Annotated in this window: 74 protein-coding genes and 2 pseudogenes (1 of these 76 only partly in view); 39 read left to right on the plus strand and 37 right to left on the minus strand. The window is 56.3% G+C overall.

Annotation, left to right across the window (positions count from 1 at the left end; translation table 11 throughout):
• On the minus strand, positions 1-274 hold the 5' portion of the coding sequence (locus VK574_RS02595) for a winged helix-turn-helix domain-containing protein (protein WP_472798245.1). It extends 2,099 nt beyond the left edge of the window; 274 of the gene's 2,373 nt are visible here — the first part of the coding sequence; its start codon is at positions 272-274; its stop codon lies beyond the left edge, outside the window.
• 179 nt (positions 275-453) lie between these two features.
• Between VK574_RS02595 and VK574_RS02600 the strand changes: the two genes are divergently transcribed.
• Complete coding sequence (locus tag VK574_RS02600; RefSeq protein WP_472798246.1) at positions 454-1,827, plus strand: hypothetical protein; 1,374 nt, start codon at positions 454-456, stop codon at positions 1,825-1,827.
• A gap of 340 nt (positions 1,828-2,167) precedes the next feature.
• Here VK574_RS02600 and VK574_RS02605 read toward each other — a convergent pair whose 3' ends face one another.
• The gene (locus VK574_RS02605) at positions 2,168-3,454 is read right to left on the minus strand and encodes a serine hydrolase (RefSeq protein WP_472798247.1); all 1,287 of its coding nucleotides are present in this window, start codon (positions 3,452-3,454) and stop codon (positions 2,168-2,170) included.
• Positions 3,455-4,232: 778 nt separating this feature from the next.
• Here VK574_RS02605 and VK574_RS02610 point away from each other — a divergent pair.
• The 4 genes from VK574_RS02610 (at position 4,233) to VK574_RS02625 (ending at position 7,966) form a co-directional block, all read left to right on the plus strand.
• Positions 4,233-5,234: an ankyrin repeat domain-containing protein gene (locus tag VK574_RS02610; protein WP_472798248.1), complete on the plus strand. Its 1,002-nt coding sequence runs from the start codon at positions 4,233-4,235 to the stop codon at positions 5,232-5,234.
• Between the two features lie 20 nt (positions 5,235-5,254).
• Positions 5,255-6,049, plus strand: coding sequence for an ankyrin repeat domain-containing protein (locus VK574_RS02615; RefSeq protein WP_472798249.1), 795 nt, complete (start codon positions 5,255-5,257; stop codon positions 6,047-6,049).
• Positions 6,050-6,318: 269 nt separating this feature from the next.
• On the plus strand, positions 6,319-7,293 hold the full coding sequence (locus tag VK574_RS02620; RefSeq protein ID WP_472798250.1) for a tetratricopeptide repeat protein: 975 nt from the start codon (positions 6,319-6,321) through the stop codon (positions 7,291-7,293).
• 118 nt (positions 7,294-7,411) lie between these two features.
• A complete protein-coding gene (locus VK574_RS02625; protein ID WP_472798251.1) occupies positions 7,412-7,966 on the plus strand; it encodes a MarR family transcriptional regulator in 555 nt (184 codons plus the stop codon).
• 302 nt (positions 7,967-8,268) lie between these two features.
• Here the strand turns inward: VK574_RS02625 and VK574_RS02630 are convergent, their stop codons facing one another.
• The gene (locus VK574_RS02630) at positions 8,269-10,989 is read right to left on the minus strand and encodes an ADOP family duplicated permease (RefSeq protein WP_472798252.1); all 2,721 of its coding nucleotides are present in this window, start codon (positions 10,987-10,989) and stop codon (positions 8,269-8,271) included.
• 23 nt (positions 10,990-11,012) lie between these two features.
• On the minus strand, positions 11,013-11,336 hold the full coding sequence (locus VK574_RS02635) for a PadR family transcriptional regulator (protein WP_472798253.1): 324 nt from the start codon (positions 11,334-11,336) through the stop codon (positions 11,013-11,015).
• Positions 11,337-11,709: 373 nt separating this feature from the next.
• On the opposite strand from VK574_RS02635, the gene VK574_RS02640 reads away from it, so the two are divergent.
• Positions 11,710-12,573 carry an alpha/beta fold hydrolase gene (locus VK574_RS02640; RefSeq protein ID WP_472798254.1) on the plus strand — a complete coding sequence of 288 codons (864 nt, stop codon included), beginning with the start codon at positions 11,710-11,712 and terminating at the stop codon, positions 12,571-12,573.
• A 338-nt stretch (positions 12,574-12,911) separates the two neighbouring features.
• Here the strand turns inward: VK574_RS02640 and VK574_RS02645 are convergent, their stop codons facing one another.
• The 3 genes from VK574_RS02645 to VK574_RS02655 all read right to left on the minus strand — a co-directional run bounded on the left by VK574_RS02645 (position 12,912) and on the right by VK574_RS02655 (position 15,021).
• Positions 12,912-13,529 (minus strand): hypothetical protein, encoded by a 618-nt coding sequence (locus VK574_RS02645; protein ID WP_472798255.1) that lies wholly within the window; start codon positions 13,527-13,529, stop codon positions 12,912-12,914.
• Positions 13,530-13,633: 104 nt separating this feature from the next.
• Complete coding sequence (locus tag VK574_RS02650; protein WP_472798256.1) at positions 13,634-14,737, minus strand: DUF7309 domain-containing protein; 1,104 nt, start codon at positions 14,735-14,737, stop codon at positions 13,634-13,636.
• 41 nt (positions 14,738-14,778) lie between these two features.
• Complete coding sequence (locus VK574_RS02655) at positions 14,779-15,021, minus strand: hypothetical protein (RefSeq protein WP_472798257.1); 243 nt, start codon at positions 15,019-15,021, stop codon at positions 14,779-14,781.
• A 518-nt stretch (positions 15,022-15,539) separates the two neighbouring features.
• Here VK574_RS02655 and VK574_RS02660 point away from each other — a divergent pair.
• Positions 15,540-15,926 (plus strand): annotated as a pseudogene (locus tag VK574_RS02660) (transposase); the annotation flags it as partial.
• A 601-nt stretch (positions 15,927-16,527) separates the two neighbouring features.
• Here VK574_RS02660 and VK574_RS02665 read toward each other — a convergent pair.
• Positions 16,528-17,733, minus strand: a complete 1,206-nt coding sequence (locus VK574_RS02665; RefSeq protein ID WP_472798258.1) for a hypothetical protein — start codon at positions 17,731-17,733, stop codon at positions 16,528-16,530.
• Between the two features lie 807 nt (positions 17,734-18,540).
• On the opposite strand from VK574_RS02665, the gene VK574_RS02670 reads away from it, so the two are divergent.
• Positions 18,541-19,431 (plus strand): acyl-CoA desaturase, encoded by an 891-nt coding sequence (locus VK574_RS02670; RefSeq protein ID WP_472798318.1) that lies wholly within the window; start codon positions 18,541-18,543, stop codon positions 19,429-19,431.
• A gap of 369 nt (positions 19,432-19,800) precedes the next feature.
• On the opposite strand, the pseudogene VK574_RS02675 reads toward VK574_RS02670, so the two are convergent.
• A pseudogene (locus VK574_RS02675) lies at positions 19,801-20,000 on the minus strand (cold-shock protein).
• A 280-nt stretch (positions 20,001-20,280) separates the two neighbouring features.
• Between VK574_RS02675 and VK574_RS02680 the strand changes: the two are divergent.
• From VK574_RS02680 to VK574_RS02715, 8 genes are all read left to right on the plus strand, one after another.
• The gene (locus VK574_RS02680) at positions 20,281-21,354 is read left to right on the plus strand and encodes a DUF6094 domain-containing protein (RefSeq protein WP_472798259.1); all 1,074 of its coding nucleotides are present in this window, start codon (positions 20,281-20,283) and stop codon (positions 21,352-21,354) included.
• Complete coding sequence (locus tag VK574_RS02685; protein WP_472798260.1) at positions 21,320-21,958, plus strand: hypothetical protein; 639 nt, start codon at positions 21,320-21,322, stop codon at positions 21,956-21,958. The genes VK574_RS02680 and VK574_RS02685 overlap by 35 nt, the downstream gene beginning before the upstream one ends.
• 343 nt (positions 21,959-22,301) lie before the next feature.
• On the plus strand, positions 22,302-22,532 hold the full coding sequence (locus tag VK574_RS02690) for an antitoxin (RefSeq protein ID WP_472798261.1): 231 nt from the start codon (positions 22,302-22,304) through the stop codon (positions 22,530-22,532).
• Positions 22,529-22,810 (plus strand): type II toxin-antitoxin system VapC family toxin, encoded by a 282-nt coding sequence (locus VK574_RS02695; protein WP_472798262.1) that lies wholly within the window; start codon positions 22,529-22,531, stop codon positions 22,808-22,810. The genes VK574_RS02690 and VK574_RS02695 overlap by 4 nt, the downstream gene beginning before the upstream one ends.
• A gap of 14 nt (positions 22,811-22,824) precedes the next feature.
• A complete protein-coding gene (locus VK574_RS02700; protein ID WP_472798263.1) occupies positions 22,825-22,959 on the plus strand; it encodes a hypothetical protein in 135 nt (44 codons plus the stop codon).
• A 401-nt stretch (positions 22,960-23,360) separates the two neighbouring features.
• Positions 23,361-23,591, plus strand: a complete 231-nt coding sequence (locus VK574_RS02705; protein ID WP_472798264.1) for a type II toxin-antitoxin system Phd/YefM family antitoxin — start codon at positions 23,361-23,363, stop codon at positions 23,589-23,591.
• A complete protein-coding gene (locus VK574_RS02710) occupies positions 23,588-23,977 on the plus strand; it encodes a type II toxin-antitoxin system VapC family toxin (protein WP_472798265.1) in 390 nt (129 codons plus the stop codon). Before VK574_RS02705 ends, VK574_RS02710 begins: the two co-directional genes overlap by 4 nt.
• 182 nt (positions 23,978-24,159) lie before the next feature.
• Positions 24,160-26,466, plus strand: coding sequence for a helicase-related protein (locus VK574_RS02715; RefSeq protein ID WP_472798266.1), 2,307 nt, complete (start codon positions 24,160-24,162; stop codon positions 26,464-26,466).
• A gap of 198 nt (positions 26,467-26,664) precedes the next feature.
• Here VK574_RS02715 and VK574_RS02720 read toward each other — a convergent pair whose 3' ends face one another.
• The 3 genes from VK574_RS02720 to VK574_RS02730 form a co-directional block, all read right to left on the minus strand.
• Positions 26,665-26,874: a hypothetical protein gene (locus tag VK574_RS02720; protein ID WP_472798267.1), complete on the minus strand. Its 210-nt coding sequence runs from the start codon at positions 26,872-26,874 to the stop codon at positions 26,665-26,667.
• Between the two features lie 52 nt (positions 26,875-26,926).
• Entirely contained in the window at positions 26,927-27,145 is a 219-nt protein-coding gene (locus VK574_RS02725; RefSeq protein ID WP_472798268.1) for a hypothetical protein, read from the minus strand.
• A gap of 219 nt (positions 27,146-27,364) precedes the next feature.
• Positions 27,365-27,577, minus strand: a complete 213-nt coding sequence (locus tag VK574_RS02730; protein ID WP_472798269.1) for a hypothetical protein — start codon at positions 27,575-27,577, stop codon at positions 27,365-27,367.
• Positions 27,578-27,660: 83 nt separating this feature from the next.
• Here VK574_RS02730 and VK574_RS02735 point away from each other — a divergent pair, with 83 nt between their 5' ends.
• From VK574_RS02735 to VK574_RS02760, 6 genes are all read left to right on the plus strand, one after another.
• The gene (locus VK574_RS02735; protein ID WP_472798270.1) at positions 27,661-27,873 is read left to right on the plus strand and encodes a PRTRC system protein C; all 213 of its coding nucleotides are present in this window, start codon (positions 27,661-27,663) and stop codon (positions 27,871-27,873) included.
• 107 nt (positions 27,874-27,980) lie between these two features.
• Positions 27,981-29,126 carry a hypothetical protein gene (locus VK574_RS02740; protein WP_472798271.1) on the plus strand — a complete coding sequence of 382 codons (1,146 nt, stop codon included), beginning with the start codon at positions 27,981-27,983 and terminating at the stop codon, positions 29,124-29,126.
• Positions 29,077-29,784, plus strand: coding sequence for a PRTRC system protein B (locus VK574_RS02745; RefSeq protein WP_472798272.1), 708 nt, complete (start codon positions 29,077-29,079; stop codon positions 29,782-29,784). Before VK574_RS02740 ends, VK574_RS02745 begins: the two co-directional genes overlap by 50 nt.
• Position 29,785: 1 nt before the next feature.
• The gene (locus tag VK574_RS02750; protein WP_472798273.1) at positions 29,786-30,616 is read left to right on the plus strand and encodes a PRTRC system ThiF family protein; all 831 of its coding nucleotides are present in this window, start codon (positions 29,786-29,788) and stop codon (positions 30,614-30,616) included.
• Between the two features lie 49 nt (positions 30,617-30,665).
• A complete protein-coding gene (locus VK574_RS02755; RefSeq protein WP_472798274.1) occupies positions 30,666-30,989 on the plus strand; it encodes a hypothetical protein in 324 nt (107 codons plus the stop codon).
• Positions 30,990-31,011: 22 nt separating this feature from the next.
• Positions 31,012-31,539, plus strand: coding sequence for a PRTRC system protein E (locus VK574_RS02760; protein ID WP_472798275.1), 528 nt, complete (start codon positions 31,012-31,014; stop codon positions 31,537-31,539).
• Positions 31,540-31,740: 201 nt separating this feature from the next.
• Here VK574_RS02760 and VK574_RS02765 read toward each other — a convergent pair whose 3' ends face one another.
• Positions 31,741-32,565, minus strand: coding sequence for an alpha/beta fold hydrolase (locus VK574_RS02765; protein WP_472798276.1), 825 nt, complete (start codon positions 32,563-32,565; stop codon positions 31,741-31,743).
• 293 nt (positions 32,566-32,858) lie between these two features.
• Here VK574_RS02765 and VK574_RS02770 point away from each other — a divergent pair, with 293 nt between their 5' ends.
• The 5 genes from VK574_RS02770 (at position 32,859) to VK574_RS02790 (ending at position 37,222) form a co-directional block, all read left to right on the plus strand.
• Positions 32,859-33,869, plus strand: a complete 1,011-nt coding sequence (locus tag VK574_RS02770; RefSeq protein ID WP_472798277.1) for an AAA family ATPase — start codon at positions 32,859-32,861, stop codon at positions 33,867-33,869.
• Positions 33,866-34,801, plus strand: coding sequence for a hypothetical protein (locus tag VK574_RS02775; protein ID WP_472798278.1), 936 nt, complete (start codon positions 33,866-33,868; stop codon positions 34,799-34,801). Before VK574_RS02770 ends, VK574_RS02775 begins: the two co-directional genes overlap by 4 nt.
• A complete protein-coding gene (locus tag VK574_RS02780; RefSeq protein ID WP_472798279.1) occupies positions 34,798-36,006 on the plus strand; it encodes a vWA domain-containing protein in 1,209 nt (402 codons plus the stop codon). The genes VK574_RS02775 and VK574_RS02780 overlap by 4 nt, the downstream gene beginning before the upstream one ends.
• Positions 36,007-36,115: 109 nt before the next feature.
• Entirely contained in the window at positions 36,116-36,574 is a 459-nt protein-coding gene (locus VK574_RS02785) for a ribonuclease H family protein (protein ID WP_472798280.1), read from the plus strand.
• Positions 36,575-36,616: 42 nt separating this feature from the next.
• Entirely contained in the window at positions 36,617-37,222 is a 606-nt protein-coding gene (locus tag VK574_RS02790) for a siphovirus Gp157 family protein (protein WP_472798281.1), read from the plus strand.
• Between the two features lie 346 nt (positions 37,223-37,568).
• Here the strand turns inward: VK574_RS02790 and VK574_RS02795 are convergent, their stop codons facing one another.
• Positions 37,569-38,429 carry an SDR family NAD(P)-dependent oxidoreductase gene (locus VK574_RS02795; protein WP_472798282.1) on the minus strand — a complete coding sequence of 287 codons (861 nt, stop codon included), beginning with the start codon at positions 38,427-38,429 and terminating at the stop codon, positions 37,569-37,571.
• Positions 38,430-38,529: 100 nt separating this feature from the next.
• Between VK574_RS02795 and VK574_RS02800 the strand changes: the two genes are divergently transcribed.
• On the plus strand, positions 38,530-39,114 hold the full coding sequence (locus VK574_RS02800; RefSeq protein ID WP_472798283.1) for a TetR/AcrR family transcriptional regulator: 585 nt from the start codon (positions 38,530-38,532) through the stop codon (positions 39,112-39,114).
• A 217-nt stretch (positions 39,115-39,331) separates the two neighbouring features.
• Here VK574_RS02800 and VK574_RS02805 read toward each other — a convergent pair whose 3' ends face one another.
• The 10 genes from VK574_RS02805 to VK574_RS02850 all read right to left on the minus strand — a co-directional run bounded on the left by VK574_RS02805 (position 39,332) and on the right by VK574_RS02850 (position 47,949).
• A complete protein-coding gene (locus VK574_RS02805) occupies positions 39,332-39,907 on the minus strand; it encodes a hypothetical protein (RefSeq protein ID WP_472798284.1) in 576 nt (191 codons plus the stop codon).
• 101 nt (positions 39,908-40,008) lie between these two features.
• Positions 40,009-40,920: a helix-turn-helix transcriptional regulator gene (locus tag VK574_RS02810; protein WP_472798285.1), complete on the minus strand. Its 912-nt coding sequence runs from the start codon at positions 40,918-40,920 to the stop codon at positions 40,009-40,011.
• 90 nt (positions 40,921-41,010) lie between these two features.
• Positions 41,011-41,262 (minus strand): DUF1330 domain-containing protein, encoded by a 252-nt coding sequence (locus VK574_RS02815; RefSeq protein ID WP_472798286.1) that lies wholly within the window; start codon positions 41,260-41,262, stop codon positions 41,011-41,013.
• A gap of 160 nt (positions 41,263-41,422) precedes the next feature.
• Positions 41,423-42,424 (minus strand): quinone oxidoreductase family protein, encoded by a 1,002-nt coding sequence (locus VK574_RS02820; protein WP_472798287.1) that lies wholly within the window; start codon positions 42,422-42,424, stop codon positions 41,423-41,425.
• Positions 42,425-42,471: 47 nt separating this feature from the next.
• The gene (locus tag VK574_RS02825) at positions 42,472-43,059 is read right to left on the minus strand and encodes a hypothetical protein (protein WP_472798288.1); all 588 of its coding nucleotides are present in this window, start codon (positions 43,057-43,059) and stop codon (positions 42,472-42,474) included.
• A gap of 55 nt (positions 43,060-43,114) precedes the next feature.
• Positions 43,115-43,402 (minus strand): muconolactone Delta-isomerase, encoded by a 288-nt coding sequence (locus tag VK574_RS02830; protein WP_472798289.1) that lies wholly within the window; start codon positions 43,400-43,402, stop codon positions 43,115-43,117.
• Positions 43,403-43,517: 115 nt separating this feature from the next.
• Positions 43,518-44,780, minus strand: coding sequence for a type 1 glutamine amidotransferase domain-containing protein (locus VK574_RS02835; protein ID WP_472798290.1), 1,263 nt, complete (start codon positions 44,778-44,780; stop codon positions 43,518-43,520).
• Between the two features lie 57 nt (positions 44,781-44,837).
• The gene (locus VK574_RS02840) at positions 44,838-45,257 is read right to left on the minus strand and encodes a nuclear transport factor 2 family protein (RefSeq protein WP_472798291.1); all 420 of its coding nucleotides are present in this window, start codon (positions 45,255-45,257) and stop codon (positions 44,838-44,840) included.
• A gap of 124 nt (positions 45,258-45,381) precedes the next feature.
• Positions 45,382-46,224 carry an alpha/beta fold hydrolase gene (locus VK574_RS02845; protein ID WP_472798292.1) on the minus strand — a complete coding sequence of 281 codons (843 nt, stop codon included), beginning with the start codon at positions 46,222-46,224 and terminating at the stop codon, positions 45,382-45,384.
• A gap of 93 nt (positions 46,225-46,317) precedes the next feature.
• Entirely contained in the window at positions 46,318-47,949 is a 1,632-nt protein-coding gene (locus tag VK574_RS02850) for an FAD-dependent oxidoreductase (protein ID WP_472798293.1), read from the minus strand.
• Between the two features lie 1,371 nt (positions 47,950-49,320).
• Here VK574_RS02850 and VK574_RS02855 point away from each other — a divergent pair.
• Positions 49,321-51,720: a sensor histidine kinase gene (locus tag VK574_RS02855; protein ID WP_472798294.1), complete on the plus strand. Its 2,400-nt coding sequence runs from the start codon at positions 49,321-49,323 to the stop codon at positions 51,718-51,720.
• Entirely contained in the window at positions 51,717-52,349 is a 633-nt protein-coding gene (locus VK574_RS02860) for a response regulator (protein ID WP_472798295.1), read from the plus strand. The genes VK574_RS02855 and VK574_RS02860 overlap by 4 nt, the downstream gene beginning before the upstream one ends.
• Positions 52,350-52,703: 354 nt before the next feature.
• Here the strand turns inward: VK574_RS02860 and VK574_RS02865 are convergent, their stop codons facing one another.
• Complete coding sequence (locus VK574_RS02865) at positions 52,704-55,328, minus strand: ADOP family duplicated permease (RefSeq protein ID WP_472798296.1); 2,625 nt, start codon at positions 55,326-55,328, stop codon at positions 52,704-52,706.
• On the minus strand, positions 55,325-55,684 hold the full coding sequence (locus VK574_RS02870) for a PadR family transcriptional regulator (protein WP_472798297.1): 360 nt from the start codon (positions 55,682-55,684) through the stop codon (positions 55,325-55,327). The genes VK574_RS02865 and VK574_RS02870 overlap by 4 nt, the downstream gene beginning before the upstream one ends.
• A gap of 436 nt (positions 55,685-56,120) precedes the next feature.
• On the opposite strand from VK574_RS02870, the gene VK574_RS02875 reads away from it, so the two are divergent.
• A complete protein-coding gene (locus VK574_RS02875; protein ID WP_472798298.1) occupies positions 56,121-56,873 on the plus strand; it encodes a tyrosine-type recombinase/integrase in 753 nt (250 codons plus the stop codon).
• A 109-nt stretch (positions 56,874-56,982) separates the two neighbouring features.
• On the opposite strand, the gene VK574_RS02880 is transcribed toward VK574_RS02875, so the two are convergent.
• From VK574_RS02880 to VK574_RS02890, 3 genes are all read right to left on the minus strand, one after another.
• Positions 56,983-57,468, minus strand: coding sequence for a hypothetical protein (locus tag VK574_RS02880; protein WP_472798299.1), 486 nt, complete (start codon positions 57,466-57,468; stop codon positions 56,983-56,985).
• Positions 57,469-57,831: 363 nt separating this feature from the next.
• Positions 57,832-58,728, minus strand: coding sequence for an RluA family pseudouridine synthase (locus VK574_RS02885; RefSeq protein ID WP_472798300.1), 897 nt, complete (start codon positions 58,726-58,728; stop codon positions 57,832-57,834).
• Positions 58,729-59,011: 283 nt separating this feature from the next.
• Positions 59,012-60,424 (minus strand): M20/M25/M40 family metallo-hydrolase, encoded by a 1,413-nt coding sequence (locus VK574_RS02890; protein WP_472798301.1) that lies wholly within the window; start codon positions 60,422-60,424, stop codon positions 59,012-59,014.
• A 355-nt stretch (positions 60,425-60,779) separates the two neighbouring features.
• Between VK574_RS02890 and VK574_RS02895 the strand changes: the two genes are divergently transcribed.
• Entirely contained in the window at positions 60,780-62,465 is a 1,686-nt protein-coding gene (locus tag VK574_RS02895; RefSeq protein WP_472798302.1) for an amidohydrolase, read from the plus strand.
• A 248-nt stretch (positions 62,466-62,713) separates the two neighbouring features.
• On the opposite strand, the gene VK574_RS02900 is transcribed toward VK574_RS02895, so the two are convergent.
• Entirely contained in the window at positions 62,714-63,268 is a 555-nt protein-coding gene (locus tag VK574_RS02900) for a hypothetical protein (protein ID WP_472798303.1), read from the minus strand.
• 686 nt (positions 63,269-63,954) lie between these two features.
• Positions 63,955-64,956 carry a metallophosphoesterase gene (locus VK574_RS02905; RefSeq protein WP_472798304.1) on the minus strand — a complete coding sequence of 334 codons (1,002 nt, stop codon included), beginning with the start codon at positions 64,954-64,956 and terminating at the stop codon, positions 63,955-63,957.
• Positions 64,957-65,792: 836 nt separating this feature from the next.
• Between VK574_RS02905 and VK574_RS02910 the strand changes: the two genes are divergently transcribed.
• Complete coding sequence (locus VK574_RS02910) at positions 65,793-68,525, plus strand: carboxypeptidase regulatory-like domain-containing protein (RefSeq protein ID WP_472798305.1); 2,733 nt, start codon at positions 65,793-65,795, stop codon at positions 68,523-68,525.
• 401 nt (positions 68,526-68,926) lie between these two features.
• On the opposite strand, the gene VK574_RS02915 is transcribed toward VK574_RS02910, so the two are convergent.
• Both VK574_RS02915 and VK574_RS02920 read right to left on the minus strand, forming a co-directional pair.
• Complete coding sequence (locus tag VK574_RS02915) at positions 68,927-69,475, minus strand: MerC domain-containing protein (RefSeq protein ID WP_472798306.1); 549 nt, start codon at positions 69,473-69,475, stop codon at positions 68,927-68,929.
• Complete coding sequence (locus tag VK574_RS02920; protein ID WP_472798320.1) at positions 69,391-69,744, minus strand: hypothetical protein; 354 nt, start codon at positions 69,742-69,744, stop codon at positions 69,391-69,393. Before VK574_RS02920 ends, VK574_RS02915 begins: the two co-directional genes overlap by 85 nt.
• A 70-nt stretch (positions 69,745-69,814) precedes the next feature.
• On the opposite strand from VK574_RS02920, the gene VK574_RS02925 reads away from it, so the two are divergent.
• Positions 69,815-70,093 carry a metal/formaldehyde-sensitive transcriptional repressor gene (locus VK574_RS02925; RefSeq protein WP_472798307.1) on the plus strand — a complete coding sequence of 93 codons (279 nt, stop codon included), beginning with the start codon at positions 69,815-69,817 and terminating at the stop codon, positions 70,091-70,093.
• 15 nt (positions 70,094-70,108) lie between these two features.
• Complete coding sequence (locus VK574_RS02930; protein WP_472798308.1) at positions 70,109-72,067, plus strand: heavy metal translocating P-type ATPase; 1,959 nt, start codon at positions 70,109-70,111, stop codon at positions 72,065-72,067.
• 220 nt (positions 72,068-72,287) lie between these two features.
• Here the strand turns inward: VK574_RS02930 and VK574_RS02935 are convergent, their stop codons facing one another.
• From VK574_RS02935 to VK574_RS02945, 3 genes are all read right to left on the minus strand, one after another.
• Positions 72,288-74,864, minus strand: coding sequence for a M56 family metallopeptidase (locus VK574_RS02935; RefSeq protein ID WP_472798309.1), 2,577 nt, complete (start codon positions 74,862-74,864; stop codon positions 72,288-72,290).
• On the minus strand, positions 74,861-75,247 hold the full coding sequence (locus tag VK574_RS02940) for a BlaI/MecI/CopY family transcriptional regulator (protein WP_472798310.1): 387 nt from the start codon (positions 75,245-75,247) through the stop codon (positions 74,861-74,863). Before VK574_RS02940 ends, VK574_RS02935 begins: the two co-directional genes overlap by 4 nt.
• Before the next feature lie 580 nt (positions 75,248-75,827).
• Positions 75,828-78,263, minus strand: a complete 2,436-nt coding sequence (locus tag VK574_RS02945) for an ABC transporter permease (protein ID WP_472798311.1) — start codon at positions 78,261-78,263, stop codon at positions 75,828-75,830.
• 90 nt (positions 78,264-78,353) lie between these two features.
• Between VK574_RS02945 and VK574_RS02950 the strand changes: the two genes are divergently transcribed.
• Positions 78,354-78,557, plus strand: coding sequence for a hypothetical protein (locus VK574_RS02950; RefSeq protein WP_472798312.1), 204 nt, complete (start codon positions 78,354-78,356; stop codon positions 78,555-78,557).
• 245 nt (positions 78,558-78,802) lie between these two features.
• Here the strand turns inward: VK574_RS02950 and VK574_RS02955 are convergent, their stop codons facing one another.
• Complete coding sequence (locus VK574_RS02955; RefSeq protein WP_472798313.1) at positions 78,803-80,149, minus strand: hypothetical protein; 1,347 nt, start codon at positions 80,147-80,149, stop codon at positions 78,803-78,805.
• 294 nt (positions 80,150-80,443) lie between these two features.
• Between VK574_RS02955 and VK574_RS02960 the strand changes: the two genes are divergently transcribed.
• From VK574_RS02960 to VK574_RS02970, 3 genes are all read left to right on the plus strand, one after another.
• A complete protein-coding gene (locus VK574_RS02960; protein ID WP_472798314.1) occupies positions 80,444-80,950 on the plus strand; it encodes a GNAT family N-acetyltransferase in 507 nt (168 codons plus the stop codon).
• Positions 80,951-81,213: 263 nt separating this feature from the next.
• Positions 81,214-83,895: an ADOP family duplicated permease gene (locus VK574_RS02965; protein WP_472798315.1), complete on the plus strand. Its 2,682-nt coding sequence runs from the start codon at positions 81,214-81,216 to the stop codon at positions 83,893-83,895.
• A 327-nt stretch (positions 83,896-84,222) separates the two neighbouring features.
• Positions 84,223-85,353, plus strand: coding sequence for a TIR domain-containing protein (locus VK574_RS02970; RefSeq protein WP_472798316.1), 1,131 nt, complete (start codon positions 84,223-84,225; stop codon positions 85,351-85,353).
• Positions 85,354-85,654 lie beyond the last annotated feature (301 nt).

Below are 85,654 nucleotides of genomic sequence, written 5' to 3' on the forward strand. Positions count from 1 at the left end.
GCTCGTCGGCCGAATCTGCGAGGGCGATGCGCAGCTTTTTGATCGCGGCGTTGATGGCATTTTCAAATTCGACGATCGTGTTATCGGGCCAGAGGCGGCGGCGAATGTCTTCGCGCGTGACAAGCTCGCCGGGGGAGGCGGTCAACAGGCACAGGATCTGGAAAGGCTGCTCCTGAAGTGGGACCTTTTGGCCGAGGTTGCGGAGTTCGGCGGAGCGGGTATCCAACTCGAAGGGACCAAAACGGAGGGCTATTCCTCGAAGCTCGCTCACCATGAAGCGAGCTCCGGCAGCGTGTAGATCCCGAAACGGCTGCCGTTACGAGATCTACACGCAAGAGATGCGCGGTTGCGAGACGAAATCACGTTGAAGTCACCCACAAGTCACGTCCTGCACATGGTGCTTCTGAAGCCTGCGCCAAAGAATAGCACCAGAATCTCGGCAATGGAGACCAAATGAACTTTCAGCTATCAAGCAGGATCGGCGGCGCAGCCATTTCGGCGGTGCTCGTGATGTCGGCCAATATGGTCGCACAGCAACCAGAACAGTCAAACGCAGTACACGTTCCTCGATATACGCTTCGTGATCTTGGTACTTTACCGGGCGGCTCGTTCAGCCAGGCGGGCGCTCTCGCGAAATGGGGCTTGGTGGGCGGCGTCTCCACCGTTGCAGATGGAAGCCAGCACGCGGCGCTATGGTTCCGGGGATCCAAACTGGACATCGGCGTACCGGGGCTGGGAGGGCCCAATAACGGCGTGTTCGGCATCAACGACCGGGGACAGGTGGCGGGCCAAGCGGAGACGAAAGCCTCAGATCCCAACAATGAGAACTTCTGCTCCTATGGCACGGGGCTGAAGTGCAAGCCGTTTCTCTGGCAATTTGGCACCATGACACAGCTTCCGCTGCTAGGCGGCAACAATGGCACGGCGGGCAACAACGTCAACAATCGGGGAGACATTCCTGGCATCTCCGAGATTGGGAAGCGTGACCCCGACTGCTCCGCTGGCGTCGCCATCAACGGCAGCGGACCGCAGGTTCTGGATTACGAGGCAGTGGTATGGGACGGAAGGCAAGGAAAGGCCCACGAACTCAAGCCGCTCGCAGGCGACACAGTTGGTGAGGCTTTCTGGATCAACGACAACGGCGTGGCGGTCGGTACGACTGGCCATTGCTCCGATACCCAGCTTCCTCCTTTTGCAGGCGGCGCTCATGCCGTGCTCTGGGATCAGTACGGCACGCCACACGATCTCGGCGATTTTGGTGGAAAGGCCAACCCCGCAATACGTGGGATTGGGAATATTGCCTTCGCCGTCAACAATCGGAACCATGTGGTCGGGACCGCGGTTCGCTCTGGCAACATGAACGATGAAGCTTTCATCTGGACGAGGGAGACCGGCATGGTGGATCTGGGCCGACTCGAGGGTGACACAAACAGCGCCGGACTCGGCATTAACAGCGAAGATGAAGTCGTCGGGGGTTCGGTCAACGGTGATCTGCTCACTGGCGACTCGCATCCCTTCCTTTGGAAGAAAGGCGTACTGACCCCCCTTAGCACACTTCTTTCCCCTGACACGCAGTTTATTCCCCTGCTTGCCAACAGCATCAACGATTCCGGCCAGATTACAGGCTTCGGTTTCGATCTCATCACTCAGGAGATTCACGGCTTTCTCGCCACACCATGCAGGCACACAAGTACTAACCAGTGGTGTGAAGAGGATGGCGACGGGTCTTATCTGCAACCAGACAACAAGAGCGATGGCACGAAGCTTCAGCTGCCGGAGTCTGCTCGGAAGCTGCTTCAAGACCAGCTGGGCCGCGCCAATCACTAGGCTCAGCTTAATCGTGTGACCACCGAGCGCAGCATCGGGTAGATAGTGGGCTAGGTCGATTTGAGCACCAACCTAGCCTGCTCTACAGGGCAACTTCGTTTTCAAAGGTGATGCAGTCGGGTATAGAAGTACCGTTGCCGACCAACGACGATCCTATTGGACTGATGATGACCGACCCGTTGCCACGGAGAGGAATTCTCGCTTTATGCGAAATCGCCAAGCCGCGTTTCCACGCTCTGGAGGTCTGGAAACGTGATTTGCCCTGTTCGCAACAACTTAAATCCATACTTCTCGAACGGGCCGACGAAGTTCTGGCGGTGGACCCCAGAGACTGAGAGGTCTATGGGGTCTTTTCCCTGTGCCATTGAACGTAGGTGGTGATGAACTCTAGCCCCGTAACGCTTCCATCCGGGTTCACGTCGAAGATTACGCGCGTTGGGACATCGCGAAGGAAGTATTGGGTCTCGGACTCCGGAAATAACTCCTGCGCCTTTGATCCGAGCGGGATCTCGGCCATTAGATGGCTCCCATCCTGGGTGACTTTGATGAAATCGTAGGTTCCAACATAGTGCCCGAACTTCGATGGATCCACGGGTACCACTGTATGCTCAAGCGGCTGGAAATCCGGCCACGCGTAAGCTTGCGCAACACTCCGGACAATCTGGTCGGAGAGCGAGCCGCCCCCACCGCCGTTGGTGAACACGACCACTCCGTCTCCCGTGGGATACCCCACCATGTCGCATTGAAAGACTGCAGACCCGCCATGCTCGAAGTAGATATGCGGCTGGGTTCCTCCTACGCGTACGCCCAAACCCCACCGGATGCTCTCCGATGGCCCCAGGCCTGCAGTCACCATCATCTGTGCCATCTTCTGATCGAGCACGCGGTGAGATTCTCCCGCGTACGCCTTCTGCAGCTCGATCACAAACTTTGCATAGTCGGTGGCTGTGGTCCACAATCCGCCGGCCGCTGCGTTTGGCTCGACAAAATGTGCAGCCGCGGTTCCGCTCGTCCCACTCTCGTCGTAGGCCATTGCCGCGGCCGCTGCTTTCGCGGGAGACAGCGATGCTTCATAGGTGCTGTGTATCATTCCAATAGGCGCCAACACTAACTCTCTCATGGCTTCTGCGAAAGACTTACCCGTAAGCTCGGTAATCAAGAGTTCGAGGATCATGTACCCGCCATTGGCGTACGCATACTTTTTACCCGGCTCCGAATCCACGCGAACTGGAGTTGTCGTTGCCGGGGGCTTTCCGTCCAACACTTCAAGCATGGACGGCACGCCCTTATCCGGATCGTAGATCATGCCATTATGTGTTCCGATGCCCGAGGTATGGCTTAGCAGCTCCCGAACCGTGACGGGATGGTTCTTGGTGTACTCATTGGCCGGAATCTTCCATCTCTTCAGATAGGTGTTTACATCCACGTCGAGATCGATCTTGCCCTCCTGCACAAGCCGAAGAACAGCCATGGCGGTCACCGGCTTGCTCATGGACGCAGCGCCAAACAAGGTCGACGCAGAAACAGTCGGTCCACCGAGGCGCGCCACCCCGTAGCCCTTGCTCCAATCAATTCGTTTGTCGTGAATCACCGCGATACTCACACCCGGCACATGCAGACGCAACATCTGATCCTCCAATGACATTCCTGGATCAGGACGACCTTTGATCACGGCTAAGTAGCGGAGATTTTCTTCCACAGCCTTTTCGTGACGCGCCGCGGAGCCGTCAGTTTGACCGATCGCACACTGGACAAATAAGCTGGCCGTTAGCGAAAACCACAAATGTTTATGCATCACTTCCCCTCGTCACCCGACCCCTGTGGCCCTGGATGGTTAGCATCGGACAAACGGAGACGCTGCTATCGGCCTATAGAATACTACATAGCTATTAGACACCTACCGATGCCAAAGTGTTCCCGAAAAGGAAGACTGCGAACGGAGTTGAACCGTGACAGTCGCGCCAGTTTGCTTTGCACCCTGAAGGTGATATAGGTCGCGGCAGGCGCGCTTTGGTTCTGGCGATCTCTGCGTCTATGAGCGCCTAATCGCCGAGTATCAATTTCCAGCGGGTTTCTGGCTGGAAACGCGGTTTGGCCTGAAGTCAACAATCTAAATCGGTTTTCTGGATTTCAGTCATGCATCAACGCAAACAAGATGATCTGGAAAACTGCTGGCGTTATACTGGAACTGGCGTATCGGACGCCTCCGTGTCCGCGGGTAGGGCTGAGCCCATCGACAACAGATGTCTCCAACACGCTCCTATCATCTTCTTTGAGCCCGTTACGCGGACGCCGGGCAGCGATCAAGGGAGATTGTCATGTCCGATTCACATTCCGCATCTGCGTCCCCTCGCCTCCTTCCAAAACATCCAAGTCTCGAACAGCTTAGGAAGCAAGCAAAAGAATTGCTTGAGCGATTTCGCTCTGGCGAGCTAGCTGCTGTTGCTGAGGTACGTCAGTTCGAGCGCAACCCAAATCCCTCCCATTTCGCTCTTAATGATGCGCAACGGGTGCTCGCCCGGGCCTATGGCTTTGAGAGCTGGCCGAAGCTCAAAGCCTTTGTCGATGGCGCGACCGTTGCGCGCTTCACTGATGCAGTAAATGCGGGGGACATGGCGCAGGTGAGGTCGATGTTGGCCTTGCGGCCGGAGCTGGTTGGGATGGACGGAGCGGGCGGAGATGAGCGTCGTGCTCTGCACTACGCCGTGATGCGCGGCGATGCGCCCATGGTGAAGCTGCTGATGGAGGCTGGAGCCGACGCGCACAAGGGCGTCTTTCCACACCGCGATGCAACGTCAGCGCTAGTGCTGGCCCGCGACCGCGGATTCCCAGAGATCGTTGCCATCATCGAGGAAGAAGAGCGTCTGCGCCGCGAGGAGATGAGCTGCCCCAACGCCACTGTCTCCCCGGTGCAGGACCAGATCAGCGCGGCCATCGTGCATGGCGATACGGCCACGGCCATTGGGCTGCTGGAAAAAGATCGGTCGCTCATTCAGGCATGTGACCGCGACGGCGCAATGCCGCTGCACGTCGCTGCGCACATGGCGAATGTGGAGCTGGTGGAGTGGCTGCTGGAACGCCGGGCCAACGTTCGCAAGCAGGATCTTCGGGGCGATACTCCGCTCGATCGTGCAGCCGATGCCGCCGGTCCCTACGACAACTCCGGGCGGCGGTTTCCCGAGACTGCAAAGTTACTCCTCGATCACGGCGCGGAGATGACTATTGCTGCTGCCGTCGCGCTCGGCGATGTGGAGCAGGTGCGCTCCGTGATTGCCGCCGATCCTGCTCCGCTGAAGCGTACGTCTCGCAACGGTGGCCTGCTCACCCTGGCAGTGAATCACGACCAGATAGCAGTGGTGCGAGTGCTGCTCGATCTGGGCGCGGATGTGACGAGCGCGTTCTGCTAGAGGAATTAGAAGAGCCAACGTTGAGCTGGGGTGCCCCGCTGTGGCATGCGGCACGCAACAACCAGGTAGAGATTGCGCGTGTGCTGCTCGACCGTGGCGCAGACCCCAATGCGAATGTCTATGCCTCTGGCTGGCCTCTAGGTCATACGTTGCATCACGAAGACGGCGAGCTGAAGCGCCTTCTACTTGAGCGCGGGGCGAAGCTGCAGCCGCACACTGTGGCATACAACCACGACGTCGCGATGGCGAAGCAGATGCTCGAAGACAATCCTGACGAGCACACGATTGAAGAGCTGTTGTGGTCGGCGGCCGATCATGGCTGTCCGGAGATCGTTGCGATGGCACTGCCGCACATGACCCTGGCCAAAGACGATCCGCGCTGGCACTGGGTGTTGATGCAGCCGCCGCGTGGCGCTTCGGGCGATCCTGCGGCAAACGAAGGCCACTTCCGCAGTCTCGAGCTGTTGCTGACGTACGGCGTCGATGCCAATGTCGGTCGGAAAAGTGCGACTGTGCTTCACTTCACCGCGGCACGCGGCGGCCTCGATGAAGCCAGCCGGGTACGCTTTGCCGAGATCCTGCTGGATCACGGCGCCCGCACCGACCTCCGCGACGACATCCTGAAGTCCACTCCGCTGGGGTGGGCTTGCCGGTGGGGACGGTTAGAGATGGCGGAATTGCTTCTCAAGCGCGGCGCTTTGGTCGAAGAATCTAACGCTGAGCTTTGGGCCGCGCCTATCGCTTGGGCGAGAAAAATGGGCCATAGCCAAATTCTCCAGCTACTGGAGGGCAATCCAGGTGCAGAGCACAGCTGAGTAGAGGCTCTGCGGACATGCATCAGTCATCTTGAAATAATGGAAAATCGCCAAGTCACTTGTTGAAGATCTTGGCCTTGCCAAGAATGTATTGCCCGGCTTCAAATCCCGTAAAACTCATCTGATCTTTATTAGGTCTGTGGCATCATTCATAAAAAGGGCGTCTCTGCCCAAAATCACCAAAACTGCACGTCTCTACTTGGCCGCGACTCAAGGGCCCAACCTTACAGGCGAGAAAACTCAAAATCTTTGCATGTGGAGGATTCCCTATGAAACGGGTTCTCATACTCTTCGTGTCTTTTTCTTCGATCTGTAGCTTCTTTTCAGCGTCGGCGCAAACCGCCGGGCAGCAACAACAATCACAGTCACAGCCGTTTGATCTGATCCAACAGGGACAGCTGGATCAAGCCATTGTCGTTCTCGAATCCGCGGTCAACCTACCGAACCTCACAGCTGCGCAACGCGGCAGAGCCTACCTGTTACTAGGTTATGCATACAAGGAGAAAGGAAAATTCCAGTCCGCGCAGCGCTTCTTCGATCGGGCCCTTCGGTTGATGGATGCGGCTGGTGACCGATCCAGTGATTACGCCTCAGCTCTCGATCTGTACGCGGGGCTTCCCACAACCGATCTGGACAAAGCTTCGAGAGCCCTGCATGAAGCTGCCGACGTTGATAGGCAGCTGTCGAACCACGCGGATCTGGCGAGAATTTACTCGCACACCGCGGAGCTTGAGATCGAGCGGAAGAAATACAAAAAAGCCAAAGACACGCTCCTGGCCGCCCGAACTCAAGCTGAATTGGCACACAAGCCAGGAATAGCGATACTACCGGATATCGATGCCACGAGTGGATCGCTCGCGATTTCGATGGGAAATGTTCATGAAGGCGTCGCCGCGTACTCGACAGCCGTGGCGGAGTGCGAACAGCAATTCGGCGAGACGAATACCACTACCGGCTGGTCTTACCTCTTGTTGGGCAAGGCGCAGGAATTGGATAACGACCTCACGGGCGCTGTGCGGAGTATGGACAGGGGTCTCGAGATCTTGAGGCAAACCGTAGGAACCGGCAACATCCGGTATCTCGCCGGAGAACTTGCTTATTCTTATCTGCTTGAACACACAGGTTCGCAGGGCGAGGCCCTTCGCGTGAGAGCCGCGGCGAACCAGTCACTGAAAACCCTGGGAGTCCAACAGTGTGCCGGCTGCACGGTGAGTGTGTGGAGCCTTCGGCACCAAGGACAATAGCCAGTCTGCGCAATCGAACGCAATTGAGCGACCGGAGCTTCGTCGTGACCGGCCGGGGTGCCCCGGGTTGCGATTTCGTGACCTGGATTTGAACGAACTTCGAGATCCGGTTCCGAGAGTGAGTATCGTAGCGTCAATCCATCTGTGCTGGTTTCTCTTCCGACGAGTTGCTCGATCAGACGCGCCCTCTGGTTCTTGTCGGCGAGCAGGCTTCAGACAGGTCCGAGAAAGCCACGGGGATGTAGTTCAACACCTGATCGAACACGATCGATCGATCTCGGACCTAGCGCGGCGCATGGGCGTGACACAGCAGGCCGCATCTAAGATAACCGCGGAAATGATCAGGTTGGGGATATTGGAGGCAAAGACGGCGCTCGACCGGCGAGCGAAGGTGATCCGGATATCGAATCGCGGGTGGGAGTCCATCCGATTCGGCCGGAGGGCACGGGCCCATATTGATCGCAGGCTTGCGACACTGGTCGGGGCCAAGAGTTATCGGTCAATGAAAGCTAGTCGAATGCCTCACGTAATTGGGCGGCGTGCAGAGAAGTTCGTTCGCGAAGAGTGCGCGAGCCTCGGTAGCAAAAATCTCGCTGGCCCGAAGTGTCGCACGACAGCGGCGATAGGGCTTGGAATATCGTGCGGATCGACTTCCGCGGCGAGCGCCAGTTGAGATCGCGAGGGTTTGACTCGTGACGGGGCCGATGGGGATGACTACGACTCCATCGAAACTGGTCATTTTAACCAGGAGATTCGAGACGATCGATGCAACAGATTCATAGTTGGGGAGTTACGGGCTCTTTCCGAGATAGATCCTCGAATGTCGGCATCGCGCAACTTTCCTTAAGCCAGCGCAGCCTTGCTTGTCCGGATGCTGCGGCGTTTGCGGGGAGCAATCCTGAGAATTACGCGTAACCGATGCTCAACGAGTGATTTGCCCCGTCATCGCAAATTCAGAAGCCAACGAAACGCGTGTCATTCATCGCGCAGAGCGACCATTGGATCGACCGCGGCTGCTCGCCGCGCGGGGATATATGCCGCTGCCATGCTTACCCCACACAGGGCCAGCACGGCAACAGCAAGAGCTACGGGATCATTGGGATTTATTCCGAAGAGCATGCTTGCAACCAGGTGCGAGACGAAGAACGTGAGGGGCAGGCCCACGCCGATACCGAGCACGGTGAGCATCAAGGTCTCGCGCAGGATTGACGAAATGACGTGCCTCTTGCCTGCGCCAAGAGCCATGCGTATTCCGATTTCATGAGTTCGCAGCGCGACAAAGAAAGAAATCACGCCATAGAGGCCGACCGCGGTCAGCAGGGCCGCCAGGATCCCGAAGAAACCCGAGAGCGCCGCCATCAGCTTTTCGGGGAGGAGCGACTCCTGGATTTGCGTCTTGAAGACTTGAAAATCCACGTTGATGTTTGGGTTCAATCCAACAACCGATTGCTTGAGGCTTGATGTCAAGCCTGCCAGAGGCAACGCGGAATGAACTATGACTTGCTCGAAAAAATCGGGATTAGGGTCCTGAGCGATGGGCAGGTAGACGATTGGCAGCGACTTCTCGCGGAGATCTTTGTATTTGGAGTTTTTTACTACCCCGACGATCTCGAACGCCGTTTCAGGCTCGTGCGGCGTGGCCTCCCGGCGAATTCGCAGGCCCACTGGGTTAGCTCCTTTTCCAAACTGCCGCACGAATTCCTGGTTGACGATTGCAACCTTAGGGGAGTTGGGGGTGTCCTGCTCGTCAAAATCGCGCCCGGTCAGCAGCGATGTGTCGAGCGTCTTGAAATAGCCGCTGCCGATCCGGTTGAAATCCGGATCGAATCCAGACTGGCGATTCTCGCCATCGGCCCAAACCCGGTTATCTATGCCGGAGCCGCTCAAAGGAACAATGCCAACCTCCGCCGCAGCCTCGACACCAGGGACGCCGCGCAGCCGGTCGGCGATCTCCTTCTTCACCGCCTGACGGCGTGTGACAGGGATGCGAAGCTTGGACAGGTCAAGCTGAGTAATCAGGATATTGTCCTGGCGAAAACCGGCGTCAACCGTGAGCAGATTTGCCAAGGTTCGCGCAAAGAGCAATGCGCCGGTCACCAGGACCAGAGACAGGGCAACTTGAGTAACCATCAACCCCCTTCGCAGCCGATTGCTCTCGTGCGAAGCACCTGTTCTAGGCGAGCCGCTTTTCATCGCCGCGCCTGGGGCCAGCCTGGTAGCCCGAAAGGCAGGGATCAATCCAAAAAGCAGTACCGTGATCGCCGCCAGCATTGCCGTAAATCCCAACATCCTCCAATCTGAATGCAGGTCCAAAAACAGCGAGTCGCCCTGCGTGCTCAGCAAAGCTATAAGGGACTTGCCGAGTACTCTTGCAAGCACCAGCCCCGAGAACACCCCGAGCAGAACCACCAGCAGGCTTTCCCATAGGAGCTGCCAGATCAAGCGGCCTCGTGTTGCCCCAAGAGACAGACGCACGGCAAACTCCCGCCCGCGGGCACTGCCACGCGCGAGCATCAGGTTGGCAAGGTTAGCGCAGGCGATCAACAGCACAAAGCCGGCAAGACCCAGTAGCATCCACAGTGGAGACTCGTACTTATCGCGCAGCCACGAGACCCCTCCCGGCGCTGAATCTGCCACCAGTCTGAAGTGGAGATAGTCCCGGACGTTCTCAGTGGGATAGTCCTTGCGAAGGCTTGCTTCGAAGGAAGCGGGCGAGAAAGTCTGAAGACCAGCATTCGCCGTCGACAAGGACTCGCCGGGTTTCAGGCGCCCCATTACGGTCAGCCACCAGTCGGTGCTGGAGTCGAGCGAGTTGCCGTCGGTCCAATACGCGGATTGCGAGCAGATCGGAGCGGCAACATCGAAGGAGCGGCCGACTTCCGGTCCCGTGAAACCGGGAGGTGTCACTCCCAGAATTGGAACTGGATGCTGGCCAATCATGAGCGTACGGCCTACTGCTTGCGAATCAGCCCCGAGCTGGGTTTGCCAGTATGCATAACTCACCACGATACCTGCGGCGCCGCAGCCCGGCCGGTCATCAGAAGAAGTAAACACTCTCCCAAGCACAGGTCGCACCCCAAGGGTATTGAAGAAGTCTCCACTCACCCACAAGCCTTGCAGCAACCGTTCATGGTCGCCTTCAGTAATTCCAAGGTTCGTGGGACTCCATGCCAACACCTGCGAAAAGACATGTTGATGGTCGCGGATGTATTCCCAAAGAGGATTGTTCAGCGCCGGATAGGCTGACTCCTGGCTGCCCCTTTTACCCGGAAGGTCGGCAAGGCGGACCACCGTGAGCTCGCTGGGATTGACGACCGGCAGGTTTCGCAGGCGCACAGCATCGATCAACTGGAAGATCGCCGTATTCGCACCGATACCCAGCGCAAGGGTCAGGACCGCGACGGCGGTGAAGCCAGGGCTGCGGGCGAGCGTACGGACTCCATAGCAGAGATCGCGCCAGAGTATCTCGGCCCTCGATTCCCATGCTCCTGAACGAATGCGGTGCTTGACCGCATTAGTGCTGCCCATCTCGGCACGCGCGGCACGAGCGGCTTCGTTCGGCGTCATCCCGCGGCGCAGCTTGTCCGCTGTGGATGCTTCCACGAATGCGCTCAGTTCTTCATCCATCTCGTTTTCGATTGCGCGTTTGCGAAAGAGCGATCGCAACCCCTGAAAGACATTGGCACGCAGGCTCATCTCAAATCCCCCAAGCGGGTTTTTCAGGCTTCCATAATGCGGGCAATCGCAGACACTTGACGGTTCCAGGACGTGGCCTCTTCGGAAAGCGCCTTGCGTCCGCGGGATGTCAGCGCATAGTACTTGGCCCGCCGGTTGTTCTCGCTCGGGCGCCATTCGCTTTTGACATTTCCGGCGCGTTCCATCCGGGCCAAGGCGGGCAACAAGGATCCTGGATTGACGCGAAATACCCCCTGGCTCACCTGCTCGATGCGGGTCGCGACGCCGTATCCATGCATGGGCTCCAACGCCAGCGTCTTCAGAATCAGCATCTCCAGAGTGCCTTGCACTACATCAGTCTGACCCATAGGTTTACTCCTCTTGATAATCAAGAGGTAGCACACCCACTACTTGACGGTCAAGAGGTAAATGAAATCGCGAGAACGCCTTACCGCGCTTTGAATTGGCGGATAATCGTCAATCCAATCAATGACACCGGATTGGGACCGGAACGTCGGCATTGCACCTGGAATCTCGTACCCTGCCACCGGACGGGACCGAGGAGGCTCCCTGAGCCTTGCGCGTTTCTCGGGACAATCGCCTGCTCGTAAGATAATGATGCGGATGGTTTCGAGGAGGCGCATGCGTCAACTGTGGAAACTCTCATTTTTGTTCAGCACCTCATTCTTGGTTTCTGCACATATTGACGCGCAGGCTGACTCATCTCCGCACAAAGTCCAAATGGTCACCGTCGAACCAGGTGTTCGGCTTGAAGTGCTGGACTGGGGCGGGTCGGGAAGACCTCTCATCTTTTTGGCCGGGAACGGCGATACGGCGCATCGCTTTGACGGCTTGGCTCCCCAGTTCACCAAGCAGCATCATGTCTACGGCATCACGAGGAGAGGATTTGGCGCTTCTAGCAGTCCCGCACCAGCCAATGGGAACTATTCGGCGGACCACCTTGGCGACGATGTGCTTGCGGTGATGAAGGCGCTTGGCATAGATCGTCCAGTACTGGTCGGGCACTCAATGGCAGGCGAGGAGCTGAGTTCAGTCGGCAGTCGCTTCCCTGACAAAGTTTCCGGGCTTATTTACCTCGATGCCGCAACCGACTTCGCCCTCGATGATCCCGAGCATCCGCTCCTCGCAGTCGAGATGAACGACATCAAAGGACGTATCGACGAGATCGAAGCTGGTGTGGTGGATGAAAAGAAGAAGCTGTTGGAACTTGAGGCTGCTGTTGCAACGTTCGAAACCGTTCTTCACCATGACAACGCGGAAGTAGCCAATATGCCGCCACTGCCGCCTCGTTCGCCGATCGGCGCTGCGCTCAACTTTGGCATGCAAAAGTACACCAGCATTCCTGTTCTGGCTCTCGCCATCTATGCTTGTCCACACAACTGGGAACGCCTGCCGGATAGCCCTCGCAAAGCCGCTCTGATCGCGGACGACAAAGCGCGCTGTACCGCATGGGCTGACAATTTCCGCCGCGGCGTTCCAAGCGCCCGCATCGTCATAATCCCAAACGCCGACCACTATGTGTACCTCAGCAACGAAGCTCAAGTCGTCGGAGAAATGAATGCATTTCTAAATACGCTTCACTGAGCGATGGAAACGACGATTCTCCTTGGGTAGATAGACTCCTGTTCCGTCGAAGAGAAGCGCCCTCTGATAAGTAATGGGAAGTCGGCTTGTGGCAGGTCATTCCCATTTCGTAGTAATTGTTAGTTAATAATTCATAACGGGTCGGCCACGACGCGGCGCCGCCTCAATTCCTGACGCTGCGGGGTTTGCCGCTGCCTAGGTGTCGGGCCCGCCGACCGGCCGCCAGCTGGCCGGTGCCAGTGCGACAACGCCGTGCGATTTTCAAACAGGCAATGGGCGTTCCGGCAGCCGGACAAACACGGGTCCTTCCAGGTTCGCACCACCCGCATCCAATCCGGCTATTCTCCTCTGAGGTTCTCGATGAGCAGGCGTAGGTAGGACTCGGCGCCTATTTCCTCGATTAGCTTGGCGCCGGCCGCAACCCATTCCTCGACGGAAATCATCGGTCCGGGTGGTTCAGCGATCCAGGGAGCAACCCGGTCCAAGCAGTAAACGGGGTTGCAAACCATCTTCCTGATGTCTTCGGTCGACATCTCCTCGGGAATCCCTGCGGTTGCCGCCGCATGCCCAGCCAGATGTTCGAGCACAACTCGGGGCATTTGCAATTGATCTTGAAGGCCGGCAACCGAGGGGTTGGAAGAGGGCTCCGGCACCTTTCGGTATATGGGGTTCTTCTCGTGTTTCAGCGCTTCGGTCAGCTCCTTGACCGTCGGGTCCGGCTTCGTGCAAATCTCGTTGAATACCGGGTATGCTCGCTCGTAGATCGAGGACTCCAGCTGCTCGCTCAAATCTTCGAAATGCAGAGGCAGCGTTCCTTCTTCACCGGGCCTCGTGCCGAGCTTGAAGTGGATAGCAATCGGGTGGTCTAGCTGCATCAGCTCGGCGGCGTCGGGATTGCCGACTTCATCCAGAACATCGGCAACTTCAACCTCGGACTCCCCGGCGGCAAGTGACACATCTCCATGAGGCCAGCGACATAAGTATACGGGCACTCATTCTCCTTTCCGCTCAAGGTCTCGGCTGTCTGTTATCGCACGCTTCAGGTCACGCCGTGGATGCTCTACCTTCTGTCAAATTCTCCACGAAAGAACCCGAGCAAATGGGATCGAGCATCGTCGGAAGCAGGGAGTTTAGCGACAACACGAACCGACACGCCGAGAGATTTCATGAGTGGGGTGAGGCAGTCCTTGAGCTTCGGGCTGCGCACTCTGACTTCCCTAGGCAATGTGCGACTCGCTTGAATCGCTTTGAGAAACACCTTTGCAACCGTGTCTCCGGCCGCGATGCTGGAATCGGCCACTTCCGGCGCCAGGACCATTCCACTCTCTGCATCCACAGCCATCGCAATCGCAGCGCAGGAATTGCGTTCGCCCTTCTTTCCAATGGCTGCGCCGCTGTAAGTAAGGTCAAGCTCCATCACTCCGCGCACGGCATAATCTTGGCCGCGTACGGTCAACAGGGTCTCTTCAGCCACGCGCGCCGGCGCAACAGGCGGCTCAGGGGGAAGGATGGATTGGAACATTTCTATGTGGTATCGAGGCTCTGGTCCCTCAACGCGGGTGGTCATCGGATAAGTGTCGGCCCGCTCCCAAAACTTCATGCTCTCTTGGCTCGCAACAGCGGCGCAGATTACAGTCACTCCGCGAATGCATTCGGCAAGCGTCCGCGCCTCATCCTCAGTGACAAACCAGGGGAGAAAGCCGGGGCGCATGGTGCGGAAGATGGGTGAGGCCAAGCCTTTGCCCTGCGGATGTCCCAGAGCGACAAGCAATTCTCGATCCTGCCGCTGCAACTCACTTCTGGGCACGAGCTCTACATAGACGCAATGCGTGGTTGCGAAGAATTCGCCGGGATCGGCGATCTCTTCAGCTTCCATCTTGCGAAACTGGCGAAGTCCGTCCGCACCGATGTAGGCGTGCATGGAAAGAACTTCGCCGAGCGCGCCCATGACCGAGCAGTAGCAGAGTTCGCCGCTGACACTGTCGCGAACCACAATGAGGTTGCCCTCGTCGAGGACTCGCCACGGGCGCAGACCATAGAGGTCCGAGGCCAATCTATATAGACTCGCCATGGCCTGGAAAGATGGCGGCGTCTCACCTACAAGCTCTTTGACAAAGCATCGCTGCGGAGATACTGAGACAGATGCAGTTCGTTTCCTGGGCATGATCGTAGGACAATGCTCCTGTTAAGTTAAGGTCGACGCTGCTATTCTTTCGTTTTCAGTTTGCTGTCATTTTCTCGGATGAATGTTTCGATATCCGAGGCACTGGCAAGAATTCGAAGCCACTGTTCCTTGTAAAGAGTGACCGGGAAACGCCCCATTCCATAAAGAGAAACGGCGCCCTTCTCGCTGACCTTGAGGCTCAACCCGCCAATGCCCTTGCTCTTGAGCTGCGCATTCTCAGCTCGCAGTCGTTCCAACTCCGCCTTCAGTTCCGATTCGCTCAATCTATTTCTCCTAATTGGTTTTACGCTTCAAGCCTTTCGGTCGAGCCGCCGTAGTTTAGCCGTGCCGGTTAGCTGCTCCATCTGGTCGCTATCAGAGGAGAACTCGGGCACACTTCTATCCACCCGCGCTCGTTCTCGAGTGTCGCACTGAGCGAAGAGTCAAGTGCTTTTATGCTCTCATCCCTTGGTGGACTCATTCGGAATCAGTCTACAGTCCCATCCCTGGATTGATTCGCGAAGATCAGCTGGCTCAAGTCTGCTGAGCTTCCAAGATATTTGGTTCCAGGCCAATTCGATCCTTGACAGCGTTGCGGAATCGCTGTTTGCATCCTAAGTAGCGTTCAGTTGTCGCACGGAAACGTGTCCCAACAAAAACTGAATTGCTCCAGCCGCAGGTTGATGGTAGTTGAAGCATAGTGCCGCTGTTCCAGATATTCGGTACCGGGTAACCACTGTTTTGTTGAAAGCAAGCCTAGGTTCCGAGCAATACCATTCGATGAACTCTCGGATTGCATGATCGCGTTGCCATCTCCAACCATCGGCTCGTGGACTTCGAAAACGATCGCGTCTCCTTCCGCTGGCGGGATTATGCCCACGGCGGCAAGAACAAGATCAAGACAGTTTCCGCTCATGAGTTCCTGCGCCGCTTTCTGCTGCACGTTCTGCCCGGCGGCCTGGTTCGCATCCGCCACTTCGGTCTATTCGCCAACCGCAGACGTGGTGCTGCGCTCGAACGCTGCCGCGCGCTTCTCGGTGTGGCGGCCCGCTTCGATTTGCTCCAGCCATCCAGCTTGCGATGCCCAGCCTGCTCCAGCGTCATGCTGGTCGTCGAACGGCTCACCTGCGCTCAGTTGCATTTTCGTGCAGGCCTGACCTCGCGCGAACAAAGGGAGGTGCCGTATTGACAGCTCATGAGAGATTCATCACTCCCGACCTTGTTCTCCACCTTTCACGCTGTTGTGCTCGCGCACGAAAAGCCGGCGTGCGTCTTCACGGCGGCTACGACCCTCGCGAAGCCTTTGAGACTGCCGTCCCGGACTCCACTTCCGTTGCAACCAGCGTGCGCGCACTCCGATTCGCCCACCTCGCCGATCCAATGCCCGCAAAGCCCATTTGGCGCCTATTGAAATCCCATAGGTAGATCACCGCGTCCGTCGCGCCAGCGACTTACTTCAAACGACCCTATCCGAACTGCCCCGGCAAAACATCCTGGGACAAACCACCTTCATCGCGCCGGGGCAGTCCCGATAGGGACCTAACGTTTTTCAGGAATAATCCCGACAATCGCGCATGAGCGGCTGTCAATGAGCAATTTGGTCACTGAAGTCGCCAGCCGAGCCCTAGCCCGCGTTCAACTTCCCCAAGCGCTGCCAGATTCGCCGTACCGATTCAGAACTGTCTCTCAAAGAACTCAAAACCGAGTGCATCGGATCGAGAGTTCGAGGTAGCCGGTTTTCACGTAGCAAGGTCCATGGATGCGTGATGAGGAAGGCCGACGCTTCTAGATTACCGACTGTTCGCATCAGATCGTTTCTGCGCATGATTAAACTTGATGCCCACGAAGTGCTTCGGAACGCCATTTTCTGCGGGGGTCTTTTCCAGAAACGCCTTCGCAGAACCGTCGTGTTTCAGGTAAGCATCCAGAAAGTTCAGAGTATAGAGCGCAACCCAGGCATAACTCGTGTTGGCGTCCTCCCGTCCGTAGTCGGCTACCTGATTCTCCGCAAACCGTTGCGCATTTTCCCTGCGCTGGAACATGGAACTGAACTCCGGATGTGCCATGCCCAGCATATTCACGTTGAGAAGATCACCATCGATCCAGGCATTGAGGACATTTGGACCATCTTTGTCTGCGGGAGGAACATCGTCATTTTCCAGATCCTCAAGACTCACATTTCGAGTAAAGCAAAGAAGCGGTATGGTCATTTGTCCCGGATGAACGTCCCCGGCTCTTTTCACGAGGCCGGGGTAATAGCGCATGCTGCCGTCCATCTCCACCAGGGCATCGATGCGAGAGTCTCGTGCTGCGGCAAACAGGCTCGAGATTCCTGCCCAGCTCCAGCTCACCACGGCTACCTCAGATAAATCCGTGTCGGGTAGCGACATGGCATACGTGATGAGAAAAGAGATGTCGCGAGCCTGTGCATTGATCCCGTCCAGATCATCCGTCATATCGCGCGTCGACACCCCTATTGACGGGCTTGCAAGAACGACGTAGCCATGACTGGCAAGATACTCACACAGATCGGCGTTCTCCCACGAAACGGAAGAATCACTGGGAGCATAGATAAGAATGGGATAATGCCCTTTTGCCGGCTTCGCATCCCGCTCCGCCCACAGCGGGATCTCTAAAGATGTTTTCAGCAACGAACGCCACCGATTCTCTTTCTCATTTGGTGCGTTGAAATGGATCTCCGTGTTCGCCAGTTGGGTATAGTAGCCAACCGTCATCGGTTCGCCGGTGCTTTTCAACGATGGATACCAGATCAGTGTCTGCAAGGGACGGGCATTTTCGTCTATAGAGGACTTTGACGGGTCCTTGGGGGAGGCAGGATACGTACGTGAACGATCGTACTGATCAACCACTTTCAACCCTACCGGATACGGTCCGGGTTTTTGCAGGAATCGGAATGAAGATGTTCGTGAAACCGCGAATCCTAAGCCACGGCAAATAAAGAGTGCAAGAACGGCAGTGAAGATTCGTGTTTTCAACTTGGCGATTCTCCCGATCTGATATACGGCTCTCGAAGTTAAGAAGTTCTAAAACGCCAAACAGCATTCCTGCCAAATCACCGGGGTCGTCTTTGGAAACGGACTTCACTTCGGCGATTGCCTAGGAATTCTCTCTTCGGGCAAAATCGTCAGACACGTTTCCAGCGCGGCAGCTCTGGAATCGCGTGTTTGCCTGTACGCAACAGTTGAAATGCAGTCTAGCAAAAAGAAAAGCCGGATCGCATGGGCAAAGGCGGAACAATTATCGCGGTATGGGCATCAGAGTGTTTAGGATGCGGACTTTGAACATGGGCAAACAGGTTCAAGACAGGGACTTAGCACTCTTTGGCGAATCGCGAGCGATCCCGATATTCCTGCTCACGACGCTTCTGATCAGTTCAGTGTTTTATTTTCTTATCATCAAATCAGGTCACATGGGTGGCGGCTGGGGCGCGTAAGTTGCCGGATTGATGTGGTCTACCGGATTTGCTGCCTTGCTCACGTGTAAGCTTCTGCGCCGCGATTTGGGTAGCATCGGTTTGGGATCGTTTGTTCTCGGGTTAAGCCCGGCGCGATCAAGCGTACTTTTCGGATTTTTAGGCGCATCCAATATGAATCGAAGCCATCTAAATTCTCCGGTGAATTCATTCTCAGGAGGTTCATATGCCAGAGAAAGCTCTCACCCCAAAAAACATGCAAGATGCTCCCGAAGGCAAACATCTTTGGCCATCCATCGACAGGCTTGTGCGTGAAAATCCAGGGGACACAGGGCAAGGCAGCAAGCCGGCATCGCCGACTGGCTTCAAGATGGGGCGCACTCAGAATGAGTCAGGTGTGGTCTGGATAACCGCTATCTTCATGGCCATCTTCCATCTGGGCGCCATTGCGGCGCTGTTCTTCTTCAGCTGGACAAACCTGATTGTCGCCACGGCGCTGTATGTTCTCGCAGTGGACTGCGGTATCGGCATGGGCTATCACCGTCTCCTGGTGCACCGCGGCTACGAGGTGCCCAAAGCCGTTGAATACTTCCTGACACTTTGCGGCACGCTGGCCTTGGAAGGCGGTCCGATCGCCTGGGTAGCGACGCATCGCGTCCATCATCAACATAGCGATCGCTTGGGGGATCCGCACACGCCCCAGGAAGGTACCTGGTGGGCGCACATGGGCTGGATCATCACTGGCCGTGCGCTCAACACTCAGACTGAAACTCTCGCCCACTATGCGCCCGACCTTGCCAAGGACCGGGTGCAGGTCTGGTTGAGCAAATACCATTGGGTGCCGTTGACGATACTCGGAATTGGATTGCTGCTGGTAGGAACTCTTACCGGAGGTGTCAAAGCCGGAGTGGGTCTGTTCTTATGGGGGATTTTCCTGCGCGTCACCCTCGGCCTCCATGCCACGTGGCTTGTGAATTCCGCAACGCATCTCCACGGTGGCCGACGCTTCGAAACCCGGGACGAGTCTCGCAATAGCTGGTGGGTGGCGCTGCTTACGGGAGGCGAGGGGTGGCATAACAACCACCATGCAAATCCGGTGTCAGCTCGGCACGGGCTGGCGTGGTATGAGTTCGACCCCAACTACTACGGCATTTGGCTGCTGGAAAAACTGAAACTCGCGAAGCACATTCGAATCGCGAAATTTACGCTCAGGGATCCAGATCCAACAGTGTCCAGGAAGACGCACATGACAACCTCTTGATGCGTCTGGCCCTGCGGGTTCAACACTTCGGGCTCCGCTCTGCGCAATGCAGTGGAGCCCGCCGCGTTGGTTTACCCGTTGACTTGGACGGCGACCATCTCAGGAGTCCACCTGGATTTCTTGAAAGATTCCAGGACCTCCATGGCTGTCACTCTTCCCATTAACAGAGCCAGGTTACGTTCAACGGTTGTTTGGACGGGTTTGCGGTCGATCCGGTGGACGGATTCGGCGCATGGCGCACCAATACGACTTACTTTCACAACAAACTTTGTATATTTCATGCGATTCCTGCATTTCCCTTGTAAAGGGGATGCTTACGGAAAGACGGCTGCCGGCAGCAGTTTCTCTGCGGGCAGCCATCTATTTGACTTAGAGAGCCTGTACGTTTTCTGCCTGGAAGCCCTTGGGGCCTTTGGCTACAGAGAACTGTACGGCCTGGCCTTCCTGCAGACTGCGAAATCCGTTTGTCTGAATCGCCGAGAAATGCACGAAGACGTCGTCCCGGACTGCCGGCTAATAAAGCCAAAGCCCTTTGCATCATTGAACCACTTCACTGTTCCTTGTTCCATTTGTTACCTGTTTCATTTTTTGATTTTCTGCTAAGAAGAGTCGCTGCGAGTGAAGAGGGATGACGCTAGTGCGGAACCAAATCAAATGCGGATGAATCTAACGAAGCTGATATCTATTTGACGAAACAGACGCCAAAAGGATTCGCTCTTCGAGGCTAAATAATGCTAAATAATCGCCGAGGTGCTCACCGACACCGGATAGTGACGATGTGTCGCATCGCGCTACGAATCGTGGTCGCGGCGGCCAAACAACCTTCATTTCTACATGCGAGGTGTCTCGATGAGAAGCGCGGCGCGCCTCAAGATGGGCTACTATCCGCTGCCTGAAAGCGAAGGAGTAAAACTTCGCTCACTGCTCTCCTTCAATGGACCAGCTTCAGTTATTGATCCCTGTGTTGGACAAGGAACTGCGCTGAATCTCGTCACGCGCGATGCACCAGTTCGACGGTATGGTATTGAACTTGACACCGAACGCGCTTGCATCGCCAGTTCTAAAGGCATCGAGACCATCCAGGGGAACACTTTCGACGCCGTTGCGAAGCCCGAATCGTTCTCCCTGTTGTACCTCAATCCGCCGTATGACTCCGAGATCGGCTCCATTGGGAATCGGCGCATGGAGGCTGTGTTCCTCGAACATACTTATCGCTGGTTGCGAATGGAAGGCGTTTTGATCCTCGTGATTCCGTTTGAACGGTTGCACGACTGCACCGGCATCCTGAGTTCTCATTTCACCAGCCTGAATGTCTTTCGCATGACCGATCACGATTCGGTGCAGTACAGACAAATTGCCGTCGTCGGCGTTCGCCGCGAGGTCAGAGGCTCGGCCCTTGAGAACAATAAGCGGCAGCTTCACAGCGTTGGCCTCTATGGCAGCTTCATGGGGTTATCTGAATTGCAGTCGGGAGTGTGCCCGTCCTATCTCTTACCTCCGTCCGGGGAGGCGACGCTAAACTATCGCGGCCTTCCCTACGACTTGTTGGAAGACCTGCTGCCCCAGTCAGGAGCATGGAGACAGGTGGCGCCGTTGTTGATGTCGCGCGACGATGTTGCCACAGGGCGGCCGATCACACCGTTGCATGGCGGCCATGTTGGCCTCTTATGCACCGCAGGACTGCTTAACGGCGTCTTCGGGGACGGAGAGAACCGGCACATCGCCCGCTGGCGTTCGGTTAAGCATGTGACAACCTTTGTTGAAGAGGATGGCGACGCCGAGATCATTCATCATCGAGAACGCTGGACCAATGAGCTGCGCCTGGTTTACGCGGATGGAAGAACACTCAAGTTGACAGAGACTCCGCTGAAGAAGGAGGGGGACGTCGATGGAGAATGCACATCTTCGACTCGGGCTGCTTGAGTATGTACGCATTACGGAGAAGACCTCGACACGCATTCGCCTTCGAGTCGACCGTTATATAGGTGAAGGTCGGCAGGCACATCTTCTCAGCGTTTTCGGCAACGATTCGGATGTGGGCGCGATCACGGCGGCCGTCCACGAAAAAGCGACATTCAACCTTGCCTTTCCCGACGGTACGACGAAAGATGTCACCCTCGGCGAACATGCCTGCTGCTACAAGGGTGCTGTGACTCTGCCGGACCGAAAACATTCTGTGCGTCATATGCTGGCAGTTTCGCAGCAACTTCATTCCAATGGGAGCGCGGGGCGGACGATCCTGTTGCGCTATCGGCGCGAGGAAGCGTGGGCCGCTCTCGTGAGCTTCCTGGGTTTGCCCGCCGATCCGGCATGGGCAAATCACATCCTTCAAATCGTCGAGGAACGGCGCGGAATCGAAGAACTTGACGGCATCGGTTGCCATCCTGTCTTGATCTCTGCAACGACTGAGGAGATGCTTGAGTGGATCGGTCACGGTCTGCGCTCGCAGATGCTGGCTTTTCCGGGTTCGAACAATCCCATCCGCTGGCCGCGCTATTCGATCGACTCACTGACCGTTCCGTTGTGAGGGGATGCTCCGGAATTCAATTCCCGCTGAGCCATTGGGCGGCAAAGTCCCCGCTCGGCGAAGAGGAATTGTGCTGGGGTCGACTAGCCGAAAATGCCATCTGATATTTAGATGGCAATGGAGGCGATATGGCGCAGCGAGCCCTGAAATTGAAGCAGGTTCTTCGGGTTGAGCGAAAGAATTGCAGAATCTCGTGCGCCGTGGCGGACACGATCGTTGTTCATAGAGGATCTGCAAGGTTTTTTGGTATTTGCGGTTGCAGGCAGGTTGAAATCCTGGTTGCATGTCCGAATACTAGAAGAACTGCATTGAATGGCATATGCCAAATGGCTGAGGTGCACCGGTGCAACGAACTGCCAAGATTTTCAAAAATAACCGAAGCCAAGCTGTGCGGCTTCCTAAAGAGTTTCAGTTCTCCACCTCAGAAGTCTTTATACGCAAGCAAGGCGATCATGTGATCCTCTCGCCAAGGCCGCAGGATTGGTCTGCATATTTGAAATCGGGGCCAGTTGCTTCAGAAGAGTTCATGGAAGGAGTGGAGGATTTGCCGGTGCAGGAGCGCAAACTCGGATGACTTTTCTGCTTGATTCAGATATATCCTCCTATGTCATGGAGCGCTCCGATGACGAGGTTCTGCGTCGACTTCAACGCGTCGCAGTTGGTGAGGTCGGAATTTCAGCGATCACGAAATCGGAACTCGAATATAGCGTCGCAGTGTCGCCCCGGCACCAGAGGGATCGAGCGGCGCTCGACGAATACCTTCGGTATGTCGAAGTCCTTGATTATCCAGGCGACGCAGCGATTATCCAGGCGACGCAGCGCACCACTATGCTCAGATACGCGCCACTTTAAAGGTACGGGGAAAGATGATAGGCGCCAACGACCTCTTTATTGCTGCGCACGCACGCTGTCTCGAAATGACCCTAGTGACAAACAATACACGCGAGTTCGAACGCATTGCCGGGCTAAAGATCGAGAACTGGACCAAACCGAGGCACTAAGAACGCCACGGGACGTGAAGAAGGGCGCTCCGTGGAGCGCCCTTTAGATTGATCAAGACCTTCTTTAGAGCAATCGACATCCCCATTTCCGAGGTATCTCCATGGAGACGGCCTTCGATTATCTGCGTGTATTCGGCCCCGCATTGGCAGAGCGTATTCTCGAAACCGACCATCCGCTGCAGAGCACGAATGACCCCGTTGCTCCGTCTCTCGCGGCACTTCTGCGCAAGGCACTTCCTGCTTGCTCAGGCACTCGCCATCACCGGGACTGCAAAATATCTCCGCAGGCAAAAGCCGGATTCAGTGCTGAAACGAAACACCGACAGGTGCACACACGCTCAGCGACTTGCTTTTTCTAAAGTGGTCATAATATAATGGTCATATTTTCGGAGGAGGGTCCCGTGCAGAAGATTCCAGCCGCCCAATTCAAATCCAAGTGTCTCGCCGTGATGGACCAGGTCGCCGAAAGCGGTCAGCCAGTGGTGGTTACAAAACACGGGAAGCCGGTTGTTCAAATCATCCGGGTTGTGTCCAATGAAGACGACATCTTCGGCTTTCTGGCAGGAAAAGGCCGCATTGTTGGAGACGTCGAGAACACGATTCCTGTTTCGGATTGGAATCTGCCCGAATGATACTTCTCGACACTCATATCGTCATCTGGCTTGCTTTTGAACCGAACAGACTGTCGAAACGCGCGAGGGACGCCATCCGCGCCGCCCGTCTTCAAGGCGGACTTGCAATTGCAGGAATTACTTTGATGGAGTTGGCTTGGCTCGCCGAAAGGGGGCGGGTAGAAACCACTCTCAGCGTAGAATCCTTCGTCCGCCTGTGCGCTTCCAAAATGACGGTGCTTCCCATTACCCCGGAGATCGCTGCTCGCGCGGTCAGCTTCCCCGATTCCTATCCGAAAGATCCCCAGGACCGATTGATTGGAGCTACTGCGCTGGTCGAAGGAACCGAACTCGTTACGCACGACAAGCTCATCAAGAAGTCAGGCATGATTCCGATCATCTGGTAATGGATCCACAATTCTGCACATTGCAGCAAGTCTAAGCAGGGCGCTCCTCAGGGAGCGCCCATTCTTTTTCCTCGAAAGGCACGGTCCTTCTTATCCCCGCGAGCGCTGCCCCTCTCGTCGTTGCCGGCCAGTGATCGATGTCCGCGAATCTCCCGAACTGCTTTCCCACGAGGTAGCTCCCAATGGAGACGATCTTCGATTACCTGCGCCAGTTCGGCCCTGTCCTGGCCGAACGCATTCTTGAAAACTATCCCCCGCTCCAGAGCACCAAAGATCCGGTCGCACCTGCTCTTGCGGCGCTGCTGCGCAAGCCGCTGCCCGCCCAGGCGCTGGCTATCACCGGAACAGCGAAATACCTCCGCGAAGCAAAGGCCACACGCATCGTAGCGGAATGCGGCGCGGGCAAGACCTTCATGGCGCTGGGGACGATCCATGTGCTCAGCGACGGCCGACCGAAGACAACGCTGGTGATGTGCCCGTCGCATATCACGCACAAGTGGGCGCGTGAGGTCCTGTTGACGATCCCGCGTGCCCGGACGTTCCTCATTGAGGACATGCGCAATGGCGGCGATCCAAGTCGGCCGCACGGTATCTGCGAAGTGACGTTGGGCAAAGGCAGGATGGTGTATGAGGGCAAGCGCCTGACGTTGTCTGAAATGAGGCGCATCGGTCGAAAACAGTGGCGAAGGCGCTTTCCCGGGCCCACGTTCTTCATTACCGGCAAAGACAAAGGCAAGCTGGGCTACTTCTGGGAGCATGTCTATCTCAAAGCAAAGTCCGGTCCGAATCTCGGAGGGGTGGTCAACCCTGATTCCGGCATGGCCATGCTCGATGCAGAGATGGCGAAACTGACCGCACTCGACTTTCGAGACAAGGTGAAGGTCTCGGAGACCCTCGCCTCACCACGAGGAGGCACCACCCGCTTCTCTGCGCTCTGGCAGGCGGACCGATCCAAGATTCAGCGTATGGCGCCGATCGAGTTCATCGGACGGTACATGCGCGGGTGGTTCGACTTCGCCATTGCCGATGAACTGCACCAGCTAGCCGGCGACACCGCACAGGGCAATGGTCTTGGCGTCCTCGGACGCGCTGCGCAGAGATTGATCGCGCTCACCGGAACCCTGATGGGCGGCTACGCCGACGACCTCTTCAACATCTTCTACCGCATGGAACCCCGCGTAATGGTGCGCGAGGGCTTCGCCTACGGAGGCCAGGGGCGGCGAGATTTTCAGGAGCAGTACGGCGTTCTTGAAACCATCGAGAAGGTGGAAGAGGCAGACAATGCCTGCTCGAGAGCCACCAAGAAGACGGTCCGAGTTCTACGGAAACCGGGAGCCTCGCCGCTGCTCTTCGGCAAGTTTCTGATGAACACCACCGCTTTCCTGTCGCTTGAAGACATCTCCAACAACCTGCCCCACTACGACGAGAGCGTCATTTCGGTTGACATGGATGATGTCCTCCAAAAAGCCTACGAACGCTTGGAGGAGGATATTCGCTCCGCGATGAAAGCGCATCGGGGAAACAAGAGCCTGATGAGCATCCTGCTCAACACGCTCCTTCTTTACCCCGATCATCCCTACGACTTCGAGGAGATCTGGGCGCGCGCGTTCGATCCACAGACTCACGAGTATGTAAAGTTCCTGGTGACGGAACCGGAGAACCTCACGCGGGAAGCTCTGTATGCGAAGGAACGCACTCTCGTTGCCGACGTGAAAGAGGAATTGCGGCAGGGGCGACGTTGCCAGGTTTATGCGACTTTCACAGGCGAGAAGGACGTCACACTGCGACTGGAGACCATCCTGCGGCAGGAGGGCATCCGTATCGCGGTCCTGCGATCGTCTGTTCCAACCGATAAGCGAGAGGATTGGTACGACCGGCAATTGAAGGCCGGTGTTGAGGTGGTAATCTGCCATCCCAAGCTGGTTGAGACGGGATTGGATCTTCTGGCTTTTCCGACTCTCTACTTCTATGAGACGGGCTATTCCTTGCACACGCTGCGCCAGGCCAGCCGAAGATCGTGGCGCATCGGGCAGAGATTTCCGGTGAGGGTGAAGTTTGTCACGTACTCCAGCACGATGCAGGAGACGTGCCTTCGTCTGATGGGCAAGAAGATGCTCGTGGCTCTCATGATGGAAGGAAAGTTTTCGGGCGAAGGGTTGCAGGCACTCGATACCGACGAAGACCTGATGAGCGCGATGGCGCGGGAACTGGTGGAGAAGGCAGGCGTGGGAGAATCCGCGGACGCGGTATGGCGAGAACTCGACAGCGAACGCGAAAAGGTGTTGCCACACGCGACTGAGGTAGCACCAGAACCGGAGCAGGAACCCGGCCCCGTGCTCGATCTGTCAGTGCCGATTGCGGTGCCATCGGTTCCAACACCATTCGGCATCCGCTTCCTGGAGCCGGGTACGCCATCAAAGAAGCCGAAGAAAAATGCGGTCTGGCCAACTGCCACCGAAGTCAATGTGCAGCTCAGTCTTTTCGACTGACCCGCCGCACCATTCAACTCCAGAGGTGACATTAGAGTGAGGAACAAGGGAAGTTCGTTGCCAAAGCTGTGAACTCGTCCAATGGAGCGACGGAACTAGCTGAGTCGTCGAGAAGATTGTGATACGTCACGAGCCAATTCCTCCACTTGTTGTAAAACAAGGGCTCTTTATCTAACTCTCTTTCTGGATGGGTTGTATCTATGGTCCTTTGATGCGGCTGTGCGGATTCGAGGGACCATTGCTCTTTCCTCTGACTCTGAGTTCGGCCTCCACTTCGGAGATGCGATCGAGAAGGCGGCGTTTGATCTCCCCGACGGTCTCGGTATTTCCGAGGTGGCCGGTCTCATTGAAGTGCAGCAGGTAGGTCCGCAGCTCGTCGAGAAGTTCCTGGGGAAGGCGGTGGCCCATCGAGTGGCGATTTTTCCACCGAATCAGTGCAGCGGAGGCAAATTCTGTTGGGTCAATCTTCGGCGCCTGGGGGAGTCTTGCCCCGAGCGTTCCGCCGCATGATTTCGTTGAGGTTCTCTATCGCGGCTTCGATGTTGGCGATGCGACAAAGCAAGAGGCGTTTGAGTTCAAGCGCGGCCGGAGCCAGATCCTCGTCGTGGTGCTCTTCCTCGATGCGGCACAGGTTTGCGCGGAGCACGCTGAGGAGGTCGTCTGGAGGCTGGATGCTCATCGCAGATTCAACTAGAGTGCCATCAGAACCGCCTGAGGAGGGGATTTAGTTGGTGATATTCGTCACACAACCTCGAATGCGGGGGGTGAGGGGAGGCGGCGCAGCCGGCCTCGCACAAACGTGACTCCTCCCCCAAGTCGTCACGTTCAAGCCTGGGTTGGCGAGCTGCGCTGGAAATTACGCTAGCATGACTCGGCGTTGGTACAGGAGAAAATTTCTCTAATCGTAGATCTTCAGCGAGATGGGGAAGCGAAAAGGTGCGGGAGGATAGCAGGAGAGACCGGCGCGGGCGTTGTCGATTTGGCGAACGATGATTTCGCGGAGTTTGCTGGCGGCTTCATTGTGCAGTCCGAGGTGTGAATACTCTTCCATGACGTCGAGAGCATAGCGCAGGTCAGTCACAAGTTCGGATTTTGATTTGGTGTCCAGCATCGCACCGGTTTACTCCTTGTCCAAGGCGTGGTCTGCGGCGGGCCGCGACGTTTCCTGAACCCCTCTATAAGGAGAAAATGAAGATGAGCAACCTTAAGGCGGAAGCACTCGCGCGCGAGTTCCACTACAACGGGATTCGCATCCCCGATCCGGGTCCGGACCTTACTGTTGAACAAGTCCGCGACCTCCTCACTCCCAATTACCCAGAAATCGCCACGGCATCGGTGTCCGGACCAGAAGCGACCGGTTCAGTGCTGCGCTACACCTTCAACCGGGCAATTGGCACGAAAGGCTAAACTATGCCGTCGAAAGTGATGACAGCGGCTGACCTCCTGGCACTGTTCGCGGCGAAGGCGACGGCTCCCCCTCCGGAGTCGAGCCAAATGCTCGTGAGGCACTTCCGATGCAAAGAATCTCTCGCAGCAGCTCAGTACCTGACCGAAGCGATAGATCGCTACAGAGCAAGCGACGGCCATCCGCTGACCGCTCCGCCCGAGCTATTGCCCCCATTGGGATAACCACGCTGGCGCCAGTCTTCACACAGGCGCTGCCCGCGCTCGGCGCAGTACCAACAACCTACAGCCACGAATTCCGTGCTGAGTTGCTTTACGACCTCTGTGCGGCTTTGGTGCGAGAAGGACTGGCAGGTCCGGAGACCTGGCGGAGGTGCGAGGACAGCGCCCAAGTCTTCGCCGAGCGCGCCATCATGGAGTCGATCGGCGAGGAACGTTTGAACCTGCTTCAGCGCAACGTCGAGTATCACCTGAGCGTGAGCGACGTCGCCGAACGGGATGGCGAGGACAAGTTACTCGGGAATGGCCGGCTGGCTGTGATGATCGAGTCCAGCGGGTGCGGATTTCTTAAGATCGGCCCGGCAATTGCGGCTCTCGAAGCGGAAGCGCCGGGTCTCGGTGCAGCATTCTACTGGACGCTGACCTACGCCCTTTATCGGGTGATGCGGATCTATAACCACGAGGATGCCCTCGAGTATGAGGAGCGGATGCACGAGTACGCAGAGGACGGCGAAGAGAACCGCGAACAGTATGAGTTCCCTGAAGTCGAGAAGGCGCTGCCAGAGTGCATTCAGCAGACATTGGTCTCCGGAGACCATCGCGTATTCATTCTCAAAGCGCGTCGACTTCTTCGTGAGCACATGACTGGCCAGTACTGCTCCTGGATCGAACGCCTGCGGACGATCGAGCGGCTGTCGCGGTCTAGGCAACCAACGGATGTTTGCTTCCGCGAAGACGGCGGCTATGACACGATTCCGCTGCCGTCCCTGCTGGTGGCTTTCAGGGAACACGACGCGGTGGTCGCGTGTTTCGACGAAGAGAGCCAGTACATGTTGGAAGGGAGTGCGGAGCCGACATTGGGAGTGGTCTTCTCTCCTCAAAAGCCCGAAGAGGTGCGGCGAGCGCTGCGCGTGGTTGGGCGGTTCATCGCCCTCAATCACGAGCTCTTCCAACTGGTGGAGGCCATTGTGGACTGGGAGAAACGAAATGCAGGTACACATCTCGATCGGAGAGAACCATCGCTTCGAGCTGCGTGAGGCGCTGCTGGTTTATGGTGATCGCCAGCGCAGCTTCGTTACTCGGCACCAGGTGACACTTCACAAGGACGCACCACCGACACTCGAGCCGGCTCAGCCTCTCTCCCTTGGATTTCTCGAGTCGTTGGTGCGCTCGCTCGCCGGCACCTCCTCCGCCGAGGTCCTCCCTGAAAATGTACTCGCCAAAGGCGACCGCATGATCGCCTGGTGGACCGCGGCGTGCCGCCGCCAGATGTTCTATGAGAACTCCGAGCAGAAGGCCAGGAGATTGAACGGCTGCACGTTTCCGCAGCCTGCTTTGGTATGGCGTGTCGATAGCGGGGATCTCAAGATTCGGGCTCTTGCCGAGAACAGGCGGCCGGCCGCGACGACCAACCTGGCGGTAGCACCGTTCTGGAACCTATCGGACGACGGTCGTGTCTGTACGGGTACTATGCGTCGCCCAGACAGTGCAAGGGCAGTCTCGATTCCGGAATGGGAGCGCGGGTTCTACGAGAGTGCCTTCACGCACGCCAATGTGGGCCGCTTGACCCGCCACCCGGGAGGGTTCGAGGGACTGTGGAGCGGCCTCGCAGGCAAACACGGGCCATTTCCGGTCAGGACATTGATCGAGTTGTCGCAAACGCTGGCCGAGTTCGTGCGCGGCGGAAGGGACTAGCATGCGCGTCGAGCACACTCTTCCGCCCGATTTGCTTCGTCATCGTGCAGTGCGTGTCCTGGTGGTCGGCGCGGGCGGAACCGGCAGCGCCATTGTTATGGGGCTGCCCTACTTCCACCAGGCAATGCGCGCCTGGGGTCATCGCTACGGCCTCGATGTTGCGATGATGGATGCCGATCAAGTTTCTGAATCGAACTGCGTCCGGCAGCCCTTCTCCATCTCCGACATCGGCCAGAACAAAGCCACCGTGCTCATCAATCGCCTCAACCTGTTCTGGGGTACGAGTTGGTCGGCGATCCCCAGTCATTTTCACGCTTGTTCCTTCGACCGCAACCAATTCGACCGCAGTCATGACAGATGCCCGGACTTGGTTTTTGGGTGCGTGGACACCCGTGCCGCCCGCAAGGCAATCGAGGATTCGTTCTCGCGTGCTCTGAGCCAGACCTGCTATTGGCTCGATCTTGGCAACAATGCATCGAGCGGGCAGTTTGTTCTCGGCCAGCCGCTGAATGCGCGCAACCGCCGGAAGGCGCAGCGGCTCCGCACGGTCAGTGAGCTATTCCCAGAAATCGTCGACGCACAAGCAGGCGAAGATCCGATGCCGAGTTGTTCGGCGCTTGAAGCCCTGGATCGGCAGGAGCCGTTCATCAACCAGACACTTGCTGCGAGTGCGTTGGCCATGCTGGCGCAACTCTTTCGGTATGGGAAGCTAAGTCACCACGGCGCCTTCTTCAATGCGAAGTCAGGAAAGATGAGCGCATTGCCAGTCGATCCGGATCTTTGGTCGCAGATGCGGAGGCGCTCCAAGAAAGCTCAATATCGAACGGTGTGATCTTGTCTAATGAGAGCGGCGTATGGTGGAACCGTACCGGAGACTGTCCATGAAGATGACGCTTGATGCCGACTTGGTTGTAGAGGCAAAGGCACTTGTCGCCTTAGCCTTTCGCAATGGCCCGATCGAGGACCTGCATGCCGGAAGGCCATGCACGACTTGCAGCGGCAATCGGGAAGTCTCCCACATCTCCGATGAAGAGATGAAGGCCATCATGAAGTCGGCCGTCAATACTCTCTATCGCCTTTTGTGGCAGCGAGACTGCGATCCTATGGCATACAACCAGAATCTGGCGCTCGGCCGGCGCTACACCTTGCACTGGGATGATCCGGAACTCAAGAAGTCAACGAGGAAAGGGTCACGCCCTAAGTGACCCATTTCACCAGGAGAAACCCATGTTCAAAGAGCTTGCTCCTTATCTGCGGCAGCGCGCTGTCCTGCTGACCGTCACCCATATCGAAGATGACCAAATTCGCGTGAACGTCATCCCGCAGAAATTGAAGGATGGCGAGAACGCTGCGCTCACGACGCCGCTTACGGTGACCGGAACGGCGGACGAGCTTGACAACGACCTGCCCACGACGCTGGTCAACTTTGTCTCGGCCCACCTCGAACTGAGGAACACACTGGATCGTGCGAAGGCGGAGATGGATGCCGCAGCGAAGACCGCTCAGGCAGAAGCCCGCTCGAAGGCGAAGACAACGGCAAAGAGAGAGACGCCGAAGCCGGAGACAACTACACCGACCGATACGCCAAGGCCGGCGCAGCCGGTTAAAGAGGAGCCTTCGAGGACGGCGAACCTCTTTGATTCTCCAGCGCCGGCGACTATGGCGACTGAATTGGATGAGGAAGAGGAGATTCTTTCCGAAGCCGCCGAAGATGAGCCAACGGATGATTTTGGCGACCTGGATGAAGCCGCGTAAGCGCATATCCTATTGAGAGGGTGAAGTCCACAATCCGCGACAAGGTTGCAGTCCTCAAAAAACAGGGTAAGTCCTTGCCGAAAGTTGGCGTGGCTAAGCCTGGGGCGCGATATGACGCGGTGTGGGGCAACCTGTTCCAGTACCCGAGTGACTTTGTTGCACTCGTGTACCAGGGTGTCTGATCATCTAGAAGCTAAATCTTCAGCTCTTGAGGAATGCCAGCAAATCGGCGTTGATCTTCTCCGCCTGCGTAGTAGGCATGCCATGCGGAAAATCCTTATAGGTGATCAGGGTCCCATTCTTCAGCAGCTTTGCTGACTTCGGACCGGCCGCCACATATTGAACAATCTGGTCGTCCTCGCTATGCATCACCAGCACCGGAATCGTGATCTTCGTCAGATCTTCCGTAAAGTCCGTCTGCGAAAACGCCACGATCCCGTCATAGTGCGCCTTGGCGCCGCCCATCATCCCCTGCCGCCACCAATTTGCAATGGTGGCCTCCGACGACTTCACCCCCGGTCGGTTAAATCCATAGAAAGGCCCCTCCGGCAGGTCGCGATAGAACTTCGACCGGTTCGCCGCAAGCTGCGCCTCCAGATCGTCAAACACTGATTTCGGCAGGCCCTCTGGATTGGCCGCCGTCTTCACCATCAGCGGAGGCACCGCGCTGATAATCGCAGCCTTGTATACGTCCTGTTGCCCACGCCGAGCCAGATAGTGCACCACTTCACCGCCGCCCGTCGAGTGCCCCACATGGATCGTCTCCTTCAAACCGAGATGCGCCGTAAGCGCCGCCAGGTCATCCGCATAATGGTCCATATCGTGTCCATCGGCCACCTGCGTCGAGCGTCCATGCCCACGCCGGTCATGCGCTATCACGCGATAGCCCTTCCCCAGGAAGAACAGCATCTGGTTATCCCAGTCATCGGCCGAAAGCGGCCACCCATGGCTGAACACAATCGGCTGCCCGGAACCCCAGTCCTTGTAAAAAATCTCAACGCCGTCTTTGGTTGTGATGGTGGGCATACAGACTCCTTGTGACAATTGGATTAACGCCCGCCAATTAGATCACACTCGCTTGCTTCGGAGAGAAGAATCCCTGCCCATTCCAAAGCACACACTATGTACCGAGTCACGGGGCCATCAAGACACAGCCCCGAATGGTGCTGGCAGGGCGACGCGCTAATCCAGCCCATCTGGTGTTCAAATTGCGCGCACCGAGTGGATCGTCCGATCCAGAAGCTCACCCAATTCCAGCCAGTTGTCGTACTTGACCACAAGTTCATTCCCGCACACTTCAAATCAATCGAGGACTCTTCATGAAACCATCGAAGCTCTATGAGGCGCTTCATGCGCTCATTGGCGAACGTGTGCCCCTGCACATCTGGGGCTCCTGCGGCGTTGGGAAGTCACAGATCGTTTCCCAGGTCGCCAACGATCTCGACTACGACTTTCTCGATGTGCGGGCCGTGCAACTCGATCCGGTCGACCTGCGCGGCCTACCTCGAATCGCAGCGGATCAGACGGAATGGGCGCCCCCGAAGTTTCTTCCGACGACCGGCAAGGGCATCCTCTTCCTCGATGAATTGACCTCAGCGCCGCAGATGACCCAGGCGGGTTGCTACCAGTTGGTGCTCGACAGGAAACTCGGCGAATATACGCTGCCCGATGACTGGGTTGTCATCGCCGCCGGCAATCCAGCGTCGGAACGCGGCGTTCACTTTGCCATGCCTCGTCCGTTGCGCAACCGTTTCGTGCATCTGGACCTTGAACCGGATCTTGACGACTGGTCGAGGTGGGCGGTCAAGGCCCAGGTCCGTCCCGAGATCATTGCCTTCCTGCGCTTCAAGCCGGATCTCCTACATACAGCGGACGCGACTTCGGAGGTCAACGCCTGGCCAACGCCACGCTCCTGGGAGATGGCCTCGCAGGTACTTTGCGGCATCGCCCGTCGGCAGAAGACACAGCTTCTCACAGGAACCAGCGAATTTGAAGCGCAGCTCCTCGATGGAACGGTGGGGCTGGCAGCGGCCTCGGAGCTTGTCGCTTTCCTCCGGTTGTTTCGCCAGCTGCCGTCGATTGACGAAATTCTGCTCAATCCCGCGACGGCAACAGTCCCCGCGGAGCCGTCCGCACAAATCGCGATCGCTACCGCCCTTGGCAGAGTGTTGAGCGACAGCTCAGTAGACAGAGGACTCACGTATCTCGAGCGGATGCCGACCGAAATGCGCGTGATGGCAATGCGCGATGCGGCAGCGCGCGACACCACGATCACCCATACCCCGGAGTTCGTTCGCTTCGGGGTGGAATACCGGGAGGTCATCCAATGATTACGGAACGCGCAATGCTCGCGGCAGTCCACATCAGTATTTGGACTGCCGTGAAACACGACCGAAAGGTCAGCCGCGACGTGGCGGATCAACATGGAGCGCATCAGGGAGCCGGCCGCTATAACAAGCAACTGTTGCGCGGAGCGGACAAGCTGGACGAACTTCGCATGCTCGCCGGGCAGATCCGGCAGTATTTCTACAAGATCACCCTACCCTGGTCCGACGAAGGATTTCGTCTCTTGCCAGCGAATTTCTATTTCGATCTCATGGGGCGGATGCGTGAGTTCGAATCAAGCTTCGAGCAGGGAGTCGATAGTTTTCTTCGGGTCTATCCGCAATACATCGAACAAGTGAGGCCGGAGTTGAACGGCCTCTTCCGGGAGGAAGACTACCCGGTCGCGGAAAAGCTGCGGACGAAGTTTGGCCTGAAGGTAGAAATCCTGCCCATCCCGACCGGCGCGGACTTCCGGGTTCAGATGTCGGCCGAAGAACAGGCGCGGGTTTCGCGCGAGATTGATGCGAATGTCCGTGAATCTCTGACACGCGGGACCGAAGACCTGTGGAGACGGGTTCGGGAAGCAGTCGCGCACATGGTCGACCGGCTGAACGAACCGGAGTCGCGCTTCCACAGCTCGCTGGTCACCAATGTACTCGACATCGTCGAGATATTGCCCCGACTCAACGTCAGTGGCGACGCTGACCTGAACCGCTTTGCGGATCAGATCAAAGAGCGGCTTTGCAACTACTCTGCGCAGGACCTCAAGAAACACGACCTCCTGCGCGTCACTACGGCGGCCGACGCTGCCAACATCGTCGCCCAGATGGACGACGTATTGCGCGGCCGAGAAGCGGCGGAAACCGTTCTTGGCCCGACCGCCGACGACATCTTCACTCGCATGTCCGCGTACATGGAGGCGCCCGCGGCGGTATGAGAATTGAGACGCCAACCTCGCGCCGTATTCAGAAGGCGCGCACCGCCCTTGTGCTCGATCACCCCTTCTTCGGCTCGCTCCTCTTTCGATTGAAGGATTGCGAGTGCCGGTCAATTCAAACGATGGCCACTGATGGCGTGTCGCTCTACTACAACCCTGATTTCGTTGAAACGCTCAACGCTGCGACCCTGGCCGGAACACTGGCTCATGAGGTCATGCATCCGGCGCTGCACCATCATGTGCGGCGCTCGGGGCGCGATCCAAAGCGCTGGAATATGGCGTGCGATTACGCCATCAACCCTTTGCTCGTTGATGCAGGTCTCAATCTGCCCGAGGGAGTCCTTCTCGACGATCGCTTTCGGAGAATGAGTGCGGAGCAGATCTATAACCTCCTTGAAACGGAAGCAGGGCAAGATTCCGGCAGTAAGGATGAAGAGAACGAGCCAGGTCGGGAGGGATCGAACGTTGAGCAACCGCCCGCCGGCAAAGCGAATGAACCGCCCGCTCCCATGACCGAAGGCGGAATCGGCCAGGTCCTCGATGCGCCTGTGCCCAACAAGGAAACTCCGACCATGGAGGAACAGGCGAGGGAGTGGAACATCGCGGTCAACCAGGCGACGACCGTTGCCTGGCAGGCGGGCAAGGTTCCAGCCGGTCTCAACCGGACTCTGGAAGGATCTGCAGAGGCCGCTGTCGACTGGCGTGAACTGCTGCGGCGGTTCTGGTCGGAGACCATTCCTGCGGACTATAGCTGGGTGCGCCCCAACCGCCGCCACATCTGGACAGGGCTCTACTTGCCGGGAGTGGTATGCGATGGTGTGGGCGAGGTCGCGATCGCCGTCGACTGCTCCGGATCAGTGAGTGCGCGGCAACTGCGGCTCTTTGAAGCCGAAGTGCGTTCGATTCTTGAAGGCCAGCGTCCGGAGCGCGTTTACGTTCTCTACTTCGACGCAGTGGTTCAGAAAGTGGAGACCTACGAAGCCGGACAACGCATTGATCTCAACCCGGTGGGTGGAGGAGGTACGGAGTTTGGTCCGTGCTTCGAATGGCTCGACGATCAGGGCATCCGGCCACAGTGTCTGGTCTTTCTGACCGACCTCTACGGGTCATTTCCACCGTCCGCTCCCTCTTATCCCGTCCTGTGGGCCTCGACAGGAAGCAAGAAGGCCCCGTTCGGCGAGGTCATTCCTATGCAGACTGCCTAGCCCAAACTGGTCGGCGGGTTGCGGTGCATCCGCACTAGCAAACGAGGATCTCGATCTCAGACCAATTATTCGATCGTCGCCCCAATTGACTTGGAGAAGGAGGCTTTCTGTGAATCAGACATATCGCATTTTCACGGACGGCTCCGCGATCGGAAATCCGGGACCAGGTGGATGGGGCGCGGTATTGATGCAAGGGAAACGACGTTGGGAAATGTCCGGCGCCTTCCCTTGGACGACTATCTCGGAGATGGAGTTGTTCGCAGCGGTCCAGGCGCTTCGGTCACTCCCGGGCCAGGCGCGCGTTGAACTCTATTCGGACTCGGAATACCTGATCTATGGAATGCGAGTCTTCGTCTTCCGTTGGCAGCGCCAGGGATGGCGAAATCGACGTGGAAACCAACTGCAGCATCGCGCGTTGTGGTCGGAACTGATCGCGTTGAATGCCACGCTTCGCATCCGTTGGACGTGGATCAAAGGACACAACGGAAATCGGGAACAGGTCCGCGCCGACAGGCTGGCATATCAGGCCGGTCGAACGCTCTGGGTGCGACAGAAGGCCGCAGCCTGATGCCGGCAAAGTTCATACAGCGTTACAGAAGGAGAGACACACATGGCTTCAATTGCAGAGGCGAACTCGCTATTTCAAATTGATATGGAACTCGATGGACTTCTCGAAGAGATGGAGCAGCAGGTAGAGTCAGAGAGTCAAGCCTCCGAAGACCTCATCGCCCGGTTCCAATTGTTCTGCGAGGGGCACGGTGAGAAGGTTGACCGGATCGGCCGCTTCGTGCGCATGATGGAAGCACGCGAACAGTTCTGCCGCGACGAATCCGCACGGCTCGCTGACCGGGCACGTGCAGTAGCGAGCAAGGTCGAGCGCACGAAGAATATGGTTCTGTATTACCTACTGAGCCGAGATCTAAAGAAGATTGAAGGCCAGCAATTCACCTTGCGAGCCCAGAAGAACAGCCAGGACTCGGTACGAATCATCGACGAGGGAGTGCTGCCCAAGTGCTATTGCAGGATTGAGGCGCGGATTCCCGGAATCATCTGGGAGACGGTGTTGTCGAATCTACCGGACGAGCTTGCAGAAACTCTGGAATCGTCGGTTCAGGGAACCCGGCCAGACAACGATGCCATCAAAGCGGCTATAGCCCAAAGCGAAGTCGTGCCCGGTGCCGAGGTGCGCAGGGGATTACACCTGCGAGTGGTGTGATCGGTATTGGCCAATTTCATCCCCCGATCGGGGTTGTTGCTACTGAGTCGCCGATCAACGACACCTCTCCTGGACCTCCATAAAACCTAATCTCCCCGATGCTCGGTGTGCCGGTTGTGTGCCCACTGCGGGCCGAGTTGAACTATGGCCCAAAAAGTCCCAAGTCACGCGAAGGAATTCGCATGGCTGAAGCATGTCGCCAGCGCGTGTTTTCTGAGTGTGCTCATAATGTCGCGTTCAATGAGTGACTCGGCTTGCGGGTGTTGTCACCATTTCAGAATTCCTGCGCTCGAATCCTCAACGCTGACTGACATCCCAGTATTGAGGCGGCGCACTTGCCTTCACCTTACTTCCTGATGAATCCCATCTGCTTTGCAATTGCATCATCGACCATCCGGCTTGGAAGCAGCCTGGGTAGTGTCCAGTTTTTCAAGCGTTGCGGCACTACGGCATATCTGGTCTTCGGCTTCGCTGCGGTCAGTGCTGCATACACCGTACTGGCAAGTCGCTCAGGGGGCAACCCTTTGCGTCCCTCCGTCACAATATATTTCCGAAAGTTCTCGATCGCTCCCCAATAAGGAGTCGTCTTGAACTCGCTCAGGTCCTCGGTTTCACCCTTGTCATACATAGCAGTGTTAACCGCCCCGGGCTCAATAATCACCAGATCGATCCCAAATAACTTCAGTTCGCGCCGCAGTGCCTCCGACATACCTTCAAGTCCCCACTTCGAGGCGGCGTACGCACCCAGGAAAGGCGGTACGACCTTCGCAACCGTGGAACCGATATTGACAATGCGACCCACCGGGCCCGTTCTCTTGTTGTCTGTACCAAGCAGCGGAGCAAAGGCTTGCGTCACCATCAGTGGGCCCGTCATGTTGGCCTCAAGCTGGCGTCTGAACTCGCTCGGCCTCAGATGCAAAAGCGGTCCGCTCACAACCATTCCGGCATTGTTGACCAGCCCTGACAGCCTGTTCGAGCCGAGCAGGGTTCCTACTTTCTCACTCGCTCGTTGAATTGCATCCGCATCCGTGACATCCATGATGAGGGGCACATAGCGGTCTCCCATTTCCTTCTGAAGACGGTCAGCGTCAGTTGGCTTTCGTACCGAGCCGAAAACACGATAACCCTTCGAGATCAAAAACCTTGTTGTCTCCGTGCCTATACCGGTCGATACGCCCGTAATTACGACATCCTTGAACCTGGTCATGTCCGCTCCTTCCATCTCCGGCTGAAGATGGCCACCACACACCTTCATGGTGTTCACTGTACACAATACCTGCCTCCTGGTCAAGGTGTACACTGCTCACATGCCTTTTCCTTCCAAGACAGACCGAAACGCCATCCTCTCAGCGGCCCTAGAGGAGCTGTCGAGCGGCGGCATTCGCAATCTGTCTCTTCGGAACATTGCGGCTACTCTGGGCCTCGCGCCGAACGCACTCTATCGCTACTTTTCCGACCGGGCGGCGCTTGAGGCGGCCCTCGCAGATGAATGCGCCCGCAGATTAGAGGTAGCTTTGCGAAAAGCTGCGCATGGCTCGGATGCAGCGAAAACAATCCGCAGGTTGGCTGCCGCTTACCTGCATTTCGCAAGGGACAATCGTAATCTCTACGAAGTTTTCATGAGCTTTCATACGCCTGACCATGCCGGTTCGCCTCGCCAGAGCCTCTGGAGCTTTACTGTCGAACAGGTGCAGCACATGACCGGAGAGGCGCATGCGAGAGAGGCAGCGGTTGCACTCTGGGCTCTGCTGCATGGAGCAGCGACGTTGGAGGCAGGCCAGGTGCACGGCGAAAACAAACCAGCCAGCGGCTTTGAGTTCGGACTGAACGCCTGGCTTCTCCTAGCCGAAACGCCATCGTCCGCTTCGCGGGCGAAGAAATCTGTGCGCTAGCCTGAACGCGCATCTCGTCAGCAACTCCGAGCAAAGCACTCCATCGGTTCTTCACGAGCGCATAATCGCCAAATCGTAAACTGATTCGCTGCTGCACCGCCCCCTCGACGAGTGGTAAGGCCTGTTATCACCAGTTGAAGTTTCGGTTGGACGAATCACTAAACGCAAGCCAACGTCCCGTTACCGATGCGCTTTCAAGTCAGATGGCTTGATTGCGCTACTGCTGAGGCCAATCTTTGAAGGGGATGATCAGGTAGAGCTCGGAGTGCCCTGGCAGATGTGAAACGTAAATCTGACCCGTAGAACCGTCGCGATTGAACTTTGCGAGATCTTCATTGTGAGGCGTGATGATCATTGCATGAGGTCCCACATGATACGTGTGATCGGAACTTGGGGAGGTTTCATGCAGATCCGGGACCCAGGCTCCGGAGAACATATACATCACACCGATCTGGTCGATGTGGACAGGCCGGTCAGCGAGGCTGTCTTTGATCCATTGCATCGAAGTCTTATCCAGGCACATGGGTTCATCATGGGGATAGCCTGGAATTCCTGGCAGACATGTCCAGTCGCTCTTGCCAGCTCGTAGAACCCGGTATTTAGCCTTTGGATCCTTCGGGTTCGTCGGCCAGTCTGCAAGGACAGCGTCCTTTGTGATGAATAGCGGTCCTGCCCGCAGAGCATCCGCGATTTTCTCTTTATCTGTGGATTGAGGCCCCGAAAGTTTCATATCCATTTGTGCTGAAGCGGCGAGCGAAGCTGCAAAGGTAATGGCGGTGACTAGCTTGTACATGTCCATCTCCCTACGAATTTTATGAATTTGTCATCTTCTGCAGATTGATACGCATTCGAATCGTAGAGGTGATTGGCGCAGTGAGTCTTGAAGGAAGCTGCTCAAAGATGGCCTTTTCTGCTCCTGCGCCACTCGCCCGGACTCTCTCCTAAAACGCGCTTGAAAGATCTGTTAAGGGCGGATTGATCGGCAAAGCCGCACTTGCTCGCAACTTCTGCGAGTGTCAACCGTGAGGTTAATAGGAGTTTTTTTACCTCGTCGATGCGACGTTCCATAAGCCAACGGTGCGGGGGTCGCCCAAAGGTCCGCCGAAAAGCGTGGGCAAAATGGCTTACCGATAGATTGCATTCGGCTGCTACGGAAGCCAAAGAAACATCACCATCCAAGTTCGCGTCTAGGAACTCCCTCGCGCGCCGTGCCTGCCAAGGGGCCAGTTGTCCCCGGATCGGACCGGGGGAAGCTGGAGTGGCCCCATAGATGGAGGTGGCATGCGCAAGGATGGTTTGACCGATGTAGTCCAAAGAGATATTCGGTGTAGGCTCATTGCGCTGAATTGCGGAGAGAACGGCCATCCCCAGATGTTTGAGCGTTGCGTCCATCTCACAATGGGGCCAACTGAGCGTATTCACCATGGCAATACGGTTTTCGTAAGCAAACTCTTCAAGTGCAATGCGTGGTATATAGAACTGCACGACGTCAATAGGATTGGGAAAAAACGCAATTGGGTCTTCTTCGAGATCGAGGATCGTCACTCCTCCCGAAGGTCGTTTCCCGGTGAGCACCAATTTGCCAGAGAGCCACAGACGGCCTCCCTGGTTTGCGCGAAGATGCAGATGGATTGAAAAGGCTCTTTCTAACGGAATAGGACTTGTCGGATCGGTGAAGCCCATCGGTGCGTGAAGCCTGGTTACAGCTAGTTCGGATCTGCCGGAACCCAGAGTCGCGTGGATTGGTATCCCGGTAAGGTGTAGATAGCCGGCCATCCGTTCCCCGTATGCGCCGGATTCGATCATGAGACTGCGCTCCTTAACATGACATCCGCCCTGAATAAGTTTCCGTACTTCACAATGGCTATTTTGCGGGCACGAAGCGGATAGTTCTCGTTACACTCCTACCAGAATGCGAAAATCACTTTCGACGCTCTCATAGGCGGCTTTCGCTATTTCCACGCTGTCAAACTCAATGATAACGGTCCGCTCGACCCAGCCTGCTTCGTGCGCCGCGATAGCTGTACCGCGCGATAGAAACTTCCCACCTGCAGCCTCAATAGCTGGACCCGCCAGCGCAGAGTAATTCTTTAGCGCTTCGGGATCTGTAATCATTCGATAGCTTGCAACCCAATAACCCTTTTTCATACGCTTCCTTCCGCTACCCCGGTTGCCATAATGAAATGTCCGTGCTCTCACAACTACAAAAACAGATTCAACAGACCTCGGGCGTTCTTGGGCTAGCGCCTGAACTTTCGTAGTCACGATTCTCAGTACCGAACGAAGCTCGGCGATGCGTTTGGCCTCGTCAGTACCGGGGATCGAGCACCACAGCACCAACCACCCGGCGCTCCTCCAGAAGACGGTGCGCTTCTGCGGTCTTGCTCAAAGGAAGGTGCACCGATACCTGGGGGCGAAGATTACCAGTAACCGTCTGATCGACGAGATACTTCATGCCCTCTCGAATCAATTCTGGCTTTGCGTCAAAGACTGGGAGGTAAATGCCTGTCATGGTCTGCGATCTGCTCATCAGTCGTCGCGGCTGGAATGGTTTGCCCGGACCACGGGTCGAGCCAAAGATGATACAGCGGCCAAACGTCGCCAGACACTCGAAATTCTTCTCGAAGATTTCGCCGCCAATGGATTCCAGGATGACGTCGACGCCGTTACCTGCAGTGGCGGCTAGCACGTCACTCGGCCAAGTAGGAAGGTCGTAATCGATCGCGACATCTGCGCCAAGACTCAAAGCCAATGCTCGCTTCTCTTCGCTCCCAGCGGAAGCAACGACCAAGCCGGCGCCCATCGACTTTGCGATCTGGACCGCCATGCTACCTACACCTCCTCCGGCTCCATGAATCAGGACGCTTTCGCCTGGGTGGAGTTGGGTAGATGAGTTCAACATCAGCCAGGCTGTCATTCCTTGGGTTGGCATGGCCGCGAACATCACCTCGTCGGCATCCTGCGGTATGCAGACTGTTCGATCAGCACGCGCGGTGACAAATTGGGCATATCCTCCGGAGGAAAGCAACGCCACTACCTTTTTGCCCACCAGACTCCGGTCACCCGCCGGACCTACTGCCACGACATTTCCGACTGCTTGCAATCCCGATATTCGTGGCAGCACCTTATCCTGGCCTACATGCGTCTCGGGCCGTGCGTAGACTCCCAGGCGCTCTCTGATGTCAACAAAGTTGACGCCTGAGGCGGTAACCTCGATGAGGAGATCGTCGGCTTGTGGGAGGGGCTTTGCTACATCAACGTATTCGAGCACATCCCTCCCGCCGAATTGAGAAAACTGGATAGCTTTCATCGCTTCCTTCTTCCATTTCGTAACGTTGGTCAAATTCGGATGTGTGGTCAAACCGCTGCTATTTGGTCTGCGAAGGCGGTGGCGGGACAGGGATCGCGATATCGCTCGCCATCTTCCAACCCTCCGGAGTCTTGACCCACTCCATCAGTATGAGGAAGGGGTTTAGGGACTACTTGCTGTCCCGCATAGCCGACCGTGATCTGAACTGGCACATAGGTTTCGGCGACATCACCACTGAGGGCGACGGCCTTCGCCCTCGTGTAATCGGCCTCCATATGAAAAGGCCCTCCGAAGATCACCTCATGAAGATGCTGGACCACCGCGTCGTGTCCCCAGAAGCCGGCCCAGTTTCCCTCGGCTGCGGTGGCTGTTTTAGCCACAAAAAGCGCCGACGGCGAGTTCCATACCATCTGCTTCACCGCGTCAAAATCCTTTCTGTTCTCGGCGTCGATGAGGCGCCGGTTGAGTGTTTGGACTTCTCGGAGTGCGTGTTCGTCGAGCGGTCCAGCATCGGACGCGGAGTTGGTCTGACCTGTAGGTCCTCCGAGCGCGGAAACCGAGGTTGGAAAGAGGCCGACCAAACACGCGATTGCGAAGACAACGGAGGTGAGTTGTTGCATGAAAGTACGGTTCACAGAGGCTCCTTTGATCCAGAACGTATGCAGTTGGCTCTGCCACATTGGCGGGGGACTACTTGTTCAGCTCCAGGGAGCCTGGGTGCTTGCAGAGGGCAGTGACTTCAACTTCCATGAAGGGAATGAGCGGCAGTGAGTTGAGGGTATCGTGTAACTCAGCAGGATCTTCGACATCGAAGATACTGATGTTCGAGTATTTTCCTGCCACCCGCCAAAGATGTGTCCACTTTCCCTGAAGCTGCAATTCCTTGGCTCGTTCGTGCTCTCGGGCGCTCAGGTGTTTCAGCTTTTCCGGGTCGATGTCGAGGGGAACGTGAACGTCAATACGCACATGAAACAACATAGATCTTCCTCCGGTTGGGGCGTTGGATGTTGCTGGCCCGGGACTCCGAACTGCGGCAGAGAGGCCGACTGCCCAGAGCCCGCGAATTGCATTAGCAGCGCGCCAGTCGTCGTAGTTAAACCACCGTGACCGGGCTATGGCCGGTCATCAGATGCAACAGCGCGAGTGCATACTCCGACGCGGCGGACTGGTCCTGGCCGGTAATTAGCTTGCCATCGACCACGACTTTCGGTGTGTACGGCTGAATGCTGGTATAGACCGCGCCAGTTCCCTCGAGGACCGTCTGCGGATAATGCGGAATGATGAATCCGCTTCCGAACATCGCCTGAAGCTGCCTGTCCCCCTCAAGTGTGAAGCCGGTCACCTGACGACCTTTGATCCGGTCAGGAATATTGCCGAGAGCGACCGCACCGTGGCAGATGGCGCCGACGACTTTATCCTTGGACCAGAAATACTCCAGCGCCTTCGCTACATCCTCGTTGGGGAACAGATCGAAGGTCGCACCACGGCCGCCTGCTACGTGGATCGCATCGTACTCGCTCAGATCAACGTCTTTCAGCTTCAGGGTCGTTTCTAGTTTTGCGATTGTCTTCTTGTCCGATAGAAAGCCCTTGCTTACGAGATCGTTGGGCTCAAGCGACCTCTCAAAATGTGGATCGCTATAAGGATCGAAGACGACCTTGCCTCCGTTTGGACTGGCGAAGTCGACTTCGACCTCGCGTTCCGTGAGGTGCCAATAAGGATGTGTGACCTCCGACAGCCAGAAGGCTGTTTCGGAGCTGCTGATGATGAACAGTACTTTCATTTTCTTTTCCTCCAATGCGATGGAATTTGCGGCTGTCTGCGCTCGATTCTGCCTCAGTGCTTTTTGTTCGATACTCTTTGCGAATTTCGGAGTCTCCTCCTGATTGTGCGCATGCGATGCCTGCTGCCGAGCTGCCTGTGCTCTCGCGAAAGGGATATTGTGTTCGTTGAAGAAAGCCAGGGTCTGATCAATTGCAGTTGAGTGAATGTGGTTTGTGTATTCGCACGTTTGGTCGTCGATTTTGTTGACACTGATCTCCCAAACGACTCGTAGTTTGGTACGCCCGGCAGGAGAGATGGAATCGGAGATCGAGACCATACGGCAGAAGTGCGGCTCTTGAACTTCGGCTACATAATGCTGCACGACGAAGGCATCTCCGATGGTTTCAACGTTGATCGACATGGGACGTCCATCGTCTGTTGTTGTGGCGCCTGCAGCGATGTGTGCCGTCGAACAGCGTTGATACTCCCCATCCGGAAGATGAAGAACCCAATCGGCAATGTCGACCTTCTCGATCGGTGCGTGAATCGTAGCGGTAACAGTAGAGAGCGATAGTGTGTTATCGGGCGACATAGAGTCCTTCTTTGCCAAAGATAATGTTTTGTTTGGGAGCCGGGGATGTGCTCGGCTTTACTTTTTGTTGATCACGTCGGCGATCCCGTTGGGAAACATGCCATCGGCTGCAGCGAGTACATTGAGCGCCTCTCGCAGCAGGACGATCTTGCCATCGGCGGCAACACAGTGACCGAAGAAGCGCTGATGCACATTTTTGCCGGAGATCCCCGATTTTTGGTGAATGGTGTATTCGCCGAAGGCCTGGTCGGGGGTATCGATGTAGATCTTCACATCAACGAACTTGAAGTTCGGATACATCTTCTCGTGCAGGAAGGTAAGAAAGGCCCCGATATGTTTCGGTCCTTCATACCTCGGTTCGACACCGAGGGCGGCCAGATATGGCAATTCAAGCGCGCCTTCGTCCGCGAACAATGCGGCGGACTCCAGTGCAGAACCATTGATATAGGCCTGGAGCAGTTCTTTTGCTGTCTTCATAGATGCGCCCTCCCTGACGCGTAAGTCTTTCAACTGGTATGCGGGCCTGTAGTGATTGCCCGAAGTTGTAATGAACGACCACGAACCGCTTGAGCGATGAGTTGTGCCGGATGAAATGACTTAGCTAAAGTTTGGCGTAACCGCCCTGGATGAAGTCGCACGCCAATCTTCCATACTCTTCGGCAGCATCTTCCCAAACAAAATGTCCGCAATCGATGACATTGAGCCTGCTCTTCGGCAATCCTCTATGCAGGCCTTCTGCATTGGAGACAGGAACGAAGGGGTCGTGCCGACCTACTGTCAACTGGCAAGGGACTGTAATCTCAGAGAGGCGGGTGGCGAGGCGAGGAAGAGCTTCCGGATAGTCTCGAACGAAGGCCATCGCATCCCAGAACTTCTGTCCAGCATAGGAGGCGATGTAATCCTGTAATGCATAATCCGGTAGCTTGTAGTGCATCATATCTGCAACAGCCGCGCGAACAAACTGTTCTCCCGTCAGATCCTTGAAGGGTTCCAAGGATGGGGCGTTCACGATTCGGTCCAGGTCGCCGAGAATGTCTGTGTGATCTGTCGCTCCGCTTCCGATTACGAGACTCTTGAAGATTCCAGGGTGATTTGCGGCTGCGAAGAGGCATGCAGGAGTTCCGATGTCCGGAGCTATCACGTGTGGCTGATTCATTCCGAAGGCGTCCATAATGCGGAGAAGGAAATCTCCTACAACTTCCGGAGTTCTCGTATCTGCCCTGGTTTCCGAGCGGCCGAATGGAGGAAGGTCCACCGCAATGATTGGCCCCAAGTCTGCAAACATATTCCACGTGGGAAGAAATGCAAGGATGCTCTCCGGCAGCGGACTGAGCAGTAAGATGGGGTGACCACTCTTCTTCTCGTTCGTCGCAAAGCGGATCTGCAGTCCATCGATGGTTTTGTACTGCATTGCGTGCAGGCCAGTCTTATTATTGGCGCTCATCTTGTCTCCTTGTGCGGCTGTCAGTCATCGGCTGATCGCGGGTTTTAAAACATGGGCCTTGGTTAATTGTTCAAAGTGGACTACAGATTGCTTCTACGGCTCCGTCAGCGCCTGGTGAACAAGATGAAGCACCATTGAACCCTCACCTACCGCCGAAGCCACACGCTTTACATTGCCGGAACGCGCGTCTCCAACAACGAACACTCCGGGCAGACTCGTTTCAAGCATGTACGGCGGCCGGTCAAGCATCCAGGGAATCGGAGGTTTCGCGGTCTCAAGATCACGGCCTGTAAGAATGAACCCTTTGTTGTCGAGAGCTAAACAACTTGAGAGCCAGTCGGTCTTCGGGGAAGCACCGGTCATCACGAAGACGTGCCTGATGGGCTGACTGAATGTTTCTCCTAAAGTTTTGTCGCGCCACTCCACGCATTCGAGATGCTCGCCGCCTTCGAGTCCTGTAAGCTCGCTTGAATAATGCAGTTGAACGAGTGGGTTCTCTTCAATTCTCTGGACGAGATAACGGGACATGGTGTCGGCTAAACTGTGCGACCGCACAAGCATCGTTACACCAGCCGTATTTTGCGAGAGGAAGACCGCTGCCTGTCCCGCTGAATTGCCCCCGCCTATCACGATGACCTGTTCCCCGGCGCAAAGCTGGGCCTCCATGAAGGTTGCGTTGTAGTAGATTCCTTTGCCGGAGAAGGACTCCAATCGCGGAAGGGCAGGTTTGTTGTATTGCGCTCCTATTGCGAGCACTATGGTTCGCGTGGGAATCTCGTGGCCGTCATCGAGCGCAACCGTGTAGGGACGTTGATCGCAGCTGAGACGTTCTACCGAGCGCGCCACCATAATGCGGGCGCCAAACTTCTCAGCTTGCGCGATGGCTCGATCAGCGAGCTCCTGACCCGATAAGCCAGTTGGGAATCCCAGGTAGTTCTCAATTTTGGAACTTGATCCGGCTTGCCCGCCAGGGGCCGCTTTTTCGACGACCAAGACATCAAGTCCTTCGGACGCGGCGTACACCGCGGCAGCCAATCCAGCCGGCCCAGCTCCCACAATAACCAGATCTCTCACCTGAGAGTTATCAATGTTGCTGTTGAAGCCAAGGCACTCGGCAATCTCTTTTGTCGAGGGATTTTTCAATACCTGCGTGTTGTTGCAGATTACGACCGGGATCTCGCTGATCGTGACGCCGAAGCGATCGAGCAAGTCCTGCGTCACCGGATCGGAGTCGAGATCGAAGTAATTGAAGGGGTGCCCATCGCGGGTCAGGAACTCTCGTATCGCGAGGGTGTTCGTGGAGTATGTCGAACCAAGGACGACCACATTTCCCTGCTTCGTCTCTTTTAGCGAGCGGCGCCTGGCAAGGAATGCGTTCATAATGATGTCGCTGAGTTCGGCATCCTTGCCGATCAGAGTTCGCAGGTCTTTAGGGCACAGTTCGAGTAATGTCCCAGCTTCGACGGCCTGGCAACGATAGATAGAGCGCCGACCAGAGATCATTAGCAACTCGCCAGAAAACTGGGTGGGTCGATACGTCGTTACGGTACGTTCTTTCTCTCCACCGACGGCCACGATCCTAATCGCACCGGATATAACCACATAGACCGGCGGTGTATCAAAACCTGGCTCGTAAAGAATCTCGTCTGCGACGACTTGTCGTGGCTTCGCATACTCGCGAATACGTTCGATCTGATCTTCGGTCAAATGCGGTGCGTAAGCCATATATTCTCCTTTCTCGATCCAAGTCTGCCAATGGTCTTCAACTTATCGCTTTACTCACGTCCTATAAACCACCATTCGGAGGAAGGACCGATACTTCATTTGCCTGAGTGACTCATGGTTCTCTATCGCGAGTTGGAAACCTGATAATCTTGCGGCCGAACAGACGGGCATCAAGTGAGTACGCTCCGGGACCCAACACCCCTAGAGCCGCAGTAATCACTATGGAGATGGTGATGGGGAATTCCAGTCGAGTTCCAGATCCGACAATTGTGGCGAGTTCAATCAGGCAACTGACTGTTGATGCGTAAGGAGTGAGAACGCCGAGACATAATGCACCCCCTGGCAACGCGAGAATGACGAAGGTTCCCGTCAAGGTAGCGAAGAGGGGATGTCTCAAACCGGACTCTAGCAGAGCGGCGGCGGCGGCGAGCCTCAGGATTAGTAACGCAATGCCCGCCGCTCCTGCCGGAAACATAGAGAAGAGTCTCTGCACGGTCTGGAGGCTAACCGTCTTCCAGTTGGGTCGCAATGCCAAAGGAGGGATACCGGGGCAGTTCTTTAGGAGGAGCAGAATTGTTGGCGTCCGGAGTATCCTAAAACTCCTGGTCCTCCACACAAGCGGATATTATGGCTCTGGCAATGCGTCAAAAGACACCTACAGCCGCGATCATTGTGAACCCGTCCCGATATAGCTTTGTCGTTACACCGATCTACATCTCGAGTTCTCAAAAAGCCGGGCGACACATTCGGGTGCTGTGGACGACTTTGCTTGCTCTGCTTCTATGTCCTCCAATGTTCGCAATCGACCGGGATCGAAGGATTGACCAGCTTTATCACACAAGTTGGACTCCTGAAAACGGCGCTCCCGAAAGTATTCGATCGATGGCCCAAACGTCCGATGGATTCTTGTGGCTAGGAGCTCCGAAAGGATTGTTCCGGTTCGATGGAGAGCGGTTCGAGCGTTATCAACCACTATTCGGGCCGGACTTTCCCCGAACGAACATTCTCTCCCTTCTCGCAACGCCAGATGGAGGTCTCTGGATCAGTTTTGATCGGACGATCGGTTTCCTAAAAGACGGAAGAGTCACTTATTACGGTCCTGAAGATGGGTTCCCCAAAGGCCGGACGAAGCAATTTGTGAGAGATCGGCGGGGAATGATCTGGGCAGTCAGAACGGACGGATTGGCAAGATTCAACGGTTCTCGGTGGAATCAAATTGCGAGCGATTGGAATGTCAATGGAGACTGTTATTCCGCCTACCCGGATTCTTCGGGAACTCTATGGGTAAGCACCGAACGCGGAGTGATCTTTCTACGTGAGGGAGAAACCAGGTTTCGAGAGGCGAGCGATCAACAGACAGTTGGCGGAAGTATGGCTCTGGCCACGGATGGTGAGATGTGGATCGCGCAGACAGAGCGATCGGTTCATGCTGTTCCTGTTCTGTGGCAGACTGCAGGAAAACAGCGACACTCGGAGATTCGTGTAGGCTCGGACGCCATTTTGATCGACAATCAGGGCAGCTTGTGGATCACGACGCTCGGTGATGGCCTGCGCCGTGTCCCCTTTCCCGAACGCCTCAACGGTCCGGATATCTCTGAGTTTGGTCCTGAGATTGAGGCATTTACACACGCTCAGGGCCTGACTAACGACTATGTCCGATGCATCTTGCAGGACTTCGAAGGAAATATATGGGTCGGAACCAGTGAAGGCCTGGATCGATTTCGACAAGGGGCCTTCACTCCGGTCGCGCTGCCATCAGGCACTGTCGGTTTGTCCCTTATTGCGCGCGATAGGGGCGAGGTTTGGGTAGCAGCAATCAATCGTGATCCCATGCGTATCGTGGATGGGAAATTCAATACGGACGGACTGCCAAAGCATCTGGTCTTTTGTATTTTTCAGGATCGACAAGCAACTATTTGGATGGGCTCTCATCGAAAGCTCTTCCGTTTTAGGCACGGCCGGGTTGGGGAGCAACCCGAAGAAGTTGCTACGCCCGGAACGTCGCCAGTCGCTATTGCCGAGGACTTATCCCAGAGGCTGTGGGTTAATGTGGCCGATCAGGGATTGATGCGACTGGAAGACGGCAAGTGGCGGTCTCTCGAAAGCATGGGCGGACCTAAGCTCGTATCTTCAAACGCATCCATGACTGCGGATGGGACGATTTGGTTTGGTTCTGCGAATTCCACCATCGTAAAAATCGATGGAGATACAATTCATATTTTTACTTCAAAGGACGGTATCCGGGCTGGAGATGTGAAATCCATTCAGCGCCGAGGTTCCGATGTCTGGGTTGGCGGGACTCGAGGCCTTGATTATTTTGACGGAAAACGTTTCAAGCCAGTGATTGCAGCAGAAGGAACGAGCTTCGAGGTCATTGAGGGAATGGCGGCCACGGCGGATAGTGGATTGTGGTTTAGCGAAGACCGCGGGATCATTCATATTCCTCAAAGCGAAGTTGAAGAGTTCAAGAAAAACCCGGAACATCTGGTACGTTATCAACTCTTCGACGTTCTGGACGGTCTTCCGGCGACTCCGCAGCGCGGCGTGTTGGTCACACCGTCTGTGATCGAAGGAACTGACGGAAGGATTTGGTTCGCCTTAAATCAGGGACTGGCCTGGATCGACCCGCATCACATTCTGCGGAACACCATGCCTCCAACGGTGTCGATTCAGTCGGTGACTGCGGCGGGTCTTGTGAGCAGGCTGCCGCCATCGAAATTGCCGGCCCACACCAAAACTCTGCAAATAGCGTATACAGCGCCCAACCTCTCTGTTCCTGAACGGGTCCGCTTCCGTTACAAGCTGGACGGACAGGACAAGGGCTGGAACGATGCAGGCGGACGCCGCGAAGCTTTCTACACCAACCTCGGTCCAGGGCATTACATCTTTCGCGTGATCGCTTGTAACAATGATGGAGTCTGGAATGAGACAGGGACGACATGGGATTTTTTCATTGCTCCTGCTTGGTACCAAACGCTCTGGTTCAAAGTGTCGCTGGGACTGGCTGCAATCGGACTGGCATGGATGCTTTACTCTCTTCGATTAAGACAGGCTACTGCCCAGATACAGGCACGCCTGGGAGAAAGACTCGAAGAGCGAGAACGCATCGCTCGGGAACTGCACGACACTCTGATCCAGAGCGTCGACGGATTAATGCTGCGGATCCAGACCGCGCTGAGTGAGTCTGACCCCAAACGGAGCCGCCTGATGATCGAAAAAGCTCTTGATTCCGCTGACGAAGTGATGCTGGAAGGCCGCCAGCGCGTGCATGCGCTACGTGCAGAAGCGACTACAGTCAACGAATTGTCAGAAGCACTTGCCTCCTATGGCAGAGACTTTGCCGAAGATCACCCAGTTGAATTCTCGGTCGCGCTTGTGGGCTCGCCAAAATCCATTGATGCATTTGTGCGAGATGAGGCATACCGCATCGGACGAGAAGCGCTGGGGAATGCTTTCCAGCACGCCGATGCGACGAAAATCGAGGTTGAAGTTACTTACGACCGCGCCATGATTCACATCAGAGTTCGAGACAATGGGCGTGGCATCGATGAGCACACTCTGAACGGCGGCCGACCAGGTCATTGGGGTCTGCGTGGAATGCGTGAGAGAGCAAACGTCATAGGAGGCAAACTGGTCATCTGGAGTCGTCCGGGCGTGGGAACCGAGATCGACCTGGAAATACCCACAGATGTGGCATACAAGAAAGTCTTTCCTGGTCTTAGGCCGAACTGGATGAAGAGGCTGACAGGCGATAGAAGAGTGATGCGATGAGCGGGGCAAGGAAGATCAGAATACTTGTCGTGGACGACCATCCGTTCCTGCGCGAGGGCATTGTCGGAGCAATCAATAGTCAGAGCGACATGGTTTTGATTGGCGAGGCCAGCAACGGACAGGAAGCCATCGAACAATTCCGCTTACATCGTCCTGACGTGACGCTGATGGACTTACAGATGCCCACGATGAATGGGACCGACGCAATCATCGCGATACGCGGCGAATTCCCGGCGGCTCGTATCGTTGTCCTTACTGCGTACAAAGGAGACGTTCAAGCGTTGCGAGCCTTCAAAGCCGGCGCGGTTGGTTACCTGCTGAAGAATATGCTTCGCAAAGAACTATTGGATACTATTCGAATTGTCGATTCAGGACGACGGCGTATTCCCCCCGAGATTGCGAGAGAACTTGGCGAGCACGTCGTCGATGACGAACTCAGCGAGCGCGAGATTGAAGTGCTAAAACTGATCGCAGCTGGAACATCAAACAAAATCATTGCGTCTCAGTTGTCTCTTGCGGAGACAACGATAAAGACCCACGTTCAAAATATTCTCCTCAAACTGGACGCAAACGACCGGACACACGCTGTTACGATCGCTATGAAACGCGGATATATAGACTTGGGATGAGTGACTTCACTGAGCGGATCCTACCTTCCGATCCAGCCTCGAGTAAACAACACAGCACTGAACGCATTATCGCCGAGTCGTAAACTGACCCGCCGCTCTGTTGCCCTCCCGCTCGGTGAGCGGTAAGACCTGAAGTCGATAGTTGAGGTTGAACGTGCGGATCAATGAACGCTGGACGGCTTCGCGCGACGAATGTGAGACGCGACACCCACCGCTTTCGATTGTTGGTCAGCGCGTGCGCGTGGCCCGTGGACACTCTGTCCTGAGTCGTTTATCAATTCGAGCCGAGTACAATTATGTATTGCAAGTTGAGGCGGCACAAAGGTTCGGGTCGACGATCGCTCGCGCAGGGTACTACTCGTACTTCAATGCGACCATGGGATTTACGCGCGAAGCACGGCGGGCTGGAAGATAGCACGCCAAGATGGATACACAAACCAAAACGAACGACACAGCCGTGAACGTCACCGGATCGTTCGCACGCACGCCGTAAAGCAACCGCGAAAAGCTCGAGAGCAGCCGGGTGAGCAGGAGTGCGCCGCCCGCGCCAAGAATTACGCCCGCAACGGCTAGCCGAAGACCTTGCCCAATAATCATCTTCAAGACATCACGCCGTTGAGCTCCAAGGGCCATGCGAATTCCGATTTCTCGAATGCGTTGAGATACCGAATACGAAAGTACGCCGTAGATTCCAACTGACGCCAGCAATAACGCAAGGACGGCAAACGCCCCAAGCAGAATCATTGAAACCCGCTGCGATGCCATCGAGTCCGACGCAATCTGCTGCATGGTTTGAACGTCATATACGGGCTGGTCCTTGCCGGTTCCGTATACGACATTCCTGATTGCAGGCATGATGGTCGCGACATCGAGCGGCGTGCGAACGGCCACAGATAACTCTCTGGCGAACGCCGGAACCCACTCGTCCGAAAGTTGATAAAAAGATATGTATATCTGGCTGGGATTGTAGGCGCCGGTATCGCTCAATCCCCAGTGCTTCACGTGGCCGACTACGCCGATCACGCGCGCGGTGCGCCAATGCGCCACCGTGATGAGCTGACCCAGTGGATCTTTCTGGGGGAAATACGTGTGGGCAAGAACGCTGTCGATGACAACCACCGGCTCGGAGGCGGAGTTGTCGGCGGGGGTGAAGAAGCGGCCTTGAAGCAGCGGAATGTGCATCACCTGAAGATACTCCGGGCCTGTCTCAAAATAGAGCGCATGTGGCGCGTCCTGCATCGAAGTTGACTGCTGAGCGCCCACCCAGAATGGGCCCCCATTGTCGTGTTCACTGAGTGGAACGACATTGGTAAAATCCCCTGCCTGTACGCCGGGAATCTCGCGTATGCGGTCGAGCAACTGCCGATAAGCGGTTCGTGTACCGGACGCTGTCTTCGTCAGCGATGGGGAAAGCCCGACCTTGAACGTGATGACACTCTGTCTGTCAAAACCTGGATTCACTTTCCATAGTTGGAGAATCGTGCGTAAGAGCAGGCCTGAACCCATCAGCAGCACCAGGGTCAGAGCCATCTGGACTATCACGAGAATGCTCTGAGTGCGAGGATGAGCGCGCGTAGAGCCGCGTTCTCCAGCCTTGAGCGAAAGCTGTACATCGACACTCGAACTATCGAGGGCTGGAACGAGACCGAACAGAATTCCGACAAGGAGGGAAATGCCAAAGGCGAACAGGAGGACTGGAAGATTCACGGCGATGTTGTCAGCGCGCGGCAGGCTTGCAGGCGCCAGGGCGACGACCACGCTGACAGCCAATTTTGCCAGACCCAGGCCGAGAACTCCGCCGGCGAGCGCGAGCAGCACGCTTTCCGTCAACAACTGGCGCACCATGCGTGCACGACTAGCCCCCAACGCTGAACGAATGGCAAATTCGCGTGTCCTCGCCGTCGAGCGCGCCAGCAAGAGGTTGGCGACATTGGTGCAGGCAATCAGCAGCACAATCGATACCGCGCCCAATATCAGCAGGAGTATTCCACTTACTTCAAAGACGAGGGCCTCATTCAGGGGCAGGATGAGGGTTCCCAGGTTCTGGTCCGCCGCGGGGTAGAGACGGTCGAGATTCTCCTGGATGGCGCTCAACTCGCTCTGGGCCTGAGCGATCTGCGCATCGGGTTTGAGGCGGGCAATGGCGGCGAATCCATGAATCGTGCGATCGTTGTAGATCATTGGCGAGCCCTGCGCGAGCGAGGTGTAAATATCGGCGTTGGTTAAGAAGCGAAATCCGGGAGGAAGAACGCCTACGACGGTGAAGACCGCGCCGTCGAGAACGATGGACTTGCCGAGTGCCTGCGAGCTTGCTGAGAATCGGTCTCGCCACAAGCGGTCGCTGATGACGGCGGCGGGTGCGCCATGCGGTAAGTCTTCCGAGGGGGACAATTCGCGGCCCATGGCGAGCTTGACGCCCAGTGTTGAGAAGAAGCCCGATGTGATCTCCATGCCGTTTACGTGCGCCGATGCTCCGGGGCCTGTCAGGTCGTAGTCGCGCCAGGTGAGTGCAGCCATCTGTTGGAAAGAGCGCACACTGCGCTGCCAATCCAGAAAGTCGGGATAAGAGATATCCAAGTGAGCCAGGTTTGGACGGCTCTCCTGCACCAGCACCAGGCGATCCGGCTGTGGATATGGCAACGGCGCCAGAATCACACCCTCGACCACGCTGAAGATGGCTGTGTTGGCCCCAATACCGAGGGCTAGGGTCAATACGGCGACGATGGCAAATCCGGGATGCTTCCACACCGCACGGATGCCGAAGCACACGTCCGCCCAGAACTGCTCGAGCCAAGTGAAACTCCACACTTCCCGAGTCTCTTCCTTGACTCTGGTTACGTTGCCAAATTTGCGCAGGGCCCATGTTCGGGCTTCGTCGGGCGACATACCGCTCTCGATGTTCTCCTGCGTCTCGATTGCTATGTGATCGAGGATGTCCTGATCGAGATCCTTGAGCATGCGCCTGCGCCGGCTCATCATTTGCCCTCCTGCGCCGCGGGTCTGAGTATCCGTGCAATCGCTCCCGCGAGCTTATCCCACTTGCTCGTCTCGACTGCTAGTTGTCGCCGCCCTTTGATCGTCAGTTTGTAGAACTTGGCGCGTCGGTTGTTCTCGGAGGTGCCCTCCTCAGCAGAGATCCATCCTCGTTTGATGAGACGATGGAGCGCCGGGTATAGCGATCCCTGCTCGACTTGCAACACCTCATCGGAGTTGAATTCGATCATTTTGGCAATAGCATGGCCATGTGTCGGCCCCAGCAGCAGTGTCCTCAGGATTAGGAGATCCAAAGTGCCTTGCAGCAGTTCGATTCGCTCGTTGTGCTCTTTAGTAGACATTCTAGGCAAAAGTAATTCCCCTTCCAGTAGAATGTCAAGGTGAGTCAGTGGCTTATAAGTCCCAAAGGAACAGCTAATCCTTTGGTCGCCAAGCAGAAATTTGTTGTTCCTATTTTGTAGGTTTCCGCATAATCGCCTATGTACTCTTCGATGATTACTGTGCTCGCAGAGCGGAAATGGCACGGATGTACCTTCGACGCATGCCAGCGGTATGGAGGCCGCTCGTATGCGCAAGAAGAACAAGAAGCCACTTCGTCGTAAGATCGTCCTTCGCCTTCCGGATCTGGATCATTCGAAAAACGCAGTGTTGAACAGCCTGAGCTCAGCAAACTCGAGACGGAACTACAAGTTCGCGATGGAGCAATTCATCACTTGGTACTGTTCCGAGCCCCGACTCTCCCTGAATCGAGCCGTGGTACTGAGATTCCGACTGTACTTGGAATCCCTCGGACTCGCTGCCGGCACAATCAATCAACGGCTTGCATCCGTCAGGAGGCTTGCCTACGAGGCTGCAGATTCTGGGTTGCTCAGTCCGGAACTCACCGCCGGAATTCGAAGGGTCAAGGGTGTGAAGCAGTTGGGCTCGCGCATTGGTAATTGGCTGACCCACGATCAAGCGAAAATGCTCTTGGAAAAAGCTGATGGCAAAGACCTGCGCAGCATTCGTGACCTTGCGATGATTTCTGTGCTTCTTGGCTGCGGGCTGCGGCGTGCTGAACTTTCCGCTTTGAAGGTTGATGACGTCCAGATCCGGCACGGACATTGGGCCATCGTGGACCTGGTTGGAAAAGGCGGTCACATTCGGACAGTTCCGGTCCCAGCTTGGGTAAAGGCCGCCATCGATCGATGGATGTCTTCCTCCAAGGTCACAGCGGGCCGGGTCTTCCGTGCTGTCAGCCGCCACGGGACGCCGTGGGGCAAAGGGATTTCCGAGAATGTCATCTGGTATGTTGTTCGACGGTGCGCGGAGCGGATGCAATTGGATCATCTTGCTCCTCATGATCTGCGCAGGACCTGCGCAAAACTCTGCCATGTGAACGGTGGAGAGCTGGAACAGATTCAATTCCTCCTCGGGCATGTTTCCGTGCTAACTACCGAGCGATATCTGGGCTGCAAGCAGAATCTTGAGGATCCTGTGAACGACCGTTTCGGATCCCTCTTTACCTCCGCGCTGGTAAATTTGCGCTAGGCCCTGTTGGCTTCATTTGATAATCCAGGGCACCGAACTCAAGACAGGCCAATCGGAAACGCCAAGAGCGCGCCGGTGCCGCAGAAGATGAAGTTTGCCCGCGGGACTTTTACTCCCCGGTTGGCAGGATTTCTTCCATCCCAACCCAAGGTCCACCTTGAAGCACGAGGTACTTCAGGTAAAGCTCGGAGCCAGTGCGATCTGCCGATGCGAGCAAATTACGGGCGGCCTCCTGAACGCGTTCGTCTGTCAGGGTGGCGTAGTCAAAGTTCTCCTCGATCATTCCCTCGGAATGGGGAATATTGATCAAGTCAAGAAAACTGACAATAACGGCACGATGCTCGTGGAGGAGATATTTCTTCAGCAGGTCATCTACGATCGGGTCAGGAAGTGACAAGGTTGCCGCCGTCCAGTTGACCAGCCGCTCAATCGGGCTTTTGCGGACAAAGACCTCACGCAGTTTCTTTTCTTTAGCAAGCGACGCAAAGAGAAACTGTTTCTCTGTGCCCTTTGACTCAGCCCAAAAAACCTGGCAGACGGCGACTCGGATCTCATTTGGCAATTGCCGCCAAACACGATTTGCAGAAACTGGCACCAGCGGTCCCCTCATACGTCGAATTCTGAGACATCAGTTCTGATCATAACGATTGCAGAACAACTATGGGCGGACCGCTGTGGGTTTACGGTAAGGACTCTTGGCGACAGGCGATCCTCTTGGTTACTGCAGTTATCCAGACGCTAGACTCTTTCAGCTTATCCAGGGGCTATCCGGTGGCTCCACTTCCTATCGGTAGGACGTTACGCAGTCATAGTGAAGCCGTTGTTCGTCTATTGGCGCGTGTATTCGCTTAACCACCAATACTGGGATGTAGGGATGTAATTCAACTCGCTTCGTCGGCATTCGCAATGAAAGGGGCGCGGCCTTCAAGCCCACCCTGATTCAATTGGTGCCGTGAACCTACTGATGTAATGGGAATCCGGACGGCAACCGTGCCTCAAGATTGATTTGTTCTCCGGTGATGGGGTGGTGAAATTTCAGAAATTCGGCGTGTAGGAAATATCCGCCATCACCAGGGACGCCGGGGAGACTTTCAAGAGGCTGACCGGTTACACCGTACAGCGGATCGCCGACCAGCATATGGCCGATGGATGCCAGATGGATTCTGATTTGATGAGGGCGGCCCGAATTCAGGCTTACTTCGAATGTTGTGGTGCTTGCGCTGCGTGAGATCACCTTTGCCAATGACTTTGACGGTTTGCCATTTGGGTTGGTGGCCCACACGGAACCGAGGCGCGGGTGGGGTACGCGCCCGATGGGCGTGAGGATTTCGTAGACATCCTGCTCTGCAACGTTTTGAGCCAGCGCCCGGTAGATCTTTTGAGTTTTGGGCGTGTTCCAGTTTGCAGTCAGGCTAGAGGCTGCCTGCGGAGTTTTGGCAAACAGAACGATACCGCTGGTGCCTCGCCCCAACCGGTGAACAGGGTTTGCATCGGGGACATGCTTTTGCACCAGGCGCAAGAGGGTGTTTTCCATGAAGCCGGCACCGGGGAGGGTGGGCAGCCCGCTGGGTTTGTTCACGGCCAGCAGATGGGGGTCATCCAACAGGACTTCGAAGTGCCGAGGGGCGTCTGGTTCGATCCAGGGGGGACGGTTCCGGATAAGGGTTTGGCCTGAAGTGACTGATTCGCTTCCGGTGGCGATGACGCCATTGAGAGTGACTTCGCCGTTGTTCAGTTTTTGTTGCCAGACTTGTGGGGTTGAGTGGGGGTAAAGGCTCGCCAAATAGGAGAGCAGCGTTTGCCCATGGCATTTGCTGCTGATGATTGTGGCGTAGGCATAGCCCCGGTTGAGCATGTAGTTTGAGTGTAAGCCGTGGCATCGCGGCAGGGGTTGCTGGATTGAGCGACACTGAATTTAGGCAGCGAGAGCTTTCAATGCGTCCAGTATTAAGAGCAAAATTCCGCACGGATCAGGTACCGAGAAACACCGTAGCCAGATAATCTCTGAAATGTCGCCAAAGTCGCCAACGCGTATTTCGACGGATCTCCGGTGGTGGAAATATGCATTGCCCTGTTAGCAATAACTGAGGCTCAACTTCCGGTTTGCCCATCACGGGGAAGCCAACTTCTCGGCCCCACTACTTTTCGGAAGTCGAAAGCGTCTTCACCAAGTCGTAGAGAAACTCCTGCCCCTGGTAGAACGCGTCCGTCTTCATGCGCTCGTCGCGCCCGTGAAATCGGATGTCGTCGCGGTCGAAGAAGAAGCCCTGCACACCGTAGGTGGGGATGCCGGCTTTCCGCAGCATGCGGCCGTCGGTCGCGCCTGTCACTAGTATCGGCACCACCGGCACGCCGGGAAATTGTCGCTCGCTCGCCGCCTTCACAGCCTTCGTCACATCGGGCCGAAGGGGCGAGGGCGGAGCACCGGACGCATTCTCGCTCATGGACTTAATCTTCACCTCGGAATCGGCGACTACCTTATTCAAGGTGCTGAGCACGTAGTCGGGCGAGTCCTCCGGTAGCACACGGCAGTTCACTGTTGCCGTCGCGAGCTGAGGCAGCGCGTTGAGCGCGTGACCGCCAGCGAGCATCGTCGCCACACACGTCGTGCGCAGCGTCGAGTTCCACGCCGGAGACGCTGCGGCGACTCGCTCCATTGCGGCCTGCGAGCCCTGCGCCACCTGCGCCAGATCGGCCGCGATCGGACCATTCTCAATCTTCGCCATCTCGGCGAAGTACGCCGCGGTCACCCCGTCGGTCTTAAGCGGAAATCCGAACGCCGCGAGGCGTACAAGCCCGCCTGCCAGATGGTAGATGGCATTGTCCGGCACCGGCATAGAGCTGTGGCCGCCTTTATTAGTCACCGAAAGGGTGTAGTTGATGACGTACTTTTCAGTAACTTGCAGGTCGTTGGAGATCTTCTTCCCGTTCTCCTCTTCGCCCCAGCCACCCTCGTTCAGCGCGATGTCTGCGTCGATTAGTTCGCGGTGGTTTTTGATAAGCCAGTCGACGCCGTTGTACGGACCGCCACCCTCCTCGTCGGCAGTTAGCGCAACGATGACGTCACGGTTCGGTTGGAAGCCTTCGCGTTTCATCCGGATAAGAGTCGCAATCCAGACCGCAGCCTGCGCTTTGTCGTCGCCGGTGCCGCGGCCATAAAAATAGCCGTCCTTCTCGTTGAGCACGAACGGGTCCATGGTCCAGTCTTCGCGCTTGGCCTCAACTACGTCTGTATGGGCCAGTAGCAGCAAAGGCTTCTGCGTGTCGGTGCCGTGATAGCGCGCGACCAGGTTGAACTTCTTCGGCGACTCTCCACCGAGAAAGATGTCTGAGTCCGGGAAACCGGCCTCCTTCAGGCGCGCAGCAGCAGCTTCAGCGACAGGAGTGGTGGACCCGGTGGAGTAGCCCGATTGGATCCCTATGAACTGCTTGTAGATGTCATGGGCGAGCTTCATATCCGCCGCCGGCGGCATGGTCTGGGCATAGGTTGCGGAACCGGCAGCGAGGCAGGCGTTGGCGACAATGGCGCGAAGCAGAGTCCGTGCGATCATGCAATCTCCTAGGGTGGGTGTCTCGCGATACTAGGCTGAGGCACCGATGAGAAGAAGACCTTGAGCATCCCCGTCATTGTCACTCATCGAGAGCAGCCCACTAATTGTCGTTCCTCAGCAGTCTACATTCATCAGCTATTGGAGTATTGTCGGCAAGAAGGAAGTGATCCGTTCATAGCGATTTACTTCCGCTTTGCTCGTTACTCGAGAGCGACCGAGGGATACAGAACCGACCCGCGCGGAACACCACAATCCCCGCTCACTGATAGAGTTGTACAAACCTGAAATGTTCTTGGTCTTCCCGCGATTCTCCTGTGATCGCGGACAATCGTGCCTCAGTTTGAAGGGAGTTGCAGTGAAGCTTTCCTGGCTATGCTCGCTCATTGTTTTGCTCGTCGCCTGCTGCTGCAGCGCGTCGGCTACGGAGGCGAGCCTGATCCTCGTCAACGCCAAGCTATGGACCGAAAATCCGGCGCAGCCCACCGCCCAGGCTGTGGCGCTCGATGGTTCCAGGATCCTCGCGGTCGGCAATAACGCGGCGATTAGAAAACTCGCCGGCCCCGACACCCGCACCATCGATCTCGGCGGCCGCCTTCTCCTGCCCGGCTTCAACGACTCCCACGTGCATTTCCTCATCGGCGGCGGCTCGCTGATCACCGTGCATCTTGGCGCAGCCAACAGCCAGGCCGAGTTCAAGGAGCGCATCGCTGAATTCGCCAGAACCCTTCCCACAGGTGCGTGGCTTCGCAATGGCCTTTGGGATCATCAACGCTGGAATCCGCCCGTTCTGCCCGACCACCGGTTGATTGACAATGTCTCCGGCGATCATCCTGCATTCTTGTGGCGGCTCGACGGACACATGGCCCTCGTGAATGCACAGGCCATGAAGCTCGCTGGCATCGACCGAAACACGAAGGATGTGCCGGGCGGAGAAATCGAGCGCGACAAGGACGGCAACCCGACCGGCATTCTCAAAGACGCTGCCATCGCTCTCGTCCAGCGCATCATGCCTCCGCTGTCTCCCGAAGAGGAGGCCCAGGCCATGGAAGCAGCCATGCGCGAAGCAGCAGCTCACGGCGTAACCAGCGTGCAGAACATGGCCGACAGTTCTGAAGACCGCGGCCAGCCGGACAATTTTCGCGAGTTCCAGAAGATCGAGCGCGCTGGCAAGTTGACTGTCCGCATCTACGAGGCTTTTCCCGTCCGCGATTGGAAGACTCTGGCCGACGCCGGCATCGTCGCGCCTTTTGGCAGTCCTTATCTCCGCATTGGCAACCTGAAAGCCTTCGCCGATGGCGCCCTTGGTTCTGAAACTGCCTGGATGGATGAGCCGTTCACGAACAATCCGGCGAAGAGCGGCCTCGCCAGCCCCGACCTTCTCGACGTCGAGCATTTCTACGAATCGATGCGCCAGGCCGACAAGGCCGGACTCCAGCTTACGATTCACGCCATCGGCGATCGCGCCAACCGCACCATACTCGATCTCTACGGCCGCCTGGAAAAAGACAATGGCCCTGCCGATCGCCGCCCCCGCATCGAGCACGCGCAGCACCTTCATCCGGAGGACTACGCGCGCTTCGCAAAGCTTGGCGTGATCGTTTCCATGCAGCCCTACCACGCAATCGACGACGGACGGTGGGCTGAAACCATCCTTGGCCCGCAGCGTATCAAGTCGAGCTATGCATGGAAATCCCTGCTGGATGCCGGTGCAACACTTGCCTTCGGTTCCGACTGGCCGGTCGCGCCATTGGATCCCGTGATGGGCATATATGCCGCCACCACTCGCCGCACCCTCGACGGCAAGAACCCAAACGGCTGGATTCCCGAGCAGCGCATCACCGTTGCGCAGGCAGTGCACGCCTACACAATGGGATCCGCATTTGCCGAACACCGGGAGACGGTCAAAGGATCCATCGAACCGGGCAAGCTGGCAGACCTGGTAGTGCTCTCCGACGACATCTTTACAATCCCGCCAGAGGCGATCGAGAAGACCAGGGTCGACATGACCATCTTCGACGGCAAGGTGATCTACCAGCGCTGAGCGGGCGAGAGGGCGTAGCTAAGCAAACGTTCCCAGCGCTAGCGCGCTTTGCGGATAGATACCTGCCGCTGCGGGTGGTCACACACTGAATTGAGCGCAATTTCCAGATGGCCAACCGGAAGTTGGCGAGGCAAGCTGAGATCTCAGGTGACGCAAAATCGCCGAGTATCAAATCGAGCCGGTGCAATCCTGGAAATGCGATATGCCCTGATGTCGTCAGGTGACAATTGGCTCATGCTCCGTAACGATCACGGAATTCCGATGAGGAGACCACCGCTCATACCGATGGATTGCTGGTGGCCTCCAGCAAAACTGTAGTCGTAAGCCGGTTCAAGGAACCAGCCGAAATGGTGTTTGCCGGTCGGCCAGAACATGAAGTCTCCCACCAGTTCCCCGGAGATGGAGTTGGTTGCCTTCCCATTCTGTCTGAGGTGGACCCATTCGGGACCGACGCCCAGCATGAACTCTGCCTTTCGTGATAGAGTCCACGGTTTCTTGAAAAGTAAGTCGGTGTCCCATTCCGTTGACTTATGAGTGTAGAAGGGCGACACGCCTGCCTCCAGTTCCAGCCAGTTCTCGATTGGTGTCACTTCTGCGGCAAGATTCGGCGCGAACGTTGCTGCACCCCCGCTGAGGTTCCAGCTTGTTGCTGCGCCAAGCTCAACAATGGCTATGGGGTCTTTGTCCTCACCGGCCTTTTGAGAATCGCCAGAGGACGTCTTAGCGGAGTTCTGCCCGTGAGCAGGCAGACACAAAAACAGAAACAAGCATGCTCCAGTGAGCGTGAACACGTATCGACGCATAAATGTCTCCAGATTAAGTTGTGCGTTGCAGCATCCGCGCTAAAGGCACGGGATGGCCAAGCAAGAGGAGACACCTGTACGGGGAGGTCGAAAGATGGATGAGCGTAGCGCGAAAACAGGCGAAAGCGGTTCAGGCCGAACATTTGAGGTCACAGTATTCACCGGACCCAGATAAGGATTTGCATTCGGAAGTCCGTGAAAGCCACAGCACCAGCACATGCCGTTACACGGCTCCGGTGTAGCAGGTTGTTGCTGGCTGGCAATAGTTTGCGGCGAAGAAGAGATTCCAGTGAGCGGTCCATCACACATATCGCAGTGCGGCGGATGAACCACCAGGCACACCAACATCGCGCACAACAGCCATGCAACAACGCAAGCCGGCGTTGTAATTGCGCGATCCATGCTGTTAAAGATAACCGTTGACGAGGTAGACCACCAGAGGCTCAACCGAGAGGTCGTTGTGGACGCGGGAAGCCATCGATCGCGGAATTGAGCGGTTAGTCTCCTCGGCCAGGAGCAACCTGATGCTTGGCCGAAATCTGCGCACGACACAACTCATCAGTATTGTCCGGAGAATGCCACGCACTCAGCCGCTCAACAAGCTCAACTTGACTGTCATGCGCGAGCAGTTCGACCCGAGACTCGAAGGAGTACCGTCCATCTTCGTTCTCATGTTCCGGGACCAGCTATGACAGTAGAACGCTTACTTTTCCTGAAGGCGTCTTGCTGATGCCGTACAGAAATCTGCCGTCCGCGTCCAAGTGTCTCAATTCGAGTGCCGATCGCGTGACAGACAGATGACTGAAACCGTGCACTTCCTGTGCGTATGGGCCACGGTCCAGTCCATCGACTTTCAGAACATACAAGTCTGCTCCACCACCTCCTGAAAGGAAGTGGGTCGTCGGGTGTCCTTCGAACTCAAGGTGCTGCAGATCGTGGTCGTGACCGGCCATGTAGAGGTCAACCTTGTACTTGCGAAATAGTGGGTCCCACTCTCGGACAAGTACCGGGTGATCCCCATGAGGTCCGTTCGAAAAAACCGGATGGTGCGCCAAAACGGCGAGGAAGGGTGTAGTCCGCGGCTTTTTGAGCTCTTGCTCGAACCATGCCAATTGTTCTGCTTGTCCCTCGGGTTTTAGTGTGAAGTCATGCCCGTGTTGCCAAACCCCATCCGGGCGCGGCATGTTGCTGTCGAGCACGATGACGTGAACTAGCGGATTTCGTTTCGGAAAATCAAAGGTGTACCAGCGGGATGGCAACGTCCATCGCGTCGCACGCCCGTCGAGTCCGCGGCCTGACCGAGCGTATTCGAGCTCAGCCTCCAACTTGTTCACTTCGGGCGGCAACATTTGATAATCGTGGTTTCCCAGCATGGAATGGACGGGACAAGCAAAGGTCTCGAGCGGATACAAGCGCTCGAACTGCTCTACCCAGCGTGGCGAGGCCGCTCCACCCGTGAGTTCGCCGTACCAACTATCGCCCAACATAAACAGTCCATCGGCATGAATACCGCTCGAACGAGCGTAGCGCTCCATTCCTCGAGCGACCATCTTCTGCGCCTCAAACCCGTTGCCATTGCGCGCGGTCTCGGCACCCAGCTTTTCGGACCATCCCCAATCGCCAATCACGAGCGCATGGGCGGCTCTGGGATCGGGCGGCTTGGCTGCGACGCTTCGCAACGCAGGCATTGCTGCAAAGGCACTCCATGCAACGCTTTCTCGAAGAAATCGACGTCTGGATACCCCTACGGTCGCGTCTGTCATCTGCTTAGCCTATATGAGCAGTCGTTAAGTTCTCGTAAATGCAAATCCTCGCAGCGCATGATTGCATCAGGAGAGGATCGAGTTCTGAGACTCACCTCTGGCCGTCGTCACATTTCACGGAACAAAAGGCGACCTTCAACGAGATCTGTAACATCCTGAGACGGTGGAAAATCTCCGTTCCGATGTACCTTTCTGCGCAGACTTGCCATGGCCCAATGGTCCAGGGAACCCGTCAAGCGGCCGTTCGTTTATTGGCAGTTCTGGCAGCATGATATATAGTGAACAGTAATTATGCGATGGGTCGGCAAAATACGACCGCAGAATGCGCCAGCCCGCATTCTGTTCGTTGCACTCTTCGCAATCCTCCTCCTCGTTGGAAGCACGGCACAACTTACTCACGTCCATCCCAACGGTTCTACTCATCCGGATTGCGCGCTTTGCCAAAGCGCTCATAATGTAGCCCAGCCAACGTCTGCACCTTGCGTTCAGCAAGTCTTCGTTGTCTTCACCCGTGTTGCGGTTCCCTATAAGCGGCAATACCGGGAGCACATCTTCTCGTTTTCTCTGTGCAATAGACCTCCGCCTGATCAGACTGCCGTTTCCTAGAACATTTTCCGATTTCACATAGGCTTGTAGCTGGCTGCTAAGTGGTTTTTCCTTGAGGAGAAACCGCTTAGCAGGCGTTGCCTCCTATCCGAAGAATCGGAAAATCCTTCACGAGCAGTCCTCGTTCAAAACAGCGATTTTCAGGAGGTCCGTCCATGCGCCAGTTCCTGCGCAGTATTCTCTTTTCCTTATTCATCCTTGTATGTTCAGCCGCGTTTTCAAGGCTTGACGCCCAATCCAACTCCGGCTCAATAAGCGGAACCGTAACCGATTCAACTGGAGCGGTGATTCCAGGAGCGGTGGTTTCCATTCAAAATCCCGTCAGCGCCTATGCGAGGACTGCAACGACCGACGGCACCGGCCATTTCCGTTTCTCGAACCTGCCGTTCAACCCCTATCACCTTACTGTCACGAGGGATGGCTTTGCCGCTTTCGTCGAAGACATGGACGTCAACTCTATCGTTCCGGTCAGCACGAATATCCAGCTTAAGGTTGGCACAGCATCGAATACTGTCACAGTGGAAGGCGGCGAAGACCTAATCGAAAACGATCCGACCGTTCATACCGATGTGGATCGCGGGTTGTTTGACAAGCTTTCCATCGAAAGCGCGTCTTCCTCTCTGAGTTCTTTGGTGACCCTTTCATCGCCTGGGGTCGCCGCGGATTCCAACGGCCTGTTTCACGGACTGGGAGACCACGCTTCGAATTCCTTCTCTGTAGATGGCCAGCCGATCACGGACCAACAAAGCAAAGTTTTCTCTAATCAATTGCCTTCGAATGCGGTTCAGTCGCTGGAAGTGATCGACGGCGCTCCGCCGGCAGAATATGGGGGAAAGACGAGCCTCGTCATCAACGTAACAACACGGTCAGGGCAGGGCCTGACGAAGCCCGTCGGCAACATCACAACTTCTTACGGGACTTTCGGATCTGCCGCTGGCTCGGTCGATCTGGGGTACGGCGGCCAGAACTGGGGCAACTTCTTCGAGTTGGACGGGCTGAATACCGGGCGGTTCCTCGACCCTCCTGAGTTCAGCGTCTTCCACGACAAGGGGAATGAGCAAAACGTCTTCGACAGAGTGGACTATCAGCTCTCAAGCTCCAACTCAATCCATACAAACATCAATTACTCGCGCTCCTGGTTCCAGACGCCGAACACTTACGACAATCTCAACATCACGAATGTGCTGAGTGGAGGCACCACTGCCAGCCCCGTCTTTGGCGGCGTGGGGAACACCGATCAGCACTCCAAGATCGGCACATACGATATCGCGCCAACCTTCACGCACATTCTCAACAAGGACGCAGTCCTGAACCTCGGAGGGTACGTACGAAGGGATGGATACAACTACTATCCCAGCGGCAACCCTCTGGCCGATCTGGGCCCAATTCAGAATGAGTCGGTCTCTCAGCAACGCTCACTGCTGAATGCAGGCGTCCACGGAGAGTTGACGATCCAAAAGGGTATCAACAGCATCAAGGCCGGAACGGTGTATCAGCATACGTTCCTGCGCGAGCATGACAATATTGGACTGATCAACGCTACCTTCAATTCACCCTGCGTGGATGCGAACGGAAATCCTCAGCCAGGGTTCACCGATCCGTCCCAATGTGCAGCAGCGGGCCTTGTATCGAACGATCCGTCGGTGGGCGGGAGCTTCAACCCCGTCCTGTTGCCCTATGACCTCACGCGCTCTGGTTCACTTTACGCGGATTTCGGTCACGCTGACATTAAGGAACTGGCCCTGTACATCCAAGATCAGATCAAGGCAGGAAACTGGGTCTTCAACTTGGGGATCCGTGGAGATCTTTACAACGGTCTGACCGTCACGCGCCAGCCGGAACCGCGCGTGGGCGCGGCCTACAGCATTAAGCGAACCAATACTGTTCTGCGCGTCTCGTATGCACGAACGCTTGAGACTCCATTCAACGAAAACCTCGTGCTCTCGAGTTCCGGATGTGCGAATGAAGTGCTTGCTCCGCTGCTTGCCTGCACACCTGGCGTTTCAGGGACCCTGCAGCCCGGCTTCCGCAATGAGTTCCACGCAGGACTGCAGCAGGCCTTCGGCAAACACCTCGTGATCAGCGGTGATTACATCTGGAAGTACACACACAACGCATTCGATTTCAGCATCTTCGGCAACACACCGATCTTCTTCCCCATCGATTGGCATAACTCGAAGATCCCCGGATATGTGGTTCATGCTGATGTGCCGAACTATCACAACTTCTCGGCGTTCGTAGTGATGTCTTCGGTTGCTGCTCGTTTCTTCCCGCCGCAGAGTGCTGGGGCGGGCGCCACCGTCGGAGCGCCCGGGCTCCCGTTTCGCATCGACCACGATGAGAAGTTCAACCAGACCACACACGTTCAATACCAAGTTCCTTTGCGTCGCGGACCCTGGATCGGCTTCAACTGGCGCTATGACAGTGGACTTGTAGCAGGCGCAGCTCCCTGCTATAACGCCATCGGTGTAAATACGCTTTGTGGTTCGACCACTCTAAACGGACAGCCGGCAGTCGATTTGAGCGGACTTACTTCCGACCAGGAGTTTGAGGCCGGCTTTGCCTGCAATGGAGTGCGGGCAACACCGAACACGCCGCTGCCCACGCCCTGCCTGGCCTCGCAGTTCACCTCCAGTTTGATCAGCATTCCAGCCCCCAATACTGAGGACGACGACAAGAACCCACCTCGCATCGCGCCGCGAAGCCTGTTCGACGCCTCCATCGGCGACGACAACCTCTTCAACGGTGACAAGCGAAAGTGGAGTCTGAGACTCACCGCCATCAATGTCTCGAACAAATACGCACTCTACAACTTCCTTTCGACGTTTAGCGGAACGCATTACGTAACACCGCGAGCGATGACGGCTGAAATCGGCTTCCATTTCTGACGACAGTACGATTTGACGTTATTCCCTAGGCAATTGGGGCAGCTAGAACCGCTGCTCCAATTGCGGCTTTGAAGGGAGGTCGTCGTCTTGCGCAAAGTCATCAGCTTTGACAGAGGCAGCAAGAAGAAACTTCAAAGGATCCGGTGGACGCGCTCTGAAATCGTGAGTGCCGTATTGCTGGGTTGCATCATGATGGCCGTTTGGTTTGAGGTTTTGATGTGGTTTCTAAGCCATGAATCAGACAAGCCCGATACACCCCCCAGCTTGGTAATCAGGCGCTGAGGCAAGCTGGACAAAACCGCGTTCCCACGATGCACTGTCATCGGAATTCGGACCCATCAGATAAAGGAAAAATTCCTGGGAAATCTGTCAGGTAACGGGCTTGAGAATCTGAGAGCCATCTACTCTGAATGGCTACAACTGCAGTCGCGACAGAATGTGTGATTCATTCTGTGAGCGAAGATCATGAGACCGCTGCCAACTAGAGTGACGAAAACCTCTGCAGCATGTGACGGCAGGTGATCTCCCCACCAGGCGCCGCCGAAAATGAAGGCAAGGCCGGTAGTCATCAGCAGCAGAACACGTGGCGACCGGTGCTTCCGGTATCCCTTCAGCAGTGCAAGGGCTCCAATCGCAGCAATGGCGACTGCAAGTGTGCGATGAGTTCTTTCCTCGGACGGGAGGAAGTGGGCCGAGACCGCTGAGATGGAAAGCACGACGGGAGTAAGAAGGCAATGGATCACACACAATGCTGACGTCCATGCGCCAATCTGGTCCACTGGAAGCGCGAAAATCCGGTTTGCGCTGCCTGATCCAGGCGCCTCTTTGAGTTGTGATTTTCTCAATGTTTTCTCCCCGATGAGGTTCAGCGCCATGGTTCCATCAGATGGTCTTTGAATTCTCGCGGCAGTTCCAACAAATGCCCAGCACCAACGGAGCGTACAGCCCATTCAAGCAGCGAGCGATATTGGTTGAATTCGGTGATGTGGCCGAGCCATTGTGAGCCTGTCTGCGAATTCACTACAACCACGTTTGGAATGTCGCAGGGGCCGACACAGCCGCTTACGGTGAGTTGAAACCTCTTCAGGAGACCCCGCTTTCGCCATTCTTCCTTCAGCCAATTCGCTGGAACCGCCGGACGTTCCTTTTGGGTCGCACCACAACAGCAGCCCTGACAGATAATCATTTGACCGATCACACGACGTTTTGTTTCCAGCATGACTCCACCCCGAACACATTTCCCAAATCATATAGTATAGGGGAGTATATTACATTCTAAGGAGGATCAATTGTCGCATATTTCGAAAAACAAGACGAAGACGCTTTCGCGCGTTCGACGCATCAGGGGCCAGGTCGAAGCCATTGAACGAGCGCTTGAGGGGGACGGCGAATGCGAGGAAATTCTGCAACTGGTTGCCTCCTGCCGCGGCGCATTGAACGGGTTGATGGCGGAATTGATTGAAGGACATTTGCGATTCCATGTACTCGACCCGAACCAGAAAACCAGACCGGCGCAGCTCGCGGCAGCAGACGACCTGATCGCAGTTGTGAAGCGCTATTTCAATTGAGTTCCGGGAGATACTATGTCAGTCACTCAGAAGGAAGAGACGCAGATCTATGAGCAGAAGCAGCTTGCGGATGTACCCCACAGCGCACCTCATGAAGAACCCGAACATGGACATGAGCACGCTTTCGAGCTTGCGGAAGTTCTGCGAGTCGTTTTCGTTGCGCTAGCCGCCGCGGCGGTCTGGTTTCATTTGTGGGAGCCTTTTCATAGGGTGAGTGTGATCGGGCTGGCTGCGGCGCTGATCGGCGGGTTTCCTATCTTCAAAGAGGCATTGGAGAACATCGTCGAACGCCGCATGACCATGGAGCTTTCAATGGCCATTGCGCTGATCTCAGCGCTGGCAATCGGTGAATTCTTTACGGCGTTGGTGATCACCGCCTTTGTCCTCGGAGCCGAAATCCTCGAAGGTTTGACCGTCGGCCGCGGCCGGCGCGCCATTCAGGACATGCTGAATTTTCTGCCCCAGATTGCCAGCGTCATGCGAGACGGTCAGATTGTCGACGTGACCACGCAGACCATACTCCCAGGAGAAATTGTCGTTATTCGACCCGGCAGCAGGATTCCCGTCGATGGGCAGGTTGTCAGCGGACACTCGTTCGTCGAGCAGGCTGCGATTACAGGCGAGCCGATGCCAAGCGAAAAGATGGCCGGGAGCGAAGTGTACGCCGGCACCATCAACCAGGCCGGCAGCCTTCAGGTTCGCGCAGACCGGCTGGGAAAAGAGACTACCTTCGGCAAGATCATTGAAGCAGTCGAAAAGGCGGAGCATTCGCGCGCACCGATTCAGAAGATGGCGGACCGGCTCGCTGGATATTTGGTCTATTTCGCTCTGGGCGCTGCCGTCCTCACGTTTCTCATAACCCACAATGTCCGGTCTACGATCTCCGTCATCATTGTGGCCGGAGCCTGCGGGATCGCCGCCGGCACTCCGCTAGCCATCCTCGGCGCCATCGGACGCGCTGCTCGTCAAGGGTCCATTATTAAGGGCGGAATTTATCTCGAAGCGCTGGGACAGCTCAATACAGTTTTCCTCGACAAGACCGGAACCTTGACCTTCGGTATGCCTCAGGTCACCGAAGTCAGACTTGCACCGGATATTGAAGAGCGCGCCCTTATCGAGACGGCTGCGAGTGTCGAGATCAGCTCAGAGCACCCGCTGGGCCGAGCTATAGTCAGCTTTGCTGAGCAACGGAATATACCCGTGGCACACCCGGAGCATTTCGAGTACCGGGTCGGTCGGGGTGTATTAGCTCTCGTGAATGGCGAGCAGGCGGTTGTCGGTAATCGGATGCTTTTCAAAGAACTTGGGATCCTGGCGCTCGAAGGTAGTGTTTCCGATGACGTGACAGAGATCTTTGTGGCACGCGGCGGGCACTACTTGGGTTCCATCCTGATATCAGATCAGCTGCGTCCAAGCTCAGCTGACGCGGTTCGGTCACTCAGGACCATGAACATAGAGGTTGTCCTTCTGACGGGAGATACGAAGCAAACAGCATTAGCCGTAGCCAGTCATCTCGGCATCCACGATGTTCATGCCGAACTGCTTCCCGAACAGAAGACCCACCTCATCGCGGAGCAGGTGCGAGCGGGACGAACAGTTGCCATGCTCGGGGATGGCATTAACGACGCGCCCGCGCTTAGCGAAGCCACTGTCGGCGTAGCCATGGGCGCGGGAACCGACGTCGCCCGCGAAAGCGCGGATGTAGTTTTGATTGGCAATGACCTGATGAAGTTCGTGGAGACCGTTCGCGTCGCACGAAGCTGCCGAAGAATTATCCTACAGAATTTCTACGGCACCCTGATCGTCGATACGATCGGCATCGGTTTGGCCGCGGCTGGAATGCTGAATCCATTAATTGCAGCCTTTATCCATGTTGCCTCCGAGCTGACATTCATCCTGAATTCGACGCGCCTGCTTCCGTCCAGGGAAAAGCGGCGAGTGTACAGCCAGGCGGAGACCAGCGCTTCGCTTTGAGAGGAGTGCGATTCTGGTACCATCGTGAGTTCTCCGCCCTCAAATGTCGCATAATCGCCAATGCACTCAATGAGCCGAGACTCGGGGTTTGCGAGTTGCCGCGAGCCAATCGAGAGTTTCGACAGAGTTTCGCCTCAAAGCGACAGTAGCCGACAATCCGCCCGCGAGACGTGCGAGGAAGTTTCGGGAGTCTAGCGCGATGTCCCAGGAACCACCAGGTCTAATCTCCTTCGCGGAGATGAACGATCTGATCCGCCGTCAGATTTTTCATACCCATATCGTGCAGCTTGCGAATGTACTTGGCAGTGATGCCGTGGTCGCGAAGCGCCGAGATGTCCGAGATGGAGAATCCATCGGGTAGCGCGCGAATCTCTTTAAGATATTCCGGCTCAACACCGTGGTCGCGCAGCCTATTGATCTCCTCGATAGACACTTTCGAGTCAGCTGCCTTAATCCCTTGATAAAACCCCGGTTCGACCCCATGGTCGCGTAGGCTGTTGATCTCCTCGTTGGAGAGTTTTGGGTCGACCGAAGCAAAGCCCTTGTAAGAATCCGGTTTGACGCCATGATCGAACAAGCTGTCGATCTGCCCGATGGAGAGTTGAGGGGCGGTGGTCTTCATTGCCTTGTAATAGTCTGGCTTGACGCCGTGATCGTATAAACTGTCGATTGCCTCGATGGAGAGATTGGGATCGGCTGATTTCGCGCTCCCGTAGTACTCCGGTTTGACGCCATGGTCGCGCAGGCTATCGATCTCTCCGATGGAGAGCTTGGAGTCGATCGAAGCAAAGCCCTTGTAAGAATCCGGTTCAACTCCGTGATCGAATAGACTGTCGATTTGCTCGATAGAGAGTTGAGGAGCGGTGGTCTTCATTGCTTTGTAGTAATCCGGCTTGACACCGTGATCGTATAAACTGTCGATCGAATCGATGGCGAGGTTGGGATCGGCAGCCTTGACCGCCTTGAGGTACTTGGCGTCGACGCCGTGATCACGCAGTTTAGAAATTTCCGGCGCGGATAGATTAGTGAACCCTTCCTGCCGCACGGCGCGGACATAGTCCGAACTGACGCCGTGATCACGCAAGTCAATCAAATCCGATAGTGATGATGTGAGTCCCGTGTCCCGCACTGCTTGGGCATAGGCAAGAGTCACGTCGGAAATCACTAGAGAGAATGGCTCATCATCGTGCGGCGCGCCATAACCCATTTTTTCCAGGGCAGAGGCGAAGGAGGGATTGAGAACGACCGTAAATGGCCCTGAAGCGCGGCCTCCCGTGACGCTTCCTTCGCAGACAATTCGTCCCGAATCCCGAACATATTCGAACTTCACTGGACCGTCATGATCGAGCATGGAGAGAGAGAAGCCGGCGAGGCTTGAGAGCGGAACGTCCTCGGTATTCATCCGATCATTGCCGTCGTCATTGCGGCTGATGAGGGACAGCCGTACGTTGCTCGAAGAAGAATCATGTCGCGTGATCTTCCATTCGTGCCGCCAGGTCTTGTCCTGATCGGCGAGAGCCACTGGCGAAGTGGCGGATGATTCTGTGCCGTGTGCTGGGAAGAGCGTTGCCACGTGTGCAACTGGAGTTCCTTCAGGCGGGAGCCCCATTCGTGCAGCAACGACTTGAGATTGCAAAGCGGCCTGGTTGTATGCCACAGCAGCTGTTGAGTCCTTCGCAAATGCAATCCATCTGGGCATACGCACTCCCAAACTGATTAGAGCGAGACCGGCCGCGACACAGACAGAGACGCGGTACAGTGACGCGCTTGGAGAAAAATGAAACCTTGGCCGAAGCAGAACCTTGATGCGCTCGCTGATGTTCGAAGATGGATGAGCCATTTCCGTGGCCAGCAATTCGCGGCGGCGAGCGGAGCAGAATTCTGCCAGGCGCCCGAGAGTAACGGCGTAGTGGACGGCTGAGCCGGTCGCGGCGACAACCCAGTCGTCACAGGCAATCTCCCTCTCTCGCTGGATGCGACGGAGAACCCATGCAGCCACAGGATGGAAGACAAGAACTGCAGATGCCAGTCGGCCGATCAGGTTGGTCCAGTCGTCGCGGCGGGCGACATGAGCCAGTTCGTGAAGCAGGACGTAGTCGAGTTCCGGTTCGACAATCTCCTCGAGAAGTATCTCCGGGAGAATGACAACTGGGTGCAGGAATCCCGCAGCGAGAGGTGAAATTACTTCATCGGATACAAGAAGCCGAGGGATGCGCGAAGTGCGGGAATCGCGCACACGTTGCTCGAAACGCACCACCAGGTCCACGCTTGCAGGCCGGGCGCGATTCCGCAGGCCGCGGAGACGGAAGTATCCGAGCACAATTCTGCCAACTAGAACGCAGCACACGGCCATCCAGAGGAACAGCAGGCTTGACGGCCAGTTTCCCGGCCGAAATTCGATGGGAATGCGCACGCGAGGCGCCGCAACGGTGCGAGAATTCAGGGCAGGCAATTGAGAGGGTGCGAGTGGCGGAGCAGGAGCATCGGCGCCAGTGGTAATCGGGTAGGGCTTCACCGCCGAAGTGGATCGCACGCGCGTTCCGATTTGGTTCTCCGCTCGCTGGCGAGAAGGCAAGGGCGGCCCAGACCTGGGGAGAAGAGTGACGACAGGCAGGAGCACGACCAGCGCCAGTGCGGCCCACCAGACAGCATGGCGAGTCGCGGCGTTGACCCGTGGCATCAGGCGGAGCGCGAGCCACATGACAGCGGCCACAGCGAGTGCCAGCCAAAGCGTGTTCAGAACAGCCATTAGTCCGGCAGCCGAAAAAGCATTCAGAGATTTGAGGATCGCGATCATTTTCCACCTTCCGCGAGGAGATTTCGAATGTTACGGAGTTCCCGCTGAGAGAGATCGCCGTCGTCCAGCAAATTGAGGACAAGTAATTCGGCAGAATTGGCGAAGAACCTGCGGACCAGGTGACGCAGGGCGTTTCGGCTCGCCTGTTTGCGGCCGACAATAGCGCGATAGACAAAGGCGCGACCTTCCCGAGGCTTGGTATGCCGGACATAGCCTTTCTGCTCGAGAATTCGAAGCGTGGTCAGGATCGTGTTGTAGGCGAGACCGGGCACGCTGGGGAGGGCCGCGGCGACTTCCCCCACGGTGACTGCGCCTTTGTCCCACACAATATCCATGAGGCGGAGTTCGGCTTCGGTGAGGTTGAGAGATTTTTTCCGGGCCAAGAACGTCTCCAACAACTAAGGAATTAAGACTGGGGATTGACTTTATGCGTGCGAGAAATGTTTTGTCAACTATAAAATTAAGAGTTAATAGAAACCATGGGGAATGCGTGACTTGATAGTTTCTGGAATCGAGCCAAATCGCCGAGACACTCACCGAGCCAAATTTGAATCTCTGAGCTAGTCACCGGCAACTCGGACTTTTGGCGAACCTTCGCTTTCAATTTGGCGACTTCATTCGTCTGTGACGTTTGGGCTATCGGCGGCTGAACATCCAACGTAACCGGAAGGGCAGAGAACAACAGCATTAGAAATAGCAAAAGGTTGCTGAACCTGTAAGGCCATCTGCGGTGCCTTGTGAGTACAAGCCTGCGACGGGACTCGGCATGGTTGAAAATAGACGATACGAACGTAGCGATCTGGAAGGGCGAAGCCAAGAGAACGAATCAACAAGGGAACCAGACTGATGATCGCGTACCCGACGTAGAGCATGAACTTTCATTTCATGATCCCCGGGAGTATTACCGTCGATCCTTCAATTACCCCTCTCTCAATGAGCACATTTGCAAACTTTCGAACTGAACTATTCGCAGCGTAGAGCAGTCATGGGGTCAATGGCTGTGGCGCGGCGGGCCGGGATGATGCAGGCAAGCGCAGCGACGGCAATGAGAGTGACCGATACAGTCAGGATCATGAACGGATCGCGCGTTCCACTCTCGATCCATCGCGCGATCAAGCGATTGAGACTGAGACTCAGAGCGAGTCCCGCAACGATTCCGATTCCCACGTTCGTTCCAGCGGAGATGGCGACGAGGCTCAGCACGTCACGGCGACGCGCTCCGAGAGCGACACGCACGCCGAGCTCGTTTGTCCGTTGCAGGACGGTATACGAGACAACGCTATAGAGGCCAACGGCAGCGAGAGAGAGCCCCAGAAACGCAAATGCTCCGAAGAGGATCGAAATGAGTCTCCCCCGTTCAAATTCCGGTTCGTGCCGGATCCAGCCCTGAAGGTCGCGGATATCTCCTCCGACCTGCTGGTCAGGATCAATGGTTGCGATCTGCTGTCGAATGCTGTGAAGCTGCGCGAGGGGCTCGCCCTGAGTGCGAACCAGGACCTGCGTGAAGGGCGGCATTACCAGCGTGTAAGGTGCGTACACCGCTGGCGCGACTGGTTTGTCAAGCCCGTCATCCAGCGAATCGTTCACGACACCGATGACCTGCAGCTGCCCTGCAATCCCATTTGCAGCTAACAGCATGGGAGGGAGATTGGCTAACTGGGGTACGCGTAGCGAATGCCCCACGGCATCTTCGCCCGCAAGATAGTGACGCACGAATGCCTGATTCACAAGGACCAAAGTAGCGCCACGCGTAATTTCAGCCTGGTCCCACAGCCGTCCGCTGCGGAATGGAATTCGCAATGTGTAGAAGTATTCGGGGCTGACGAACTCGACGTGCGCCTCCTGCGCTTGGGCGGCCGGTTTACCCAGGATTTCAACGGGAAGCGTGAACCCGCTGTTGGGCGGAGTGGCATTCGTGGAGATTCCGGCGGAAAGAACACCGGGGGTTGTCGCGATCTTGTCCCGAAGCTGGGCGATGAAGCGGGCGCGATCAGCCCATGTAGAGTGAGCGTTTTCCCCAATGGGAATGATCACGGACATCGTGCTCTGCGGCTCGTAGCCCAGTGGAATGTTGTTCATCCGTACAAAGCTCTGAATTGCCGCGCCGGCTGCCGTCATCAACAGGAGAGTAAGGGCGATCTGGCCCGCGATGAGGGCCGTGTGTATGCGCTTTCCCTTTACGCTTCCGGTGAGGCGGCGAGTACCGGACTGCATCACCTGGCTGATCTGAGGTTGCGAAGCTTGGAGCGCCGGGAAGAGACCGAAAACAATCCCGCTGAGGAGCGCAAGACCCACGCTGAAAAACAGAACAGGCAAGTTGATGTGGAAGTCGGCTTCGTAGGGATACGAATGATCCGGAAGCCTAGGAATAATGAACCTGATCGATTGATAGGCAACAAGCACACCCAATCCCGCTCCGATGCCAGACAATAGCAACGCCTCGGTGAGCAGTTGACGTACGACGCGGATTTGGCTGGCGCCTACGGCGGAGCGGACGGCAAACTCATGTTGACGGGCGGTGCCGCGCGCAAGGAGAAGAATTGAGACATTACCGCAGCCAATGACCAGCAGCAGCGCGACCGCCCCGAAGAGCAGGTACATCGTCTTTTTTAGATCGCGGGTGTAGGTATCCGCGAGCCCGCGTACGCTGATTTTGAATTGTTTTGGGAAGACATTCGGTGTTTGCTTGTCGAACTGCTGAAAAAGAGGCTGGAATTCGGCGGCGGCAGCATCGAAAGTTACGCCGGGCCTCACCTTGAACTCCGGACTGTACCGATGCGTCTGGTCGGATTCCATCTTCAGCGGGATGTAGACGTCTCCGTCTCTCCAAGTGAAGCGCACTGGCATCACGCCGAGGATTGTGTAGGTCTTGTGGTTGAGCTGGATAGTTTTTCCAACGATCGCTGGATCACCGCGAAAATGCCTCTGCCAGAACTTGTAACTCAAAACTGACACGGGCTGAGGATCGTGCCCATCGGGTGCATCGGCTGGCATGATGTACCGGCCGAGAAGAGGGGATAGCCCGAGGAACTGAAAATGGGTTCCCGACATCTCGTCAACGACCACGTCGTCGGGTATATCACCGCCAGTCACCGTCTGGTTCGTGTAGTTGGAGACAACCACATCCTCCACAGCGTGGGTCTGACGCAATTGGCGAATTTGCGGCCCCGTCAGGTTCCAGGTTCCTTCGTGGCCGGCATTGTCGGTAAGCCAGACATCGCAAATTCGCTCGATGCCAGCGTACGGCCAAGGGTGGAGCACTGCATCGTACAGGATGCTATAGACGGCAACCGTGGCTCCGATGCCAAGCGTGAGCGACAGGATAGCGGTGAGGGCGAAGGACAGGTTGCGAATGATCTGTCGTAGTGCAAAGCGAAGATCGTGGAGAACAACTTGCATCAGCGCCTCCTTTTATTTGGAAAGAGGGGAGCTTACCGGATCCTATAGCGGAGGCAATTCGGCTGCCAAGTCTCTGGTTCAGCCTCCACGATGTCCACTGTACGCGATGCGCTGAAGAACGCTCGGGTGCAAGAATCCTACGTTACGGTTACGGCTCCAGAGAAGATGAAGAAGACGGGAATTCCTATTGAGAAGAGCGTCGCATACATCGGGGCAAATGTCCGTGGCCGCACATTCCTGTTCGGAAACGAACATCTCTTTCTTTTTGAAGAATTGAAATTAGGTCATGAGTGAAACATCGCCGAGTCTCTCTCCGATCAATCAATCGCAGCCAAATGTTCGTTAGCGTCGACTGACCGCCTACTTTTCCCCAACCCAACCCGAGCCGGGATGGGATCGCCGGGTAGGCGAACAAATGGCATAGTGACGAGTTGGCGACGATACATCCAGGGTGTCGTTTGACAAGCGAATAGGCTGAGGAACGAAGCGTGGATGCAGAGCAGCGGAAAGCTGCTTCTTGGCGCAAGCGCAGCTTCAGGCTATTGCATGCAACTTACAGCTACTGGATTCAGGCGGGGCCATGCTGGATCGTCCGATCTCGGCTGCGCGATGCCACGCCAGAATTTAGCTTCAAAGTTCTGGCCGTAGAAGACTTCTTCTGCGGGGGTCATCACCTTCTGATAACCGCTACTGAGGCATTGACAGTAGCCTTCGGGATCGGACGGGGCGTACCTGGAGGTCCTCGGGGCCTTCATAAAGGCATTACAGCCGTCTGCGAAGGGACTCTGGCGCACCTGTGCTGCGGTGTACCTGGCGTAAGCGTTCTTCTCGTAGGCAGAGATGATGCGCTGGCTGGGTAAGCGGCAGCTATCCGGCGCGTCGGAGAAGTAGAGGCAGTTGGGCACTCCATCTTTGAAGGACACAGTAAGCCGTCCGGTTTGCCTGCCGTTTGGGCCGGAGAGGGTATAGCGAGCCATGATGCGGGTCGGCGAGCCGGCGGGATCATGGGAGACGATGGGATCGGATATGCTGCCGGGCTGGTAGCGATTCATCATCCATCCGCGAGAGTTGTCGAGGACGAAGTCATCGAGGAGGCGAGTGAAGTCTGCATCTCTGATGCCAGGCAGGACAGCGACGGGGGCTGAGACGACCGCCCCCGCGTACTCCACGGGAGCTTCGCCGTTGGCGAATCGGACGAGGTTGGACTGGAAGTTCTTAAGGCCGGGGCTGCCGCAGCCATTCGCGCTGATGAGAGCCTTTGTCTCGCCTACGACCGAGGTGAGTTGATCAGTGATCTGCTGGCCGATGTTCAAGGGATTGGCTGCGCGACCGCTTTTACCAGTCGATATACCGAACATGTTTTTGACGAGATTCACCTGCGATTTCGCGCTAACGCTTTTTACTGCGTCGTAGAGGTGCGGATCGGCGTACACCCCTGTGCCCTCGGTGCGCCATGAGGTGCAGCCTGTGTTTTGCGGGAGGAGGTTGCCGTAGGAGTCGTGCACGCCATCTGGGGAGTAGACGTATGGGGCGGGGGCGTCGTTGCAGACTTGTACAGTGATCTCGACCTTATTGGGCGGCAGGAACTGCTTGCACTCGTTGCCGAAGTCCTCCATGTAGCCGGAGATGATGAGCATAAACTCACTGCCGTCTCGGTCGAGGTGAATCGACTGGAAGTCGCCGGAGTAGATGCGGACGAGGTCGTCCTCGTTGTTGAGTCCGGCGGCGGTGAAGTGGGCAGCAGCGGCGGAAGATGGCTTGCCAGAGACGGGCGCTGTGGCCGAAGTGGCGGCCGATCTGGGGGCAGGCCGGGCGGCGGGTCTTGGGGTTTGCGCTGCCGCTGAGGCGGCCAGAGGTGCGACAAGGCAAAGGGCGAGCACTCGCATGGCGTATCTCCTCAGTTGGGGAGGTGGAGCAAGAGCGGGGCCGGGTGGTGTCCAAGATTCTACACCGAGACATAATCATCTGCTGCCCTGCAAGGGGCTCCGCGGATTCAGCACTTGGGGCGTATCACCGGCGACTGTCACTTTGAGGACAAATTCTTGCCAATTTCCCCATTGGCGACGATCCGCTCACGGAAGTAAAAACGCGCAGATTCCACACATTCAAAATGTGTCAATGAGCGATTTGGCCTGAACGCGCCAGCTATCATACGTTGTCGGTACCATTAGGCTGCCAAAATGATTGTCATCCGGTCACCAAGATTGCAGCTCAGCCCGTTCCAGATGAGGGATGCTCAGGAGGTTTTCGCCTGCATCACGCCGGCCATCGCCAAGTTCATGCCTTGGGAGCCGCCATCATGGAGCGAGTACGTGGCGCGATGCGAGAAGAGAGTGCGGGCTCATGAACCGAACAAGTTTTCCTTTGTCGCCCGGAGGCTCGACAACGAGGAGTGCCTTGGCATGGCTTCGTTGGAAGATGCGGATTCGGTTTGGCCCGAGCTCGGCCTTTGGCTTAAAGAAAGCGCGCACAGGCAGGGTTTCGGACGGGAAGTGGTGGCCGCACTTGTTGAGTGGGGACACGCGTTTCTAGGCAAAGGGAACTTCATCTACCCGGTAGCCGTGCGAAACATCGCCAGCAGGCGTATCGCTGAGAATCTTGGCGGTGAGATCATAGGCACCCGCACGAATCCAAAATATGAATCCGTCATTTACAGGATTCCTTTCACCAGTTGCCATTCTTCATAGATCGAACCAGACTGTTATCCCTCCGGTACTTGTCCGAAGCTACCTGCATGACCGCCACAGGCAGTCCGTTGGCCTGTGGTCGATAATCCATGTCCATGTATGAACTTCCTTCAGCTGTAGTACAACAGCAAGTAAACAGTCGTCGCGCCAAATATTACGAGTTCACCCGAACCGGCCGACGACAACTCGACGTAGACCAGAAAGAGTAGGAGAAGTTGACCGCAGCGGTAGCTCAAGCGCTGCGTCCTGTTCAGGAGTCCGCCATGCTTCGCGATCTACGCCACCGTTTTCGCGCTCTCTTCCGCCGCAGCCAAGTCAACGACGAACTCGACGAAGAATTACGCGCCCACGTCGAACACGAAACTGCCAAATATCTCCGCTCAGGATTTCCGGCCGACGAAGCCCGCCGCAGGCCGCTCATCGCTCTCGGAGGCATGGAGCAGACTCGTCAGCAAACCCGCGACTCCCGCGGCACTGGAATGATCGAGCAGTTCCATCAGGACCTGTGTTACGGGCTGCGTTTTCTCGGCAGGAACCGCGCCTTCACAGGCGTATTCATCGTCACGCTCGGGCTCGGCATCGGATCCTGCACAGCGATCTTCAGCCTGATGAATGCTGTGATGTTTCCCCCTCTGCCGTATGGCAATGTTGGGCGCCTCGTTTACATCACAACTCCGAATAGGAATGTCGGCGAAGTTCCGCCTGATGCTTTTGTGCCCGATAATGCCGACTTTGCCGACATGAAGCGCGAGAGCAGCACCTTCACTGCGATGACGCAGTTCAGGCAGGAGAAATTCAATCTCGATCATCCCGGATTGTCCTTGAGTGGCGCCGCTGTCGATGCGGCCTTTTTCTCTACCCTTGAGGTCGCGCCTGAGCTCGGCCGAGCAATCAATGCCGCGGATAATCAGCCCGATAACGCAAGCGTCGTCGTTATCAGCCATACGGTTTGGCAGCAGCTTTTCAATGGTGATCGGGCAGTCCTCGGGAAGTCTCTTCAACTCAGCGGTAAATTTCATCGCGTCATCGGTGTGATGGCCGCGGGATTCAACTATCCACGCAAGTCAGAAATCGATGAGGGCGACTCCCACATCGATGCAACCGATGTCTGGGTCCCGCTCGCTCTTGCGGCGAAACAGCGCGCGAATCGCGGACTCTCGGGAGACAACTATGCCTTGGGCCGCCTCAAGCAGGGCGTCTCCGTGCGCCAGGCGGAAGACGAATTGAGCTCGATCATGCAGCGTCTTGATCCCCTGCACGATCCAAGCACTTTCCGGCAAGGTTGGTACGCCTATGTCAAATCTTTCCGCCAACAATTCGAAGGATCTTCACGTCCGCTTCTGCTTCTCCTCATGGGAGCCGTCTCCTTTGTCTTACTCATTGCGTGCGGAAACGCCGCTAGCCTCCTCCTGGCTCGCAACGCGAATCGGATACATGAGATGGGCGTACGCGCCACGTTAGGTGCTGGACGCAGTCGCCTCGTCCGTCAACTGCTCACAGAGTCGCTCCTCTTAGGCACGGGTGGTGGACTCGTCGGCATCGTCCTGGCGTGGGTGTTTCTCAGGCTCTTGCTGAGGCTCGACCCCGGCAACATTCCCCGGCTGCAGGAAGCCTCTCTCAATGGAGAGGTCCTGGCGTTTGCGGTTTCGATCATGCTCCTCACCAGTCTTTTTGCAGGGATCTTGCCCGCCATAGCCGCCTCTCGCGTCAACCTGATCGAGTTCCTGAAGTCGGGCGGCCAGACCGGCCCGAAGGGTGAACGAGGTCGTTTTCGCAGCGTGTTGATCGTGGCTCAGATCGCGATAGTTGTCGTTCTGCTCACCGGCTCTGGACTGCTCGTCAAAAGCCTGATCAGACTCCAACAGGTGCCACTCGGCTTCTCGACCACTACTCTTTCAATGAAGATCAATCTTCCCGAAAGCTATACCAAACCCACAACGCCGGAAAAGCGTGAATCGTTTTATCGTTCACTCAACGCTCAGATCGCAATGCTGCCTGGAACTTTCGCGGTCGGCGCCGTCGATAACCTTCCCTTTGGCGATACGAAAGGCGTCGGTACATTCTGGGTGGAGAACTATCCCAACCAGGAAGGGCAAATGACAGACGGTGGATCGGTGACCCCCGATTATTTCTCCGCGATGGGCGTTCCGATCATTGAAGGTCGCGCCTTCACCGCTAGCGATGCACTTGCATCTCCCACTCCAGCGATCGTTAATCGGACATTCGCGAAGAAGTACTTCGCTGGCCGCGACGCCGTCGGGGGAAAGATCCTGCCGGGCAATCCTGCGGTTTCACCCCAGGACTCCAAAAATCCGCGAGTTGTTGTTGGCGTAGTGGCTGATATGCGCGACTGGAGTTTGGAATCGCCGCCTCAGCCGCAGCTCTTTCTTCCCTTTCAGGATCCGGATGACGCCTACATTGTCATTCGCACTGCTCTGCCGCCAAAAGATGTGGTGCAGTCGGCAACAACGGTATTGCACCGCATTGACGCTCGCCTCTCGTTCTCGAAAGTCCATTCAATGCGTGAGCTGGTCTCCGAGGCATCCGCCCGGCGTCGATTCCAAACCGTGCTGATGTCGATCTTCGCAGCAATGGCAACAACGCTGGCTCTGATCGGATTCTACGGGCTCCTAAGCTACACCGCGAGTCGACGCGGTCCCGAGATGGGTATACGGATTGCGCTAGGCGCCAACCGGAGCGACATTCTCCGGCTTTTCCTTGGCCAGGGCCTTCGCGTCGTTGCCCTGGGGCTGGCTATTGGCCTTGGTGCAGCGTTTGCGCTCACCCAATTTCTCTCATCGTCTCTCTATGAGGTGCGCACTTCCGACCCTGCCACCTTTGTCTTGGTACCAGTCCTGCTCCTCGTTGCGGCGCTCGTAGCGAGTCTCGTCCCCGCGCAACGGGCCGCGAACTCCGATCCCATGATCATTCTCCGTCGAGAATGATTGGGATGATCGAGGGTCGCACATCTGGACTGCATGACTACGATTCATTCGATGCACTAGCGGTCGCATCGCCAGTGACTCGGAAACTCTGCCTCAGCGGGTCTGGATTGACGCAAAATCGCCGAGTATCAAATCGAGACGGCTGAAGCTGGAAACGCGCGTTGGCCTGCTACGATAATCGAGCTTCATGACCAAATGGATCGGGGAACTCTAGCCGACTTCGGGTTACCGGTCTGCCGTTGACGAATGATCCGGCGATGATGCGGCATTCAAGATCCAAATTCTGACTAGTGATTGCTGGAATCGGTAAAATGGATGACAAATTCGATGAGCAACCTAGCCGCTGAACTCCGAACTATTCACGATGAACTGGTGTCGATGACTCAAGTCATCGATAAGCCTGAAATCCTCAAGCCATTGGAGTCGCTTGAAAACAGCGCCAACGAGATCGGGAAGGCGTGGAGCAATTCATGGTTTGGGTACCACTCACGCGTTTACTATGCAGGGTTGGAACCGCCTCCTCCAGGTGCGCACTTTAGCAGCGAATGGGGCCTTGAGGATGCGACCGGGATGGGGTCAACAGGGGAATGGGAGGAATTCCACCTGGATGTCGTTGAGGCGGAGATCAGGAAGCGCGCGGACAACCCAGACCTATCCCAAGCCTTCGAGGCATCGAACAAAGTTCGGCTCCTCTTTGGGCAGAAGCGAGATGACGTAATTTCCATTCTGCGCACCGCCAAAAGTAAGGACGATCAATTTCTCGGGAAACTGATAGAAGAAGCAGAAAAAGTAAAAGCCTTTACTGACGGAGAATTTGTCGCGTATCTTCGCCCGTCTGGAAATTTGTGGTCGCGTGACGCTCTAGCGATCGGGCAGGGTTTGTGGACTCCTCCGCATATATCCGTCTTGGTAGAAGTGTTAAGTATCAGGGCGCCAAAGCTCGCTTGTGAATCGCTGGCTAATATCGCCCGCCGCGCCTTCTCTCACCTGGAACGAATCGAGAAAAACCAAGCGAAAGCGGACAGGGTTGGAACGAATGTGTTCATTGGGCATGGCCGATCAAAGGAATGGAAGGATCTGAAGGATTTCATCAAGGACCGGATGCGGCTGCCTTGGGATGAGTTCAATCGCGTACCAGTCGCGGGCATCCCCAATACCGTCCGGCTTTCGACGATGTTGGATGCCGCCGAGATCGCATTTCTTGTCCTCACAGCTGAAGATGAGCAGGCGGACGGCAAGCTGCAAGCACGCATGAACGTTATTCATGAGGCCGGACTGTTTCAAGGCCGGCTAGGCTTCGCCCGGGCAATCGTAATGCTTGAGGATGGCTGCGATGAATTCTCAAACATTGCCGGATTAGGCCAAATCCGTTTTCCCAAAAACGACATCAAAGCCGCATTTCACGATGTTCAGCTCATCCTCGAACGTGAGGGACTTATTGAACCGCCGGAATCGTGAAAGCCGTTTCCATTCCAAACAACTCTTGATGTTCGCAAGGTCGTCGACGGATGCTCGATGAGTGCATTATCGCCAACTCACTCATCGGCCGGGAATAACGGAATAACGCTTTTAGGACGAAGGCTTCTAGCCACTGATCCAGTCCCTGTCTGACTTTGCGCGTAAGCGTACGCCGAGTCCCTACTAGCGAGAGTGATATTGGAGAGCCGAAGATCGGCTCATGTCTGACGCAGTAGGGTTGAGTACGGATCGTCGCTTTCGCCGTTTCCGGTCGATTTCGGAGAAGCTTCAGATTGTGCAG

Origin of the sequence: Occallatibacter sp. (genome assembly GCF_035317045.1) — a bacterium.
Classification (GTDB): Bacteria; Acidobacteriota; Terriglobia; order Terriglobales; family Acidobacteriaceae; genus Telmatobacter.

Coding starts and splice junctions, on each gene's coding strand:
- VK574_RS02600 (WP_472798246.1), top strand. CDS start 454: ATGAACTTTCAGCTATCAAGCAGGATCGGCGGCGCAGCCATTTCGGCG.
- VK574_RS02605 (WP_472798247.1), bottom strand. CDS start 3,454: ATGTTGCGTCTGCATGTGCCGGGTGTGAGTATCGCGGTGATTCACGAC.
- VK574_RS02620 (WP_472798250.1), top strand. CDS start 6,319: ATGAAACGGGTTCTCATACTCTTCGTGTCTTTTTCTTCGATCTGTAGC.
- VK574_RS02630 (WP_472798252.1), bottom strand. CDS start 10,989: ATGAGCCTGCGTGCCAATGTCTTTCAGGGGTTGCGATCGCTCTTTCGC.
- VK574_RS02635 (WP_472798253.1), bottom strand. CDS start 11,336: ATGGGTCAGACTGATGTAGTGCAAGGCACTCTGGAGATGCTGATTCTG.
- VK574_RS02640 (WP_472798254.1), top strand. CDS start 11,710: ATGGTCACCGTCGAACCAGGTGTTCGGCTTGAAGTGCTGGACTGGGGC.
- VK574_RS02650 (WP_472798256.1), bottom strand. CDS start 14,737: ATGCCCAGGAAACGAACTGCATCTGTCTCAGTATCTCCGCAGCGATGC.
- VK574_RS02670 (WP_472798318.1), top strand. CDS start 18,541: ATGGGGCGCACTCAGAATGAGTCAGGTGTGGTCTGGATAACCGCTATC.
- VK574_RS02680 (WP_472798259.1), top strand. CDS start 20,281: ATGAGAAGCGCGGCGCGCCTCAAGATGGGCTACTATCCGCTGCCTGAA.
- VK574_RS02685 (WP_472798260.1), top strand. CDS start 21,320: ATGGAGAATGCACATCTTCGACTCGGGCTGCTTGAGTATGTACGCATT.
- VK574_RS02695 (WP_472798262.1), top strand. CDS start 22,529: ATGACTTTTCTGCTTGATTCAGATATATCCTCCTATGTCATGGAGCGC.
- VK574_RS02700 (WP_472798263.1), top strand. CDS start 22,825: ATGATAGGCGCCAACGACCTCTTTATTGCTGCGCACGCACGCTGTCTC.
- VK574_RS02710 (WP_472798265.1), top strand. CDS start 23,588: ATGATACTTCTCGACACTCATATCGTCATCTGGCTTGCTTTTGAACCG.
- VK574_RS02715 (WP_472798266.1), top strand. CDS start 24,160: ATGGAGACGATCTTCGATTACCTGCGCCAGTTCGGCCCTGTCCTGGCC.
- VK574_RS02720 (WP_472798267.1), bottom strand. CDS start 26,874: ATGGGCCACCGCCTTCCCCAGGAACTTCTCGACGAGCTGCGGACCTAC.
- VK574_RS02725 (WP_472798268.1), bottom strand. CDS start 27,145: ATGAGCATCCAGCCTCCAGACGACCTCCTCAGCGTGCTCCGCGCAAAC.
- VK574_RS02730 (WP_472798269.1), bottom strand. CDS start 27,577: ATGCTGGACACCAAATCAAAATCCGAACTTGTGACTGACCTGCGCTAT.
- VK574_RS02735 (WP_472798270.1), top strand. CDS start 27,661: ATGAGCAACCTTAAGGCGGAAGCACTCGCGCGCGAGTTCCACTACAAC.
- VK574_RS02740 (WP_472798271.1), top strand. CDS start 27,981: ATGCAAAGAATCTCTCGCAGCAGCTCAGTACCTGACCGAAGCGATAGA.
- VK574_RS02745 (WP_472798272.1), top strand. CDS start 29,077: ATGCAGGTACACATCTCGATCGGAGAGAACCATCGCTTCGAGCTGCGT.
- VK574_RS02750 (WP_472798273.1), top strand. CDS start 29,786: ATGCGCGTCGAGCACACTCTTCCGCCCGATTTGCTTCGTCATCGTGCA.
- VK574_RS02755 (WP_472798274.1), top strand. CDS start 30,666: ATGAAGATGACGCTTGATGCCGACTTGGTTGTAGAGGCAAAGGCACTT.
- VK574_RS02760 (WP_472798275.1), top strand. CDS start 31,012: ATGTTCAAAGAGCTTGCTCCTTATCTGCGGCAGCGCGCTGTCCTGCTG.
- VK574_RS02765 (WP_472798276.1), bottom strand. CDS start 32,565: ATGCCCACCATCACAACCAAAGACGGCGTTGAGATTTTTTACAAGGAC.
- VK574_RS02770 (WP_472798277.1), top strand. CDS start 32,859: ATGAAACCATCGAAGCTCTATGAGGCGCTTCATGCGCTCATTGGCGAA.
- VK574_RS02775 (WP_472798278.1), top strand. CDS start 33,866: ATGATTACGGAACGCGCAATGCTCGCGGCAGTCCACATCAGTATTTGG.
- VK574_RS02780 (WP_472798279.1), top strand. CDS start 34,798: ATGAGAATTGAGACGCCAACCTCGCGCCGTATTCAGAAGGCGCGCACC.
- VK574_RS02790 (WP_472798281.1), top strand. CDS start 36,617: ATGGCTTCAATTGCAGAGGCGAACTCGCTATTTCAAATTGATATGGAA.
- VK574_RS02795 (WP_472798282.1), bottom strand. CDS start 38,429: ATGACCAGGTTCAAGGATGTCGTAATTACGGGCGTATCGACCGGTATA.
- VK574_RS02800 (WP_472798283.1), top strand. CDS start 38,530: ATGCCTTTTCCTTCCAAGACAGACCGAAACGCCATCCTCTCAGCGGCC.
- VK574_RS02805 (WP_472798284.1), bottom strand. CDS start 39,907: ATGTACAAGCTAGTCACCGCCATTACCTTTGCAGCTTCGCTCGCCGCT.
- VK574_RS02810 (WP_472798285.1), bottom strand. CDS start 40,920: ATGATCGAATCCGGCGCATACGGGGAACGGATGGCCGGCTATCTACAC.
- VK574_RS02815 (WP_472798286.1), bottom strand. CDS start 41,262: ATGAAAAAGGGTTATTGGGTTGCAAGCTATCGAATGATTACAGATCCC.
- VK574_RS02820 (WP_472798287.1), bottom strand. CDS start 42,424: ATGAAAGCTATCCAGTTTTCTCAATTCGGCGGGAGGGATGTGCTCGAA.
- VK574_RS02830 (WP_472798289.1), bottom strand. CDS start 43,402: ATGTTGTTTCATGTGCGTATTGACGTTCACGTTCCCCTCGACATCGAC.
- VK574_RS02835 (WP_472798290.1), bottom strand. CDS start 44,780: ATGTCGCCCGATAACACACTATCGCTCTCTACTGTTACCGCTACGATT.
- VK574_RS02840 (WP_472798291.1), bottom strand. CDS start 45,257: ATGAAGACAGCAAAAGAACTGCTCCAGGCCTATATCAATGGTTCTGCA.
- VK574_RS02845 (WP_472798292.1), bottom strand. CDS start 46,224: ATGAGCGCCAATAATAAGACTGGCCTGCACGCAATGCAGTACAAAACC.
- VK574_RS02850 (WP_472798293.1), bottom strand. CDS start 47,949: ATGGCTTACGCACCGCATTTGACCGAAGATCAGATCGAACGTATTCGC.
- VK574_RS02855 (WP_472798294.1), top strand. CDS start 49,321: ATGGCTCTGGCCACGGATGGTGAGATGTGGATCGCGCAGACAGAGCGA.
- VK574_RS02860 (WP_472798295.1), top strand. CDS start 51,717: ATGAGCGGGGCAAGGAAGATCAGAATACTTGTCGTGGACGACCATCCG.
- VK574_RS02865 (WP_472798296.1), bottom strand. CDS start 55,328: ATGATGAGCCGGCGCAGGCGCATGCTCAAGGATCTCGATCAGGACATC.
- VK574_RS02870 (WP_472798297.1), bottom strand. CDS start 55,684: ATGTCTACTAAAGAGCACAACGAGCGAATCGAACTGCTGCAAGGCACT.
- VK574_RS02885 (WP_472798300.1), bottom strand. CDS start 58,728: ATGCTCAACCGGGGCTATGCCTACGCCACAATCATCAGCAGCAAATGC.
- VK574_RS02890 (WP_472798301.1), bottom strand. CDS start 60,424: ATGATCGCACGGACTCTGCTTCGCGCCATTGTCGCCAACGCCTGCCTC.
- VK574_RS02900 (WP_472798303.1), bottom strand. CDS start 63,268: ATGCGTCGATACGTGTTCACGCTCACTGGAGCATGCTTGTTTCTGTTT.
- VK574_RS02905 (WP_472798304.1), bottom strand. CDS start 64,956: ATGCCTGCGTTGCGAAGCGTCGCAGCCAAGCCGCCCGATCCCAGAGCC.
- VK574_RS02910 (WP_472798305.1), top strand. CDS start 65,793: ATGCGCCAGTTCCTGCGCAGTATTCTCTTTTCCTTATTCATCCTTGTA.
- VK574_RS02915 (WP_472798306.1), bottom strand. CDS start 69,475: ATGGGCTGTACGCTCCGTTGGTGCTGGGCATTTGTTGGAACTGCCGCG.
- VK574_RS02920 (WP_472798320.1), bottom strand. CDS start 69,744: ATGCTGGAAACAAAACGTCGTGTGATCGGTCAAATGATTATCTGTCAG.
- VK574_RS02930 (WP_472798308.1), top strand. CDS start 70,109: ATGTCAGTCACTCAGAAGGAAGAGACGCAGATCTATGAGCAGAAGCAG.
- VK574_RS02935 (WP_472798309.1), bottom strand. CDS start 74,864: ATGATCGCGATCCTCAAATCTCTGAATGCTTTTTCGGCTGCCGGACTA.
- VK574_RS02945 (WP_472798311.1), bottom strand. CDS start 78,263: ATGCAAGTTGTTCTCCACGATCTTCGCTTTGCACTACGACAGATCATT.
- VK574_RS02950 (WP_472798312.1), top strand. CDS start 78,354: ATGTCCACTGTACGCGATGCGCTGAAGAACGCTCGGGTGCAAGAATCC.
- VK574_RS02955 (WP_472798313.1), bottom strand. CDS start 80,149: ATGCGAGTGCTCGCCCTTTGCCTTGTCGCACCTCTGGCCGCCTCAGCG.
- VK574_RS02960 (WP_472798314.1), top strand. CDS start 80,444: ATGATTGTCATCCGGTCACCAAGATTGCAGCTCAGCCCGTTCCAGATG.
- VK574_RS02965 (WP_472798315.1), top strand. CDS start 81,214: ATGCTTCGCGATCTACGCCACCGTTTTCGCGCTCTCTTCCGCCGCAGC.
- VK574_RS02970 (WP_472798316.1), top strand. CDS start 84,223: ATGAGCAACCTAGCCGCTGAACTCCGAACTATTCACGATGAACTGGTG.